Below are 81,268 nucleotides of genomic sequence, written 5' to 3'. Positions count from 1 at the left end.
GTCTGGATGGGAGAAGGACGGTGAGCAGGCTTATTTCCTTACGAAGAAAAACACACTTCAAAAGGTTTATTTGGCTATGCTTACATGAAGTTAACTCCTAACCACCCCGTAGAGATGATCTATGGGGTTTTATTTTTGTATAAAACTCCAAACAAAAATTTTATATGCAAAGTCCTTCGGGGTCGGGTGAAAGTCCCAATCGACGGTGATGAAGAAATTCTAAGCCCGTGAGCCTTTTCATAAAGGCAGGATTTGGTGTGAATCCAAAGCCGACAGTATAGTCTGGATGGGAGAAGGACGTATGAGCAATGGTACCAAGCTTTTGAAGAAAAAATAACCTTCAGTAGGCTTATTTAGTGCTGCCATTTTACATACTCTCCCTAAACCCCTTAGTTGACTGATTCTAAGGGGTTTTATTTTTGCAGAAAAATAATTGGGGGGATGAAGATGTCGGATGAGTTCTATATGGATTTTGCCTTGAAATTAGCGCAGGTTGCAGAGGGGCAAACGGCACCGAATCCTGTTGTTGGGGCTGTAATTGTCAAGGATGGTGAAATCGTTGGGTTTGGTGCGCATTTGAAGGCGGGAAGCCCACATGCTGAAGTCCATGCACTGCAAATGGCGGGAAGCCGTGCTGAAGGGAGTACTGTTTATGTGACGCTTGAGCCATGCAGCCACTATGGAAAAACACCGCCATGTGCCATGGCGCTGATTGAATCCGGTGTGAAACGTGTGGTTATTGCCTCGACGGATCCCAATCCATTGGTTGCAGGCAAGGGGATTGCGCTTTTGAGGGATGCCGGAATTGAAGTAACTTCAGGTGTTCTGAAGGAACGGGCTGATGAGCTAAATGAAGCATTCTTTTATTATATTCAACAACAGAAACCATTTGTGACTTTAAAACAAGCGATAACACTGGATGGCAAAATCTCATCCCAGCCTGGTATTGGTGAAAAAATTACCGGCAGTGAGGTGCAGCAAGACGTGCACAATGATCGCGGGAAGCAAGATGCCATATTAGTCGGGATCGGAACCATTTTTGCGGATAATCCAAGTCTGACAAACCGTCAGGGCATAACGAAAAGACAACCAATTCGAATCATATTAGATACACATTTAAAGATGACGAACGATAGAAAGGTTATAACGGATGAGCAGTCTCCAACCTGGATTTTTACCGGATCGGAGGTAGAGGCTGAAAAGATGGCTAGTTTTCAACAGCCGCATGTAAAAATCATACAACTTTCGAGGCCGACCATCGATATTACTGAACTGCTAACGGAGCTTGGAAAACGTCAGGTGATGAAACTTTATGTAGAAGGCGGTAAAACCGTCAATGCAAGCTTCCTAAAATCAGGGCATGTAAACCAACTGATTACCTATATTGCACCAAAAATTGTCGGCGGTAATAGGGCAGTTCCGATGTTTGCTGATTTAGATGTAAGGCAAATGGAGTCCGCTTACGAATTGAAATTTCAACATGTAGAAGTGATTGGTGAGGACCTGAAAATAACGTCGGTTTTGAAATGAGGTGTTAATCATGTTCACAGGAATTGTAGAAGATTTAGGTAAGGTCAAAGCAATGAAAAATGGGCCAAATAGTATGCAGTTAACATTGGAATCCCAAAAGATTGTTGAAGATATCCATTTGGGCGACAGTATCGCGGTTAATGGCGTCTGCTTAACGGTCATCGCTTTTTCCGCCAACACATTTACGGTTGATGTGATGCCGGAGACGGTAAAGGCAACCAATATCCAGTCGTTACAAATAGGGCACCCAGTCAATTTGGAACGGGCGATGCCGGCAAACGGCCGATTTGGCGGTCATTTCGTCTCAGGCCATGTAGATGGAACAGGCGTCATTTTACGAAAAAGGAAAGTTGAAAATGCGGTCTATGTTGATATCAGCATCAGCGAAGAACTAAGTAAATATTGCGTACTAAAAGGTTCGATTGCGATTGATGGGATTAGTTTAACGATTTTTGATGTGAAGCGGGCGCAGTTGACGGTTTCACTAATTCCCCTCACGTTTGGTGAAACAATCCTAGGAATCAAAAGAGAGCATGATGTCGTGAATATTGAAAATGACATGGTTGGAAAATATGTTATTCATCATTTGGACCGGAAGCAAGAGAGTTCGCCGATTACGATGGATTTTTTAAGACAAAATGGATTTTAGAAAAGGCGGTGTTTTGACTATGTTTCATACCATTGAAGAAGCAATTGAGGATTTGAAGAAGGGGAAAATCATTATCGTTGTCGATGATGAGAATCGTGAAAATGAAGGAGACTTTTTGGTGCTGGCCGATTACGCAACACCAGAGAATATTAACTTTATGGCTACACATGGCCGCGGCTTAATCTGTACACCTATAACGATGGAATTGGCGGCACGTCTTGATTTACATCCGATGGTTCAGCACAATACGGATAATCACCAAACGGCTTTTACAGTTAGTATTGATTACAAGGATACCACGACTGGTATTAGTGCATTTGAGCGCTCTGAAACGATTTTACAGCTGTTAGACCCAAGCGTAATCGGTGCAGACTTTCGCAGGCCAGGCCATGTGTTCCCGCTTGTAGCCAAGAAAAATGGTGTACTTGTGAGAAATGGGCATACGGAAGCGGCAGTTGATTTTGCAAAACTTTGCGGGGCACAACCAGCTGGGGTCATTTGCGAAATTATGAGCGATAACGGTGAAATGGCAAGGGTGCCGGAGCTAATAAAATTTGCTGAAACATATGACTTGAAGTTGGTGACGATTGCCGATTTAATCCGCTATCGTTATGAGCATGAGCAGCTAGTAAAACGTGAGGCATCAGTGAAACTGCCAACATCATTTGGCGAATTTCAGATGATTGGTTATTCCAATCAGCTAGATGGGAAAGAGCATGTCGCCATCGTGAAAGGGGATGTTCTTAAAGAGGAGGCACCACTTGTCCGGATCCATTCGGAGTGTTTGACAGGTGATGTTTTTCATTCAAAACGCTGTGACTGCGGGCCGCAATTGCAACTGTCATTAGAAATGATTGAACAAACGGGTCGTGGTATTGTGCTCTACATGGAACAAGAAGGCAGAGATATCGGTCTGCTAAATAAGTTAAAAGCCTATGAGCTGCAAGAGCAGGGATATGATACGGTCGAAGCAAATGTGAAATTAGGATTCCCGGTGGAAATGCGTGATTATGGTTTATCTGCGCAAATGCTGCGAGATCTAGGGATTTCAAAGGTGCGTTTAATGACAAACAATCCTGAGAAAATGGAAGGCTTAACGAAATACGGCATTGAAGTGGTAGAGCGCGTGCCGCTCGAAGTTGCTGCTGTAGCAGAAAATAAACAGTATTTAATGACAAAAAAAGTAAAAATGAATCATATTTTAGCATAGGAGAGATGAAAAATGGGACAAGTATTTGAAGCACAATTAGTCGGTACTGATTTAAAAATTGGGATAGTGGTAGGCAGATTTAATGAGTTTTTAACAAGCAAATTGTTGGGCGGGGCAATGGATGGCTTGAAACGTCATGGTGTGTCTGAAGAAGACATTGATGTCGCATGGGTGCCAGGTGCGTTCGAGGTACCATTCATCGCGAAGAAGATGGCAGAATCGAAGAAATATGATGCGATCATCGGTTTGGGAACCGTTATTCGTGGGTCTACTACCCATTACGATTACGTTTGTAATGAAGCAGCTAAAGGGATTGCCAGTGCGGGCTTAACAACAGGAGTGCCGGTTATGTTCGGTATTGTGACAACAGAAACCATTGAGCAAGCCATCGAACGCTCAGGGACAAAGTCTGGTAACAAAGGCTATGATGCGGCGGTATCCGCCATTGAAATGGCGAATTTGAATCGTTTGTTTTAATCTTTGAGATTAGTCCCCTCGTAGCGGGGGGACTAATCCCTAGTAAGTTCCATTAATCTATTAACTTTTCTTGTAATTGTGAAGCTGCATATAAAGCATTCTTATCATCTAAAATATCCCCAGGTTTATTGCCATCTCCAATTATATACCCTTCAAATGAGATTCCCATAAAATCAAAGATATGTTGGAATTGTTGAATCATTGGCAAGCCCTTTACGTATGGGTCATCTCCGCCAACTGCAATTACATAAGCCTTTTTTTGTGCCAGCTGCTTTTTGAAATCGGGGTAATTTGCATCTCTCATTGTTTGTGACCAGCGATCAATAAAATTTTTCATTACACCCGACATGCTATACCAATAAATAGGGGTAGAAAAAATGAGAATGTCATGCGGTAAAATCCGATCAATAATGGAGTTATAATCATCTGCTACCTCATGGAATCCTCCTTCTGAGTGGCGTCCGTCTATAATGGATTGAATCTGATAATCCCGCAGATATACCTTTTCTGCCTGTAATCCTTGAATGACTTGATTTGTTAGTGTTTCGGAGTTTCCTTCCGGGCGGGATCCTCCATATATAACAGCAATCGTCATAATCAATTCGCTCCTTTACGTATCTATTAATATATTCATTCATATTTTATAATTAAATGATAAATCAATAAAGATGATTATATTGATTGGTTCAATCGAAAATAACGATTAGGGTGATGGAATGGAAATCAAACAACTAATTACATTTAAAATGGCTGCAGAAAATTTAAATTTTACACAAACGGCAAAGCTCTTAAACTTTGCTCAATCAAGTGTAACAGCTCAAATAAAAGGACTGGAATCTGAAGTAGGAAAACCTTTGTTTGAGCGGCTTGGAAAGCGGTTAATTTTAACGGAGGCCGGTCACCAGTTTAAAGCTTATGCGGAAAAAATGATCCGATTAAGCGAGGAAGCTAAGTTGATCGTACATGGGGGAGAAGAACAGACTGGCACATTGCTGATTGGGGCACAGGAAAGCCAATGTACCTACCGGCTTCCGCCTATTTTAAAAGAGTTTAAGACTCAATTTCCGAAGGTTAAGCTTGTTTTTAAACCGGCCCATTCTGATGAAATGGCGAGGGAGCATCTAGAAGCAGGGCTGCTTGATGTGGCATTTATTATGGATACGTGTAAGTCCGGTGATTCGTTAAAAATAAAACCTCTAATCAAGGAGGAATTACTGATCGTTGCATCATCCAGCCATCCTTTATTGGAGAAATCAGCCGTCTTTCCGGAAGATCTGGAACATGAAACCATTTTGCTTACAGAAACAGGCTGCTCTTACCGTACCATTTTTGAAGATTTTTTCCGCTCAGCAGGGGTATACCCATTAAATAAAATAGAATTTGGAAGTATTGAAGCGATTAAACAATGCGTAATAGCAGGACTTGGCATCGCATTATTACCTAAGATGGCAGTAGAAACAGATTTGAAAATGGGAAGAATGAAGGAAATAGGATGGGAAAATACCACAGCCCCAATCTATACGCAAATTGCCTGGCATAAGGACAAATGGATGACACCCCCTTTAGAGGCTTTTATTGAATTAACATGTAACACATTTAAAAATTACAATTGACTAGTATACCTGTATAATAAAATTAACACGTTTGGAAGGAGTGAGACCCTCAATGCGTTATTTGTTTATCTTGATTATTGCGATTCCTGCTGCAGAAATAGGGTTACTTCTTTTTTCAGGAAAAACAATCGGCGTTTGGCCGACACTCTTACTCATTATATTGACGGGCGTAATCGGCGCGTATTTAGCAAAAAGAGAAGGCCTGCAAACGATTCGAAAGGCCCAGGAGCAGCTGCGAAATGGTCAAATTCCAGGTGAAGCAGTAGTAGATGGTATATGTATTTTAATTGGTGGAATCCTTCTGCTAACACCGGGTTTCATTTCGGACATCAGCGGCTTTTTCATGCTATTCCCGCCAACAAGACGAGTCATTAAATTCTTCATGATGAATTCACTAAGGAAGAAGATTCAAAAAGGGAATATAAAGATAATAAAGTAAAAACGTCAATTCGCTAATTCGGTATTGACGTTTTTTACTTTTGATAATTGCATCTAGAACTTTATGAAGGACATTTCATCTGGTTTTTGAGAGAGATTTGTCCTTCATCGGCTTTATGAAGGACATTTCATCCGGTTTTCGAGAGAGATTTGTCCTTCATCGGCTTTATGAAGGACATTTCATCTGGTATTTGGGAGGGATTTGTCCTTCATCGGCTTTATGAAGGACATTTTACTCGATTTTCTGAGGTGATTTGTCCTTCATCAGCGTTATAGAGGACATCCCTCTTATCTAATATCAAGTTTTTTCATCCGATACTGCAAGCTTTGCCGGCTTAGCCCCAGCAATCCAGCTGTCCGTGAAATGTTGAAGTCATTTTTTTTAAGGACATGCTCAATATAGGTTTTTTCAAATAATTCTATTTGATCTTTTAATGGAATAGAAACGTCTGAATTTTCCTTAATGAACGTATCAACGGATGAATGAGGGAGCATTCTTTCTTTTATTTGCATTTTACTACGATATTGGAAAGGCAAATGAGCATACATAATCACTTCTTCATCCATCATAATGTTCATCGCCGCTTCGATGATATGCTCGAGCTCACGGACATTTCCATGCCAATCATACTCGAGAAATGACTGACTGACCTCTTCGTGAAGCCCCTTCACATTCATTTGGAAGCGCTCATTATATTTTTCAATGAAATGTTGAACGAGTAATTGGATATCTTCCTTACGCTCCCTTAATGGTGGAATAAAGATGGTCACAACACCGAGACGATAATAAAGGTCTTTCCGTAAATGATTGTTGGCAATGGCGTCAATTGGATCTTCGTTGATATTAGCTATAACACGTACATCAACGGGTGTGTCCTTCGTATCACCGATTCGTCTAATCGTTTTCTCTTGCAGGACACGGAGTAATTTTGCCTGAAGATTCATATTTAACGAGTTAATTTCATCAAGCAGCAATGTGCCGCCATTTGCTTGTTCGAATAATCCCGGTGTATCAACTGCTCCCGTAAAAGCACCGCGTTTTGTACCAAAGAGAAGACTTTCAATTAAATTATCAGGCAGGGCGGCACAGTTTTGCGAGATAAATGGAGCCGAAAATCGATCGCTTGCGTTATGGATGCTTTGGGCAAAAAGCTCTTTCCCTGTCCCTGTCTCACCGACAACCAGGACATAGGAAGAGGTACGGGTTGCCCGCTTTGCACCTTCAATCACGTCCCTCATGACTCGACTGCAGCCAATAATACTATCAAAAGTAAATCTGGGTGTGCCTTTACTACTACTTCCTTTTATTAATTTTTCTAACTTCGTTACATCATTTGCAATTTCCACAGCACCTTGGATGTTTCCATCTTGGAAAATAGGAATCGTATTGTTAATCGTAGTAATTTCTCGGCTCTTGTTATTAAAATAGGTTTGCTTAACATTACTGGTTTTTTTGCCTTCCTGTAAGGCTTGAACGAGAGTACTAGATTGATCATCTTTAAACATGAACACATCTAAGAGATTTTTATTAAGTACATCTTGAATATCCATCGATTCCATTTGCATCATTTTCTTGTTATATATAATCGTCTTTCCCGTTTCATCTACTGCATGAATCCCTACATCCACTTCGTCCAAAATCTGTTTGTACATTTGATTTATATATTGTAGATACTGGATGTTTTTCTTTGAATTTTCCACGGTGACTTCATTCCCTTTGTTTAGTTCCATTACCCCTATTTAAACAAAATTAACGCAAGAATGCAAAATATTTTTGCATCTAAAGGGGAAATAATAATTTTTTAGCAAAATTTCGTGGCACTAAGAAAGCTGAGAATCCCGTTGAACTGCAAAAAAGGAAGTTGGCACGGAACTTGCAAATAATATAAGTGATTAAACTTGAGGGGGAATTCAGGTGCAACCTTATACACACGAACCATTTACTAATTTTACGGAAGAAAAAAATATAAAGGCATTCAAAGATGCATTAGCATATGTCCAAACGCAGCTTGGCAAACATTATCCCGTTATTATTGACGGTGAAGCGGTGACAACAAAAGAAAAAATCACTTCCATCAATCCAGCTAATAAAGAGGAGATTATTGGAAGCGTTTCAATGGCAGACCAGGAGCTAGCTGAAAAAGCGATGCAAGCAGCCTTAACCGCTTTTGAATCCTGGAAAAGGTGGAAACCGGAACACCGAGCGAATATTTTATTCCGTGCCGCTGCCATCATGCGCCGCCGGAAACATGAATTTTCAAGCTACCTTGTAAAAGAAGCCGGTAAGCCGTGGAAAGAAGCGGACGCAGATACAGCGGAAGCGATTGATTTCATTGAATATTATGGTCGGCAAATGCTGAAGATCAAAGAAGGCGTACCAGTTAACAGCCGTGCAGGTGAGTTTAATCAATTCCACTATATTCCGCTTGGAGTTGGCGTTATCATTTCACCTTTTAACTTTCCATTAGCCATCATGGCAGGTACAACTATTGCAGCAATCGTTTCAGGGAATACAGTTCTTCTGAAGCCTGCAAATTCGACACCTGTGATTGCCGCAAAATTTGTTGAGTTAATGACAGAAGCCGGTCTTCCGAAGGGTGTATTAAACTTTGTACCTGGAAGCGGTGCGCAAATTGGTGATTATCTTGTTGACCATCCGAAAACACGATTTGTATCGTTTACAGGTTCCCGTGAAGTGGGCTGCCGAATCAATGAGCGTGCAGCGAAAGTAAATCCAGGACAAATTTGGATCAAGCGTGTGATTGCGGAAATGGGCGGTAAAGATACAATGGTCGTGGACAACAATGCTGATTTAGACTTAGCTGCTTCATCTATCGTCTACGCTGCCTTTGGATTCTCAGGTCAAAAATGTTCAGCAGGTTCACGCGCTGTCATTCACCAAGATGTGTATGATGAAGTGCTAGAAAAGGCGGTTGCCTTAACGAAAACACTCACCCTTGGTAACCCTGAAGACCCAGAGAATTATATGGGACCGGTAATCGATGAAAAATCATTCAGGAAAATCATGGATTATATTGAAGTTGGTAAAAAAGAAGGCAGATTAATGACTGGCGGTGAAGGTGACGATTCAAATGGTTACTTCATTCAGCCGACCATTTTTGCTGATTTAGATGAAAATTCACGCTTAATGCAGGAAGAAATTTTCGGGCCGGTTGTGGCTTTTTGCAAGGCTCGTGACTTTGACCATATGATGAAAATTGCCAATAACACAGATTATGGGTTAACAGGAGCACTGATTTCCAATAACCGTGAGCATATCGAGCGTGCACGAGAGGAATTCCATGTAGGTAACCTTTACTTTAATCGTGTCTGTACCGGCGCCATTGTCGGTTATCAGCCATTTGGGGGATTTAATATGTCTGGAACAGATTCGAAAGCAGGCGGCCCTGATTATTTACTGCTTCATATGCAGGCTAAAACAACATCTGAAACACTATAAATCTATGCTTTTGCCCTGACAAAGAAAGGTCTTTTGTCAGGGTAAAAATGAAGGAGGAAAATAAAGTGACTATGACAACAAAAACAACCGAAATCATCGAACAAACGCAAAAATTTGGTGCTAATAACTATCACCCGCTTCCAATCGTTATCGCTAAAGCGGAAGGAGTATGGGTTGAAAGTCCAGAAGGTAACCGATATATGGATATGCTTAGTGCCTATTCAGCGGTGAACCAAGGGCATCGTCATCTAAAAATCATTCAAGCCCTAAAAGACCAAGCGGATAGAGTAACACTTACATCTCGTGCATTCCATAACGACCAGCTTGGTCCATGGTATGAAAAAATCTGTAAGTTAACCAATAAAGAAATGGCTCTGCCGATGAATACAGGTGCTGAAGCGGTTGAAACAGCACTGAAGGCTGCCCGCCGCTGGGGTTATGATGTAAAGGGAATCACCGAAGACCAAGCGGAAATTATTGCTTGTAACGGAAACTTCCATGGCCGTACAATGGGTGCTGTTTCTTTATCTTCTGATCCGGATTATAAACGCGGTTTTGGCCCAATGTTACCTGGAATTAACTTAATCCCTTACGGTGATCTTGAAGCTTTAAAAGCAGCGATCACACCAAATACAGCTGCGTTCTTAATGGAGCCAATTCAGGGGGAAGCAGGAATCATTTTACCACCTGAAGGATTTTTAAAAGCAGCGTCTGATTTATGTAAAGAAAATAACGTGTTATTCATTGCTGACGAAATTCAAGTGGGCTTGGCACGTACTGGAAAAATGTTTGCTTGCGATTGGGAAAACGTAGAGCCGGATATGTTAATTTTAGGAAAAGCACTTGGCGGCGGAGTATTCCCGATTTCTTGTGTGGTTGCGAATTCCGATGTTCTAGGTGTATTTAATCCAGGTTCTCATGGTTCGACTTTTGGCGGAAATCCACTGGCATGTGCTGTATCACTTGCAGCATTAGATGTGCTTGAGGAAGAAAAGTTAGCAGAACGTTCCCTTGAATTAGGAAAGTATTTCCTTGATCAATTAAAAACGATCATTAACCCAATGATTAAGGATGTTAGGGGCAAAGGCTTGTTTATCGGTGTTGAATTGACAGAGGAAGCAAGACCGTATTGTGAGCAACTGAAAGAGGAAGGGTTACTATGTAAAGAAACTCATGATACAGTTATTCGTTTTGCTCCACCATTAATTATTTCAAAAGAAGAAATCGATTGGGCGATCGAGAAAATTAAAAAGGTACTTTCATAGTTAAAAAACCCAGCGCAATATTTTAAATATATAAATTCCACGAGGTGTCTTTCATGACGGTTAACACGGCTGAACTAAACAATTTGGAAAAAGATCAACAAAAAGAGGAAGAATCATTAAATTTATTCTACTCTACGCAAACGGTTATCCAAAAGGCGTTAAAAAAATTGGGCTATACGAACGAAATGTATGAACTATTAAAAGATCCCATCAGATTATTGACCGTTCGTATTCCGGTTCGAATGGATGATGGCTCGGTAAAGGTTTTTACAGGATATCGTTCCCAGCATAACGATGCCGTCGGTCCAACAAAGGGCGGCGTCCGCTTTCATCCTGAGGTAAATGAGGAAGAAGTAAAAGCTTTGTCCATCTGGATGACCTTAAAGTGTGGGATCACTGATCTTCCTTATGGAGGCGGAAAAGGTGGAATTATCTGTGACCCGCGAAAAATGTCCTTTAGAGAGCTTGAAAGATTAAGCCGTGGATATGTCCGTGCGATTAGCCAAATTGTCGGCCCTTCAAAAGATATTCCGGCACCAGATGTGTATACCAATTCACAGATTATGGCGTGGATGATGGATGAATATAGCCGATTACGTGAATTTGACTCACCAGGATTTATCACGGGGAAACCAATCGTTTTGGGGGGCTCACAAGGCCGGGAAACAGCAACTGCTGCCGGTGTGACGATCTGTATTGAAGAAGCGGTGAAGAAAAAGGGAATGGAGCTAAAAGGTGCACGTGTTGTCATTCAAGGCTTTGGAAATGCTGGAAGCTTTTTAGCGAAATTTTTACATGATGCCGGGGCAAAAGTCGTGGCTGTTTCGGATGTTTATGGCGGTGTTTATGATCCGAATGGACTTGATATTGATTATTTATTAGATAGAAGGGATAGCTTTGGTACATTCTCTCAACTATTTAAAGATACGATAACAAATCAAGAATTACTTGAATTAGAGTGTGACATTCTTGTTCCGGCAGCGATTTCGAACCAAATTACGGCTAAGAATGCGGCGAATATTAAGGCTTCGATTGTCGTGGAAGCTGCGAATGGACCAACAACACTTGAAGCAACTAGCATCTTAACAGAACGTGGTGTCCTCCTTGTTCCCGATATTTTGGCAAGTGCAGGCGGAGTAACGGTTTCTTATTTTGAATGGGTGCAAAATAATCAAGGCTATTATTGGTCGGAAGAAGAAGTTCATCAAAAATTAGCCAAGGTCATGATTGATTCTTTTGAAAATATTTATAAAACAGCTGCTGCGCATGAGGTGGATATGCGTTTAGCAGCCTATATGACCGGAATAAAAAAGGCAGCAGAAGCCTCTCGTTTCCGTGGCTGGGTGTAAAGTTATTTTTGCAAGCAGTCAGTGTAAAAAAATGCCTCTTCCATAATTAAGTAACGGGTTTACTTGTGAGGTACAAAATGATAAATCTCACCATATTTCACAAGGTAATTCACACGATTTTCAAACAGATTTCACCGTATAAATCACATTAATGGGCTTAGAGAAATAAATTCTCTAAGCCCTAGTTTTTGAAACAGAACCTTTTTTTGTTACGGGAGCATTTTTTCCTAATATAACTGAAAAGACAACAATCACTGCTATTACAAGAGTGAAAAGGGTAATGGATTCATCTAGAAATACTGTTGCAAATAGAATCATCAAAAATGGTTGTAAGTATTGAATTTGACTAACTCTTGCTATTCCGCCCATAGCCATTGCGCTATACCAAGCAACATATGCTAGAAATTGACTAACCACTGCGAGATAAATAAAACTAACCCAAGCTTGTATTGGAGCATGGAGCATTTCAGTTGTAAGGTTTAGCCCAACCGGAATAATGAAAAATGGGGCGCCGATCATAATCGCCCAAGCAATTACTTGCCAGCTGCCTAATTCTTTCGCTAATTTCCCACCTTCTGCGTAACTAAGTCCAAGTATAACCACTGCTGCTAGTAAAGCTAAATCGGCAAATTGTAATTGACCGAACCCTAGATGGAGGGCATACACAATAACAGCAAAAGAGCCGATTATACTTGAAATCCAGAATTTGAGCGAAGGGACTTCACCAGCTCTAAACATTGCAAATCCGGCTGTGGCTAATGGCAACAGGGCTAATTCCACAGCTCCATGAGAAACAGGCAAGGATTCCATTGCCCAAGAAGTGAGGAGAGGAAATCCTAAAACTGCACCAACAGCAACAATAAGTAGACTGGTGAATTGGCGGGGAGAAGGTAGTTTTTCTTTTCGAACAATCAATACAACAGCAACTAAAATAGCGGCAACAACTGTTCTTCCCAAACCGACGACCGTAGTCCCGAAATACTCTACTGCAATGCTTGTAGAAGGGAGCGTTAAGCTAAAACAAATGACACCTACTAATCCCAACAATAATCCAAATTTCTCTCTGGTTTCTCCCTGCATCTTAATAACCCCAATCTTTTTATTTTGTATCATATCTGTACCATATTCTGCTTTTCTAAAAAAACAGTGCTGCTATAATTAAAATAATAACGGGTACATACAATGAAGATAAACCATTTTTTTACACCTCTGTCCTGGTTCAGTTAAAAGGAGAATGAAGATATGAGCTCAAAATATATGAAGATAATGGAAGAAATTAAGCTTCGGTTAGCGGATGGATCGCTCATTGCAGGTAGTAAACTCCCTTCTGTTCGTCAGCTATCTGAGCATTTTTCATGTAGCAAAAATACAGTCATTAAAGCATACGAAGAACTAGAAAAAGAGCATTTAATTTATTCTGTTCCTAAAAGTGGCTACTTTGTTGTGAATGAATTTCAAAATGCGAAGAATGAAAATGAGGTGATTGATTTCTTGTCTGCTGGTCCAGATAAAAACGTTATGCCTTATCTTGAATTTCAACATTGTATAAATCAAGCAATTGAACAATATAAAGAAGCGCTTTTTACATACTCTGATCAACAAGGGCTTTACTCATTACGAGTACAGTTAGTGAAATATTTGGAGAATTTACAGGTGTTCACTCAACCTGAAAGAGTAGTCGTTGTATCTGGTTCGCAGCAAGCCCTTAATTTATTAGTTTCTATGCCATTTCTAAATGGAAAAAACAATATTCTAATTGAACAGCCTACTTATTTCGGATTTATTGAGTCCATCAATCTGCACCAAGCAACTACTTTTGGAATTGAGTTATCGATGGAAGGGATTGATCTTGATCGTCTGGAATACATTTTTCGAAATAATGATATAAAATTTTTCTATATTATCCCGAGATTCCACAATCCTCTTGGACATTCTTACACGAATAGTGAAAAGAAAAAGATTGTTGAGTTAGCTGAAAAATACGATGTATATATAGTGGAAGATGACTTTTTAGGAGACCTTGATCCAAATGCAAAATCAGATCCTTTATTTTCTTTTGATCCTTCTGGGAGAGTGATTTATATTAAAAGCTTTTCGAAAATTTTCCTCCCAGGGTTAAGGATTGCTACTGTCGTTCTTCCCACTTTAATGATTAACAATTTTTTACGATATAAATTTAGTTCGGATTTTAATAGCTCGGCACTTTCTCAAGGTGCGCTAGAAATCTATTTAAAAAGTGGTATGTTTAATAGCCATCTGAAAAAAATAAAAGAGGTATACCGTACTAAAATGCAAATCCTTCAAGAAGCATGCGAATTATTGCTGCCTGCTAATACTCATTGTACAAAACCGCCTTCAGGATTCTACCTATCCATCTGTTTGCCCAAGAATGTGACAGCAAAACAGCTAGTTCATATGCTAAACGAGCAGCATATTTATGTTGATGATGCCTCTAGAATGTTTTTACCAGAATATAAAAAGGAAAATCTCCTTCGATTAAGTATCTCTCAAGTGAATGAGAGTCAAATTAAACTAGGGGTAGAGCGATTGGCTCACTGTATTGCTTTAATTGATAGTAGAAAAAGTCATATTATACCAAGCGATTCCTTTATGGGTAAGTTTATATAGAGGGTAGCGTTAGGATTATGCGATTTCCAACGTTAAGGAAGTATGTTCAAAACGGTTGTTTCTGTGACTTAGAATTTGAGCAATCATTTGAGACTTATTTACTACTCAAATCTACTAGCTTTTAAACAAAATAAAACCCTCTCAAAACGATGATTTTTGAGAGGGTTCTTCTATTAACTTGCCTCCGAAGTATTGAATAATGCACCTTAGTTAATTTTTTTGGTTTCTACAATACCTCTCTTTTTATAGATGCCATATTTTCATCACCCGACATTAATCTCAAGCACTTGAACAAGCACCTTCCCATTTACTGAACATTTTGTTCGAAAGACGAAGTTATTTGCTTAATTCTCGAACCTTATCAAGATATTGAGTCGCAAAGGAAGGTAATTAGTTTGAATATTGAACAGTTACGGAATGAGTTAAAAGTAAGGATTCAAAGAAAATTAATACGTTTTTAAAATAATTATGGATGCTTGTCCGTTTCAAGGTGAGTCTTTGCAACATTTAATAACATATAAACTTAAAGGAGGTGTTAAATAATGTTTTATCACACCAGACCAATCGTTCGTCCTCCTAAGCACGTGGTTCGTAATGAATTCCTTCGCCGTGAAATTCCAATTATCCAACCAGTAATTTTTGAAAATCGCCTAAATGTAGTAGATGTACCACGACACATTGTTAAACCTATTAGAAGGAATGTGGTTGTTGAACACAGGCATCCTTTTCGTCACTGGTAGTTTTTTGGACAAGCTATTTTTTAAGTAACTCTTAATATAGGAGGTGAAATACTATGGAATTCGAACACGAACATCGTGAACATCATAATCCTTTTGCTCTAATCGTTGTGCTTTTCATCCTGTTAATTATTGTTGGGGCATCTTTTATGATGGGATACTAATAATCTTTTAATAGAATGAATTAAGACCAGAGAGAATTAATATCTCACTTTCATTTGAAGCGTCTAAGTGACGCTTCTTTTTTACTTCGCATTTTGAGTCGTTTAATACGGTGAAAAATCATACTGTATATAACTGCCCTTTAGTTTATATAGCAATAAAAATATCACAGTGAATTCTAATGTGAATACCGTTGCGATATTGTTTGTGAATGACTTGTTTGCACCTCTGAAGTGAACCCGTTAATAATTAGAGGGGTGTTTTTTTGCAGATGATGTGCAAAAAATTTAAAGAATATGCAAAAAATATTGGCAGCTTTCGTCAAAAAATGTTCACAATTAGGCAATTATTGTTTGGCACGGAAATTGCATAATTATTTTATGAATATAGCGATAATTTAGAAAGAATTGGGTGTTGCAAAATGTCGAATTTTGTCTTATTCTTTCTTTTACATAGATGGGCTAAAAGCTCTGAATCGTGAAAAAAATTATCCAATTCATCATATTTTCGATCCAAATGGAAGCGCATTCTCTTTAGAGAAAAAGGGGGAAACTTAATGAATTTACAAGAATCCAATGCATCACATGAATTAAAACGAACGATGAAGTCAAGACATTTATTTATGATCTCTTTAGGAGGGGTTATCGGATCAGGTCTTTTCTTAGGGTCAGGCTATACGATTTCTCATGCAGGACCAACCGGTGCCATCCTTTCTTATATCGTTGGAGGCTTCATCATGTTTTTGACAATGCTTTGTCTCGGTGAAATGTCGGTGGCAATGCCAGTCTCCGGTTCATTTCAAACCTATACGACAAAATTCATTGGTCCAGGAACGGGATTTGCACTTGGCTGGCTATATTGGTTAGGGTGGGCTGTAACGGTTGCATTGGAATTACTATCTGCAGGGCAGTTAATGCAAAGATGGTTTCCTGGTTCCCCGATTTGGATCTGGTGCGCAATTTTTGCCATCGTTCTATTTGCCCTTAATGCACTTTCAGCTCGTGCTTTTGGTGAAGCTGAATTTTGGTTCTCAAGTATAAAAATTTTTGCTATCATAGCGTTTATTGTACTAGGTGGAGCTGCCATGTTTGGGTTTATTCACATGAAAGGCGGTCAACCAGCGCCATTTATGACGAATTTTACCTCACACGGCCTTTTGCCACATGGAATAACAGCCTTACTGATTACGATGATTACCGTAAACTTTTCGTTTCAGGGTACAGAGTTAATTGGGATCGCGGCAGGGGAAAGTGAAGAGCCTGAAAAAACAATTCCAAAATCGATAAAACAAACAGTTTGGCGGACACTTTTCTTCTTTGTTTTAGCAATCTTTGTATTATCTGGTTTAATTCCAACAGAAAAAGCTGGCGTAATTGAAAGTCCATTTGTAGTGGTATTTGATAGTATTGGGATTCCATATGCAGCAGATCTTATGAACTTTGTTGTTCTTACTGCATTACTTTCTGTGGCAAACTCTGGTCTTTATGCTGCAACCCGGATGTTGTATGCCATGTCAAAAGAGAAGATGGCTACTCCGCTTCTTGCCAAGGTATCGAAAAGAGGAGTTCCGGTTAATGCCCTTATTTTAACCATCGGAATTGCCCTATTATCACTATTATCAAGTGTAGTAGCTGCTAGTACCGTGTTTGTATGGCTTATTTCAGTCGCGGGACTTGGTGCGCAAGTTGGTTGGATTTCCATCACCGCTTCGCAAATTGCCTTCCGCAGGAAGTTCATCCGTGAGGGCGGAAAAGTAGAAGACCTTAAATTCAGAACACCGCTATTCCCATTCCTACCAATCCTGGGATTAACGTTAAACATTATCGTCCTACTCAGCTTAGCATTTGATTCTGAGCAGCGAGTAGCCCTATATTGCGGAGTTCCATTTGTTATTGCCTGCTATTTAATTTATCACTTTAAAATCAAAAAGAATCGTGAGCAGGGCGATTTGGAAGAACAAGAAATTCAACTGCAATCCGATAAAAAAATGATTATCTAAATTTTTAAAAAAGCGCTCAGGCATGAGCGTTTTTTTTCTGGGAACGTAAAGATGGAATTGGAAGACTGTGTTAAAATGAAGGCATAAATTTATGGAAATAATAGGGGGATGAACCTTAATGAATGGCTTGTTATATGGCGCGTATGCGGTAATATTGGCTATTGTCTCCATTTATACCGGAGAGATCGTAACATTTGTCATGCTTGGTTTTATTCTGATGAGCCTACAAAATATTAATTCAACATTAAAGAAGTTAGTTGAAGCCACTAAATATAAGGAATAGGGGATTATCTGTGGGGATGAATCCTAACTGAACAGGTTCAAAAAACTAATCGAACATTTGATTAAATTGCTAGAAGCCTTGGTATAACTGGCTTGGTAAAACTAATCAAACATTTGATTAAACTGATGGACACTTGGCATGACAAACATGGTTACCTAATTAAACGTTTGTTTAAATCATTAAAGCTGATGGTAAAATTGGCAAGTTGTAACTAATCAAGTGTTTGATTAAAACGCTCGACCTGTTGGTATCACTAACATGCAAAAGTTAACTAAACGTTTGATTATTTTATCTTAGAATGAAATACAAGAACCCTCCCCTACTTCGCCTTACTTCACCCTAAAAATTGCTGTTTTCGACGAAAGTGATTTCCAAGAAAGAGCGGATTATGGTGTAAAATAGTACATTATCATCGAAACAAGGTGAACATATGATAGACAAACATAAGAAAATTCCTTCGTTATCGTCCAATTCTGTTCGTTTAGGTGTATTGTTAGCGATAGTTGGAGGTTTCTTAGATGCTTATACTTTCATAAGTAGGGACGGGGTATTTGCTAACGCGCAAACAGGTAATATCGTATTATTTGCTGTAAAAGTGGCGAATGGGGAATGGAAGGATTCTTTCCTTTATATTTTTCCTATTGTAGCATTTATCCTTGGTGTTTTGGTATCTGAAATTGTGAAGATTCCTTATATAAGGCAAGTATTGCATAGCTATAGACGTTCGATTCTAATTTTGGAATGCATGGTTTTGATCGTTGTTGGTATTTTGCCGAGTGGTGTCCCGAATATAGTGGTAACCGTAAGTATTTCGTTCGTATCATCCTTGCAAATCTCTACATTCAATAAACTCGATAAGTGGGCATACAACTCAACTATGACAACAGGCAACCTGAGAACTGCAACACAAGCAGCATATGCGGCATTTATCGAACACAATCCGGAAGCAAGAAAACAGTTTAAAGAATTCTTCTGGATCATCCTTTCTTTTCTCTCTGGAGCTTTGACCGGGACATTAACTACCATTCATATTGGTAATCAGTCCATTTGGATCGCATCAGGATTTTTAGTGATTGCTCTTGTTTTATATCATAGGGATAGAGGATATATAAAAAGTCCCATTGCGTTAAAATAATAATTTTGTCATGGACTTTTAAACCTATTCTTAAGAGTTCAATTATGAAGGACATTTCTTTCAACTTTTACGGAGATTTGTCCTTCAATGGCCTTATGAAGGACATTTCTTTTGATTTTCACGGAGATTTGTCCTTCATCTGCTCCATGAAGGAAGGCCAGTTCTTCCAGTTTTATTAAGACAAACATTTCTCACCTTGTATGCAGATACCTTTCCTTATGAGCAATGATTTCATCTCTTAATAGTTGAAGCTGTTGAATTTGTTCATTGATTTCCTGAATCTTACAATCTGCATGCTGGATAATTCCTTTTTTTTCTTCCTCACCTTCAGGATTTGCCTCGTACAGTAGGATCATTTCCTTTATTTCTTGCAAACTGAAGCCCAGCTTTTTACCACGAAGAATCATTTTTAGCCTTCTTCGTTCTTGATTTGTATAGCTTCTTTGCTTGGTTAAGCTGTCACGCGTTTCTGAAGTTAGCATTCCGACTTCTTCATAATAACGAATCGTTCTAGAGCTAACATCAAACATGGTTGCTAGTTCGCTTATCGAAAAATGACGTTCCTTTGACATTCATTTATCCTCCTAGTTGACGTTAACGTTAACATAACATTATAATAATTCTGAATAGTATAATTTGTCAATCCGAAACGAGGAGTGGTTAGTTGATGAGCATGACTTCCCAAGACACAGAAGCTAGAGGGAAAATTTCCTACACCTTTGATGAATTTATTGCGAAACGTGAAAGTCTCGATTGGTACCGTGATGAACCATTTTTACAAATGGCAGTGGAAAGATTCACTGATTCAGAATTTGAAAAAATTCACAAAAGAATTCTCTCTTTTTCTCCAATGGTTTCCTCTAATTGGAATCATTTAGCTGCCCAAAGTGCGAGGCCGGAAATCCGTCCGCACATGCTTCATTATGATGCATTTAATCACAGGATCGACAGAGTGGTGCGGCCGATGGAAACACTTCAATTGGAAAAGGGAGTTTTTGGTGAAGGTCTTTTTTCTAGCCAAATGACAGCTTGGGAGAGTTTTGTGAAACGAATGTTAATTCATCAATTGGGAGAAGCGGGGGTTACATGTCCACTAACATGTACCCATGGATTAATTGCTTTAATTGAGGAATTTCCGGATGAGGTTCATCCAGAACTCCACGATATTCTAATGCATACAAAAGAGGGGGCTAACGGTGAATTTGCCATTGGTGCCCAGTTTATGTCGGAAATCCAGGGCGGCTCTGATTTGCCTGCTAATCTATTAGAAGCCGTGCCCGATGGAAAAAACTATCGGTTATATGGGAATAAGTTCTTCTGCTCGGTCGCTCATGCCGATTATTCCGTTGTCACCGCCAAAATTACAGGTTCGAATAAGGTTTCCACCTTCATTGTTCCGTCATGGCTTCCAGGAGAAAAAGAAAAAGAAAAGAGAAATGGCTATCAAATTAATCGGATTAAATGGAAAATGGGTACTGCCGAGGTCCCAACCGGCGAATTTCAATATAATGGTGCCCTTGCCTATCCAATCGGTCCAAAAGATAAGGGCATTGCCGTGGCAGTGGGGATTGTTTTAACGTTATCCCGTCTAGAAATCGGAATTGCCTGCGCCGGATTTATGCTGCGGGCATCGAGAGAAGCAAATCTTTATAGTGAATTCCGCTCCGTTTTTGGTAGAAAAATAAAAGACTATCCACTTGCAGCGAGCAAGTTAAAGCAAATAGAAAATGCGGCACAGCGAACAACAGCAGGTGCCTTTAAAATCTATGACCTTTTCTTACGTCTTGAAAAGCCACTTAATCCAGGGCTTAAATCAGACCACCCACTTGAAACCAGAAAACAACTATTTAATCTACGAGAACTGATTTTATTGCAAAAAATTGGAGCTACAAAAGAGGGAGTAGAAGTATTACGTGAGGCAATCTCGGTGTTTGCCGGTCATGGCGTGATGGAAGAGTTCTCCACACTACCAAGGATATTCCGTGATGTCGTTGTAAACGAGCAATGGGAAGGGCCGCGAAATCTTTTATTAACCCAAATTTATCGGGATATCAGCAGGGTAGCTGATTGGTATCCACCGTCTGATTTTGTTAGTAATGTTCTTGAAGGAGCCTCTCAAGAAATGATTCAAACCTTTTCGGAACAGCTTGAAGACCTACTGCAACGGCAGGTTCTTGGCGAAGTAAGTGAAGTGTCCATGGAAGCAGCGGCGGAATGGGATGCATTTTGCAACTCACTCTTTAAGGCCTATCAGGAAGTGGCTTTATCAGAGATAAAGTAGGTGAAAACAGGGGAAGGTACTTATGCTTCTGAAGCAAAAGTACCTTCCCCGCGCTTCACTAAAACGCCCAATCCCCATTACGGAAGATCGGAACAATGGTGCCGTCTTGTTTGATGCCGTCAATATTCATCTTATCTGAACCAATCATAAAGTCGACGTGAACGGTAGAAGTATTCATGCCGTGTTTTAATAATTCTTCTTGGCTCATTTTTGTACCGCCTTCAATCGTAGTTGGGTAAGCAGACCCGATGGCTAAGTGATTGGAGGCATTTTCGTCAAAAAGAGTATTGAAGAAAGTAATTCCAGATTGTGATATAGGTGATGGGTCTGGGACTAGGGCAACTTCACCTAAGCCAGTGCCGCCTTCGTTGTCAAAAACCAATTTCTTAATCGCTTCATCGCCTTTTTCAGCAGAAATGTCCACGATTTTGCCATCCTTAAAGTGGACTTCAATGCCTTCAATTAATGTACCAGCATAGCTCAACGGTTTTGTGCTGCGAACTACACCATCCATACGATGGGTATCAGGAGCCGTGAAGACTTCTTCCGTAGGCATGTTGGCAATAAATTCCTCACCTTTTGGATTATAACTTTCAGCACATGCCCAAATATGGTTCTTAGGTAAACCTAACGTTAAATCCGTACCAGGAGCTGTATAGTGTAACGCATCAAATTGGATTTCATTTAATTTCGCTGCTTTTTCATTCAATGTTTGTTTATGGTCATCCCATGCAGCAATTGGATCATCTGCATAAACACGGGAGGTTTTAAAGATTTGATCCCATAATGCATCAACCTGTTCCTCAGAAGATGATAAGTCCGGGAACACTTTTGCCGCCCAACCTGCGCCGGCAGCGGCAGCAACGGTCCATTTTAAATCATCATTTTGTGTGGCAATGCGTTGGGCGCTGAACGCTTTTCCATACACATTTTGATAAGCACCAATTTTAGCAGGATCGACTTCATTTAGTAATCCTGGATCACTTGAGACAATCGAAAGCCGGCTGACGCGATGATTTAACACATGATCTTCGGATTCTTGAATTTCGTATTCAGGAATGTTGGTTAATACTCCTACAGGTTGATGTAAATAATGTAGTTTGCTGATTTCGTCATCAGACCATTTAACGATTACTTTTTCAGCCCCTAATGCATATGCCTCTTGGGTGATATAACGAGCTAAAGGAGCTTGATCTACAGTAATGGTCATTTTTACCCAATCACCGGGCTGAACATTGATTCCTTTCGCCACTAAAAGTTTTGCGTATTTATGTAGATTTTCTTCAAAGTTTGGTAGTACCATTTTTTAACCTCCCAATTGTTTTTTCCTTACCAACATACCATACTTAAAAGTATCTTCAAAATTATCAAACTTCACTAAAACTCTATAAAGACAAGAATGCATATTTTAATACTTTGGTGGACTTTTACAAATAATGTTAACGGGGTGATGGGAATGAATGAGAAGCGAAAGGTTGAAAGAAAGAAAAAGATGAATCCATTTCTTAAAACAATTAAGCCTATTTTATACTCTGACTTTTCATTAGAAAAGAGATGAAAGAAAAGCTAGTTTACATCAGAGCGAAGTCGGATAAAGTGCCTCCGTTACAAAAGAGATTAGTAAAAGTATTGCTGTTTTTTTTATTGGGGGCTTTATTGGGCTTTTTGGCAAAATTCACTGACGGTTCAGTTGTTGGGCTAATAGGGTCTTACCTAGGATTTTGGGTAGCCGTAACAACCATCATAGCAGTGCGAAGTCGTTCGCCCAAGGCTGCGGCGTTACATGCATTTGTTTTTTTGATTGCTATGCTTTTCGCATATTATAGCTATTCCACGGTGTTGTTTGAATTTTTCCCAAAGGACTACTTTATCGCTTGGGGCAGTATTGCCTTGCTTTCGCCGCTAGCCGGTTATGCGGTGTGGTACGCAAAAGGAAATGGCTGGTTTGCTGCCTTTTGTGCCGCTTCGCCAATCAGCTTACTTTTGGTGGAAGGCTATAGTTTTTTCAATATGTTATCAATTCCCCGAGGTTTTGATCTCATCTTAGCGATTTTGCTATTTATCATTTTGCCTGCCAATCATTTTCAACGCTTACGCATGCTGCCTATTGTCACTCTGCTATTTTTCTTAATTGAGCGGCTAGGAGCATTCAATTACTTGCCAGGATCATGAATAATTTCTAGTCCACCTATATAAATATATTGACTGCTCGAATAGTGGAAATATATACTAACTGGAAAGTGATACTGTGTCATTATCCGAAAATTGACAACTCCTAATAGAAAATTACAAGTTCGTGATTATGGATGGGGGATTAATATCGTGGAATTCGATGTTATTGTAGTGGGGGCGGGGCTTGCAGGACTAGTAGCAACAGCAGAGATTGCAGATACTGGTAAAAAAGTGCTGCTGTTAGATCAAGAACCGGAGGCATCCATGGGCGGACAGGCATGGTGGTCCTTCGGTGGTTTGTTCCTAGTCGATTCACCGGAGCAGCGCAGAATGGGAATTAAGGATTCGAAAGAATTAGCATGGCAGGACTGGTTAGGAACGGCTGGTTTTGACAGGGAACAGGATGAGGATTACTGGGCGGTAAAATGGGCTCAAGCATATGTGGATTTTGCCGCAGGGGAGAAACGATCATGGTTATATGACATGGGTGTACGCCTTTTTCCGGTAGTAGGATGGGCAGAACGCGGTGGATATCTTGCCGACGGCCATGGAAACTCAGTCCCTCGCTTCCATATTGTCTGGGGAACAGGGCCTGGCATCGTGGCACCGTTTGAACGTAGAGTCCGGGAGCATATGAAAAATGGATTAGTTGAATTCCGTCCACGATACCGCGTTGACAATCTTATGAATCGTGATGGGGCAATTGTCGGCGTGGCTGGATCTGTTCTTGGGCCAAGTTCCGCTGCCCGCGGGGAGGCTAGCAATCGAGATGTAGTTGGAAACTTTGAATATCAAGCACAAGCCGTGTTAGTTTCAAGTGGTGGTATAGGCGGCAACCATGATCTAGTCCGCGAAAATTGGCCGAGTCGACTGGGGGAACCCCCAAAACAGATGATTTCAGGTGTGCCTGCGCATGTTGACGGAAGGATGCTTGGAATTACGGAAGAAGCCGGCGGTCGAATTGTAAACCGTGATCGTATGTGGCACTATACGGAAGGAATAAAAAATTGGGATCCCGTCTGGGCCAATCACGGTATTCGAATCCTTCCCGGGCCATCATCAATCTGGTTAGATGCACGAGGTAATCGTTTTCCCGCACCTAATTTTCCCGGTTTTGATACACTGGGAACCCTTGATGCAATCCAAAAGACAGGCTATGACTATTCCTGGTTTATTTTAACGCAGAAAATTATCGAAAAAGAATTTGCCCTCTCCGGGTCGGAACAAAATCCGGATCTAACGGGAAAAAGTATTCGGAAAGTATTAGGTAGGGCGCTGCCCGGGGCATCTGGCCCTGTAAAAGCGTTTATGGACAAAGGGGAAGACTTTATCATTAAAGATAATTTGGCCGATTTAGTAGCCGGTATGAATAAGCTGACAGGGGAAAACCTGTTGAATTTCTCTGATATTGAGCGCCAAATCAAAGCACGAGATCGTGAACTGGAAAATAAATTTACGAAGGATCTTCAAATAACAGCAATCCGGGGGGCACGGAAGTATCTTGGGGATAAATTAATCCGTGTTGCCCCGCCTCACAAAATTCTTGATCCAAAAAATGGGCCTCTTATTGCAGTCCGCTTGCATATCGTAAGTAGGAAAACGTTAGGCGGCTTGCAAACCGATTTATCCGGGCAAGTTCTTAATGCCGCAGGAGACCCGGTTCCAGGGCTTTATGCTGCAGGAGAAGCATCGGGATTCGGCGGCGGGGGAGTACATGGATATCGCTCACTTGAAGGGACATTTGTTGGAGGCTGTCTTTTTTCGGGAAGAGTGGCCGGTAGGGAAATAGCGAAAAGGCTTCTGTAGTTGCGTTAAAAAACATCTCCTTGGCAGAGATGTTTTTTTGCGATTAATCCGCATGTACTCTATTTGTATAAACCTTCCGCATACATTTGAGCGATATTTCTTGCAATCGTGAGACAATCCTTGTGCGTCTTATTTAAGGCTACCTCCCACAAGTATTTTTCTCCTGTATAAAGTAAAATAGCGGCTACCACTTCCGGGTCGAAATCTGGATTACGTGCCAACCCTTTTTCAATCGCTAGTTCAACATTTTGTGCAATTCGTTTAAGAAATCGTTCAATGAAATGGTCCCAGTTATTTTGAATAATGGGAGACAGACCCAGCGCTTCATGAAAAACGGTTAATATCTTTTGATGCTTAATGGCAAGTGTAAGGAAGTCTTCAACAATCTTTTGAACAAAGGCAAAGGCTTCTTCCTTTGATTTCACCGTATATTTCGCATTCGCAATACTATAAAATTCACTCATCACTTCATCCATGATGATTAAAAAAATCTCCTCTTTTCCTTTTGGAAAATGGGAGTAGGCAGTACCATAACCAAATCCAGCTTTCTTTGAAATCATCGTGATCGTGGTTTCTTTAAAACCGGATTCAAGAAAAAGCTCTTTTGCTGATTCTAAAATCATTTTCCGTGATCTTTCCACTTTAGCTATTCTTCTATCTATTTTTTTGCTGCTCAAATCAATCAATCCCTAAGAAAGTTCTCTTTTTCAAATAATACCTCAATATAGTATCACAAGAGTAGTAGCTTTTTAAAAGATTTCATGAACACAGGGTTTACTGGGGGGGATTTTGTATAATTTCTGAACATTCTAATAACCAATTGACAATCGTGTGTGGGAAAATATATACTATTTAACAAGAAATGACATTGTGTCAATTTCCGAAAATTCAATTTGAATATGGGGGGAAATCTATGTGGTTGGAACCAAATGAAACGGTAATCGAAAGGATTCAGTTCCTGGATGAAAACGGAAAACTTATCGTTGCAAGTCCGGATTTAAGGGATGAAGAACTGATTAGCTTGTATAAATGGATGATTCAAGCGAGATCGTTTGATCAAAGGGCCTTAAAATTGCAGCGTCAAGGGAGAATCGGTACTTATGCCCCAATGATTGGTCAGGAGGCGGCTCAAATTGGCAGCGCTTTCGCCCTAGAAAAACAGGATTGGGTCTATCCGAGCTACCGGGAAATCGGTGTAAGTTTGGTTCATGGAGTTCCAATGGCAAAATTTTTCCTTTATACCATGGGGCATCTCAAGGGAGCAGCCTCGGGAGCAGCCAATGTTTTCCCTGTGCAAATTATTATTGGTGCCCAGTGTCTTCATGCTGTCGGCGGTGCATGGGCAGGTAAATATAATAAGGAAAATAGTGTTAGCGTTGCCTATATTGGCGACGGCGGTACTTCTGAGGGCGATTTCCATGAGGCATTAAATTTTGCTGGTGTGTACGAACTCCCAGTTGTCTTTTTCGTTCAAAATAATCAATGGGCCATAAGCGTCCCGATTTCAAAACAAACGGGCAGCGCCTCTATTGCCCAAAAAGCAGTAGCGTACGGTATTACGGGGGTTCAAGTGGATGGTAACGATGCACTTGCCGTTTATTCAACCATGAAGCAGGCACTTGAACGTGCTCGCCGAGGAAAACCTGTATTAGTGGAAGCAATTACATATAGACAGGGGCCGCATACGACAGCTGATGACCCGACAAAATACAGAAACAATGGTGAGTTGGAGGAATGGCTGGCAAAGGATCCGCTGAAGAGAATGAAAACCTTCCTTGTGGAAAAAGGAATCTGGAACGAAGAGTTGGAGCAAAAGGAATATGAATGGGCCGACCAAAAGGTTTCAGAGGCGTTTGAACTCGCTGTGAATACGCCAAGCAGCAAGGTAGAAGAAATATTTGAGATAGTTTATGAGCAAAAGTCAAACCAGCTAACAGAGCAGTTGAACTCCATTCCAACAGAGGGGGTATTGAAGTAATGACCACAATGACGATGATTGAGGCAATTAATTTTACCTTGAGGAAGGAAATGGAAAGGGATCAGCGAGTTATTTGCATAGGTGAGGACATTGGAAAAAATGGCGGGGTTTTCCGTGCAACCGATGGTTTGCAAGCACTGTTTGGGGAAGAACGCGTTGTTGATACGCCAATCGCTGAGTCAGCCATTGTTGGTACTGCCGTTGGGATGGCAAGCAGGGGATTACGGCCAGTCGCTGAGATTCAATTTTTCGGATTTATCTACGAAGCAATGGATCAGATGGTGGCACAGGCTGCAAGACTTCGATTTAGATCCGGTGGTACAATGCAGGCGCCGATGGTTGTCAGGGCGCCATTTGGCGGGGGAGTTAGAACTCCGGAGCTTCATTCTGATAGTTTAGAAGGTTTATTTTTGCATTCGCCTGGGATGAAAGTGGTCATGCCAAGTAATGCGTACGATGCTAAGGGATTATTGACGTCAGCCATTCGTGATAATGATCCGGTATTATTTCTTGAACCAATGAAGCTTTACAGGGCTTTCAAACAAGAAGTACCTACCGAGGATTATTGTATAGAAATTGGAAAAGCAAATGTTTTAAAGGAAGGCGAAGATTTAACGATAATTACTTGGGGGCCTACTGTACCGCTTGTCAGCAAGGTAGTCGAGCAATGGGAAAAGCAGACAAATACATCTGTTGAATTGATTGACTTAAGAACGATTTCCCCAATTGATGAGGAAACGATTCTTGCATCTGTGCAAAAAACTGGTAGGGCCATCATTGTTCATGAAGCAGTGAAAACGGGCGGGCCGGGTGCAGAAATTTCCGCGCTGATCAATGAAAAGGCACTATTTCACTTAACAGCCCCAATTATTAGGGTTACCGGCTTTGATACTCCATACCCAGTACCATCGGTGGAGGATGAATGGCTGCCTAACGCCAATAGAATCATTCAAGGAATAAAAGAAGTATTTGCGCATTAAGGGATAGGAGATGCATACCGAATGGCATACGAATTTCGACTGCCTGATATAGGCGAAGGATTACACGAAGCGGAGGTTCTTACCTGGTTCAAAAACATCGGTGACCCAGTAAAGGAAAATGAAAATCTAGTAGAAGTACAGACGGATAAAGCAGTAGTTGAAATTTCTTCACCAGTAGCAGGAACCATTCATTCCTTTGGCGCGGAAGTTGGGGACGTGGTTAAGGTGGGAGAGATTCTTTTTACTGTCCTAGAAAATACTAACACTGCCGCTATTACAGAAAACAAAACTATTATACAGCAGGAATCCACTCAAGAAACCTCATTTCGGCATCAGGCAATCCAACAAGACTCAAGACAAACACAGATCAATCTTTTACCAAAACAACGAGTAATAGCGGCACCGTCAGTAAGAAAGCTTGCAAGGGACTTGGGAATTGATATTACTGAAGTAACACCGACGGGGAAGGCGGGGAAGGTAACGGAAGAAGATGTAAGATCTTTTAGCGCCCCGGCTAATAAAGAAGTTGCAGCCGCCATTATGCCAGTTGCTCCAAAGGTTGTTTCCGCGGTTCAACCGCAACAAGTGACGATTGATGAATTAGCTGAGGAAATAAGAGAGCCGATTCGCGGGTTACGGAAAAGAATTTATGAAAATATGACTCTTTCAGAATCAAAGGCTGTCCATTGCAGCGGCATGGATGAAGTCGTGGTCACGAGGCTTGTTGATTTGCGAAAACAGCTGCAGCCTCATGCTGAAAAGGTAGGAGTCAAGTTGACGTATCTCCCGTTTTTTGTAAAAGCTGCCGTAAAGGCACTTAAAAGACATCCGATTTTCAATGCATCCGTTGATGATGAAAGGATGGAAATTTGTTATAAGAAACATATCCACATCGGGGTTGCAACAGCTACAGAAGCGGGTCTAATTGTCCCAGTCATTAGACATGCGGATCAAAAAACAATTTTAGAAATCGCAGAGGAAATTCAAGATCTTTCCATTCGTGCTAGGGAAAGAAAGTTAAGGCCTCATGAACTTACAGGCAGTACTTTTACAATCTCGAACACAGGCGGGAATGGCGGTTGGTATGCAACACCGATTATTAACTACCCAGAAGTTGCCATTTTGGGCGTGCACAGTATTAAGAGAAAACCAATTGTCCAGGATGATCAAATCGTAATTGGCGATGTGATGGGGATGTCGATTACCTTTGACCACCGAATTATCGATGGTGCCCCGTCAAATGCCTTTATGACGGACGTACATTCCTTCATCGAAAATCCTGAGCTATTAATACTAGAGGGAAAGTAGAAAGGGTGTCAGGCACCGTTTTGGGAGGGGGTTCCACAGTGAAGCTATATGATGAGTTATTACGTATTATCGGGGATAGTGAGAGGGTTTCGATTAATGAAACGGTCTTGGAGCAGCATAGTAAAGGGGTGGCATATCACGCTGCCTGCAAGCCGGATGCTGTTGTAATTCCAATTACTAAAGAAGAGGTAAGCCGGATTGTTCAATTTGCCAATGATCATTCCATTCCGTTGGTACCATTTGGTGCAGGAACAAGCCTAGAAGGACATATCATCCCAGTCAATGGGGGAATTAGCCTTAATTTCACGTTAATGAATCAAATTATTTCTATACGTCCGGATGATTTTATAGTAACCGTACAGCCCGGTGTAACAAGAGATCAGCTCAATCATGCGTTGAAGAAGCATGGTCTATTTTTCCCTATTGATCCCGGAGCAGACGCTTCCATTGGTGGAATGGCAGCAACGAATGCAAGTGGGACAAATAGTGTGAAATATGGCGTGATGCGTGACCAAGTGCTTGGATTGGAGCTCGTTTTGGCTGACGGTTCGATTATTCGGAGCGGCGGCTATTCCTATAAATCATCAGCGGGTTATAATTTAACTGGCCTTTTCGTCGGTTCGGAAGGGACATTAGGCATCTTTACGGAAATTATCCTAAAACTACAAGGAATTCCGGAGGTCATTTGTGATGTAAAAGCGACCTTCCCATCGATCGAAGCGGCTGGGAAAGCAGCCACTATGCTGTTAAAAGCGGGTCTTCCAATTGGGAAAATAGAGTTAGTCGATAAAAAAACAATAGAGGCCGTGAATGCATATAAACAAACCACATATCGGGAGGAACCTACGCTATTTTTGGAGTTTAGCGGCAGTGGCCCGGATGTAGCCTACAGCATTGAAATGGCACAAGAAATTGTCAGCAGTGAACAATGCAAATCATTTGAATTTGAAAATGACTCCATAAAGAGGGCGCAACTTTGGGAGGCTAGGCACCATGTAGCCTTTGCTATTCTAGCCGCAAATCCGGGGATGGGGATGATGGCAACGGATGTATGTGTCCCACTTTCCGAACTAACCAATGCTTTAGCGCATACTAGGAAAGTAGTCGAAGAACAGGGACTCGATGCAGCCATTTTTGGGCATGTGGGCGATGGAAATTATCATGCTGTACTACCAGTGGATCCTACAAGTGAAGAACAAAGGAAGCAGGTAGAGGAGGTTCATAAACAAATTGTTCGATTTGCGTTGTCCAAAGGGGGGACGTGCACGGGTGAGCACGGTATTGGTCTCGGCAAGAAAGCTTTCTTGCAGGAAGAACATGGAGATCTTTTACCAATTATGAGGGGGATCAAAGCAACCGTTGACCCGAACAATATTCTAAATCCGGGAAAGATATTTGAAGGGGTGTCTGTAACTCCTCGATTGAAGGGCTCCCTCACTTCGTAAAGCGGAGATCTAAAGAAGAAATGCAGCCAATAAAATTTTTGGCTGCCTTTCCTTATAAGGTCTATCTATTTTCACTAACCTTTTTATCTTTTTCTAATAAAACAATTAATCCTGGCAGCAGGACGCCTCTAATTAAGAATGTATCTAACAGGATTCCAACTGCTACAATAAAGCCAAATATAAATAATAGCTGGATGGGCTGTGTCATTAAGACGGCAAAGGTCGCAGCAAGAATAATTCCCGCTGAAGAAATGACCCCTCCAGTGTTCGCAACAGCTATTTCCACTGCTTCCTTAACAGTGTGTTTGGCACGTTCTTCTTGGAACCTTGAGATGAGCATGATATTGTAATCAATTCCAAGGGCAACCAAGAAAACAAAGGCATAAAGCGGAACCCGGTTGCTAATCGTATCAATATCAAAGAACAAACTGCTTAAAAATGTTCCTAATCCTAATGCTGCAAGGAAAGAAATTAAAATCGTCCCCATCATATAAATAGGCATTTTAATAGATTTGGTTAAAACGATTAATAAGGCAAAGATTAAGATGGTTTCCAACAAAACGATTACGATAACATCTCTGTCGTTAACGGCGCGGTCATCCACTTTTACAGCTGTTTCACCTGCAAAATAGAGTTTTCCGTCAAGCCCGGTGTCAGCCGTTAACTTTTTACCCTTATTTATAATTTTTTCCAGTGCATCAATCGTCTTCACGTCATACGGATTTTCTTTAAACGTCAGGCTGTAATAAAGGACTTGATTGTCTTTAGTTGTTCCGCCAACCCGAACGTTGCTGACAAGCGGTTGTTCAGCAAGTGCTTTCCGTAATGTTTCTTGTTGTTCCACAGTAACAGGCTCAGACGATTCAAATAATACAGAAGTGGGCGCTAGATCACCTACCTCAAACTTCTCAACCAATATTTCATACCCTTCGCGGGAAGGCATATCTTTAGGGAAAGATTTCATCGTATCGAATTCATATTTTAAATTAAATAGATTACTTGCTGCTAACAGTAAGAAAATACTAATGACTGCAACAGATAGGCCGGGCTTTTTGGTCACGAAACGGCCAATTTTCCCCCAGAGAACATGCTGATTAGCTGTATGAACACCCGCTTTTGGAATCTTAGGCCAAAAGGATTTTCTGCCAAAAAGGGTAAATAAGGCGGGCACAAGTGTAATCGATGCCAGCATAATCACGGCCATTGCGGTAGCGAAGGTCGGGGCGAAATTTTGATAGTCGCCAAATTGAGCAAAGAATAATACAAGCATAGCCGCTAAAACCGTACCCCCGGAAAAGAAGACAGGCATTCCTGTTTCGCGCATCGCTTCTTTCATCGCATCAAATTTACTTTCATGATTCGTTAGTTCTTCACGATAACGAGAAAAGACAAATAAGGAATAATCAATCATCGCGGCAAATAAGAGAATCGACATAATCGAAATGGTTTGATTGCTAAGGGCAAGGCCGGCTTTTCCCATGATTCCTAGGATTTGATTGACGACCTCATAAACAAAAACTGCCGCTAACAATGGTATTAACGCTAATAATGGTGACCGGTAAATCACAATTAAGAGAATTAAGATTAAACCAACTGTTGATAAAATAAGAACCACATCGGCACGGGAAAATAGGTCGAGTGAGTCGGTGGCGATTCCCGCAGGACCTGTCACATATAAGGTTAAATCCGAGGAATCTGCAACAATCTTTTTCACTTGTCGTAACGATTCTCGTATTTCCTTCGTTTCGAAAGAGGCCTCAAACGTTAACGGAATAATGGCTGTCGTTTTATCATCCGAGAAGAAGCCAGCCGCTGCTTGAGGCGGTAAGGCGGCGATTGGAATGATTTGATCGATTCCTTTAACCTTTTCACTCTTGATTTTGTCTAATACGGCACTAACCTTTTTGATTTCTACTTCGCCATCTTTAGATTGGAACACTAAAATTGCGGGTGTGCCTTCATTATTAGGAAAATATTGATCCATTTTTTTTTGAGCGATGACAGATTTTGCATCGTCCGGAAGGGAATCAATTCTAGACACCTCATAATCCTTGGCACTTGGTGCAAACATGGCTAAGACAATAGTAATGATTAACCAGGAAGCAAGGGTAATCCACATCCCTTTTTTAGTGGAAACCTTATCCGTAATAGCTTGTAAGAATGATTTCATCTGTTTTCTGATACTCCCTTCATCATGTAATAATTGAAAGTGACACATGTGTTACTTTGGGGAAAAATAAATTGACACTATTGTTACTACTATTATCTTTTAAAGTAACATGAGTGTCAATTTACTTATTTGTGAACATTCCGTGACGGATTATTTCCTTTATGGAGCTGACCCATACCGAAGTAGGGATGTCAAAATGATTTGGGATGGCGACTGATTGAAAAATATATCCCAAAATCACAGCGTTTGGAATGTGAGGTTTAAGCTTCCCTTCTTCTTTACCTAATTCTATGAAACCTTGTAAGTACTGATACATATCGAAATGGAGTTTACCAAACTTTTTTTCATTGTTTGGAATCTGCTGGCCCACCTTAATTAGCTTTTGAATATCGGAATGGCTGAATATAAGCTGTAAAAGGAAATCAAATTGTGCTTCAAATCCCTGTTGAGCGTCTATTTGTTTTAACTGAAGAAGAAATTGATCCATTTCATAAAAGACAAAATTTGTGAGGAGTTCATCTTTATTTTCAAAGTATTTATAAAGGGCGCCTCTAGATACGTGTAAAGAATCAGCTAGCAAACCAAAGGTAAATCCATCATATCCCTGTTTGAGAAGAAGCTGTTTCGTTTCATGGAATAACTCATCCTTAGAAAATTTACGTTCGCGTGCCATATTTTCACCTCGGAATTATTATAAACAAATAAATGAGACGTTGGAAAGAATTAAAGCGAACAGTTCTTGTGTTTCCATTAGAAAAGCATAAGAACCGTTCACTTACCTCACATTTGCTTCAAAGGAATAAGGATACGGACAATTGTGCCCATGTGAGGTGTGCTTTTTACATTAATTGATCCGCCGTGCAGCTGGACTAATTGTTTGGTAATCGCCATTCCAAGTCCAGTTCCACTGCCAGAGTCGCTTGTATTCGTGCCTCGATAATAGCGGGTAAACAGGTTATTAAGTGTTTCTTTGTCCATGCCAATGCCATCATCTTCAATGGAAATCGTCATCAGGTGCTGTTCAATGGATGAAATCGAGATGGTAACCTTTGTACCCGAAGGATTATATTTACAAGCATTGGTGAGCAGGTTATCAATAACCCGCTGGAACCATTTAGGATCGATCATTGCAAAAATGGCTTCATTATATGGATGGAAGTTGAATTCGAACTCATTATTGGCTGGGTCATTGATAAATTGGATAATGGTTCGGCGGATAAATTCATTCATATCTACCTTTTCAGTTGCCAGTGGCAAAGCTTGATTTTTTAAGCGATACGTTAAGGTTAAATCTTCTAGTAAGTCCATCATATAGGTTGACTTTTGCGTTATGATCCCGGCGAATTCTCTTGTCTCCTCTGGTGTCCAGGAATAGTGGTCGGATTCCATCATTTGTGCATAACCGGAAATCGAGGATAGTGGTGTTTTTAAGTCATGGGAAATGCCGCTAATCCATTCCTCCCGTGTTTGTGTCATTTTTAGCCTTTGTGTTTCGTTTTCTTTTAAAGTAGCCGTTAATTGTGAAAGGGTGGCGATGAACTCCTTGTATAAACGGTATTTCCTTTTTAGTTTCCCTTTTTTATTTAACATGACTAGGTGCTGATGAAGATCATAAGGCTGTTCAAATACACCGTTTCCAAGATTTTGAATCCATTTCATCATCGTAATCAAGGGAACCCCGAATTTACGTGCATACCAAAATGTCGCCATCAGTAACAGCAGAAGTAATAGGATTGGAATGACAACGAAACCTTTGCTCAACGTTTTAACCAAACTTATCTCACGATTTAGCGGTGAAATGGAATCTTGTATCCCTACAATGACGGTCTGTTTTGACTGGGCATCATGGTATGCGTCAATGGAGTCAGATTTTTTGTTTGCTAAGTGATGAAGTTTCTGAAGGGAATAGGGATTGGCATCGGTATTCTTTTCTACCCCAACGTGGTCAACCACTTTTCCCTTAGAATCAATTAACTGTACCCAGGCATTTTCTTTTTTCAGCTTTTGAAGGATCTCCCCTGTAAGGTGGAGTTGTTGATGATTCCAATCGATGCCAGTCTTGATTTCATTTAATAATTCAGTCTCCGCATTCTTCCTTCCGAATAAAAGCAAATAAGGTTTAGCTTCTGTTTCGTTCACCAGCCAATGGGAGTATTCAACGGAAGCAGAGCCATCTTGCAACAGTAAAACCGCCAGTTCGCTTTGTGAAAAATGGAGAGGGACCTGTTCGGGAGCGTGGTAAGATCCAATTACCTCGCCTTTTTTAGTAAGGACAAGAAGCCAGCCCTTTTGATTTGACACCAGCTGTGTTAATTCTGTATCAAAGGTCGTTTTATTTTCTTTTATCGTAATTCGGTTTGAAAAAAACGTGTTATCTGCCTTAGCTAAATCCTGTGTGACTTCATCTTTCATTATCGCAAAGCCAATGATTCCCCAAATGAAGATTAATATACAGAAAAACAGGATAAAGAGAAGAATCAACTGGATAAAAAACTGTATCAAAAATCGTTTATGGATGTTCATGACTGCCACCATCAGGGACAAATTTATAGCCTAACCCTCTTACGGTCATAATCTGCTGCGGCTTGCCCGGATTGTCTTCGATTTTTTCGCGAAGCTTACGAATATGAACCATAACGGTATTATCCTCGCCAAGAAACTCTTCGCCCCATACATTTTCATAGATCTGACTTTTACTAAAAAGCTGATTGGGATGTTTACAAAAGAAAAGCAGGAGCTGATAGACCTGAGCAGGTAATTCTACGGTCCCTCCATGTATGGACACTTCTCCAGAAAGGGTGTTTACATGAAGAGAGCCGTATTGGTAGTCCGTTTTAGAAGGATGAGTGGCTTTTCCTGTGTGACGCCGTAAATGAGCTTTAATCCTAGCAACCACTTCAAGGGGATTGAAGGGTTTTGTAATATAATCATCCGCCCCTAATGCAAAGCCCGAAAGTTTATCTAAATCTGTTGATCGTGCTGTTAGAAAGAAGATGGGTGCATCGGTCGTTTCTCTAATGAGCGGACAAATCTCAAACCCGCTTCGATTAGGAAGCATCACGTCCAAAAGGATGAGATCATATCGTTTTTTCTGGCATAGGGCAAGAGCGTCCTCAGCTGTACCTGCTGTATCAATCAAGTGAAATGCTTCCTTTTTTAGGATGGTGGTTAACATATGTAAAATGGCTTTCTCATCATCGACAATTAATAAGCGTGGCTCGTGCATAACGAAACTCCTATTCTATTTAATCTATAAAATAATCATATCATTCAATTGCTAATAATCTAGGAATTAAGGAAAAATTAAGGTGGATTTTTACCGGGATTAAGAAAGGAAAACTATACTTATGGTAAATAGAAAAATGAGTAACAGTAGAGTGAAGGAAGAAAGGGGTAAAAAAGTATGTATGTGATGGGGAAAAGGGAATTTTTGAACTTATTCAAAGGAGTAAAATCGTTTATTGTTATTATGATCTTACTCGTCACTTCTTATTATTCAGCAAAGTTTGCCAATATATTAATGTCGGGGATTGACCTTTCAGCAAAGGAGGCCGAAAATATTCATACGATTGGCCTTTTGGCGCTGCTGTTTCTCTTCGGCCAATTATTTATTGCAGGTCTCTCACATGATACCATCAACAGGGAGACACACGAACGCACGATACGATTTTTAGTGACAAGAACGTCTAGAACCTCTATTTTAGTGGGAAAGTTTTTCGGTATTTGGCTGTTTTGGATTAGTTGTATAACGATTTCATTTGTACTTATTAGTATTTTTGCCCGAAAGATTGATCTTTTTATTTTTTCACAGACAATCAGTTTGGTCACGTGTCAAATTGCTTTCACCATTCTGCTCTCGGTCCTCATCCCTAAGCCAGGGCTCACCATGTTTTTAGGAGTCGTGGCGGGATTGACCCTTCCTATTTTAGGGTTTTGGCTTGTGTTTACGTCTAATATTTGGGTGAAATGGGCGAAGTTTATAACCCCGTTTTATTATTTGGAGCGAGAAGATTTTACCTTTTTAGTGATTTTTCTTTTAGCAGGGATGATGCTCTTTTTCGCTAATTTCGTTTTTAACAGGAGGGAATGTTGATGAATGCGATACAAACAAAGCAATTGGCGAAATCGTATGGTTCCGTTTCAATCATAAGAGGTATTGATCTGATTGTGAAAAAGGGCGAAATCTTTGGTTTCTTAGGAAGAAACGGAGCAGGTAAATCTACTTTTATTAATATGTTAACCGGCATTATTCATCCGAGTTCTGGAACTTACTCACTATTAGGGGTAGAGGGTCCAAATAATCAGGTGAAGAAACGGATTGGGGTTATGCCTGATTACTCCACTTTATATGGATCCTTAACCGCCATGGAGCACCTGAAATTTCTATCAGCCCTATCGGGAAAACAGGCGGGACAGGAATGGTGCCGGGAGGTTTTAACCTTGGTTGGTTTGGAAGCCCATGCACGAAAAAAAGTGGCTAAATTCTCATTTGGGATGAAAAAGAAACTGGGGATTGCGCTCGCCATTATTCATGATCCGGAGCTCATTTTCCTTGATGAGCCGACTTCCGGTTTAGATGCAGAATCTGTCCTCCATATTCATAAGCTGATCCGAGCGCTGCAAAAAAGAGGGAAGACCGTTTTCATGACCTCTCACAATCTAGCGGAAGTTGAAAAACTATGTACACAGATTGCGATTATGAAAGACGGACAGATTGTCAATTGCGGAACTATGGATGAGCTAAGAGCCTTCTATCGGTCAACCATAAAGGTGAAGATTAAGCATTCCCCAATACCGGTATCTGAACAGGTGAAGTTACACAAGTGGCTGGAGTCAGCTGGAACCGACCTCGAGATTAAGGATCCCTATGTAATGATTACGGTAAAGGATGAGAGAAAGATTGCTGAAATTATTCGTGCTATTCAGCAGTGCCGGGCCGATGTTCTGCGTGTTGGAGTAGATGAGCCATCACTCGAAGATATTTTTCTAGAAGAGTAGCTTCTGTCAGGGGGCGGATTATATGCCCCCCATAAAAGAATCATATAATCCGTCCTTTTGCTTCACCCTATTTTTTGAAACTTATGGTTCAATTAGAACGTAGTAATGACAAGAAGTACCTTTTATCAACCTGGAATAGAAGGTGTCTTTTTATGTATTCTCAAATGAATGAACCTCAAGGAAGACCATCTAAGGATGCAATAAAAGTCTGGATTATTAGCGCAACAATTGAAAATGTAATTGGATTCATCATCTTAGGTGTTTTATTAATTCTAGACTTTCATTTTTCATGGAAGGAATGGATTTGAATAAATAAAAGCCAACTGAAAGACAGCTGGCTTAATTCTGCATCTTATTTGATAAAGTGAACATTACTCTTAAATTCCGGTTCACTCGTGTTTGGCAAATACCAGAGGGTATTCAATGTTATCCCTTTTTCGTCAAACATCGCCGCCAGCTCTTCCATAAAAATGCCGCGGGTCGGGTCACACGATGGACTACTCTGAATCCCTAGCAAACCGACAATTTCATAATCATTTTTCATATAGTCTTCAGCTTGTATAAGGACAGGCTTTAGAATCTCCCGGCAATGTTGCCTGTATTCGGGTGTATTGTATTGTTCGTACGTCATCGATGGTCGATTAAGTCCGAGAAAGGTAAATTCCGGGCATGGCAGCTGGAGAAATCCGTAGCCTGCTTTCATTGCCCACTCAACAGCTGAAAGGACAGCACCTTCTGCTCGTGCCTCATCTTCAATGACTGTATTCTGGTTTAGGATACAATGAGAAACTAGTAAAATCTTTTTACTACGCTGCATTTTTCTTCTCCTTATTCACGATCTTTGCTAGATTTGGCAAGCGGGCTATCATAAACATAACAAGCAAGCACGTAATGATTTTATCGACAAAATTGCCGGTTATCCTTGAAATAAATGTCGAGGCAAAGACACTTTCACCTGCTGATCTCATCCATAAGACGACTAAATCCATCCCGCTGCCATTTAATCCCCCGTATACGGCAACAGCAATCGGTGTCCCAATAAGTGGCGCAATAATCGATAACATAATTCCTGTGATAAGGGCGATATACCATTTCCTGAAATCAAACTTTTTCGCCATGTAACCAGCCACCAACGCAATGGCAATGTTAACAAGCCCAAAGAACATCGCAGATGGGCCTGTTGTGGCCCCAAGGACAACGTTTGTCAGTCCGCCAGCTAATGCTCCCCACCATGGGCCGAATAAGACGGCGACTAAAACCGTACCAATCGTATCAAGAAATAATAAAGGAATTTTCATTGATGAGACAACGGTTCCTAAAATGACGTTTAAAGCAATTCCCATTGCAGAATAAGTTAAAATCATAGTTTTACTTACTTTCATAAACCTTCCCCCTCATTTATAAAAAAATATTAAAATCCCTTTGCATCACCGCTTAAATAAAAGCTCCGTAAATTCTTTAATGATGGGTCGGTCTACCGTATCCGTCAGAGAAGTAAAATAAAAGTTTCTAAGATAGGGTTCGAATTTTTCAATAATTTGGATCCGACCTGCCTTTGCGGCTGGCAATGCAGCCAGCTTCGAGATAAAACTGATACCAAGTCCTGCTTCTACTGCAGCGATAACAGCTTCGGTACTGCCGATGGAGACAACAGAGTGCAAATCGGAAAGTGAACACTCATGGACGGACAGATAATCCTCCATTACCTTCCTCGTACCTGACCCTTGTTCTCTTAAAACAAAATCATATTGTTTGATCTGCTTAAACTCCGGGTCGTCTGAATGGATCATCGAGTGTCCATTTGGTGTAATCAATACGAGTGAATCAGTGGCAATCGGCCTGAATTGAAGTTTGGTTGACTCTTGCTCGAGGCCAATTATTCCTACATCAATTTGATGATCTAACAGTTTATCGAGGATTTTCTTAGAATCACCGATTTCAATGGTTACATCTACCTTTGGGTAAAGGTTTCTGAATGTTTTAATCCAACCTGGCACAAGATATGTTCCAGGAATGGTACTGGCACCGATGGTCAAGGTTCCGGTTAATGTATCTTGAAGACCGTGAAGTTCATCCTCCAACCTGCGCCATCTTTGTGTTACTTCTTTAGCGGCTTGATAAACAAGCTTTCCGGCAGCGGTTGGCTGTATTCCCGATGTGCCTCGTTCCAAAAGTTCCATTCCAAGCTCTTCTTCCAAACTCTTTATTTTAAGGCTTGTAGTTGGCTGTGAACTTTTTAAGGTGGCAGCTGCTTCTGAAAAGCTTTTTTTCTCGACAACCAAAATGAACGCTTCTAGTTTGTTAAAATTCATTTCTACACTCCATCTATATTAGAATATTTAATAATTTATATTTACTTTTTTTATATTAGGGTGAAAAAATAATAACGACAATTGACATCGTAGTTATACCATTATATTTTAACTTGATGGAACAGCATATGAAAGCGGGAATTATAAAACATCTGTGTCGATACTGTTAACGCTGGGTGTAGTAAATAATTTTATTGACTTTTTATAAAACGTGTGCTATAATATAAATTTATTGACATGTTAATGATCCCGTCATACAATATTCTCCTAGCAAATATTTTGCTGGGAGTTTTCTTTTTTTAGGGGGAGTTATCGTGGAAGCTAATAAGGAAAGTTTAACCGCGTTAGTCAGCTGCTTTGCCAGGGGATATCATGCATTGAACAGCAGCAAGCCCATTTTTAATGATCGGACTGCTCATTCACTTTTACGTGATGAGGAAAAACAGCTGATCGGCACCAATTGGGCGAATGCTATTTCTTTTTTTAATCCGGAAAAGAGTGAATCCTTGAAATCATTGGACGAAAAATTAGAGTGGGTGATGAACAATCAGACTGTTCCTCAATTAGTCAGCCGGGCACGATATGCAGAAGACAGTCTGATGTCTGCGATTGAGCGTGGTGTAAGACAATATGTGATTTTAGGCGCTGGCCTAGATACTTTTGCCCTGCGTCAGAAAAACTTGCCGGAAGATTTTATCATCTATGAAGTCGACCACCCCGCAACCCAAGCATTCAAAATTAATCGCCTACAAGAAATGGGTTTTGCCATTCCTGCAAACGTAAAATTTGTTCCCGTTGATTTTAAACACGGTTCTTTGTCTGAGGAACTGAAAAAAAGCGGCTATGATGCCGAGCAATTTGCCTATTTTAGTTTGTTAGGTGTCGTCATGTACTTAGAGAAACCTGATTTCTTTAACCTTCTTACTGCCATTTCAGAAATGTCTTTAAACGGCAGCTCCTTTGTCTTTGATTATCTTGATGACACGGCTTTTAATGATCAATTGGCCTCAAAGAAACTCATCCAAATGCGGCAAATTACTGCTACTACGGGAGAGCCGATGATCACTGGCTTCGATCCATTTGAACTGGACCGGGAACTCCAAGATTGCAACATGCTGCTATATGAAAATCTATCTCCTGCCAATATTGAAGAATTGTATTTTACAGACAGAGACGACGATTTACATGCCTTTGACCATTTTCACTTCGCTCATTTAGTTGTTCATAAATAAATTCTGACACCGTTCATTTTTTTGGACGGTGTTTTTTAATAAAAAATTTCCAAATCTGCAACCTTTTGCTATCGTTATACGTGGTTAGGGTGAAAGGGGGAACAGGAGTGGAACTGGATCAGGCTTATCGTGAACATGTAAATGATTTATACCGATATCTGTACTCCCTTTCAAAGGATCATTATATCGCTGAGGATTTGGTTCATGAGGCTTTTTACCGGGCTTATTTGCATCTTGAGGACTATGAAATCTCCAATATTCGCGCATGGCTGTTTAAGGTTGCCTTTCATGCCTTTATTGATTTCCAACGAAAAAATAAACGTTTGGTCATTCAGGATCAATTGGAAGAGAGAGATTCTTTAAAGGAAACTCCGGAAAAAAGGCTGCTAGAGAAAGAGAGTTTTCAATTATTATTAAACGACATTCATTCATTAAAAGAACAGGAACGGCATGTATTACTGTTATGTGATTTACATCAGCTTACCTACAATGAAGCAGCGGAAATTTTGGAAATGAACATAAATACGCTGAAAAGCAACTTGCATAGGGGCCGCAAGAAAGTCATGGACAAAGTGAAGGAAAGGAAGAAGGCAGATGAGTGATGAAAAGAAGGGTTTCGAAGAAGATTATCAAGATTATTTAAAGGAATCACTGAATGAAGTAAGTGGAGTTCACCCTTATTCAGAAAAGAGCCAAACGGAGATCGTCACGATTGGGAAAAATATGGCCCGCAGGACGAATATCATGATCAGTCTGGCCATTCTGTTATTAATTGTTCCTGTCATGACGTTGGCCTCCTACATGTACTATGCCATTGGCGATAGGGCAAACCGTCTGATTGATGTTGTCACGAAAACGATTTATGTGACCGAGCCAAATATGAGTTTGGAAGAGCTTCGCTTAGAACATGACATTGGCTTTTTTTCAATGAATATCAACTTTGACGTATATAAGAAAATTGGCAAGGAAGATTACAAGGCAGGTAACTATGATATTGACTTTTTGTTAGACAAGGCTAACTTTCCTAAGAAGAATTTGAATCTAGATAGGCCGTTAGCGGAATATCCGGATAAGGATACAGAGGTCTTGTTTCACCCTAAAGCATCCGTTCCGTTTAATAGAAGGGATCAATGGGATATGTTAAATAAGCTTCCTAATGGGACTGTTGCTGAGGTATATATATCATTAAACGATGTAATGAAACCGGAGGAACTGAAGAAAATTCTGCCCAAGAATATGGAACTTCGCTGGCTGGCGGTAGATACAGGGTTGGATGCGGCACAGGTGGATGGTGAAGGGGTGCCAATTACTCCGCTCGGCTACCCGGCACAATATGATCCGACTACCTGGTCCCCATTTAAAACAGATAATCAGACAAATGAAGAAGTGTTTCTCGATATTTTGTCGTTGCTTGAAAAAAACGAATCGATTGCTGAAAAGGTCGCCCGGGCTAAATCATTGTCCCTGAAAAGCCGCATAGCCTATATTAAGAAACACGGTATCAAGGTGTATGGTGCTGTGATCACCGGCCCGACGGAAGAATTGAGAAAGCTAGAAAATGTAAAAGAAATTAGTACGATGAAGGTAGGGGAGGTAAAACTATGGAACTGGGAATAAAGAAAAAAAGAGGCAACAGACGCCTTCCGACAATATCGGGATTTTTATCTTTTCTGATTGCGCTAATCTCCTTAGCCGGTTTAAATGTTGCTCTATTAATAAAGAACTCAGAGTTTCCCGGGCTCTTTATCCTTCAATTGCCAATTGTAGGCTTTTTTCTCGGACTCGCGGGGCTAGTGACCCTGAGAAGATCGAGATTATATGCCATTTGGGGGCTTTCTCTTAATATCTTTTTACTCATTTTTACCCTTTTAATGGTGATTGCATCGTTAAGCATTAATCCAAAACCATAACAGTAAATTTTTTATGAAAAATGGTACAGAATCCCCTTCGCTGGACATACTGTGTATAAAAGCCTGTCCAACTGAGGTGGTTGAATTGGAGAAAGCAGCAAATTTATGTTGGGAAGGGCTGACATTAAAACATGTCTCCCACCCCAAGATTGTTAAACCATATATACTATTTATTTTTTCTGCCCTTCTGGTTGAATTGTTTTTGATTGCACTATTTGGAGTGTCTGGTTTTATTTTTTATCAAAACAGCTTTAGTCCGGATATTGTCTATTATATTTGCGGTGCAGTATTGCTTTTAATGTTTGTTATTACAATTTCAGTGCTAAAAGCCATTATTTCCAGGTGGAATATTTTTTAAAATCTCATTAGTTTCTTATTCTTTATTCGAAAGAAGTTCCGATACAGTTACAAAGTTGTATCCTTTTTCCTTGAGTGCCGGTAGAAAGATCTTTAGAGCCTGGAGGGTCTGACTTCGGTCGCCGCCGCCATCATGCAGGAGGATAATATCGCCATTACGTGCATGACTAATGACATGATTAGCGATATTTAGAGCCCCCGGAAGGGACCAATCTTTTAATTCTTGATGATATGACCAAAGTACGACCCTGTATCCTAGCTCCCTTGCCTCTTGCAGCAGAGAATTGTCTAAATATCCTCCGGGCGGTCGAAACAGCTTAGGATGATTTGGTTGATATTTTTGGATAATTCGATCTGCCAAAACGACTTCGTGGCGCATCTGTTGGAAGCCAACCTTGTTTTCGTAAGGATGTGTCATGGAGTGATTGCCCAATTCATGACCAGCCTCGACAACTTGTTCGACAACATCTGGATACAGTTCCATTCTGTTTCCGATTTGAAAAAATGTTGCATGGGCACCATACTTCTCGAGTAGTGCAAGAATCTGAGGCGTATAAACAGGATCGGGGCCATCGTCAAATGTTAAAGCGATGACCTTTTTATGTGTTGCCACATCCCAGATCACATGCCCAGTGGGCTCCACTTGCTCTCTCTTAATCATCTCCGCGAGCACATTATTTTGACCACTTGTATAAAAACAGAAAACCGCGATAACGAATTGAACCCATTTCTTCATGACAAAAGCTCCCTCAACGACCTATAACTTGTTAGTCTTAATAATGTGTGCCATTATCATCATTCCTATGTTAAGAATCAAAGTAACTGTTTTCCAGAACAGATGGCGGGGTTATTCATACAGCAAAGGTTGTTGCTAGAATGATACCCGCTGATGAAATCACCGATTAAAAGTAGATATTTGAAACATTCCCATTTTTTCAACGTAATACAATTATGGAAGGGAGATGGTCTGGGTGAGCAGATATTCAATGGATGAATTTATTAAACAGACGGAACAAAAGGATAAAGGGGAAGGATTTTTCGAATTAGAAACTCCGCGCATGCTTGAAGTTAACTTGGATGGCCTTGTATGGGCTAAAGCGGGATCCATGGTCGCTTATCATGGGAAAATAAAGTTTGATCGCGAAGGCATCTTGGAGCACGGACTTGGGACGGCCTTTAAAAAGGCGTTAACCGGTGAAGGGGCTTCCTTAATGAAAGCCAACGGCCGGGGGAAATTGTATCTTGCTGATGAAGGGAAAAAGATTATTATCCTAAATTTGCAAAACGATTCGATCTATGTGAATGGAAACGACTTGCTGGCATTTGAACCGGGGATTAAATGGAAGATAAAATTGATGAGGCGGATTGCCGGAATGATGGCTGGCGGTTTATTCAATGTCCACTGTGAAGGTACCGGCATGATTGCGATAACCACTCACTATGAGCCGTTGACATTACGGGTTTCGCCGGGTCAGCCGGTTATTACTGATCCGAACGCCACGGTTGCCTGGTCTGGAAACCTCCAGCCTGAGTTTCAAACGGATATCAGTTTAAAGACCTTCTTCGGAAGAGGCAGTGGCGAATCGATCCAAATGAGGTTTGAGGGCGATGGATTTGTTGTAGTGCAGCCTTATGAAGAGGTTAAGAGGGTGGAGAAGGGTTAACTTCATTGTGAATAAGCGGATGAAGACCAAAAGTACAAACGAAATCGGAAAAAAGGTCTTCATCAAGCCGATGAAGACCAAAAGTGTAAACGAAATCAGAAAAAAGGTCTTCATTAAGCGGATGAAGACCAATAGTGTAAACGAAATCGAAAAAAAGGTCTTCATTAAGCGGATGAAGACCAAAAGTGTAAACGAAATCGGAAAAAAGGTCTTCATTAAGCGGATGAAGACCAAAAGTGTAAACGATATCAGAAAAAAAGTCTTCATTAAGCGGATGAAGACCAAAAGTGTAAATGAAATCAGAAAAAAGGTCTTCATTAAGCGGATGAAGACCAAAATTGTAAATGAAATCGGGAAAAGGGTCCTCGTTAAGCGGATGAAGACCAATAGTACAAACGAAATCCCCAAAAAGGTCTTCATTCATAATAAGTCCATTGATGAACCCCCACTTTTTTATAATTCTTCTCCAAAATCTTTCTAATAGTTCTTTTAGAATCTACAACCCTACACCAATCATAAATCAAATTCGATGTAATTCTCATTTCAGGAAATAGAAGCTTTAATTCATTCACACTCCGCAGAACAGCTGATGTCACCAATTCATCATGCCCACAATCGCCGCACACACATTTCTTCCCTTGAACAGAAATCGAAAACGAGCGGCATAGCTCACATGTAATCCCTTTTCGCAGCCCTTCATAATTATATTGAGGCAACGTGGTATAAGGATTTTCTTCAATATGAAGGGAAATTAGTTTGTCAGCCAGCATCTTGTGTTTTCCAGTTAGTCTTGATGATCTCATATCAAATTTTTTCAAATAGCTATTTACCTGTGTTGGAAAAATAAAAGGCTTGTCGAGAGGTGCTTGGTATAGGGTGAACCCGGGATTGATAAAAACGACCTGGGCTTCGATGGGCAAAGTAAACCCAATATTATGAAGTAATTGTCGGAGCAGGGATTCGCAGCGGTTCAATTGATGTAGTGGATTAGTATATTCCTTTTTGGGCCTTTTGTATAATCTGTCTGCTTCTGGATCAATTACGTAAAAATAATCACCTTCAAAATTTTTCACTTCATAAAGGTAAAGCTTTTCAGAAATAATAATCAGCGAATCAATTTGAAAAGTAGTGTTGTTTACTTTGAATAGCAGGTCATTTAAGATAAGGCACTCACATTGAAGATTCTCCGTCAAGGCATCAAACATGAGCTCGCCTTCATATCCCTTTTTAAGGCTAAAATAATGCTGTTTGTCTTTTTCGGGTAAGGTCATTAAGGTATTTAACAATTCCAAAATGATTAATTCCTTAGATTTAGTACGGGGTTTATACGCCATATGCCACTTCCTTTCTTTTCTTAATTGTATAAAAGAATTACATCTATTTATCCTAAAGGATTGAACATTTTGTTAACATTAAAAAACAACATCTAATCCACATGATTAGATGTTGTTTATTCAGTATTTATTTTTTCAAATGATATGGGACAGTCGTAATAATAACATTTCTCCGATATAACAGGAACGAACGAATCAGTAAGCTAGACTGGTTATGAAGAATATTGTGCCAGCCTTTTTTCGGAATAAATTGCGGGATGACCACGGTAACTTGGTAATTTGATTCACTCGCTTTATGTTCAACAGTATCGACAAATTTGGTCAATGGTTGAATAATACTGCGATAATGTGAATGTAGTGTCACGAGCCGGACATCAGGCTGCCAATTCTTCCACTTCTCTTCAAATTTCTTTTCATCGTCTCTTTCAAAAGAGACGTAAACCGCAATAATCTGATCAGGTGAAAGGGATTTTGCGTAATTGATGGAGTTTTCTACGACATGCGTAATTCCAGCAACAGGCACAATAATGACATTCCCTTCAATTGGGACAGCAGGCTCACAAGTTGTAATCCGGAGTTGGTCGCCAACTGCCTCATAATGCCTTCTTATTCTGTGAAAAATAAAAATGATAAGGGGTAAGAAAATTAACACAGGCCACACCCGATCGAACTTGGTTAAAAAGAACACAATGGTAACCGTAAAACTAATGAGAGCCCCAGTTGTGTTAATAATGAACTTCGGCACCCATCCAGTTGGTTTTTCACGAATCCATTTCAGCATCATTCCCGTTTGTGACAACGTAAAAGGAATAAAAACTCCCACGGCATAGAGCGGAATAAGATGTTCCGTCTGGCCTTCAAAAAACATAATTAAAAGAATGGAGGCAACACCAAGGATGATGATTCCATTGGAGTAACCTAACCGGTCACCTCTAATGGTAAACATTCTTGGGATAAATTTATCTTTGGCTAAGTTTACTGCGAGTAAAGGGAAGGCTGAATACCCCGTATTGGCGGCAAGGATTAAAATTAATGCCGTTGTCCCTTGAATAAAATAATACATTCCATTCCGTCCAAAGGTTTCCTCTGCAATTTGTGAGACGACCGTCACCTCAGCACGAGGAGAAATTCCATAATAATAGGCTAGAAATACGATGCCTGAAAAAAGTAAAGCTAGTAAAGTTCCCATGGCCATTAAGGTTTTGGCCGCATTTTTGGGAGCCGGGTCTTTAAAATTTGGAATGGCATTGGATATGGCCTCGACGCCTGTAAGTGCTGAACTGCCGGATGCAAATGCTCGTAATAGAATAAAGAGACTTACTCCGGCTACAGGTGTACCAAGTGGAGCCGATAAATCGGGTGAAACCTTACCCGTTAAGACATTGAATAACCCGACTCCAATCAATATAAATAAGGCAAGCACAAATAAATAAACAGGGTAGGCTAAAATTGTAGCAGACTCTGTTAGTCCTCTTAAATTCAAGATAGTTATGATCAAGACGAATATAATTGCAATGACTACCTTATGTGAATGAAAGGAAGGAAAAGCAGATGTAATGGCATCGGTTCCAGCGGAAACACTTACAGCTACCGTTAAAATGTAGTCTACTAATAATGACCCTCCAGCAATAAGCCCTGGGTTAACCCCTAAATTTTCCTTCGAAACCACATACGCGCCGCCGCCATGCGGATAGGCAAAAATAATCTGCTGGTAGGATAGAATTAATGCAGCTAATAGTATTAGTACTCCGATTGCAATGGGAATGGAGTACCAAAAGGCAAGGGTGCCCAATGTAACAAGGACAATCAATATTTGTTCAGGGCCATAGGCAACGGATGATAACGCATCCGAAGAAAGGATGGCTAATGCCTTCGTTTTAGAAAGTTTTTGTTCCCCTAGTGCAGTTGATTTTAAAGGACGCCCAATTAAAAATCTCTTTATTGAAGAAATCACTGCTGTTCACCGCCGAATAGTTATAAATATAGTGTTCTCTTTTTAACTAAAAAAAACCATTTCCAATAAGAGTTAAAAAAAGTCTACAAGTCACCAAAAATAGACTTGTAGACATTATTTTTCATGTCGAACAAGTTCCACCTTCCTTCTCATATAACGCTTACGAGGTTAGCTGTCGGATTCGGACCATTGAGTAGCCCTACCTTTTAAAGGATTCACCCCTTGGGTTATAGATCAACCCGCAAACACGGTTCCCCCGTACCATATGGTTTCAGCGATTTAGAAATTTGAAACTGTGGATTATCATACTCCCGCGTACCTAAAAAGTAAATACAAAAATTTATAAACTTTTAACGAATGTTATTCCAACATATGTAAATAATAGTGATATTTTATTTCGATAGGAGTGAAAATATGTTCAGCCCTAAAAAACCCATATTAACTGATCAATTTTTAGACGAATTAGCAAAAGAAATATCCCTACTTTATGGAAATCCTGAATATGAAAATAAGGTTTTGCGGGTAAAGAGTGGGGTAGAGATACAGAAGTCGAAGCAAAATAGAGAAGAATGAAACCAATATATTTAATCAATCGATTAATTAGTTTAGTCCGGTATCATTCAAACGATTGATTAAAATACATTTCTTGCTGATGATAATTGATAATTTCCCAAAACTTTACAGAAAAAATTGTAACAGAGGGCAGGATGTGCTATTGTAAAGTTGAATAAAATGACTAAAAAACTAAATCAGTCAAAGGGGAGGGCGAGGAGATGGCACCCGACAGAAGAAAGATGATTGTGGAAGCGGCAACAAAGTCCTTTTCCTTATTTGGTTTTAAAGCGACAACAATGGATCAAGTCGCAAAGCTTGCCAATGTTGGAAAAGGAACCATTTATACTTTTTTTAAAAATAAAGAAGAGTTATTTGAAGAGATAATATCTACGCTTGTAAAGGAAATGATTGCCGAGGCTGATGCCGTCATCCAAACAGATTTGCCGTTTACAGAAAATGTCCATCGTGCCTTATACCGTTTATTAGAATTTCGCTCCCAGCACCAACTCATGATTAAGCTTGTCCAAGAAGAAGCTGAAATGGGAACATTGACGGTCTCGGAAATGCTGCAGCATGTGGAAAATGAGATAATTGCATATTTGAAGCTAAAAATTGAGACAGCTATTGCGAAAGGTTCAATCCCTGAGGTCAACACAGAAGTCACCAGCTTTCTGTTGCTGAAAATGTATATTGCCCTTGTGTCTGACTGGGAAAGAAATCACGAACCGTTAAGTTCCGAGCAGATTGCTGAAATTATGAAGGTATTTCTATTGAAGGGATTGCCGAGGTAACAGGTTTTTATGCCTATAGCTTCATGAAGGACAGATCACACGGTTTGGAATAGGGATTAGTCCTTCATCGGCTTCATGAAGGACAGATCGCTTCGTTTGGAACAGGGATTAGTCCTTCATCGGCTTCATGAAGGACTAATCGTCCGGTTTGGAATAGGGATTAGTCCTTCACACCAGCTTAAGACCCGTCCGTTACTGCCTTTTGCTTAAGTTCTCCTGAGCCATTTTAACGAGCTCGCGCACCATGCTGCCGCCGAGCCGGCCGCCGACTTTTCCGGCCTGTTCGGATGTGAGCTGGCCGTTATAGCCTTTTTTCAAGGGAACACCGACCTCCTCGGCAGCTTCAAATTTCGCATCCTCGGGGTTTACGGATTGAACAACCTTCGCTTTAAGTGCATCGAGTCCCCTTCGTGCTTCAGGAACAAGTATTTTATTTCTTCTCGCCATCGAAAATCCCTCCTTTAAAAATAGGATTTCCCTAATATAAAAATTCATCAATAATGACTGGATAAATCCTTATCTTTCCAGTATAATAGCTGGTAATCGAGCTTAGAAAAAATCAATGAAAAAGAGAGTAGTTATCTAGGAAGTGAAAGCGAGTCAGGGGTGGTGTGAGCCTGATACGGAGTAGATAATGAAGCGCACTTTTGAGATGCTGACCCGAATAAAGTAGGGGAGCCGGAGAATCCTCCGTTATAAAGTAAAGCCGGTTCAGAATTGAACAATTAGAGTGGTACCGCGGGATTATCAAACTCTCGTCTCTTTATATAAGAGGCGAGGGTTTTTTGTTTTTTATAAAAAAGGAGGTCTATAGATATGAATTTTAAGAAGGAGCTGGCAGCCGTTCTTTTTGAACTGCTTGACCAGGAGATTACAGCAGCGGAACTGGAACTGATGATTGAGAAGCCAAAAAACGCCACACACGGGGATTTAGCCTTTCCGTGCTTCACCCTAGCTAAGGTAAAAAGAAAATCACCTAATCTAATCGCACAGGAACTAAGTGGAAAGATTCAAGCACCCATTTTTGAAAAAGTAGAAGTGGTAGGCGCGTATCTTAATATCTTTTTAAATAAAAAGTTGGTTTCTGAACAACTTGTCAACAGCATTTTCGAACAAAAGGGTCATTTCGCAGACCTCGAATTTGGGGCAGGTGGCCATGTCACAATTGATATGTCGTCACCAAATATCGCGAAGCCTTTTTCAATGGGGCATTTGCGTTCGACTGTCATCGGAAACTCTATCGCCTTGATTACAGAGAAATGCGGTTATAAAGCCATCAAAATTAACCATCTTGGTGACTGGGGTACACAATTCGGGAAGCTAATAACCGCCTATAAACTATGGGGCGATGCCGAAAAGGTAAAACAAAACCCGATTAAGGAGTTACTCGCACTTTATATAAAGTTTCATGAAGTGGCAGAAGCCGATCCATCACTAGAAGATCAAGGCCGGAGTTGGTTTAAACGCTTAGAGGATGGCGACGAGGAAGCGTTAAGTTTGTGGCAATGGTTCCGCGATGAATCGCTGAAGGAGTTTTCAAGAATCTATGAGTTAATGAACGTTGAATTTGATTCCTATGCCGGTGAGGCTTTCTATAATGACAAAATGGATCGCATCGTTAAGCTGCTTGAGGAGAAACAGCTGTTGATTGAATCCGATCAAGCACAGGTTGTCGAGTTAACCGAGGAACAGTTGCCGCCATGCCTCATTAAAAAATCGGACGGTGCAACACTCTATGCGACCCGTGATTTAGCTGCCGCACTCTACAGAAAAGAAAACTATGATTTTGTCCAATCGTTATACGTGGTCGGCCATGAACAAAGCCTTCATTTTAAACAGTTGATAGCCGTATTGGGAAAAATGGGCTATGAGTGGGCCGAGAAAATGGTTCATGTTCCATTTGGCATGATGTTAAAGGATGGAAAAAAGATGTCTACTCGGAAGGGAAAAGTTGTCCTTTTAGAGGAGGTACTAAATGAATCGATTGCGATGGCACGCCACAATATTGAAGAGAAAAATCCAAACCTGGCAAATAAAGATGTAGTAGCGAAGCAGGTAGGTGTGGGCGCGGTTATTTTCCACGATTTAAAGAATAATCGAATGAACGATATCGAATTTTCCTTAGAGGAAATGCTGCGTTTTGAAGGGGAAACAGGGCCATATGTCCAATATACCTTCGCCCGTGCCTGCTCGATTTTACGTAAGGCGAATTGGCAAGCCGATTCACAGCCTAAAACCTATCCAAATTCCTGGGACAAGGAATGGAAAGTAGCAAGTCTGTTAATGGAATTTGCCCCTGCTGTTAAAAGAGCCTGTGATAATTACGACCCATCACAGGTGGCAAAATATATTGTTGACCTTGCCCAAGCCTTTAATAAGTATTACGCAGAGGTAAAAGTTTTGGAGGAAAGCATGGAAAAGCAAGCACGCCTGGCCCTTGTTTACAGTGTAACGGTCGTTCTTAAAGAAGGATTACGATTATTGGGCATTGAAGCACCGGAAGAAATGTAAGGCCATTTTGTTTCCTAATTGGAGAATAATGGTATAGAATAAAACTATGCAAATTTTAAGGGGGACTATCCAAATGAGCGAATTGTTATTTAAAAGCTTTGAGTTAACAAGAAACTATCTAATTAAAAATGTGGAGGCTTTTGACGAGGCAATTCTTGATGTCCAGCCGCAAGGATTTAACAATACAATCCACTGGCATATCGGCCATGTTTTAACCGTTGCAGAACAATTTATGTTTGGTTTTCCGAAAAAATCAACGAATCTGCCAGCAAACTATATGGAACAATTCGCAACTGGCACTAAGCCTGCTGACTGGCAAGGCGACGTTCCATCTGTTCAGGAATTGACTGCACAGTTAAAGGAGCAACTAAAGCGCATTAAGGAAATTCCAGGAGAAAGCTTTAACGAAAAGCTGAAAACTCCATTCCTAGGTCAAGAAACATTTGGTGAACTTGCTAACTTTGCCGTTTTCCATGAGTCGAATCATCTAGGACAAATGCATGCAATGAAACGCGTTATTGAAGCAGCAAAAATAAAATAACACATTTTCACATGAAATTTCGTTTCTACATGCCGTAGAAACGTTTTTTCATTGATAAAAGAGAGGGAGACTTCACCTTTTATGGAAAAACAGGTAACGAAAGAAAGGATTTGGACAAAAGACTTTGTTCTGATCTGTTTAGCAAACTTCTTTATCTTTCTTGGCTTTCAAATGACGCTGCCGACGATTCCATTGTTTGTGGAGGATTTAGGTGGTAATGAACAATTAATCGGGTTTGTGGTAGGAATCTTTACCTTCTCTGCATTGCTGCTGCGCCCTATTGCAGGAAGTTCACTTGAAACAAAAGGGAGAGGCTTTGTTTATCTCATTGGGCTTACCGTTTTTGTTCTATCAGTTGGCTCCTTTGGATTTTTAACAAGTATGGTTTTCTTATTTGTGATGCGTGTTGTCCAAGGGGCTGGCTGGGGATTTTCCACCACGGCATCAGGAACGATTGCTACTGATTTAATCCCTGCTTCGAGAAGAGGCGAGGGAATGGGCTATTATGGGCTTTCCGGCAATTTAGCATTGGCATTTGGCCCCTCCCTTGGGCTAATTCTGACCGGTATTATTTCGTTTAAACTGTTTTTCCTAATTTGTGCGGGATTAGGATTGATGGCGCTTCTATTGTCATCCAGAATTACCTATAAAAAGATCGAACCCAAGCCGAAAGATAGCAAAACCAAGCTCGATCTTTACGAGAAAAGCGCCTTGAAGCCGTCGATGCTAATGTTCTTCATTACGTTCACATTTGGCGGGATTGCTGCTTTTCTCCCGTTATATACGGCTGAAAAGCATATTGCCGGCATTCAATTTTACTTTCTCATTTATGCCCTTGCCTTGATGGTGACAAGGACTTTTGCAGGGCAGCTGTATGACCGGAGAGGACATATCGCGGTTTATATTCCGGGTACATTGTTAATTTTGATAGCCATGATTTTGTTAGCATGGCTTCCAAACAGCATGATTCTGTTTATCGCGGCTGTTTTCTACGGTCTTGGCTTCGGTACCGTGCAGCCTGCCTTACAGTCATGGGCGATTGAAAAGGTTCCAATGAATCGAAGAGGGATGGCGAATGCGACGTTCTTTTCCTTTTTCGATTTAGGTGTCGGTATCGGAGCAATGGTGTTTGGGCAAATTGGTCATCTCTTCGGATACAGCAGTATTTATAAAACGGCAGCTGTTTCGATTTTCATTTCGATGCTGCTTTATTTCTATTTCCTATATAAAGATCGGGTTAGTGCAGTACACCAAGGATCATAGAAAGAGTTAGTTAACGGTCAGAGGGCATGGAGTAAATCTCCATGTCTTTTTATTTTCCTGGTAAGTATGGATGATTCTGTGGCAAAGAGGATAAATTAATTATAGTGAATAACCTGAATTTTGCTTCTTTCCGTCATATAGTTGACACGCAATACCAGCAATTCTATAATCGAATAGTTGTTTGAAAACGCTGTCGATTTTTGTCGTAAAATTTATATTATGATCGTATACACTGAGGTCATCTTTGAAAAAGGAGAGAAACTTTTTGAAATTTATTTTGTTTTTGGCGGCATTGGTCGTTATCTTTTTACTTGCTTTTATCGTAAGTAATAATAAAAAAGGAATAAAATTGAAGCCGGTAGCGATTATGCTGGTTTTGCAGCTAGTATTCGCTTATTTATTGCTTAATACAGAAATAGGTCTTGTGATTATTAGAGGTGTGTCAGGGTTGTTTGAGCATCTTCTCAAGTATGCGGCTGAGGGAGTCAACTTTGTCTTCGGCGGAATGGCAATGAAGGGAGCAGCACCCTTTTTCTTAAACGTACTGATGCCGATTGTCTTCATTTCCGTCTTAATAGGAATCGCCCAGTACATAAAAGTCCTGCCAATCATTGTCCGTTTCCTTGGCTTGGTTTTAAGTAAGGTGAATGGTCTTGGAAGATTAGAATCCTATAACGCGGTTGCATCTGCTGTTTTTGGTCAGTCTGAGGTGTTTATTTCGGTAAAAAAACAGCTTCCGTTCCTACCTGAACATCGCTTGTATACATTGTGCACTTCGGCGATGTCAACGGTGTCGGCATCAATTTTAGGGGCTTATATGACCATGATTGATCCGAAATATGTCATTACCGCGCTCGTGTTAAACTTATTTGGCGGATTTATCATTGCCAATATCATTAATCCTTATGAGGTAACGGAACAAGAGGATATTATTGACATTCAGGATTCTGAAAAACAAACCTTTTTTGAAATGCTTGGGGAATATATTTTGGATGGATTCAAAGTGGCCATTATCGTCGGCGCGATGCTAATTGGATTTGTTGCGTTAATCAGCATGATTAATTATGTCTTTGCGGCGATTTTCGGCATCAGCTTCCAAACTGCACTAGGTTATGTGTTTGCTCCACTGGCGTTTGTTGTTGGCATACCTTCATCCGAAATAGTCGATGCGGGAACTATTATGGCGACCAAGTTGTTATCCAATGAATTTGTGGCCATGATAGATTTAGGAAAAATATCGGAATCCTTGTCTAGCAGAACAGTGGGCATTATTTCGGTTTTCCTCGTATCGTTTGCTAACTTTTCTTCCATTGGGATTATCTCAGGTGCCGTAAAAGGTTTAAACGAAAAGAAAGGAAATGTGGTGGCAAAGTTCGGTCTTAAATTGCTATTTGGCGCAACACTTGTCAGCTTATTAACCGCCGCCATTACGGGCATCATGCTTTAGTTTAAAGGTAAATAGTAGAAGTTCCTTATTAAAATCTTTTGTGATAAAATCATAATATAATAAAAATATTAGCTGGTTTTCTAGGGTTCCGTGGCTTATTGCCAGTCTGGTCCGAGAGAAAACACACACTGTACGGTGTGGACACGGAAGGATAAAAGCCTGGGAGATACTGTTTAACAGTACTCTTCCAGGCTTTTTTGGCTTTCGTATCTTATATTTATATTTTTTTCAGGGGGGATTGGGATGAATTTGAATTGGATGAAAGTCTTTTTTGCAGCATTTTTTGAAGTGTTTTGGGTGATTGGTTTGAAGCATGCTGATGATTTCTGGACTTGGTCGGGAACTGTTGTTTCGATCATCATTAGTTTTTATGCACTTATTATGGCGGGTAGGAAGCTTCCTGTGGGGACAGTTTATGCAGTTTTTGTAGGATTAGGCACGGCTGGAACTGTCATTTCTGATATCCTATTTTTTGGAGAACCGCTGGAAATGAAAAAGATCATCTTTATAGTTGTTTTATTAATAGGTGTAATTGGTTTGAAAATGGTTACAAATGACAATGTAACGGAAGGAGCTGATTCCTAATGGCGTGGTTTTCGTTAGTTTTAGCAGGGTTATGCGAGATGGTTGGAGTAGCGATGATTAACAAACTGCATAAGGATCGGAATTGGCAATCATTTGTATTTTTATTGATAGGCTTTGGCAGCAGTTTTTTATTTCTTGCTTATGCGATGAAATCTCTACCTATGGGAACAGCATATGCTATTTGGACAGGAATCGGTGCGTCAGGGGGAGCGTTATTAGGAATGCTTCTATATGGCGAGTCAAAGGATTGGAAACGAATTATTTTTATTCTGATGGTATTAGGGGCAGCTATTGGGTTAAAGATTGTCTCATAAAATTGAAAACCACCGAAATCAACTTAGAACGGGTTCACTTGTGGGGTGCAAAACATTAAAACATAACTCAAATCACAATTAAATTCGCAAGTTTTTTTACCACTAAATTCACGGTATAATCCAAATAAGTTTTTTTCCTGAAAGATCTCCTTATTGAGGACATTTTTCCTACTTTCCTGCTAGTTTTGTCTTCAATAACCCTTATTGAGGACAGTTTTCTTGCTATCCAGCTGATTTTTGTCCTCAACAGCCCCTATTGAGAACATTTTTCCCGCTATCCAGGCGAGTTTTGTCCTCAATAACCCTTATTGAGGACATTTTTCCTGCTATCCAGGCGAGTTTTGTCCCCAATAGCCCTTATTGAGGACATTCTTCTTGCTATCCAGCTGATTTTTGTCCTCAATAGCCCTAATTGACGACTGAGATTGTATTGTAAGATTCAGGTAGCCAACAGGATAAGCCTCATTACAATTCACATTATAAAACACAGCAAATTCACATAGCCTCCAATAATTATTTCCGTCATTGGAATATACCTTGCGAATTCATATAATAAAAAGACAATAGAACACCTTAAAACCTTGATATGATAACAAAAAAACACATCGTATTTTCATAAGCGAAATACAATGTGTTTTCCTTTGTGATTTGATTGTTTGCACCTCTAAAGTGAACCCGTTAAATCAACTTAATCGGTGGTTTTCTTTGTCTTTTTGATTAAATAGTAGATGACCCCTAAAACGACTGCAGCAATTATGATTGGCAGTACATATGGCTGGGCAAATTCCTTTACGTGTGACCAGTTCTTGCCCAACACCTTTCCTAAGTAAAGGAAAAGAATCGACCATGGCAAAACGGCCGCAACGGTGTAAAGGGTAAATTTGGTTGCTGACATTTTGGCAATCCCGGCGGGAATGGAAATGGCATGTCTAACAACGGGGATGAATCTTGCAGAGAAGATCACACCGGCTCCATATTTTTCAAACCAATGTTCGGCAACATCGATATGACTTTTTTTAATCAGGACATACTTTCCGTATTTCTCCAAAAAGGGACGGCCGCCATAATACCCGGCCCAATATAAAAATAATTGGGCAATCGTACCGCCGATCGTACCTGCAATAACGGCTCCGGCAAAATTAAGATGGCCTTGTGAAATCATGTAACCGCCATAGCCTAAAACAATCTCGCTGGGGATAATCTCTATCATTAATCCCAGTGCGATACCGAAGTATCCTAACTGTGATAAAAATTCTAAAATGGAGTTAATAAACTGTGCCATAATTCACCTTCACTTATGTAATAGTAATTAATATAGTGTATCTCAGTTTGTCTTAGAAAGAAATTAATATGGTAATTTTCCTTTATTTATACCTTTTACACACTATGCCTGTAACGAGTTATCCGTTGAAAACATGTATGTTTTATGGTGGTAGCGGATGCTGTAGACAAGCCCCATCGCGAACATATTCCCCATGAGAGAGCTGCCGCCATAACTGATAAATGGCAGCGGAATACCTGTTATCGGAAGCACTTGAATCGTCATCCCGATATTTTGGAAAACATGAAAAGTGATCACGCTGATAATGCCTGTACAGACATATGTATTAAACAGGTCACGGGTGTCCAAAGCGGTCTTGATTAAATGATAAATAAGCAGAAAAAAGAGACCAACGACGATACTGCCGCCAACGAAGCCATACTCCTCCCCAATCACGCTAAAGATGAAGTCAGTATGGGCTTCGGGGATATAAACCTCGCGATTGGTAAAGCCCTTTCCGGTAATAAGACCCGAGCCAACTGCACTTAACGATTTTAATAAGTGATAGCTGGAGCTTGTGGCATGACTATAAGGATCCAGCCAGGCGTAAATTCGGTTAAATTGGTAGGTTTGTACATGCAAGTATTTTTCAAGAAAATCAGGCTTTATTAAAACCAGATAGAAAATAAGTGCTCCAAGCGATGCACCTGCACTGTAAATCGGGATGATGATTTTCCATGAAATACCGGAGATTAAGATAAGCCCTGTTAAAATAGATAAAATGACGAGCCCTGTACCAAGATCCGGCTGCAACATAATCAGTCCTAGAGGCACTGCTGTAGTAACCCCTAATTTTACTAGTAAAAGAAAATCAGTTTTCAGCGTTTTTTCCAGATGGTTTTCATGATGGCTTGTTATGACACGGCTTAACGCCAAAATTAAAAAGGTTTTCACGAACTCTGAAGGCTGAATTTGTCCGATTCCTCTAATGACAAACCAGCTTTTCGCTCCGTTTCTTATCGGGGCAATGGACTCTGGTGCCAGGTAAACGGCAAGAAGCAAAATCAAACCGAAGCCATATAAATACCAGGAAAGCCGCTTATATTGATAGCCGTCGATAAAGATGGAAACAGAGATAATGGCGGCTCCAATCACATACCAGAAAACTTGCATGAGTAAGAAATTTTTTGCTCCATATTGCCCTGAAGCTTGTGCGCTATAAATAGCCGCACAGCTGACTAAGAAAAAAAGAAATAATAATAAAGTTAACGTCCAATCAAAACGATCAGCCTTTTTCTTGTATTGATCCATCGGCCACACCCATTTTTCCAATAGTAATCTATTTTTTTTGTCGTGAAGGCTTACTTACAATACCTATTTAGGGAATATATTACATCACTATTTATTATAACGATTCCGCGGGAGAAAGGTTTCATTTTATTTTTTCAAGAAATACCTACATTAAATGTTTTAAAAACATGGTTGCGATTCCGAAGTAGGTGAGTAACGAAAAAATATCATTTAACGTGGTAATTAACGGCCCGGATGCAACTGCCGGGTCAATCTTTAGCCGGTATAGGATCAGGGGAATAATGGTTCCCGCTAGTGTACCGATAATGAGAGTGAAAAATAGGGAGCAGCCAACAACGGCGCCCAAAATCAAATTTCCCTGCCAGATATAAGCGATAATGGCAATAATGACTGCGCAAGTGATACCGATGGTAATACCAACGCCAAGTTCCCTTGTGATTAAGCGTGTAATCACACGTTTATTAATATCATGGGAGATCAGCCCCCTGACAACAACAGCAAGCGACTGCGTCCCGGTGTTTCCCGTCATCCCGGCGATCATCGGCATAAAAAAGGCTAAAGCCACCACCTGTTGGAGGGTATCCTCAAAGCTGCTGATGATTCTTCCGGATATCACCCCAATAAATAAGAGTAAGATCAGCCAGGGAAGCCGCCTTGCCGCAGCAACCAAGGTTTTTGTCTCAAAGTCAATCGATTTCCCCGATGCGGATAACTTTTCAATATCTTCATTGGCTTCCTTAATGACAACATCGATAATGTCATCAACGGTTACTATCCCGACAAGGATATTGTCCTGATCCACAACAGGGATGGCTAAGAAATCGTAGCGTTCAGCTGTTCGCGCCACAACCTCTTGGTCAGTGGTTACGGAAACGGAAATGACCCGTTCGTACATGATCGTTCGGATTTTCTCATCCGGTTCGGCTAACAGTAAATCTCGGTAGGAGACAACCCCAACAAGATGCCTGGCCTCATCAATCACATACAAATAGTTAATCGATTCAGCAAACTCAGCGAATACTTTAAATTTATCGACGGCTTCTCTGACAGAAAAATAATCACGAATCCAAACAAAGCGGTTTGTCATCATTCTTCCGGCTGTTTCCGGTGGATAATTCATAATGTCTTTAACCGCGTTGGACTCCTCTTGTTTCATTCCTGAAAGGAGAGAATCCTTCTTCTCTGGCGACAACTCGTTTAATAGCAAGGCTAGATCGTCATTATCCATTAAATCCAGTACCTTACTAGACTTTTCGATTCCAAGAATGTTTAATAAATCGAGCTGTTCTGACTTTTGAAGCTCTTCCATTAAATCGGCGAGGACGTCAAATTTTAAAAATAATAAGAATCGTCCTTTATGCTTTTCAGGTAATTCTTGATATATTTTTGCAACATCATAGGGCTGAAGTTCCTCTAGAATCGTTTCAAACTCCGTCTTTTTGTTATCCTTCAAAGTTTTAATGATATATAAAGTTATTTCATTTGGAGTCATATCTTTGATCATATCTTTTATACACTCCTTTCAATGCAGGGTTGATTACTAAAAGAATAGAAAGACAAATATAGTCAAAGGATTTAGTTATAGTATGTGTAACACAAGATCATTTTTTGTAAACGAAATGAAATATGATATTTGACCTATTATTTGATAAAATAAGGAAGTATTTACAAAGGTATTTGGAAATTTCATGGAAATCGCCATGAAACTTATGTATATGTTGTTGAACGGAGGAGTTTGACTTTGAAAAAGCATCATCAAGACATACGGGATCTTATCTATATTCATTTAAATCAAACAGACCAGTATGTGCTATCCTATGGTATCGAATTCGCTGAATTTACTGCTGCTTTTTCTGGTTCATTAAATCATCTACTTTTACTAAAGCACGGTTTTGATGATGCTGACTTTAATATGCACACACTGCTTGACTATTGTCCAGAAGAGCGAATTAACAAGTTAGCTGCAGAAGATGTCTATAGTTACGGAAACTTCTGCTGGATTGATTTTATTGAAGATGATGTCCTCAATGAACTTACAGGTCAGGAATTAGCTGAATTATTATACTTAGGTCATCAAAAGCAGCATTTAAAATTGCCATTTTATAATAAACTAGGCAACCGTTTTGTTTATTTGGCCCATGATGATGGCTGGTATAATAAAACCTATTATCGCAGCTTTAAAGATTTTTTTCATTTACTTAGTGAAGTGCTTGCCGGCAAACTAGGGGATATGAAGCTGGAAAAAACAATTTTAGGGATTCGGAAGAAACGTGAATATCCGCAGGTGAACAAAGAAATTCTGCTTTCACTAACTCCTTTCATTAAGGAAGGGATTTGTATCTCATTACGAGATGCAGACCATCAGCGGGGGCGAATTGAGATTCCTATCTGGGTAATTGGCGATTATGCGAATATGGATGATATGGTGGAGGAATATGAACAAATCTCCAATAAACCTTACCACGCGAAAATCATCTTTGATAAAAAAACAAAAGAATGGAAACTGAATGTGATCTAAATCTCTCCGTTCTGGGGAGATTTTCTTTGTGGTATTGTTTTGAAGCAAGCCTTATGTATCATAAAATAATGAAGAGAAAAAAACATTTGAAAAAACTCATCCGCTTCATTTCCTTTCTTATTTAATAAAATGATAAAATAAACCGTGACAGAGAATATGGAGGTTTTTGTTATGAAAACAAAACTAGGTTTGTTATATGGGGGAAAATCCGCCGAGCATCAGGTATCTTTACAGACAGCACGATCTGTTATCAATGCATTAGACCTTGAAAAATTTGAAATTCATCCTATTTACATAAATGTTGAAGGCGCTTGGATTAAAGGGCCACAGTTAAGCGGGTCGGTAGAAGAGGTTAAGGCACTTGAATTTTCACAAGGCCATTCCTTATCACCACTATCACTAGCACCATCGTTTCAAGATACACAGCAGGAAGCAGCACCCCTTGATGTCATCTTTCCATTGTTACATGGACCAAATGGCGAAGATGGAACCGTGCAAGGGCTATTAGAATTACTAAACCTGCCTTACGTTGGAAATGGCGTTCTTGCTTCGGCCGCCGGAATGGATAAAGTGATGATGAAGAATGTCTTTGCACAGGCTGGTTTGGCACAAGTAAACTATGTTGCTTTTATAAAAAGCGAATGGGCAAAGGCGAAGGAAGAATCATATACAAAAATAGAGGCTGAACTTGGGTACCCATGCTTTGTGAAGCCGGCAAACCTTGGTTCTAGCGTTGGGATCAGTAAATGTACGGATCGCGCGGAATTAGAAGCGGCATTTGTGGAAGCTTTCCAATTTGACCGTAAAGTGATCGTTGAAGAGGGTGTCACAGCCCGAGAAATTGAGATCGCGGTTCTTGGAAACGATGAGCCAGAATGTTCTGTAGCCGGTGAGATTGTTCCGAAAAAGGATTTTTATGATTACAAAGCGAAATATGAAGATGGCGATACAGCGCTGATTATTCCGGCTGATGTAACAGAAAAGGAATACGAACAATTGAGGGAAATGGCGATTCGGGCGTTTAAAGCATTGGATTGTTCCGGCCTTGTTCGGGCTGATTTCTTCTTAACGAAGGACGGCAAGGCGTTAATTAATGAGGTAAATACAATGCCTGGCTTTACACCAGTTAGCATGTTCCCGCTGCTATGGAAACACACCGGCGTAGAGTATCCGCAATTAATCGAGCGTCTGGTGGATCTTGCGAAAGAAAGACATGCAGAGAAACAAAACATTAAATACACTTTTTAAAAGAAATTTAGAATTGTCCAGCTCCAGGCGCCATCGGCTAGTGTACTTCGCTCTTCTCCCTACGATAAGTCAACATCGGATCGCTACGCTCTCCGTGTTTCCTTTATCTCAGTCGAAGCGCTCCAGTCCATACGCCGATAGGCAGGCGCCTTGCGCTTTTCTAGAAGACACGGCTATGATGCCGTGTCCGTTTCTGTTTAAAAATTGATAAGGAGGGTATCAATTTGATAAAGCGATCTTTGAAACAGATTTCAGAAATGGTGTCTGCTGCAAATGACATCAATCAGTTCGCTGATGTAATGATTACGGGGGTAACGATTGATTCCCGAAAAATAAAAGCCGGCAATTTATTTATCCCGTTTAAAGGCGAGCATGCGGACGGACATAAGTATGTAGTGGAATCGATTCGCAACGGAGCAGCGGCTGCCCTGTGGCAAAAGGATGTCCCAAACGCGCCGGCCGATTTGCCGATTATCATTGTCGATGACTGCCTTGTCGCCTTACAGGAATTAGCGCGAAAGTATCGCCAAGAGTTACCAGTTAAAGTCGTTGGTATTACGGGAAGTAATGGAAAAACGACGACAAAGGATATGACAGCCGGGCTATTATCAACCCAGTATAATGTACAAAAGACAGAGGGGAATTATAATAACCACATTGGGCTGCCCCTAACCGTTTTAGGCCTAAATGAAGACACCGACATTGCCGTGCTTGAGATGGGAATGAGCGGCCGGGGGGAAATTGAATTCCTAACAAAACTTGCCTGTCCCGATGCTGTTATCATTACCAATATTGGGGAGTCACATCTTCTTGACCTTGGATCGAGGGAAGGAATTGCGGAAGCGAAGCTAGAGATTCTTCAAGGCCTTCGTGATGGCGGACTTGCCGTCCTCCACGGGGATGAACCACTTCTAATGGAGCGGATTCACCGATATAAAGGAAATGTAAACGTTCAGACCTTTGGCAGAAACGAAACCAATGATTTATATCCAACAGAAATCACCCAAATGGAGCAAGGGAATTCCTTCAAAATCAATGTGGCAGACGTTGTTTTCAAGCTTCCCGTGCTCGGTACACATAACATTTTGAACGCGCTGGCATCGATGTTAATTGCCCATTATTTTTCCATTCCCTTTGAAAAAATGAACGCAGGCTTAGCTGGTATTAAGCTGACAAATATGCGGATGGAGCTGGTAGAAGGGGAACACGGAGAAAAGATTATCAACGATGCTTATAACGCCAGTCCAACCTCGATGATGGCCGCCATCGAATTGGTGTCAAATCTTCAAGGCTATAAGCGGAAAATCCTAGTTCTTGGTGATATGTTAGAACTTGGACCGCAGGAGGAGCAATACCATCTGCAAATTGGATCAGGCTTACAGGCCGATAAGATTGATTATCTCTTTACTTTCGGTGTGCTTGGCGGTGAGATTGCGAGGGGTGCAAGAAAAACCTTGGGGGAACAAAAAGTATTTGCTTTTACAGATAAGATGGAACTCATTGAGAAATTAAAAACGTTCGTGGATACCGATACACTAATCCTTGTGAAGGCCTCCCGAGGAATGAGGTTGGAGGAAGTCGTTTCTGCTTTACAAAAAAGTTAAATTCGAATCCTTTTGCGGAAATTTACAAGTAAATGAATTATTTTAAGGTTCTAATCGAAAAATAACAGAAACCCCTTTAGAGGTCTCAAAACATCATATTTACCACTGAGGAATGGACTGCCCTTATTTTCTCAAGTAATGGACTTTTTGATGGAATGGTAAAGCCAATTTGCCGTCTTTATTGCAAAGTACTAATAAAAGTGGTATGATAATCATCAACGTGTCTAAAGGACGATTTAAAAGGGCATACTCCTTTGGAGAATGTTCTTTTTATTTTGAATAGGGCGGAGCGCCGCCAAAATGAGTTATTATTTGTAATTTCCGAATTTCCTTTCGCAATATGGATAATTCTGCTCTGCTCACACCGCCTTTATAAGTTGGTGTATCACTTATAACCAAGTTCCTTTTCATGAATTTGGGATAATCACCATGTTCGTTTTTGGGGTGAATTAAAAATACACCTATTACTGCACTTGATGCGTATGAATATAGAAGACATTTTCAAAAAGATGAAGGAGAATGAAAACATTGACAAAGTTTGAAGAATTAGGTCTGAGTCAGGCCACTTTAAAAGCTGTCCTCAAAATGGGTTTTGAGGAAGCAACACCAATCCAGACAGAAACGATTCCGTTGGGGCTAAAAGGTATAGATTTGATCGGGCAAGCTCAAACAGGAACAGGTAAAACTGCTGCTTTTGGAATTCCATTGGTTGAAAAAGTAGATGTTACTGCGGATGCAATCCAAGGGATCATTATTGCACCTACTCGAGAACTTGCCATTCAAGTTTCAGAAGAACTTTATAAAATTGGTTCAGGCAAAAGAGTTCGCGTGCTGCCGATCTATGGCGGGCAAGATATCAGCCGTCAGATTCGTTCATTAAAGAAAGCACCGCATATCATTGTTGGTACTCCTGGACGCGTATTGGATCATATCAACAGAAAGACCATGCGTCTTGATACAGTTAACACTGTGATTCTTGATGAGGCGGATGAAATGTTAAACATGGGCTTCATTGAAGACATAGAATCCATTCTGGCTTCAACACCTGCAGAACGACAAACGCTTCTATTCTCAGCAACAATGCCTGGTCCGATTCAAAGAATGGCAGAAAGGTTCATGAAGGACCCGCAAATTGTTCGTGTGAAAACGAAAGAATTGACTATGCCTTCCATCGAACAATATTACCTTGAAGTTCAAGAAAGAAATAAATTTGATGTGTTAACAAGACTTTTGGATATTCAATCCCCGGAATTGGCGATTGTCTTTGGTCGTACAAAGCGCCGTGTTGATGAATTATCAGAAGCATTAACTTTAAGAGGTTATACAGCAGAAGGTATTCATGGTGATTTAACCCAAGCAAAACGTATGTCAGTTCTTCGCAAATTTAAAGAAGGAACGATTGATATTCTTGTTGCAACGGACGTTGCTGCCCGTGGTCTTGATATTTCAGGCGTAACACATGTATATAACTTTGATATTCCGCAGGATCCGGAGAGCTACGTTCACCGTATTGGACGTACAGGTCGTGCCGGTAAAAAGGGTATCGCCTTAACCTTCATTACACCGCGTGAAAAATCTTATCTTGCTGTTGTCGAAAGAACTACTAAACATAAGATGGAAAAAATGAAGGCCCCTACGCTTGATGAAGCATTAGAAGGCCAACAAAAAGCGGTTGTTGAAAAGATCGTTCAAACGATTGAATCAAACAATTTACATTATTATAAAGCAGCAGCTGAAGAACTGCTTGAAGAAAATGAGGCTTCAACAGTTATTGCAGCAGTTCTGAAGATGTTAACAAAAGAACCGGATACCACTCCGATTAAATTAACAGAAGAACAGCTTCCACAAAAAAGAGATAGAAAACCACAAGACCGTGACCGTCGCAGAAGAGATGATTCTCGAGGATCATACGGCGGAGGCGGGGACCGCAACCGAAAAAAAGCACCGGTAAAGCCAAGAAGCGGTGAAAAAAGAAGCGGCGGCAAACCAACAAAACCAAGAAGCTATAACCATCAATAAGAAATCGGAAGCGCCCCAAGGATGCTTGCGCTAGACAATTCTCAAAGGTAAGAGCATGGACACTGATGTCCATGCTCTTTTTGCTTGTTTTCAATTTTAGGTTGATTTATTCCTTGTGGATCGGGAAATCTGAAGTATTGAGCTAGATTATCTTTTTAATATTCCAAAAAATAGTATCTAATCCTTTTGAAAAATGAACAATTGGTTTTTCATCGGAGAGTTCAAACTGATAGGGAGTAAAAAGGGTATTATGATAGATTTCTGTCTCTACATTTTGTAATGGCCATGAACGATGGTTTATTTCACCGCAATAGATGTTGACTCCGTTATTCGAACTATAGAGACAATATCGCTCAGTAAGCCAATGATCTAGTGTTCCTTCTTTTGGAAAGTAAACTTTCGCTACGGGAACGTATTTCCCCTTAAATGATATAGGAGTATTAGCGTTTCCTTTACGAATACTATGCATATGAAAAGCTTGTCCTTCTTTTCGAAAAGAAATTTGCGCCGAATGATAGGGTAACCGATACCACCTCTTTGCGATCCTTAATGAAGCCCAATTCTCAACATCAATAGACAAAAAATAAATACCGGGTTTTCCATCGTATGTAACATATGTCCTCACATTGACTTCCGGAAATTTAGAGGTTAGGGAAACAGATGATATTCCACGTGGATAGATTCCCTCTATAACGAATAAAATAACACCTACCCATGCGTAACTATTAAAGGTGTCAATTTGTAAAGAAGAAGGAATATGTGGCCTTAGTTTTTCAAGTGGAATTGGCCAATGTAAAAATAATAGATTTCTCCAACTTTGCCGAATAATCCAATATTTCGAAGGTAATGGCCAAGAACGATGACCACTATCATTCAGTATATTCATAAAACGATCCTCCTGTTTTATTATGTTCATACATTGGTTGAAATGGAAATTTAATACGTTTAGGAATACAAAAATCTAACCTATTTTTCAAAGCGTAATCTTGATGTTTATATGATTTCCCCCTTTTGGAAATAATATGAATGGTGGACTTTCTTATTGAAATTATGTTGAAAATGGAGCAATAACAATGACGAACATTTTTTATTACTTGACTTTTGGAATGGTAGCATTTATTTTTATCGTTTTTATCTTTATGCTTTTTGGATGGCGTTGGTTCATGAAGCGGATGGTAAAGCAAATGGGAAAAATTATTTTAACAGATAGTTATCAAGAAAATATAGCTGAGCTGATGCCGGGACTCCGGCATATGGGCATTCAAAATATGCTTGAAAATAGCTTACGGGCAGAATCGGGCGATGTTCTCCACCGCCCACTTGGATCATCAAAAAAGTGGCCACATTTAGATCCGATTACGTTTATTCCTGCCCAAACAACACCATTTCCGATTGATGGTGAAGAAGATGTTGATGTGGAAGTAACCATTGGGCCACAAGCAAAAAAACCAATGAAAATAAAAATCCCGTTAATGATCAGTGGGATGGCCTATGGGATTGCACTCAGTGAGGAAGTGAGACTCTCATTAGCACAAGCAGCGAATAATGTAGGAACCGCCATTAATTCTGGTGAAGGGGCAGTCCTGCCTGAGGAAATCGATATAGGCGGAAAATATATTTTACAGTTCTCGAAAACAGCCTGGTCAAAGGAAGAAGCGTTAATTAAGCAGGCCGATATGATCGAAGTTAAGTTGGGACAAGGGGCGTTATTTGGGACGGGCGGAAAGATCTCTCCTAAAAATTTAACAGGACGTGCCCGTGAACTAATGGGGTTAAAGGAAAATGAGGATGCCGTGATTTATGATAATTTTGTTGAAAATCAAACGCTAGATGATTTGAAAGAACTGGTTGATGAGCTTCGAAGCCTGACGGGTGGTGTTCCCATTGGCGCAAAAATGGGGGCGGGCGGGAAAATTGAAGAAGATATTGATCATTTAATTTACATAGGTGTTGATTATATTGCGGTTGATGGCGGACAAGCAGCAACCCTCGGTGCTCCCCCTATTTTATCAGACGACGTTGGAATTCCAACTCTGCATGCGATTGTCAGGGCTGTAAACCATCTAGAAAAGAGAAACATGAAGGGGAAAATTAGTTTAGTTGCCTCTGGCGGACTTCTAGTACCCGGTCATTTTTTAAAAGTCCTCGCCCTCGGAGCAGATGCAGTGTATATAGGTTCTGCTATGTTATTTGCCGTTTCACATCCTCAATCATTGAATGCCCTTCCGTTTGAACCGCCTACACAAGTTGTTTGGAATCAAGGGAAATTCAAAGATCAATTTAAGATTGAAGTTGGGGTAAAATCGGCTGAAAAATTCTTAACAGCCAGTACAGAAGAAATGAAAATGGCATTAAGAGCAATGGGGAAACGTTCTTTGACGGAGTTGTCAAAAAGGGATTTAGTGTCCTATGATGAATTGACCGCAAAAATGGTTGGAATTCCATTTTCCTTTGAACCATGGGACGAAAAACAAAAAGGTGATATATAAAAGATAAAAGAAAGTAACTATGTCAACCTTCTACTCGATTCTATTCACCTTTTGTTTTCATTTTTGTTTGTTTTATTGTGTCCACCAATAAATATAGTAAAGGAATACCCTCAATAAAATAGGAATAGGTTGCCCAGGATTCCGTAAAAAAGCTTGTCAGAGACGTTGTCCCACCCGACATTTGTAACGATAAGGCGACCATTACCGCAGCTAACGAAAAGACAAGCGGGCGAGTGTCCTTTAGATGGAATAGATGAGCAAGAATCTGAACTGATAAATAAAACATAATGGAAATTTTTAAATAAATAGTTGTTGACCAAATCGATATTAAAAAGGGATCCAAGTTTTCAATAAAATCTGCTATCCGGATGTAACGTACCATTTCTAACATTGGATAGGTAGAATGGCTCGCTAGATTCGGACCAAAGAGTAATAATAAAAAGACCATATTGAGCATGATGAAAAACAAAGCCATTGAAATAGCCCATATAACTGATTTTAAGGTTTTACTCTTTTGGGCTAAATATGGAAATAAAAAGACTATAATCACAACTTCTCCAAAAAACGGAATCGTGTAAAAACTCCCCTTATAAATGTTATTCCAGCTATGGTTTGTGACAAAGGCCATCCACCTGTCCCATGTTAATTCCTTTCCAATAAAGGCGGTAATGACGATATCGGCCAGGATCACGAGAAAAAATAATCCCTGTGCTGTTCGGAACACCGTAACCACTCCTGAGCGTACTGTTACCGCGACAACGAAGCCAAGTATGATGCCTATAGCCCAGTTTGGTGTTTCGGGCAGATAGGTTTGGACGAAAAAGTCTTCGTATTCTCTTAAAATAAAGGCGCTGATATGGAGGAATGAAAAACAATAGAAAACCATGAAAATGACATGAATCCAATAAGGGAAAATTTCCTTTCCATAATGACTAATAAACTCAGTCGGGCGCCGCTTAGCCAGCTTGATCGTAAAAAGGGCATAAATGCACGCTCCGATGCTGCCAATTATTAGTACAATTACTGTATCGTATTGGGACAATTGGATTAAATGCGCAGAAGCGAAACCAACTAGTGTGGAATAAAAGTAAATGATGAGAAAAAGTATCAATTGATTCTGGGTAATTTGCTCCGTTTTCAAGGAAATCCACCTAACCTAGTATTTTCTGCTGCAGTGGTTTAAATAAGAATAGGATCAAGTCATTGGGGCTCGGCATTTGCTTAAATACGACCGTGGCAATACAGTAAGAAAATGAGAGACCCATAATACAAAAAACAATCCAATAGGTTCTTTTTTTACGATTCCTTTCTTTTAAATATCCCCACTCGTAAAAAAAGATGATGATAAAACAAAGTATAATGATGATCATGAATGTAATTCCTTTATCGAAAATGGATTATTTTCACTGCCGGGACGCTTAATCTTCAAATCAACATAGATATTTAGCTTCACTTTATCTTGATAAATGGCAGGCCAATCCTTTTTGGATTTTTTCCATATTTTCGGTTTATGCCATGATAAGTATTCACCAAATTGAAAAACATCTGCTTTTACCTTTTTCGAGGCGTTAAATGCTTCTTCAATTCGGTCTTTAATTTCACTTTCAGCAATCTGTTCCAATTGATAAATATTTTTTGGCTGCGATAAATCAATGTTAGATTGTGATTCTGAAATATCATCTTCTGCCGTAACATAAACATTAAATGTGTATGGTGCCTTTTTAGATGGGCGGATTTTCGTATGTGCCTGTAAGACTAATAAACTAATAAGCTTCCCATCGGTGGGGGATTTTATCGTTACCGCTGCTTTACCTATCGAGTTCCGCAGCCATAATGCCCCGCGTCCTTCACTTGGACTTAATGTGCCGACCATTTTATAGTTGTGAAATAAGGCCATTCCGCCTGTACCGACCCACAATTTTTCCTTCCCTTTCTCACTAAGCATTTTCTTCTTTTTCTTGGTTAAAAGTCCTGTGACCATATCGCCATTTTCCGTTTCAAGGAAGTCCTTTGGGGTGGTATATAACGTCACTTTATTTTGGGTAAATCTCCTAATGATTTCACCGGGAAATGATTCAAAAACCGGAGCTAAATTTTCAATGTCTTTGGCTTTTCCAGGTGCAACCAATATGGCGTTATTAATGTTTAATTTTGGTTCACGGACAATAAATTCTAAAATAGGCCCAATGCCTTCCATTGCCATTGCCTCGCTGATGACAATCACCCTTGTATGACCCCAGCTGAGTTCTCGCGATTGATCTGCCTGCATTTTTTGGTAAGCATCTGTCACTGTTTTTCCTGTGCTTGACACTTGGGCATACGGATTCCCACCCGATGCCCCGGCACTTCCTGCAATCAATCGTTGGGGAAGTGGAAATGATAGCGTAATATCCATTTCGCCATTTGTACTTTTGTCAACGTACATGGTTTCGATGAAAGCCTGCTTATTAACTTCTACACTTGACCAGCAGCCTGTTAATACTAAGGTACACATTAGGATTATCCATTTTAACGTTTTCATTAATCTTCATCATCCCCGGGAAGTGATTTATTAATTTTTATCCGATTCTGATTGGCTGATGACCTGGCAAACGATGGCCGGCGTTTCATTGACCACCATGGAGCGCGTACAAACGTATCCTTTAAATCGCTAGTCTTAAGCGGTGCTGTAGGGGAAAGATAGGGTTGGCCAAATGAACTTAGGTGTACTGTGTGTACATAGATTAAAAGCGAGCCAATCATCAATCCAAAGATGCCGAATGTACCTGATAAAATCATGATTGGGAAGCGGAGTAGCCGAATGGAGAACGCTAAATCATAGCCTGGAATGATAAAGGAGGCAATTCCTGTCAGCGAGACGATGATCACCATCGGTGCTGACACGATTCCAGCTTGAACTGCGGCTTGTCCAATCACCAAAGCGCCTAAGACACCAATGGCTTGACCAACAGCCTTTGGTGTTCGGACGCCGGCTTCACGCAATGCTTCGAATGCCAATTCCATAATAAATGCTTCCACTATAGCAGGGAATGGGACGAATTCTCGGGAAGCGGCTACTGAAATTAATAAGCTAGTTGGAATCATCTCGGTATGAAAGGTCGTAACCGCAATATAGAATGATGGGAATAGCAGTGAAACAACTAAAAAGGCATAGCGAAGCAAACGAATAACACTTGTTAAAATATAGCGTTGATAATAATCCTCTGCAGACTGAAGGAACATATAAAAGGTAACAGGTACGATCAGTGGAATCGGTGTCCCATCTACAAAAATAACCACTCTTCCTTCTAATAGGGCTGCAGCTGCGACATCAGGACGCTCCGTTTTTTGCGATTGTGGAAACGGTGATAATGGGTAATCATCGATAAACTCTTCGATATAGCTGCTTGCTAATACACCATCCATTTCAATTTGGTTTATTCTTCTTTTAACATCTGCGAGTAATTCTTCTTTGCATAGCCCTTCGATATAACTAATCATTACCTTCGTTTTGGTATATCTTCCAATCAGCAGCTGTTCCATTTTTAAATCCGGAGATTTTATTTTTCGGCGAACCATTGTGATATTTGTATGGATATCCTCGACAAATGCTTCCCTTGGACCTCTAATGACGTTCTCATTAGCAGTCTCACTTACTGCTCGCTTCTCTACACTGGTCAACGGAATGGCCAGCATTCGACTATCACCTTCGAAGAAGATGATGATTTTTCCGTCTAAGACAAGATCTGTTGCCTCCTTCATATCGGTGAGAATACTGGTACACATCGTACTAATCGATTGTAGATCAAGTATTTTATGAAGTAATTCCTTCTGTGATGAAGCGAAATGAGGTGAAACAATATACTTTAAGACCTGCTCGTCGAATACCTCTTGGTCAACCATACACTGTACAAAAACAATGCCGCAGCGGGTTTGATTAGCTGTTATTTCATGAAAAGTAATATCATCACTTTTCTGAAAGGTATCTTTAAACCATTTCAACTTAGCGTCATAATCTTCTCCTAGAAACACTTGTTGATTGGAGGCCCCTTGCCCCGGTTGTGACTGTTTTTTAGATTTTGAGAAAATCGACATACTGCTCCACTCCACGAAGTTTTTCTTAGAGTTCCCATTTTATATCAGAAATATTTTTTAAAAATTAAAAAAGGTATAGCACCAAAACTGTTCCGGTAGCTATACCTGTTATCTTTGTGAAAAAAAACCGAGTAAAAAGCCACTGATTAACCCGAAAAGATGGGCGGTAATATTAATATTTGGCTGAAAAAAGGTCATAATCAAGCTGACGACACAAAGTACGAGGATGATTTGCGAGTTTTGCTTTGATAGCATATGTTTCCGAAAGATAATAATCGCGATATAATAGCCGAAAAGCCCAAAGATGGCGCCGCTTGATCCAACATGGGTATAGGTTAACGGCTCAAGCAGAAGTGTGGCGACGTTGGCGATGAGTCCAGAGAGAAGATAGACAAATAAGAATCTGCCGCCGCCAAGCATCCGCTCCAGTGCCGGCCCAAATAAAACCAGTGAAAAACTATTAAACAGCATGTGAGCAAAGCCGCTGTGCATAAATGTGGGGGTAATCAGCCGCCAAACTTCCCCTTCCATAATATAAAGATTAACACCGGAAAAGGTTTCTATGAACCATTGGTTTGGGAATATTGGTAAAATGGTTAAAAGAAATAATATGATGTGAATGGTAACAATAATAGAAACGAGCGGATAAAAGCGAATAAATTCACGAAAGCTCTCTGTTCTTGTAAACAAAATGAAAAAACCTCCTCTCACATACCATCATAAACAGAATTTCTATCTTGTACACTATTATGCTGCTCATATTTTAAATAGAAGGAAGATGAACAATGATTAAAGGGATTGGGATTGATATTATTGAACTTTCACGGGTGCGGGAGATTATCGCTAGACAAAGCAAATTCGTCGAGCGGATCTTAACAATCAATGAAAAGAGTAAGTTTGAAACCTTAACCGAAGCAAGAAAAGTAGAATTTTTAGCGGGAAGGTTTGCGGCGAAGGAAGCTTTTTCAAAAGCAATGGGTACAGGCATTGGCAAAGAGTTATCCTTTTTAGATATTGAAATTGGGACGGATGGATTCGGGAAGCCTTTTATTGTAAAACCGGGGATCCAGGCGCATTTATCCATCTCCCACAGCAGGGAGTATGCAGTGGCCCAGGTGATTATTGAAGAGTAAGAAATAAAAAAGCTCGTCAACCTTTTTCGCATAATCCCCCAGGTTGTCTCATATATTCATAGGGAAATAGGAGAGACAAGGTCAGCTATGGTTATTGAAGCCTGATTCCTGCCTTTCTCTTCTTTGATTATCATATGAAATGAGACAAGAAGGGGTTGAAGGGATGAGGAAAAAGTGGTTGCTCCTCTTAACGGGGCTGATAGTCATTTTCATGCTTGCTGCCTGTGGATCAAAATCACAGGACGATGTGGTGAAGGAATTAAAGGGTAAACAAGATGACTTAACCAGCTATAAGGTAAATGCAAAGATGACGTTGAAAATGGGCGCAGATTCACAGGTGTATAAAGTAGAAATCTGGCATAAAGATCCGACGTTCTATCGCGTCAATTTGAAAAATGCCGAGAAAGACCAAAGCCAAATGATTTTACGAAATAACCAAGGGGTATTTGTTCTTACTCCCGCATTGAATAAGAGCTTCCGCTTCCAAAGCGATTGGCCGCAAAACAGCAGTCAGGCCTATTTGTACGAATCATTGATTAAAGACATTGTTGCTGATAAAGAGGCCAAGTTCTCCTCGACGAAAGACCATTATATATTTGAAACGAAAACCCGTTATCAAAACAATAGTATGCTTCCACTCCAAGAAATTAAGCTCAATAAAAGCGATTTATCACCAGCTGTAGTAAAGGTGATGGATCCTGACCGAAATGCCCTTGTGACGGTAGAATTTTCGAAGGTAACGTTTAATGCAAGTTTTGACAAGGATGATTTTGATATGAAGAAGAACATGACACGTGCCCAGCTTAATTTACCGGCGATGGCAACTAGCGGTGATCAAGCCTTTACCGTCATGTATCCGACTCATAAGTTAACAGGAACTAAGTTAATTGGGGAAAAGACAATCAAGATTCAAGATGGTAAAAGGGTAGTCCTTACTTATGATGGTAAAAAGTCATTCACGCTTGTCCAAGAGAAGGTCACGGCGAAAGTGGCATCCACTTCTCCAACCAATGTGGAAGGTGATATCGTCGATTTAGGTGTTACGATTGGAGCGATTTCTGACCATTCCCTTTCATGGTCACATGCTGGTGTTGATTACATGATTGCTTCGAAAAACCTAACAAAGGAAGAAATGGTTGAGGTAGCAAAATCGGTTCAAGGCGATGCAGTAAAATAAACTTTTTTGCATAAGCAGGTTCCCATTTTTGGGAGCTTGCTTTTTTGAGAGATGTGAATAAAGTTCTAATTTGAAATTGTCCAGCTTCAGGCACCATCGGCTAGTGTACTTCGCTCTTCTCCCTACGATAAGTCAACATCGAATCGCTACGCTCTCCGTGTTTCCTTTATCTCAGTCGAAGCGCTCCTATCCATACGCCGATAAACGGGCGCCTTACGCTTTTCTAATTTTATGATAAAATAAATACAGTTCTAATTTATATTAGGAAGTGGAATTATGGAAGAGCAAGGATATTTTTATCGAGATACATGGGCTGAGGTTGATTTAAGTGGTATCACTGAAAATGTTATCTCCTTTAAAAAACATTTACCTAGTGAAGTCGATATCATTGCTGTTGTGAAAGCAAATGCGTATGGCCACGGGGATATTCAAGTGGCGGAAACAGCACTTGCCGCAGGTGCGAAGTATCTGGCAGTCGCCTTTATGGATGAAGCTATTGCTTTAAGAAATAAGGGAATCACTGCACCGATTCTGGTGCTGGGTGCAACCCGTCCTGAAAATATTCAGATGGCAGCTAAATTTAGCATCACCCTTACTGTTTTTCAAAAGGAATGGCTAGAAGAGGCGCAAAAACACTTACCAGCTGATGAACGTGTTACAATGCATATCAAAGTAGATACAGGTATGGGCAGGCTTGGTGTTCGGAGCAGTGAGGAATTAAAGTCGGTCGAGCAAATCATTATAGGGGATGAACGATTCCTTCTGGAGGGAATCTATACTCATTTTGCCACGGCTGATGAGCTGGATCGTACTTATTTTGAACAGCAGCTTGCTCGCTTTGAGAATATAATCAGTGTACTTTCGGAACGTCCAAGGTATATTCATTCCAGCAATAGTGCAGCAGCTATTCGCTTTCCTAATGCTTATTTCAATGCGGTTCGTCTTGGAATCTCGATGTATGGATTAACTCCTTCCATCGAAATGGAAAAGGAAATTCCATTTCCGTTAAAGGAGAGTTTTTCACTGCATTCCCGGCTTGTCCATGTGAAACAGCTTCAAAAGGGAGATAAAGTAAGCTACGGGGCAACCTACGAATGCGAAGAAGGGGAATGGATTGGCACGATTCCAATTGGCTACGCCGACGGGTGGATCCGCAAACTGAAAGACCAGGAAGTACTTGTAGGCGGAAAGCGCTCGAGGATTGTCGGCAGAATTTGTATGGATCAATGTATGGTGCGCCTTCCTTCGTATATGCCTGTCGGAACACCAGTAACGTTAATCGGAAGGCAGGAGGAGCAGTTTATCTCAGTTAATGAAATTGCTGCAAAACTTGATACGATTAATTATGAGGTGCCATGTATCATATCGAATCGTGTTCCCCGCCTGTATAAAAAGGACGGAAAAATTGTCGATATAAAAAATGACCTCCTCCATAATTAACAGGCGTAAATATAGAAATTCGAACATATTTATGATATTGCGGTAATTTGTGCATAAAAGCATCTTTAATTGGCTTATAATACAGTAGAATTATATTTAGTTCTATGATTTGGGCTCGTTTAGTGGTATTATAAAATATGGTACAGATAAAACTCGCCGAATAGCGTGCTTAAGGGCCGTTCATGAGGCGTTGTATTTATGCGTCAGAATGCATTTCTGGTTGGCTAAAAATGGTGTGTAGTGATGGTGGAGGTGTATGTTTGTGTCTGAATCCGGCGCAACTACGGAAATCTTAGTGAAGTTACCGCAACATCTTTTAACTGAGTTAGATGGTTTCGTTAAGCAAGAAAATGTAAACCGAAGCGAGTTTATTTACCAAGCAACAAAAATGTATTTGCGCGAACGAAAGAAGAGACAAATTCGCGAGTCGATGAGACGTGGATACATGGAAATGGCAAAGATCAATCTTGGAATTGCATCAGAAGCATTTCTGGCAGAATATGAGGCAGAACATACTGTAGAACGTCTTGTAAGCGGAGGGTAACCCTTTGATTGTCAAGCGTGGTGACGTATATTTCGCGGACCTATCCCCAGTTGTTGGTTCTGAACAAGGCGGCGTCCGTCCTGTACTTGTCATCCAAAACGACATCGGGAATCGGTTTAGTCCCACAGTGATTGTTGCAGCGATTACAGCTCAAATCCAAAAAGCGAAGCTTCCAACACATGTAGAAATTGATGCGAAGCGCTACGGATTTGAACGAGATTCGGTCATTCTGTTAGAGCAGATTCGTACAATTGATAAGCAGCGGTTAACCGATAAAATCACCCATCTCGATGACGAAATGATGGAGAAAGTGGATGAAGCCTTGCAAGTAAGCTTAGGACTCATCGAATTTTAGTTTAAAGTACGCTCTTTTATAAGAGCGTTTTTTCATACATATCATGCCTCGTGATATTTCTGCCAATGAGCAAGCTAACTTAGCTTGCTTTTATTTTTGTCAAAAAGGCTTGGGGTCAGCTTGTTTAATGAAACACCTTTGTGATTTTGGTACAATATAGTAAAAGTGAATGGAGGAAAAGTTTAGTGATTGATACAGCCGTAAAGGATGAACAAATGTTAGGAAAAATAGCCGCTGAACTAGCGATCCCTTATAAACAAGTGAAAAGTGTTATTTCGTTATTGGGTGAAGGCAATACCGTTCCATTTATTGCCCGCTACCGGAAGGAAATGACCGGTGCCCTTGATGAAGTGCAGATTCGTACCATTATGGAACGCTCGCAATACATACAAAACCTGGAGCAAAGAAAAGAAGAGGTTCTTCGGATTATTGCTGAACAGGGCAAATTAACGGACGAACTGAGCCAAAGTATAACGAAGGCGGAAAAACTTCAAGAGGTGGAAGATTTATATCGTCCTTATAAACAAAAAAGGCGGACGAAAGCGACCGTTGCCAAGGAAAAAGGATTGGAACCACTTGCAGAGTGGCTGATGACATTTCCTAAAGACAGCATAGATGAAAAAGCAAAGCAATTTTTAACGGAAGAAGTTCTTGTGGTTGAAGATGCGATTGCAGGCGCAAAGGACATCATCGCCGAATGGGTCTCTGATGATGCGGAAAGCCGTAAATGGATCCGTAAAGAAACATTTAAATCAGGTCATGTTGCATCTAGTGTGAAAGATGCGGAAAAAGATGAGAAAAACGTTTATGAAATGTACTATGAGTATGAAGAACCGGTTAATAAAATTGTCCCGCACAGAACTTTGGCCTTAAATCGCGGGGAAAAAGAAGATATTTTACGGGTTTCTATTAAAATGAATAGTGATCTTATCATGTCTTACCTGTCGAGAAAATGGATTCGTAATCAGCACTCGCCGGCTGCTCCTATTGTCTTAGAGGCCATGGAAGATAGCTATAAACGATTGATTCAGCCATCGATTGAACGGGAAATCCGCAGTGAATTAACAGAAAAGGGCGAAGAACAAGCCATCCATATATTCTCGGAAAATCTTCGCAATTTACTGTTGCAGCCACCACTAAAAGGAAAAGTGGTCATCGGTGTCGACCCTGCTTATCGTACTGGTTGTAAATTAGCTGTAGTAGATGAAACGGGAAAAGTCCTGAAGATCGATGTGATTTACCCGCATCCGCCGGTATCAAAGACAAAAGAAGCGCGTGAAAAGTTTATTAGTATCTTACGTGAATATAAGGTGGAAATGGCAGCAATCGGAAATGGTACGGCTTCACGGGAAACGGAACAGTTTGTTGCAGATATATTAAAAGAAATGGAAGAAGAAATCTTCTATTTAATCGTAAATGAGGCTGGAGCCAGTGTTTATTCAGCTTCAGACCTTGCTAGAGAAGAGTTTCCAAATTTCCAAGTAGAAGAAAGAAGTGCCGTCTCTATCGCACGCCGCTTGCAAGACCCACTGGCTGAATTGGTAAAAATAGACCCAAAGTCTGTGGGAGTCGGTCAATATCAGCATGATGTTACGCAAAAACGTTTATCCGAGTCCTTGCATTTTGTCGTCGAGACTGCGGTTAACCGGGTTGGTGTCAATGTGAATACCGCTTCATCCTCACTTTTACAGTATGTAGCAGGGTTAAACAAAACAGCTGCAAACAATATTGTGAAAAAGCGGGAGGAGGAAGGGAAATTTACAAGTCGTGTTCAATTAAAGAAGGTACCTCGACTTGGTGCAAAAACCTATGAACAAGCAATCGGTTTTTTACGTGTTTTAGATGGGAAGCAGCCGCTTGACCGGACAGGGATTCATCCCGAGAACTACGATGAAGTGAAAAAGCTGTTGCTTAGCCTTGGTTTTACCGCTAATGACCTAGGGTCGGAAGAACTAAAAACAGCGCTTAATGGTCTTGATTTAAAGTCGGTTTCTGAAGAGCTTTCCATCGGCGAACTAACCCTAAGGGATATCATTGACGCCTTGGTAAGACCGGAACGGGATCCGCGTGATGATCTGCCGCGTCCGCTACTGAAAAAGGACGTCTTAAAACTTGAGGATCTAAAAGCGGGAATGGAACTCCAAGGAACGGTTCGAAATGTCGTTGACTTTGGAGCGTTTGTCGATATTGGTGTGAAGCAGGATGGGCTTGTTCATATTTCTAAGCTTAGCAATCGATTTGTGAAACATCCGTTAGACATCGTCTCTGTAGGGGATGTCGTTACCGTTTGGGTGGACTCCGTAGATATGAAAAAGGGTCGTGTTGCGTTAACCATGCTGCCACCGTCATAGAACCGGAGCTTAATAAAATGGAAACACTGCTTCTAGGAGCAGTGTTTTTTTCTGTAAAAAAACCAGCATTGGTTTAACAGCTTAATCTGATAGCGATCCTTCTCATAAAAAGCCCTTTTCATTTGGTTTTGCAACCAAGTTGGCATAAATAAAACCTCCCGAAAAGTTCATCAATCTAAAGGTATATACAATATATGCTATAATGGGTTGTCAACGTTCGTGCGGAAGGCGGGAGATCTTGAAAATGGAACAAAAAGAACTTCAATTGTTGGTTGAGAAGATATCAATTGATTCATTTGGCAAACCATTCGAACATCAAGCATCGTTCAATCCAAGATTAAGGTCAACAGGTGGAAGATACCTCCTTGGTACACACAATATTGAAATCAATAAAAAGTATCTGGAGCAGCTTGGGGAAAAAGAATTAGTGGGTATCATTAAGCATGAACTATGCCATTACCACCTTCACCTAGAAGGAAAAGGTCATCAGCATCGCGATCAAGCATTCAAAGTGTTATTGAAAAAAGTGGGAGCGCCGCGATTTTGCACACCGTTACCTGAGCGGCAAGTAAAACGCACTGCCAAAAAGATTCTCCTTTATCAATGTACAAAATGTAAGCTCTCCTATCAGAGAAAAAGAATCATTGATACGAATAGATATGTGTGTGGGAAATGTCGAGGGAAATTGATGAAGTTGAAAGAAATAATCTCGGAATAACGTAAGAATATGGAAGGGATATTTATCTAAAACTATATTGACTTTCTATTACTTCGTCATTATAATGATAAGAGTCGATAGGGCGAATGTCCTTATTGAAATGATTATTCCGCAGTAGCTCAGTGGTAGAGCTATCGGCTGTTAACCGATCGGTCGTAGGTTCGAGTCCTACCTGCGGAGCCA

At 40.4% G+C, this 81,268-nt stretch carries 79 protein-coding genes, 1 tRNA gene, 3 riboswitches and 1 other annotated feature; of the genes, 52 read left to right on the top strand and 28 right to left on the bottom strand.

All coding sequences use genetic code 11. From position 1 onward, the window contains the following. Nucleotides 1-168: 168 nt before the first annotated feature. Nucleotides 169-302: riboswitch (FMN riboswitch) on the top strand. A gap of 145 nt (nt 303-447) precedes the next feature. The 4 genes from ribD to ribH are packed head-to-tail and all read left to right on the top strand — an operon-like array spanning nt 448 to nt 3,866. Further along, the gene (gene ribD / locus BABA_RS02895) at nt 448-1,530 is read left to right on the top strand and encodes a bifunctional diaminohydroxyphosphoribosylaminopyrimidine deaminase/5-amino-6-(5-phosphoribosylamino)uracil reductase RibD (RefSeq protein WP_007083629.1); all 1,083 of its coding nucleotides are present in this window, start codon (nt 448-450) and stop codon (nt 1,528-1,530) included. 10 nt (nt 1,531-1,540) lie between these two features. Further along, nucleotides 1,541-2,179 (top strand): riboflavin synthase, encoded by a 639-nt coding sequence (gene ribE, locus BABA_RS02890; protein WP_007083628.1) that lies wholly within the window; start codon nt 1,541-1,543, stop codon nt 2,177-2,179. Nucleotides 2,180-2,198: 19 nt separating this feature from the next. After that, complete coding sequence (locus tag BABA_RS02885) at nt 2,199-3,389, top strand: bifunctional 3,4-dihydroxy-2-butanone-4-phosphate synthase/GTP cyclohydrolase II (protein WP_007083627.1); 1,191 nt, start codon at nt 2,199-2,201, stop codon at nt 3,387-3,389. 12 nt (nt 3,390-3,401) lie between these two features. Further along, the gene (gene ribH / locus BABA_RS02880) at nt 3,402-3,866 is read left to right on the top strand and encodes a 6,7-dimethyl-8-ribityllumazine synthase (protein WP_007083626.1); all 465 of its coding nucleotides are present in this window, start codon (nt 3,402-3,404) and stop codon (nt 3,864-3,866) included. A gap of 52 nt (nt 3,867-3,918) precedes the next feature. Here the strand turns inward: ribH and BABA_RS02875 are convergent, their stop codons facing one another. Then, complete coding sequence (locus tag BABA_RS02875; RefSeq protein ID WP_007083625.1) at nt 3,919-4,461, bottom strand: flavodoxin family protein; 543 nt, start codon at nt 4,459-4,461, stop codon at nt 3,919-3,921. 121 nt (nt 4,462-4,582) lie between these two features. Here BABA_RS02875 and BABA_RS02870 point away from each other — a divergent pair, with 121 nt between their 5' ends. Next, nucleotides 4,583-5,479, top strand: coding sequence for a LysR family transcriptional regulator (locus tag BABA_RS02870; RefSeq protein ID WP_007083624.1), 897 nt, complete (start codon nt 4,583-4,585; stop codon nt 5,477-5,479). A 52-nt stretch (nt 5,480-5,531) separates the two neighbouring features. Next, nucleotides 5,532-5,918, top strand: a complete 387-nt coding sequence (locus BABA_RS02865; protein ID WP_007083623.1) for an FxsA family protein — start codon at nt 5,532-5,534, stop codon at nt 5,916-5,918. 287 nt (nt 5,919-6,205) lie between these two features. Here BABA_RS02865 and BABA_RS02860 read toward each other — a convergent pair whose 3' ends face one another. Continuing rightward, on the bottom strand, nt 6,206-7,570 hold the full coding sequence (locus BABA_RS02860) for a sigma-54 interaction domain-containing protein (protein ID WP_040345031.1): 1,365 nt from the start codon (nt 7,568-7,570) through the stop codon (nt 6,206-6,208). Between the two features lie 262 nt (nt 7,571-7,832). Here BABA_RS02860 and pruA point away from each other — a divergent pair, with 262 nt between their 5' ends. From pruA to BABA_RS02845, 3 genes are all read left to right on the top strand, one after another. Then, nucleotides 7,833-9,377, top strand: a complete 1,545-nt coding sequence (gene pruA / locus BABA_RS02855; RefSeq protein WP_007083621.1) for an L-glutamate gamma-semialdehyde dehydrogenase — start codon at nt 7,833-7,835, stop codon at nt 9,375-9,377. 71 nt (nt 9,378-9,448) lie between these two features. After that, on the top strand, nt 9,449-10,642 hold the full coding sequence (locus tag BABA_RS02850) for an ornithine--oxo-acid transaminase (protein WP_007083620.1): 1,194 nt from the start codon (nt 9,449-9,451) through the stop codon (nt 10,640-10,642). A gap of 53 nt (nt 10,643-10,695) precedes the next feature. After that, on the top strand, nt 10,696-11,991 hold the full coding sequence (locus tag BABA_RS02845; RefSeq protein WP_007083619.1) for a Glu/Leu/Phe/Val family dehydrogenase: 1,296 nt from the start codon (nt 10,696-10,698) through the stop codon (nt 11,989-11,991). Between the two features lie 174 nt (nt 11,992-12,165). Here the strand turns inward: BABA_RS02845 and BABA_RS02840 are convergent, their stop codons facing one another. Beyond that, nucleotides 12,166-13,071, bottom strand: a complete 906-nt coding sequence (locus BABA_RS02840) for a DMT family transporter (RefSeq protein WP_007083618.1) — start codon at nt 13,069-13,071, stop codon at nt 12,166-12,168. Between the two features lie 162 nt (nt 13,072-13,233). Between BABA_RS02840 and BABA_RS02835 the strand changes: the two genes are divergently transcribed. The 6 genes from BABA_RS02835 to BABA_RS02820 all read left to right on the top strand — a co-directional run bounded on the left by BABA_RS02835 (nt 13,234) and on the right by BABA_RS02820 (nt 18,935). Beyond that, nucleotides 13,234-14,619: an aminotransferase-like domain-containing protein gene (locus BABA_RS02835; RefSeq protein WP_007083617.1), complete on the top strand. Its 1,386-nt coding sequence runs from the start codon at nt 13,234-13,236 to the stop codon at nt 14,617-14,619. Between the two features lie 542 nt (nt 14,620-15,161). After that, nucleotides 15,162-15,359 carry a hypothetical protein gene (locus tag BABA_RS02830; protein WP_007083616.1) on the top strand — a complete coding sequence of 66 codons (198 nt, stop codon included), beginning with the start codon at nt 15,162-15,164 and terminating at the stop codon, nt 15,357-15,359. Between the two features lie 53 nt (nt 15,360-15,412). After that, on the top strand, nt 15,413-15,520 hold the full coding sequence (locus tag BABA_RS26305) for a YjcZ family sporulation protein (RefSeq protein WP_007083105.1): 108 nt from the start codon (nt 15,413-15,415) through the stop codon (nt 15,518-15,520). Between the two features lie 554 nt (nt 15,521-16,074). After that, entirely contained in the window at nt 16,075-17,517 is a 1,443-nt protein-coding gene (locus tag BABA_RS02825; RefSeq protein WP_007083615.1) for an amino acid permease, read from the top strand. Between the two features lie 118 nt (nt 17,518-17,635). Beyond that, nucleotides 17,636-17,800, top strand: coding sequence for a hypothetical protein (locus BABA_RS27650; RefSeq protein ID WP_007083614.1), 165 nt, complete (start codon nt 17,636-17,638; stop codon nt 17,798-17,800). 430 nt (nt 17,801-18,230) lie between these two features. Beyond that, a complete protein-coding gene (locus BABA_RS02820) occupies nt 18,231-18,935 on the top strand; it encodes a YoaK family protein (RefSeq protein ID WP_007083613.1) in 705 nt (234 codons plus the stop codon). A gap of 38 nt (nt 18,936-18,973) precedes the next feature. Here the strand turns inward: BABA_RS02820 and BABA_RS27115 are convergent, their stop codons facing one another. Together BABA_RS27115 and BABA_RS02815 are read right to left on the bottom strand one after the other, a co-directional pair. Then, a complete protein-coding gene (locus BABA_RS27115) occupies nt 18,974-19,123 on the bottom strand; it encodes a hypothetical protein (protein WP_157273085.1) in 150 nt (49 codons plus the stop codon). A gap of 3 nt (nt 19,124-19,126) precedes the next feature. After that, nucleotides 19,127-19,507 (bottom strand): MerR family DNA-binding protein, encoded by a 381-nt coding sequence (locus BABA_RS02815; protein ID WP_007083612.1) that lies wholly within the window; start codon nt 19,505-19,507, stop codon nt 19,127-19,129. A 95-nt stretch (nt 19,508-19,602) separates the two neighbouring features. On the opposite strand from BABA_RS02815, the gene BABA_RS02810 reads away from it, so the two are divergent. After that, a complete protein-coding gene (locus tag BABA_RS02810) occupies nt 19,603-21,216 on the top strand; it encodes an acyl-CoA dehydrogenase family protein (protein WP_007083611.1) in 1,614 nt (537 codons plus the stop codon). Nucleotides 21,217-21,274: 58 nt separating this feature from the next. Here the strand turns inward: BABA_RS02810 and BABA_RS02805 are convergent, their stop codons facing one another. Further along, entirely contained in the window at nt 21,275-22,519 is a 1,245-nt protein-coding gene (locus BABA_RS02805) for an aminopeptidase (RefSeq protein WP_007083610.1), read from the bottom strand. A 251-nt stretch (nt 22,520-22,770) separates the two neighbouring features. Here BABA_RS02805 and BABA_RS02800 point away from each other — a divergent pair, with 251 nt between their 5' ends. Both BABA_RS02800 and BABA_RS02795 read left to right on the top strand, forming a co-directional pair. Further along, nucleotides 22,771-23,388 (top strand): DUF6518 family protein, encoded by a 618-nt coding sequence (locus BABA_RS02800; RefSeq protein ID WP_007083609.1) that lies wholly within the window; start codon nt 22,771-22,773, stop codon nt 23,386-23,388. Nucleotides 23,389-23,538: 150 nt separating this feature from the next. Then, on the top strand, nt 23,539-25,194 hold the full coding sequence (locus tag BABA_RS02795; RefSeq protein WP_007083608.1) for an FAD-binding dehydrogenase: 1,656 nt from the start codon (nt 23,539-23,541) through the stop codon (nt 25,192-25,194). Nucleotides 25,195-25,253: 59 nt separating this feature from the next. Here the strand turns inward: BABA_RS02795 and BABA_RS02790 are convergent, their stop codons facing one another. Further along, a complete protein-coding gene (locus tag BABA_RS02790; RefSeq protein ID WP_040345021.1) occupies nt 25,254-25,871 on the bottom strand; it encodes a TetR/AcrR family transcriptional regulator in 618 nt (205 codons plus the stop codon). A 236-nt stretch (nt 25,872-26,107) separates the two neighbouring features. Between BABA_RS02790 and pdhA the strand changes: the two genes are divergently transcribed. From pdhA to BABA_RS02770, 4 genes are read left to right on the top strand one after another with little or no spacing between them, the layout of a single operon-like run. Beyond that, entirely contained in the window at nt 26,108-27,172 is a 1,065-nt protein-coding gene (gene pdhA, locus BABA_RS02785; RefSeq protein ID WP_007083606.1) for a pyruvate dehydrogenase (acetyl-transferring) E1 component subunit alpha, read from the top strand. Continuing rightward, entirely contained in the window at nt 27,172-28,152 is a 981-nt protein-coding gene (locus tag BABA_RS02780) for an alpha-ketoacid dehydrogenase subunit beta (RefSeq protein WP_007083605.1), read from the top strand. The genes pdhA and BABA_RS02780 overlap by 1 nt, the downstream gene beginning before the upstream one ends. Before the next feature lie 21 nt (nt 28,153-28,173). Then, entirely contained in the window at nt 28,174-29,460 is a 1,287-nt protein-coding gene (locus tag BABA_RS02775) for a dihydrolipoamide acetyltransferase family protein (RefSeq protein WP_007083604.1), read from the top strand. 38 nt (nt 29,461-29,498) lie between these two features. Further along, nucleotides 29,499-30,905: an FAD-binding oxidoreductase gene (locus tag BABA_RS02770; RefSeq protein WP_007083603.1), complete on the top strand. Its 1,407-nt coding sequence runs from the start codon at nt 29,499-29,501 to the stop codon at nt 30,903-30,905. A gap of 61 nt (nt 30,906-30,966) precedes the next feature. On the opposite strand, the gene BABA_RS02765 is transcribed toward BABA_RS02770, so the two are convergent. The 4 genes from BABA_RS02765 to BABA_RS02750 all read right to left on the bottom strand — a co-directional run bounded on the left by BABA_RS02765 (nt 30,967) and on the right by BABA_RS02750 (nt 36,301). Continuing rightward, on the bottom strand, nt 30,967-33,075 hold the full coding sequence (locus tag BABA_RS02765) for an MMPL family transporter (protein ID WP_007083602.1): 2,109 nt from the start codon (nt 33,073-33,075) through the stop codon (nt 30,967-30,969). A gap of 121 nt (nt 33,076-33,196) precedes the next feature. Next, nucleotides 33,197-33,748, bottom strand: coding sequence for a TetR/AcrR family transcriptional regulator (locus tag BABA_RS02760; RefSeq protein WP_007083601.1), 552 nt, complete (start codon nt 33,746-33,748; stop codon nt 33,197-33,199). Between the two features lie 107 nt (nt 33,749-33,855). Next, nucleotides 33,856-35,598 carry a sensor histidine kinase gene (locus BABA_RS02755; protein WP_007083600.1) on the bottom strand — a complete coding sequence of 581 codons (1,743 nt, stop codon included), beginning with the start codon at nt 35,596-35,598 and terminating at the stop codon, nt 33,856-33,858. Next, a complete protein-coding gene (locus BABA_RS02750; RefSeq protein ID WP_007083599.1) occupies nt 35,585-36,301 on the bottom strand; it encodes a response regulator transcription factor in 717 nt (238 codons plus the stop codon). Before BABA_RS02750 ends, BABA_RS02755 begins: the two co-directional genes overlap by 14 nt. Before the next feature lie 204 nt (nt 36,302-36,505). On the opposite strand from BABA_RS02750, the gene BABA_RS02745 reads away from it, so the two are divergent. The 3 genes from BABA_RS02745 (at nt 36,506) to BABA_RS27110 (ending at nt 38,381) form a co-directional block, all read left to right on the top strand. Next, the gene (locus BABA_RS02745) at nt 36,506-37,168 is read left to right on the top strand and encodes a hypothetical protein (protein ID WP_235749549.1); all 663 of its coding nucleotides are present in this window, start codon (nt 36,506-36,508) and stop codon (nt 37,166-37,168) included. Next, nucleotides 37,168-38,073 (top strand): ABC transporter ATP-binding protein, encoded by a 906-nt coding sequence (locus tag BABA_RS02740; RefSeq protein ID WP_007083597.1) that lies wholly within the window; start codon nt 37,168-37,170, stop codon nt 38,071-38,073. Before BABA_RS02745 ends, BABA_RS02740 begins: the two co-directional genes overlap by 1 nt. A gap of 152 nt (nt 38,074-38,225) precedes the next feature. Beyond that, a complete protein-coding gene (locus tag BABA_RS27110; protein WP_007083596.1) occupies nt 38,226-38,381 on the top strand; it encodes a hypothetical protein in 156 nt (51 codons plus the stop codon). Nucleotides 38,382-38,425: 44 nt separating this feature from the next. Here BABA_RS27110 and BABA_RS02735 read toward each other — a convergent pair whose 3' ends face one another. Genes BABA_RS02735 through BABA_RS02725 form a run of 3 tightly spaced genes read right to left on the bottom strand, consistent with a single transcriptional unit; the run spans nt 38,426 to nt 40,385 of the window. After that, nucleotides 38,426-38,890: a CD3072 family TudS-related putative desulfidase gene (locus BABA_RS02735; RefSeq protein WP_007083595.1), complete on the bottom strand. Its 465-nt coding sequence runs from the start codon at nt 38,888-38,890 to the stop codon at nt 38,426-38,428. Further along, nucleotides 38,880-39,455, bottom strand: a complete 576-nt coding sequence (locus BABA_RS02730) for a CD3073 family putative ECF transporter S component (protein ID WP_007083594.1) — start codon at nt 39,453-39,455, stop codon at nt 38,880-38,882. The genes BABA_RS02735 and BABA_RS02730 overlap by 11 nt, the downstream gene beginning before the upstream one ends. A gap of 45 nt (nt 39,456-39,500) precedes the next feature. Continuing rightward, on the bottom strand, nt 39,501-40,385 hold the full coding sequence (locus tag BABA_RS02725; RefSeq protein WP_007083593.1) for a selenium metabolism-associated LysR family transcriptional regulator: 885 nt from the start codon (nt 40,383-40,385) through the stop codon (nt 39,501-39,503). Between the two features lie 314 nt (nt 40,386-40,699). Between BABA_RS02725 and BABA_RS02720 the strand changes: the two genes are divergently transcribed. The 5 genes from BABA_RS02720 (at nt 40,700) to BABA_RS02700 (ending at nt 43,885) form a co-directional block, all read left to right on the top strand. Beyond that, on the top strand, nt 40,700-41,617 hold the full coding sequence (locus BABA_RS02720; RefSeq protein ID WP_007083592.1) for a class I SAM-dependent methyltransferase: 918 nt from the start codon (nt 40,700-40,702) through the stop codon (nt 41,615-41,617). A gap of 107 nt (nt 41,618-41,724) precedes the next feature. After that, nucleotides 41,725-42,219, top strand: coding sequence for a sigma-70 family RNA polymerase sigma factor (locus BABA_RS02715; protein ID WP_007083591.1), 495 nt, complete (start codon nt 41,725-41,727; stop codon nt 42,217-42,219). Beyond that, nucleotides 42,212-43,234, top strand: a complete 1,023-nt coding sequence (locus BABA_RS02710) for an anti-sigma factor (protein ID WP_007083590.1) — start codon at nt 42,212-42,214, stop codon at nt 43,232-43,234. Before BABA_RS02715 ends, BABA_RS02710 begins: the two co-directional genes overlap by 8 nt. After that, nucleotides 43,219-43,527, top strand: a complete 309-nt coding sequence (locus tag BABA_RS02705) for a hypothetical protein (protein ID WP_007083589.1) — start codon at nt 43,219-43,221, stop codon at nt 43,525-43,527. The genes BABA_RS02710 and BABA_RS02705 overlap by 16 nt, the downstream gene beginning before the upstream one ends. 13 nt (nt 43,528-43,540) lie before the next feature. Beyond that, the gene (locus tag BABA_RS02700) at nt 43,541-43,885 is read left to right on the top strand and encodes a hypothetical protein (RefSeq protein WP_235749547.1); all 345 of its coding nucleotides are present in this window, start codon (nt 43,541-43,543) and stop codon (nt 43,883-43,885) included. Between the two features lie 15 nt (nt 43,886-43,900). Here the strand turns inward: BABA_RS02700 and BABA_RS02695 are convergent, their stop codons facing one another. After that, complete coding sequence (locus BABA_RS02695) at nt 43,901-44,620, bottom strand: polysaccharide deacetylase family protein (protein ID WP_157273084.1); 720 nt, start codon at nt 44,618-44,620, stop codon at nt 43,901-43,903. A 235-nt stretch (nt 44,621-44,855) separates the two neighbouring features. Here BABA_RS02695 and BABA_RS02690 point away from each other — a divergent pair, with 235 nt between their 5' ends. Further along, complete coding sequence (locus BABA_RS02690) at nt 44,856-45,548, top strand: AIM24 family protein (protein WP_040345017.1); 693 nt, start codon at nt 44,856-44,858, stop codon at nt 45,546-45,548. On the opposite strand, the gene BABA_RS02685 is transcribed toward BABA_RS02690, so the two are convergent. From BABA_RS02685 to BABA_RS02675, 3 genes are all read right to left on the bottom strand, one after another. Then, nucleotides 45,526-45,972, bottom strand: a complete 447-nt coding sequence (locus BABA_RS02685; protein ID WP_007083585.1) for a hypothetical protein — start codon at nt 45,970-45,972, stop codon at nt 45,526-45,528. The genes BABA_RS02690 and BABA_RS02685 overlap by 23 nt on opposite strands. After that, the gene (locus BABA_RS02680) at nt 45,965-46,882 is read right to left on the bottom strand and encodes a nuclease-related domain-containing protein (protein WP_007083584.1); all 918 of its coding nucleotides are present in this window, start codon (nt 46,880-46,882) and stop codon (nt 45,965-45,967) included. Before BABA_RS02680 ends, BABA_RS02685 begins: the two co-directional genes overlap by 8 nt. Before the next feature lie 127 nt (nt 46,883-47,009). After that, complete coding sequence (locus BABA_RS02675) at nt 47,010-48,836, bottom strand: APC family permease (RefSeq protein ID WP_007083583.1); 1,827 nt, start codon at nt 48,834-48,836, stop codon at nt 47,010-47,012. Between the two features lie 141 nt (nt 48,837-48,977). Further along, nucleotides 48,978-49,123: riboswitch (cyclic di-AMP (ydaO/yuaA leader) on the bottom strand. A 127-nt stretch (nt 49,124-49,250) separates the two neighbouring features. Between BABA_RS02675 and BABA_RS27930 the strand changes: the two genes are divergently transcribed. Further along, the gene (locus tag BABA_RS27930; RefSeq protein ID WP_235749545.1) at nt 49,251-49,409 is read left to right on the top strand and encodes a hypothetical protein; all 159 of its coding nucleotides are present in this window, start codon (nt 49,251-49,253) and stop codon (nt 49,407-49,409) included. Nucleotides 49,410-49,609: 200 nt separating this feature from the next. After that, complete coding sequence (locus BABA_RS02670; RefSeq protein WP_007083582.1) at nt 49,610-50,182, top strand: TetR/AcrR family transcriptional regulator; 573 nt, start codon at nt 49,610-49,612, stop codon at nt 50,180-50,182. Between the two features lie 192 nt (nt 50,183-50,374). On the opposite strand, the gene BABA_RS02665 is transcribed toward BABA_RS02670, so the two are convergent. Beyond that, nucleotides 50,375-50,629, bottom strand: a complete 255-nt coding sequence (locus BABA_RS02665; protein WP_007083581.1) for an alpha/beta-type small acid-soluble spore protein — start codon at nt 50,627-50,629, stop codon at nt 50,375-50,377. A gap of 106 nt (nt 50,630-50,735) precedes the next feature. Next, nucleotides 50,736-50,948 (top strand) — a binding site (T-box leader). A 50-nt stretch (nt 50,949-50,998) separates the two neighbouring features. Between BABA_RS02665 and argS the strand changes: the two genes are divergently transcribed. The 6 genes from argS to BABA_RS02635 all read left to right on the top strand — a co-directional run bounded on the left by argS (nt 50,999) and on the right by BABA_RS02635 (nt 56,843). Continuing rightward, entirely contained in the window at nt 50,999-52,693 is a 1,695-nt protein-coding gene (gene argS, locus BABA_RS02660) for an arginine--tRNA ligase (protein ID WP_007083580.1), read from the top strand. A 73-nt stretch (nt 52,694-52,766) separates the two neighbouring features. Further along, nucleotides 52,767-53,234 carry a DinB family protein gene (locus BABA_RS02655; protein ID WP_007083579.1) on the top strand — a complete coding sequence of 156 codons (468 nt, stop codon included), beginning with the start codon at nt 52,767-52,769 and terminating at the stop codon, nt 53,232-53,234. Between the two features lie 81 nt (nt 53,235-53,315). Then, nucleotides 53,316-54,497 (top strand): MFS transporter, encoded by a 1,182-nt coding sequence (locus tag BABA_RS02650; protein ID WP_007083578.1) that lies wholly within the window; start codon nt 53,316-53,318, stop codon nt 54,495-54,497. Between the two features lie 265 nt (nt 54,498-54,762). Next, nucleotides 54,763-55,944 (top strand): NupC/NupG family nucleoside CNT transporter, encoded by a 1,182-nt coding sequence (locus BABA_RS02645; RefSeq protein ID WP_007083577.1) that lies wholly within the window; start codon nt 54,763-54,765, stop codon nt 55,942-55,944. Between the two features lie 69 nt (nt 55,945-56,013). Then, nucleotides 56,014-56,112: riboswitch (guanidine-I (ykkC/yxkD leader) on the top strand. Nucleotides 56,113-56,187: 75 nt separating this feature from the next. Then, the gene (locus BABA_RS02640) at nt 56,188-56,529 is read left to right on the top strand and encodes a DMT family transporter (RefSeq protein WP_007083576.1); all 342 of its coding nucleotides are present in this window, start codon (nt 56,188-56,190) and stop codon (nt 56,527-56,529) included. After that, nucleotides 56,529-56,843 (top strand): DMT family transporter, encoded by a 315-nt coding sequence (locus tag BABA_RS02635; RefSeq protein WP_007083575.1) that lies wholly within the window; start codon nt 56,529-56,531, stop codon nt 56,841-56,843. The genes BABA_RS02640 and BABA_RS02635 overlap by 1 nt, the downstream gene beginning before the upstream one ends. 688 nt (nt 56,844-57,531) lie before the next feature. Here the strand turns inward: BABA_RS02635 and uptA are convergent. From uptA to mgtE, 3 genes are all read right to left on the bottom strand, one after another. Next, complete coding sequence (gene uptA, locus BABA_RS02630) at nt 57,532-58,128, bottom strand: undecaprenyl phosphate transporter UptA (protein ID WP_211214153.1); 597 nt, start codon at nt 58,126-58,128, stop codon at nt 57,532-57,534. Nucleotides 58,129-58,227: 99 nt separating this feature from the next. Next, a complete protein-coding gene (locus BABA_RS02625; protein WP_007083573.1) occupies nt 58,228-59,415 on the bottom strand; it encodes an FtsW/RodA/SpoVE family cell cycle protein in 1,188 nt (395 codons plus the stop codon). A 145-nt stretch (nt 59,416-59,560) separates the two neighbouring features. Beyond that, nucleotides 59,561-60,919 (bottom strand): magnesium transporter, encoded by a 1,359-nt coding sequence (mgtE, locus tag BABA_RS02620; RefSeq protein WP_007083572.1) that lies wholly within the window; start codon nt 60,917-60,919, stop codon nt 59,561-59,563. A gap of 237 nt (nt 60,920-61,156) precedes the next feature. On the opposite strand from mgtE, the gene BABA_RS02615 reads away from it, so the two are divergent. The 4 genes from BABA_RS02615 (at nt 61,157) to cshA (ending at nt 66,804) form a co-directional block, all read left to right on the top strand. Next, nucleotides 61,157-61,933 carry a hypothetical protein gene (locus BABA_RS02615; protein ID WP_007083571.1) on the top strand — a complete coding sequence of 259 codons (777 nt, stop codon included), beginning with the start codon at nt 61,157-61,159 and terminating at the stop codon, nt 61,931-61,933. A 171-nt stretch (nt 61,934-62,104) separates the two neighbouring features. Beyond that, the gene (locus BABA_RS02610; protein WP_007083570.1) at nt 62,105-63,181 is read left to right on the top strand and encodes a D-alanine--D-alanine ligase; all 1,077 of its coding nucleotides are present in this window, start codon (nt 62,105-62,107) and stop codon (nt 63,179-63,181) included. A 224-nt stretch (nt 63,182-63,405) separates the two neighbouring features. Next, nucleotides 63,406-64,785: a UDP-N-acetylmuramoyl-tripeptide--D-alanyl-D-alanine ligase gene (locus tag BABA_RS02605; RefSeq protein ID WP_007083569.1), complete on the top strand. Its 1,380-nt coding sequence runs from the start codon at nt 63,406-63,408 to the stop codon at nt 64,783-64,785. A gap of 528 nt (nt 64,786-65,313) precedes the next feature. Then, complete coding sequence (gene cshA / locus BABA_RS02600) at nt 65,314-66,804, top strand: degradosome RNA helicase CshA (RefSeq protein ID WP_007083568.1); 1,491 nt, start codon at nt 65,314-65,316, stop codon at nt 66,802-66,804. Nucleotides 66,805-66,946: 142 nt separating this feature from the next. On the opposite strand, the gene BABA_RS02595 is transcribed toward cshA, so the two are convergent. Then, entirely contained in the window at nt 66,947-67,690 is a 744-nt protein-coding gene (locus BABA_RS02595) for a YqjF family protein (RefSeq protein WP_007083567.1), read from the bottom strand. 187 nt (nt 67,691-67,877) lie between these two features. Between BABA_RS02595 and BABA_RS02590 the strand changes: the two genes are divergently transcribed. Continuing rightward, nucleotides 67,878-69,293, top strand: coding sequence for an FMN-binding glutamate synthase family protein (locus BABA_RS02590; RefSeq protein ID WP_007083566.1), 1,416 nt, complete (start codon nt 67,878-67,880; stop codon nt 69,291-69,293). A 40-nt stretch (nt 69,294-69,333) separates the two neighbouring features. Here BABA_RS02590 and BABA_RS02585 read toward each other — a convergent pair whose 3' ends face one another. From BABA_RS02585 to BABA_RS02565, 4 genes are all read right to left on the bottom strand, one after another. Then, a complete protein-coding gene (locus BABA_RS02585; RefSeq protein ID WP_007083565.1) occupies nt 69,334-70,434 on the bottom strand; it encodes a GerAB/ArcD/ProY family transporter in 1,101 nt (366 codons plus the stop codon). A gap of 225 nt (nt 70,435-70,659) precedes the next feature. Then, nucleotides 70,660-71,814: a Ger(x)C family spore germination protein gene (locus BABA_RS02575; RefSeq protein ID WP_007083563.1), complete on the bottom strand. Its 1,155-nt coding sequence runs from the start codon at nt 71,812-71,814 to the stop codon at nt 70,660-70,662. Continuing rightward, a complete protein-coding gene (locus tag BABA_RS02570) occupies nt 71,814-73,367 on the bottom strand; it encodes a spore germination protein (protein WP_007083562.1) in 1,554 nt (517 codons plus the stop codon). Before BABA_RS02570 ends, BABA_RS02575 begins: the two co-directional genes overlap by 1 nt. 108 nt (nt 73,368-73,475) lie before the next feature. Beyond that, the gene (locus tag BABA_RS02565) at nt 73,476-74,057 is read right to left on the bottom strand and encodes a rhomboid family intramembrane serine protease (RefSeq protein WP_007083561.1); all 582 of its coding nucleotides are present in this window, start codon (nt 74,055-74,057) and stop codon (nt 73,476-73,478) included. 95 nt (nt 74,058-74,152) lie between these two features. Here BABA_RS02565 and acpS point away from each other — a divergent pair, with 95 nt between their 5' ends. The 6 genes from acpS (at nt 74,153) to BABA_RS02535 (ending at nt 80,367) form a co-directional block, all read left to right on the top strand. Beyond that, nucleotides 74,153-74,500 (top strand): holo-ACP synthase, encoded by a 348-nt coding sequence (gene acpS, locus BABA_RS02560; RefSeq protein ID WP_007083560.1) that lies wholly within the window; start codon nt 74,153-74,155, stop codon nt 74,498-74,500. A gap of 163 nt (nt 74,501-74,663) precedes the next feature. Next, a complete protein-coding gene (locus BABA_RS02555; protein ID WP_007083559.1) occupies nt 74,664-75,677 on the top strand; it encodes a LolA family protein in 1,014 nt (337 codons plus the stop codon). A 276-nt stretch (nt 75,678-75,953) separates the two neighbouring features. Then, nucleotides 75,954-77,117, top strand: coding sequence for an alanine racemase (gene alr / locus BABA_RS02550; protein ID WP_007083558.1), 1,164 nt, complete (start codon nt 75,954-75,956; stop codon nt 77,115-77,117). 262 nt (nt 77,118-77,379) lie between these two features. Then, nucleotides 77,380-77,661 carry a CopG family ribbon-helix-helix protein gene (locus BABA_RS02545; RefSeq protein WP_007083557.1) on the top strand — a complete coding sequence of 94 codons (282 nt, stop codon included), beginning with the start codon at nt 77,380-77,382 and terminating at the stop codon, nt 77,659-77,661. Between the two features lie 4 nt (nt 77,662-77,665). Continuing rightward, a complete protein-coding gene (gene ndoA, locus BABA_RS02540; protein ID WP_007083556.1) occupies nt 77,666-78,016 on the top strand; it encodes a type II toxin-antitoxin system endoribonuclease NdoA in 351 nt (116 codons plus the stop codon). 215 nt (nt 78,017-78,231) lie between these two features. Further along, nucleotides 78,232-80,367 carry a Tex family protein gene (locus BABA_RS02535; RefSeq protein WP_040345023.1) on the top strand — a complete coding sequence of 712 codons (2,136 nt, stop codon included), beginning with the start codon at nt 78,232-78,234 and terminating at the stop codon, nt 80,365-80,367. A 32-nt stretch (nt 80,368-80,399) separates the two neighbouring features. Here BABA_RS02535 and cmpA read toward each other — a convergent pair whose 3' ends face one another. Then, nucleotides 80,400-80,513, bottom strand: a complete 114-nt coding sequence (gene cmpA / locus BABA_RS26945; RefSeq protein WP_007083554.1) for a cortex morphogenetic protein CmpA — start codon at nt 80,511-80,513, stop codon at nt 80,400-80,402. A gap of 98 nt (nt 80,514-80,611) precedes the next feature. On the opposite strand from cmpA, the gene BABA_RS02530 reads away from it, so the two are divergent. Together BABA_RS02530 and BABA_RS02525 are read left to right on the top strand one after the other, a co-directional pair. Next, nucleotides 80,612-81,085 (top strand): SprT family protein, encoded by a 474-nt coding sequence (locus BABA_RS02530; protein WP_007083553.1) that lies wholly within the window; start codon nt 80,612-80,614, stop codon nt 81,083-81,085. A 108-nt stretch (nt 81,086-81,193) separates the two neighbouring features. Beyond that, a tRNA-Asn gene (locus tag BABA_RS02525) sits at nt 81,194-81,268 on the top strand.

This window comes from Neobacillus bataviensis LMG 21833 (assembly GCF_000307875.1).
In the GTDB taxonomy this organism is placed as follows: domain Bacteria; phylum Bacillota; class Bacilli; order Bacillales; family Cytobacillaceae; genus Neobacillus; species Neobacillus bataviensis.
Note: the sequence above shows the minus strand (reverse complement) of the source record. Positions and strands in the feature narration are given on the sequence as shown.

What these genes read in the sequence shown, in the direction of transcription:
- ribD (WP_007083629.1), top strand. Translation starts at nt 448, where the DNA reads ATGTCGGATGAGTTCTATATGGATTTTGCCTTGAAATTAGCGCAGGTT.
- ribE (WP_007083628.1), top strand. Translation starts at nt 1,541, where the DNA reads ATGTTCACAGGAATTGTAGAAGATTTAGGTAAGGTCAAAGCAATGAAA.
- BABA_RS02885 (WP_007083627.1), top strand. Translation starts at nt 2,199, where the DNA reads ATGTTTCATACCATTGAAGAAGCAATTGAGGATTTGAAGAAGGGGAAA.
- ribH (WP_007083626.1), top strand. Translation starts at nt 3,402, where the DNA reads ATGGGACAAGTATTTGAAGCACAATTAGTCGGTACTGATTTAAAAATT.
- BABA_RS02875 (WP_007083625.1), bottom strand. Translation starts at nt 4,461, where the DNA reads ATGACGATTGCTGTTATATATGGAGGATCCCGCCCGGAAGGAAACTCC.
- BABA_RS02870 (WP_007083624.1), top strand. Translation starts at nt 4,583, where the DNA reads ATGGAAATCAAACAACTAATTACATTTAAAATGGCTGCAGAAAATTTA.
- BABA_RS02865 (WP_007083623.1), top strand. Translation starts at nt 5,532, where the DNA reads ATGCGTTATTTGTTTATCTTGATTATTGCGATTCCTGCTGCAGAAATA.
- BABA_RS02860 (WP_040345031.1), bottom strand. Translation starts at nt 7,570, where the DNA reads ATGTACAAACAGATTTTGGACGAAGTGGATGTAGGGATTCATGCAGTA.
- BABA_RS02850 (WP_007083620.1), top strand. Translation starts at nt 9,449, where the DNA reads ATGACAACAAAAACAACCGAAATCATCGAACAAACGCAAAAATTTGGT.
- BABA_RS02845 (WP_007083619.1), top strand. Translation starts at nt 10,696, where the DNA reads ATGACGGTTAACACGGCTGAACTAAACAATTTGGAAAAAGATCAACAA.
- BABA_RS02840 (WP_007083618.1), bottom strand. Translation starts at nt 13,071, where the DNA reads ATGCAGGGAGAAACCAGAGAGAAATTTGGATTATTGTTGGGATTAGTA.
- BABA_RS02835 (WP_007083617.1), top strand. Translation starts at nt 13,234, where the DNA reads ATGAGCTCAAAATATATGAAGATAATGGAAGAAATTAAGCTTCGGTTA.
- BABA_RS02830 (WP_007083616.1), top strand. Translation starts at nt 15,162, where the DNA reads ATGTTTTATCACACCAGACCAATCGTTCGTCCTCCTAAGCACGTGGTT.
- BABA_RS26305 (WP_007083105.1), top strand. Translation starts at nt 15,413, where the DNA reads ATGGAATTCGAACACGAACATCGTGAACATCATAATCCTTTTGCTCTA.
- BABA_RS02825 (WP_007083615.1), top strand. Translation starts at nt 16,075, where the DNA reads ATGAATTTACAAGAATCCAATGCATCACATGAATTAAAACGAACGATG.
- BABA_RS27650 (WP_007083614.1), top strand. Translation starts at nt 17,636, where the DNA reads ATGAATGGCTTGTTATATGGCGCGTATGCGGTAATATTGGCTATTGTC.
- BABA_RS02820 (WP_007083613.1), top strand. Translation starts at nt 18,231, where the DNA reads ATGATAGACAAACATAAGAAAATTCCTTCGTTATCGTCCAATTCTGTT.
- BABA_RS27115 (WP_157273085.1), bottom strand. Translation starts at nt 19,123, where the DNA reads ATGTTTGTCTTAATAAAACTGGAAGAACTGGCCTTCCTTCATGGAGCA.
- BABA_RS02815 (WP_007083612.1), bottom strand. Translation starts at nt 19,507, where the DNA reads ATGTCAAAGGAACGTCATTTTTCGATAAGCGAACTAGCAACCATGTTT.
- BABA_RS02810 (WP_007083611.1), top strand. Translation starts at nt 19,603, where the DNA reads ATGAGCATGACTTCCCAAGACACAGAAGCTAGAGGGAAAATTTCCTAC.
- BABA_RS02805 (WP_007083610.1), bottom strand. Translation starts at nt 22,519, where the DNA reads ATGGTACTACCAAACTTTGAAGAAAATCTACATAAATACGCAAAACTT.
- BABA_RS02800 (WP_007083609.1), top strand. Translation starts at nt 22,771, where the DNA reads ATGAAAGAAAAGCTAGTTTACATCAGAGCGAAGTCGGATAAAGTGCCT.
- pdhA (WP_007083606.1), top strand. Translation starts at nt 26,108, where the DNA reads ATGTGGTTGGAACCAAATGAAACGGTAATCGAAAGGATTCAGTTCCTG.
- BABA_RS02780 (WP_007083605.1), top strand. Translation starts at nt 27,172, where the DNA reads ATGACCACAATGACGATGATTGAGGCAATTAATTTTACCTTGAGGAAG.
- BABA_RS02775 (WP_007083604.1), top strand. Translation starts at nt 28,174, where the DNA reads ATGGCATACGAATTTCGACTGCCTGATATAGGCGAAGGATTACACGAA.
- BABA_RS02765 (WP_007083602.1), bottom strand. Translation starts at nt 33,075, where the DNA reads ATGAAATCATTCTTACAAGCTATTACGGATAAGGTTTCCACTAAAAAA.
- BABA_RS02760 (WP_007083601.1), bottom strand. Translation starts at nt 33,748, where the DNA reads ATGGCACGCGAACGTAAATTTTCTAAGGATGAGTTATTCCATGAAACG.
- BABA_RS02755 (WP_007083600.1), bottom strand. Translation starts at nt 35,598, where the DNA reads ATGAACATCCATAAACGATTTTTGATACAGTTTTTTATCCAGTTGATT.
- BABA_RS02750 (WP_007083599.1), bottom strand. Translation starts at nt 36,301, where the DNA reads ATGCACGAGCCACGCTTATTAATTGTCGATGATGAGAAAGCCATTTTA.
- BABA_RS02740 (WP_007083597.1), top strand. Translation starts at nt 37,168, where the DNA reads ATGAATGCGATACAAACAAAGCAATTGGCGAAATCGTATGGTTCCGTT.
- BABA_RS27110 (WP_007083596.1), top strand. Translation starts at nt 38,226, where the DNA reads ATGTATTCTCAAATGAATGAACCTCAAGGAAGACCATCTAAGGATGCA.
- BABA_RS02735 (WP_007083595.1), bottom strand. Translation starts at nt 38,890, where the DNA reads ATGCAGCGTAGTAAAAAGATTTTACTAGTTTCTCATTGTATCCTAAAC.
- BABA_RS02730 (WP_007083594.1), bottom strand. Translation starts at nt 39,455, where the DNA reads ATGAAAGTAAGTAAAACTATGATTTTAACTTATTCTGCAATGGGAATT.
- BABA_RS02725 (WP_007083593.1), bottom strand. Translation starts at nt 40,385, where the DNA reads ATGAATTTTAACAAACTAGAAGCGTTCATTTTGGTTGTCGAGAAAAAA.
- BABA_RS02710 (WP_007083590.1), top strand. Translation starts at nt 42,212, where the DNA reads ATGAGTGATGAAAAGAAGGGTTTCGAAGAAGATTATCAAGATTATTTA.
- BABA_RS02705 (WP_007083589.1), top strand. Translation starts at nt 43,219, where the DNA reads ATGGAACTGGGAATAAAGAAAAAAAGAGGCAACAGACGCCTTCCGACA.
- BABA_RS02700 (WP_235749547.1), top strand. Translation starts at nt 43,541, where the DNA reads ATGAAAAATGGTACAGAATCCCCTTCGCTGGACATACTGTGTATAAAA.
- BABA_RS02695 (WP_157273084.1), bottom strand. Translation starts at nt 44,620, where the DNA reads ATGAAGAAATGGGTTCAATTCGTTATCGCGGTTTTCTGTTTTTATACA.
- BABA_RS02685 (WP_007083585.1), bottom strand. Translation starts at nt 45,972, where the DNA reads ATGAATGAAGACCTTTTTGGGGATTTCGTTTGTACTATTGGTCTTCAT.
- BABA_RS02680 (WP_007083584.1), bottom strand. Translation starts at nt 46,882, where the DNA reads ATGGCGTATAAACCCCGTACTAAATCTAAGGAATTAATCATTTTGGAA.
- BABA_RS27930 (WP_235749545.1), top strand. Translation starts at nt 49,251, where the DNA reads ATGTTCAGCCCTAAAAAACCCATATTAACTGATCAATTTTTAGACGAA.
- BABA_RS02670 (WP_007083582.1), top strand. Translation starts at nt 49,610, where the DNA reads ATGGCACCCGACAGAAGAAAGATGATTGTGGAAGCGGCAACAAAGTCC.
- BABA_RS02665 (WP_007083581.1), bottom strand. Translation starts at nt 50,629, where the DNA reads ATGGCGAGAAGAAATAAAATACTTGTTCCTGAAGCACGAAGGGGACTC.
- argS (WP_007083580.1), top strand. Translation starts at nt 50,999, where the DNA reads ATGAATTTTAAGAAGGAGCTGGCAGCCGTTCTTTTTGAACTGCTTGAC.
- BABA_RS02655 (WP_007083579.1), top strand. Translation starts at nt 52,767, where the DNA reads ATGAGCGAATTGTTATTTAAAAGCTTTGAGTTAACAAGAAACTATCTA.
- BABA_RS02650 (WP_007083578.1), top strand. Translation starts at nt 53,316, where the DNA reads ATGGAAAAACAGGTAACGAAAGAAAGGATTTGGACAAAAGACTTTGTT.
- BABA_RS02640 (WP_007083576.1), top strand. Translation starts at nt 56,188, where the DNA reads ATGAATTTGAATTGGATGAAAGTCTTTTTTGCAGCATTTTTTGAAGTG.
- BABA_RS02635 (WP_007083575.1), top strand. Translation starts at nt 56,529, where the DNA reads ATGGCGTGGTTTTCGTTAGTTTTAGCAGGGTTATGCGAGATGGTTGGA.
- BABA_RS02625 (WP_007083573.1), bottom strand. Translation starts at nt 59,415, where the DNA reads ATGGATCAATACAAGAAAAAGGCTGATCGTTTTGATTGGACGTTAACT.
- mgtE (WP_007083572.1), bottom strand. Translation starts at nt 60,919, where the DNA reads ATGATCAAAGATATGACTCCAAATGAAATAACTTTATATATCATTAAA.
- BABA_RS02610 (WP_007083570.1), top strand. Translation starts at nt 62,105, where the DNA reads ATGAAAACAAAACTAGGTTTGTTATATGGGGGAAAATCCGCCGAGCAT.
- BABA_RS02595 (WP_007083567.1), bottom strand. Translation starts at nt 67,690, where the DNA reads ATGAATATACTGAATGATAGTGGTCATCGTTCTTGGCCATTACCTTCG.
- BABA_RS02590 (WP_007083566.1), top strand. Translation starts at nt 67,878, where the DNA reads ATGACGAACATTTTTTATTACTTGACTTTTGGAATGGTAGCATTTATT.
- BABA_RS02575 (WP_007083563.1), bottom strand. Translation starts at nt 71,814, where the DNA reads ATGAAAACGTTAAAATGGATAATCCTAATGTGTACCTTAGTATTAACA.
- BABA_RS02570 (WP_007083562.1), bottom strand. Translation starts at nt 73,367, where the DNA reads ATGTCGATTTTCTCAAAATCTAAAAAACAGTCACAACCGGGGCAAGGG.
- acpS (WP_007083560.1), top strand. Translation starts at nt 74,153, where the DNA reads ATGATTAAAGGGATTGGGATTGATATTATTGAACTTTCACGGGTGCGG.
- BABA_RS02555 (WP_007083559.1), top strand. Translation starts at nt 74,664, where the DNA reads ATGAGGAAAAAGTGGTTGCTCCTCTTAACGGGGCTGATAGTCATTTTC.
- alr (WP_007083558.1), top strand. Translation starts at nt 75,954, where the DNA reads ATGGAAGAGCAAGGATATTTTTATCGAGATACATGGGCTGAGGTTGAT.
- BABA_RS02535 (WP_040345023.1), top strand. Translation starts at nt 78,232, where the DNA reads ATGTTAGGAAAAATAGCCGCTGAACTAGCGATCCCTTATAAACAAGTG.
- cmpA (WP_007083554.1), bottom strand. Translation starts at nt 80,513, where the DNA reads ATGCCAACTTGGTTGCAAAACCAAATGAAAAGGGCTTTTTATGAGAAG.
- BABA_RS02530 (WP_007083553.1), top strand. Translation starts at nt 80,612, where the DNA reads ATGGAACAAAAAGAACTTCAATTGTTGGTTGAGAAGATATCAATTGAT.